Below are 115,343 nucleotides of genomic sequence, written 5' to 3'. Positions count from 1 at the left end.
GCCGCGGGTCGGTGGTCGGCGCCCGGTTCGTCAGCCATCCCGCCGTGCGCAAGGTGGTCTTCACCGGTTCCACCGAGGTGGGCAAGCAGATCATGGCCGGGTGCGCGGATCAGGTGAAGCGGGTCACGCTCGAGCTGGGTGGCAAGAACGCCAATATCGTGTTCGCCGACGCGGATGTGGAGCGGGCCGCCGCCACCGCGCCCTACGGCGTCTTCGACAACGCCGGTCAGGACTGCTGCGCCCGCTCCCGGATCCTGGTGCAGCGCAGCATCTTCGACCGCTTCCTCGAACTGCTCGAGCCCGCGGTGCGGGGGGTGCGGGTTGGCGACCCTGCCGATGCGGCCACCGAGATGGGCCCGCTGATCTCGGCGGCGCAGCGCGACCGGGTCGCCGGATACCTGGAGCCGTCCACCAAGGTGGCCTTCACCGGGTCCCGCCCCGACGGTCCGGGGTTCTGGTTCCCGCCCACGGTGGTGCTGCCCTCGGGGCCCGCGGACCGGGTCGTGACCGAGGAGGTGTTCGGGCCGGTGGTGGCGGTGCTGCCGTTCGAGGACGAGGCCGAGGCCGTGCGGATCGCGAACGACACCGAATACGGCCTGTCCGGATCCATCTGGACCTCGGACGTGGGCCGAGCGCTGCGCGTCTCGCGCGGGGTGGAGGCGGGCAACCTATCGGTGAATTCCCATTCCTCCGTGCGGTATTGGACCCCGTTCGGCGGTTTCAAACAATCCGGCCTCGGCCGCGAACTCGGCCCCGACGCCGCCCGCGCCTTCACCGAGACCAAGAACGTCTTCATCGCCGCCGACTGAGATTCCGGCCGAAAGCACGCCGGAATGACTATCCCTACCCACCCACCATTCCCGACACGCCCCACCCCCCACACTCCCGGCACGCCACTTCCACACTCCCGGCACGCCACCCCACACTCCCGACACACCACTCCATACTCCGGCATGCCCACCCCCATTTCCCGGCATGTTTTTGGCCGGGAACTCGAACAGAGGAGAGACATTGCAGCGCTTGCAGGATCGAGTCGCGGTCATCACCGGTGGCGGCAGTGGCATCGGCCTCGCCACGGCCCGGCGGTTCGCGCAGGAGGGAGCCAAGGTCGTCGTCGCCGATATCGACGCCACCTCCGGCGAGGCGGCGGCCGCGGAGGTCGGCGGCCGGTACGTGAAGGTCGACGTCACCGACGAGGCCCAGGTGCGGGCGATGTTCCGGGCGGCGGTCGACGCCTACGGCGGCCTGGACATCGCCTTCAACAACGCGGGAATCTCACCGCCCGACGATGATTCGATATCGACCACCGGCATGGACGCCTGGCGGCGCGTGCAGGAGGTCAACCTGACCTCGGTCTACCTGTGCAGCAAGTACGCCATCGAGCGTATGCTCGAGCGCGGCAGGGGTTCGGTGATCAATACCGCCTCGTTCGTCGCCGTCATGGGCGCGGCCACCTCCCAGATCTCCTACACCGCGTCCAAGGGCGGGGTGCTCGCGATGAGCCGCGAGCTCGGAGTCCAGTTCGCCCGCCAGGGAATTCGCGTCAACGCGCTGTGCCCCGGGCCCGTCAACACTCCCCTGCTCCAGGAGCTGTTCGCCAAGGACCCCGAGCGCGCCGCCCGCCGCCTCGTCCACATCCCCCTCGGCCGCTTCGCCGAGGCGGAGGAGATCGCCGCCGCCGTGGCCTTTCTCGCCAGCGACGACTCCTCGTTCATCACCGCCTCGCAATTTCTGGTCGACGGCGGAATCTCCGGCGCCTACGTGACGCCCCTCTGAGTTCAGTCGACATTTCGCCTCGGGCCGGTGAACCAGCGGCGGGCCGAGACGAACCACCAGACGGCGATCGCGCCGACTACGCCGACCAGGGTGAGGGGTGCGTAATTGACCGACGTCCAGGTGAATTCGTCGTTCCACGGGTAGCCGCGGTCGTCCATGGGCAGGATGAACAGCGCGCTGATCGCCACGATCCAGAGCAGCGCGATGATGCCGACGGGGCGGTACCAGGCACCCAGTGTCCAAGGGCCGGTGGCGAAACGGCCGCCGTGCACTTGGCGCAGCAGCACCGGAATTCCGTAGGCGATGTAGAGGCCGATGGTGGCGACGGAGGTGGCGGCGGCGTACGCGGTGGGGGCGTTGGCGGCGGGCACCAGCATCGACGGGATCAGCAGCACGAAGGCGAAGAACGAGATGAACAGGACCGCGTTCACCGGCACCTTGCGCGCCGAGAGCCTCGACCACAGCGCCGATCCCGGCACCGCGCGGTCGCGAGCGAAGGCGAACAGCATTCGCGAGGCCGAGGTGACCGAGGCGTACCCGCAGAACAATTGCGCGACAGCGGCAATGATCAGCAGCGACCCGGACCAGAACGAATTCAGCGAGTTCTCCAGGATGTAGATCACCGGGTAGCCGCTGTTCTTCTCCGGGTCCAGCGCGTCGTCGAGGTTCGGAATCGCGAACGTCACCGCCAGAATCAGCAGATAACCGGCGACGGCCGAGACGACGATGGTGTTGATGATGCCCTTGGCGGCCATCCGGGAGGCGTCGTGGGTCTCCTCCGACATGTGCGCCGAGGCGTCGTAACCGGTGAAGGTGTACTGCGCGTGCAGCAGGCCGAGCAGGAAGCTGAAGGCGACGCCGCCGAATCCGACCGCACTGTTGTCGACGGTCTCGGTGAAGACGAAGCCGACGCTCTGATGGTGTTCCGCGCCGATTCCGAGCACCAGCACGAAGATCGCGACGCCGCCCACGTGCCACCAGGCCGACACGTTGTTGATCACCGCCGACAGGTGCGGACCTATGGCGTTCAGCACCGCGTGCAGCACCAGGATGGCCGCGAACACCACGAATATCGCGGTGCGGTCGGTCCCGATATCGATGCCGATGACGTTCAGCACCACGGTGGTGAAAATGGCCGCGCCGTAGTCGATCGAGGCGGTCACGGCGATCTGGCCGATCAGGTTGAACCAGCCCGTGAACCAACCCCAGATCGGGCCGCCCAGCTCCGAGGCCCACCAGTACAGGCCGCCGGAAGTCGGGTAGGCCGAGGCCAGTTCGGCCATCGCCAGACCCACGAACAACACCATGATCGACACCAGCGGCCAGCCCCACGCCATGGTGACGGGCCCGCCGTTGGACAGACCGATGCCGTAGCTCGCGAGCCCGCCGGTGAGGATCGAGACAATGGTGAAACTGATGGCGAAATTGGAGAACCCGGACCAGGACCGGGCCAGTTCCTGCTTGTAGCCGAGTTCGGCGAGGCGGCGTTCGTCGTCGGACTGGGCTGGGGTCTCGGTCATGCGTGCTCCCACGTGAAAACACCGCCCTCACACGGCGTTTGCTGGTAGCTCATTCTGGGGTAAACCCCCGTCTACCGCAGCGCAACGCGAAAACCGGTGGAACACTTCCGCCCGCTTCCCGCTCGGCCCGAAGATCGTTACCGGCTGGTCATTTCCAGTTCGCGACCGGGGCATACGCTTACTACGCGTCTGACCAGTTTCGAATGATCGGAAGCGCATGCGAGGCTTCTCCACCGCCATCGGCGCGGTGATGTCCGCGGCTGTCGCGGCAGCCCTGTCGATCGCGGGGACGGCGGCCGCCGAGCCGCCGGGGATCCCGTCCGCCGATTCCGCGCGCGGCATGCTGAACGCGCTCACTGTCGCCGACGAGGGATCCATGAGCGGCCGCCGAACACCGGATACCGCTGCACCTACGCGCGGATGTGGGTCGCGGTGAAATCGAAGTGGGGCCTGACCCTGCAGCAGGCCGAGCGGGACGCCGTCGGCCAGGTCCTGCAAGGCTGCTGACGGCCCGCTCGCCACGACATCGGTTGTCGCGGCGGTGAATTGTTGCCCAACACTATCCGTTCTCGCTGGACCGGCCCCGCGGGTGCGCCGAACATGGTTGCCATCCAAAGCATTCGGGGGATATGACCCAGGTGGACAACTATCTGGTCCAGACCGGACTGCCGCTCGTCGCGCTCGCGGTCTCGCTGATCGCCTTCCTCTGGGAATTCGTGGTGATCCGGCGCAAGCAGCTCGGCTATCGCGTGCAGATGGACACGCCGGTGACCGGCGAGATCGAGTCGGCGTTCCCGGGCGTGCTCACCCAGATGCGGCCGGACGACGCCGATTCCGGCGCGGAGTTGAAAGACCTGTCGGTGGTGCTGATCCGCATCGAGAACAACGGCGTCACCGATATCGACTCCGCCGACTACTCGATGCCGGACGGCCCGGTCGGACTGCATCTGCATTTCCCGCAGCGCCGCGTGGTCGGCATGGCGGTCACCGAACTCAGCGAACCGACGCTCGGCGATCACCTGGAGCCCGGCCGTGGCATCGACGCCCGCGAGGACACCGCGCACCACATCGGCATCATCGACCTGCCCCGGGTGCCGATGAACCGGCGTGACCATTACAAGATCCTCGCGATCCTGCAGCGCACCGCGGGCGGCAGCGACTACCCGGAGCCGACCCTGTACGGCAAGCTCAAGGGCGGCCGCATCGCCGAAACCCGCAGCCAGACCGGCCTTTCCCGAAACATGCTGGGGTTCATGGCGTTTCTGGTCGCGGTGATCGTCGTGCAGTTCGCCGTGACCCTGCTCGGCGACGATCCACCCGCACCGCACTGCGTCCGGGGCGACCTCACCCTGGTCGGCTCCTCGGCCTTCGAACCGGTCGTCCGCGACGCCGCCGCGGCCTACCGGAAGGGCTGCGCCGGAGCCGATTTCGCCTTCGCCTTCGACGGCAGCGAACGCGGGCTGAGCCGCGTCGACGAGGAGGGCGGCGGCAATGCCGGGCTGCTCGCCATCACCGACGGCCCGAAGGGCGTCGGCTATCCCGACCTGCTGCCGCGGCCGCTGGCGATGGCCGTCTTCGCCGTGGTCGTGCACCGCGACCTGGGCATACGCGATCTGTCCCGGGAGCAGATACGCGACCTGTATCAGGGCCGGATCACCAACTGGGACCAGATCGGCGGCCCGGACCACCCGGTGCGCGTGATCAATCGGGCGCTCGGCTCCGGCACCCGGGAGACCTTCCAGCAGCGGCTGCTCGACGGCGGCTCCGTGGCGCTGCCGCAGGCCGGTTGCCGCGCCGTCCGGTTCACCGCGCCGCCCGGCCTGTCCGCCTGCGAGGTGCCGCTCACCCGCGACATGCTCGAGACCGTGGCCGATATTCCCGGCGCGATCGGCTACGCGTCCTACGCGGAGGCCGCGCACAGCGCCGGGACCGTGACGGTCACCATCGACGGGCACCGCCCCGGCCGGGAGGAGGTCGTCGCGGGCGCCTACCCGTTCTGGGGGGTCGAATACGCTTACAGCGACGGCGAACTCCCGCACGACTCGCTGGCGGCGGCCTTCCTGCGCTACCTCACCGACAATGCCGGTAAGGACGTCGTCCGCACACACGGCGATACCCCGTGCGGCGAACTCGTCCAGCCCGGCGCATGCAGTCCGCAGCGCTGAACGTCAGTCTGCGCCTTGCGAACTGGACACCAGCGGGCGGGCATCCGGTGCGGGCGGCGCCGCCGCCCGCGTGCCGCGCCCGACCGTGTTCAAGTGCCCCAGCGCCTGCGCGTAGGACTCCAGCAGCCCGGTCTCGCAGTACGGCAGCCCGCGCTCGGCGCAGAACCGCACGACCAGCGGCTGGGCGCGGCGCAGGGCGGGCCGCGGCATCGCCGGGAACAGGTGGTGCTCGATCTGGTAGTTCAGGCCGCCCAGCGCGGTGTCGACGAACCAGCCCCCGCGCACATTGCGGGAGGTGAGCACCTGGCGACGTAGGAAGTCGGTGGACTCCGCCGCCGTCAGAACCGCCATCCCCTTGTGGTTGGGAGCGAACGTGCAGCCCATGTACAAACCGAATAGGCCCTGATGCACCAGCACGAAGGCGAGTGCGTGGACCGGCGGCAGCACCGCGAGCACCAGGACCAGGTACCCGAGGAAGTGCGCGCCGAGCGTCACCGCCTCCCGGCGGCGATGCCGGATGTCCCAGCTCGCCACGCCCCGCACGCTCGCGCCGTGCAGGCTCCAGCCCTCCAGCAGCAGCATCGGGAAGAACAGCCACGCTTGGTACCGGAAGATCACTCGCCGCACGCCCTGCCCGCGGCGCGCCCGCTCACCGGAGTGCGCCAGCACCCCCATGACGTCCGGGTCCTCCCCCTCGGTGTTGGGGTGGGCGTGGTGGCGATTGTGATTACTGGTCCACCAACCGATGCTCACACCGATGCCGAAATTCCCGGCGATCAGGCCGTAGAGGTGATTGGCCCACCGGGTGCGGAAGATCTGCCGATGTCCGGCATCGTGCCCGAGGAAGGCGAGCTGCGCGAACACCGCGGCCTGCCATGCCGCGATCGCCAGCTGCCACCACGAGTCGCCCACGAGGACGAACGCCACCCATCCGGCAATCCACGCGGCCGCCGTGATCGCGCTCTTCCAGGCGTAGTAGCGCACCCGCCGATCCAGCAGCCCGGCCTGGCGCACCCGGCGCAACAACACCGCGTACTCGCTGCCCCGCACCGCGTCGGCGCGCCCCGGAATATCGACCGCCGCCCTCGCACGCTCGGGCGATCCGGCTCGCAACGCCACCGAGCCGGACAAGTTGTTCACTGTCACCCACGGCCTACCGTTCTGCCCCGCCTGTCATGGTCGGGGCTCGCATTTCCGCACACCCCCAGCCATTCTGCGGCATCGGGCGCCCGGCACTGTCGGCGGCCGCGCGACCGCGGCTCGCTGTTCGGTTCCAGGTTGCCGCGACGACATATCCACCGAGTAAACGCCGCTGCGGCTCGGCAACACATCCGCGTGACGATCCGTGCACGAACGTACCCTCCCCCGTGCGTGACTCGACCCGCCGCCGCGCCCAGAACCGAGCCCGGTGACCAGGGTCACGGTGCACATCCGCTGCTCCCGGCATAAGTTCGGTAATTAGCGAAATACCGAAGGAAGGCGAGCGTGCTCGAACAGTGCAAGGCGCTGGCGAACGAGACCCGGCTGCACATCCTGGAGTGGCTGAAGGAACCGGCCGCGAACTTCCCGGGGTGCGACAGCGAGACCGCCGAACTCGGCGTGTGCGTCGGTCTCATCCAACAGAGGGCCGGGACCTCGGCCTCGACCGTATCGGCGCATCTGGCGGTGCTGCAGCGCGCCGGATTCCTGACCGCGACCCGCCGCGGGCAGTGGACGTACTACCGCCGCGACGACGCCCGCATCCGCGCGTTCACCGAGCACCTGCACCGCATTCTGTGACCACGAAAGGCAGCGTCGTATGCCGCTAGCACTGTCCATCCTCGACCTCGCATCGATCGCGCCGGGCGGCTCGGCGCGCGGCAGCTTCGACAACAGCGTGGCCCTGGCCCGGGCCGCCGAACGCAGCGGCCATCGACGGGTCTGGTACGCCGAGCACCACAACATGGGCTCCATCGCCTCGAGCGCCACCAGCGTGCTGATCGGACACGTCGCGGCGCAGACCGCGACCATCCGCCTCGGTTCCGGCGGCATCATGCTGCCCAATCATTCGCCGCTGGTGATCGCCGAGCAGTTCGGCACGCTGGAGACGCTGTTCCCCGGGCGCATCGACCTCGGCCTGGGCCGGGCGCCGGGCAGCGACCAGAAGACGATGCTCGCCCTGCGCCGCAACCCCGGCTCCGCGGACACCTTCCCGCAGGACGTGCTCGAGCTGCAGGGCTATCTCACCGGGCGCTCGCGCATCCCCGGCGTGCAGGCCGTGCCCCGCGCGGAAGGCGTTGTACCGCTGTATATTCTGGGATCATCGCTGTTCGGCGCGCAGCTCGCCGCGCAACTGGGCCTGCCGTACGCGTTCGCGTCGCATTTCGCCCCCGACGCGCTGCACCAGGCCGTCGCCACCTACCGCGAGCACTTCCGGCCGTCGGATCAGCTGGCCGAGCCGTACGTGATGGCCGGTGTCAACGTGTTCGCCGCCGCGGACCACGACGCCGCGGCCGAGCAGAAGACCATCGCCTACCGGGCGCGGGCGCGGATGATGATCAAGCGCGGCGCGGCCGACGCCCGCTTCACCGACGAGGAGATCGACGCGTTCCTGGCCTCCCCCAACGGCGCCCAGCTGACCGCGATGACCCGCTACACCGCCGTCGGCGCCCCCACCGAGGTCCGCGCGTACCTGGACGACTTCGCCGCCGCGATCGATGCCGACGAACTCATCCTCGCCCACCACGCCCACGACATCGAGGACCGGGTGCGCTCGGTGGAGCTGACCGGCAGCGCGATGGGCGCCCTGGCGCCCGCCGACCACTGACCCGGCTCTTGTTCGGGGTACGTCAGTCGTTCGCGGGCTCGCCGCGCGGGCCGATGAGGGCGACGGCGGTGTCGACGGCGACGTCGATGATCGTGGTGATATCTCCGCCGTCCTCGACGGTGGAGGCGATGAGCTCGCGGTAGCCGCCGTAGAGGATCGTCGCCGTCTGCCGGGACGGCGGGTGCAGGTCGGCGGCCTGGAATTCCGGTGTCGCGGTGAGGTTTCGGATCAGGGTGACGAAGGCGTCCCCGGTGTCGCGGTGCAACTGGCGGGCGTCCTCGCCGAGGGCCGGAATATCGCGGATCCACGCCAGCGTGATCGAAGTGTCGCGCCGGGAGGCGCCGATCCACGCCTCGATCGCCTGCCGCACCTGGGTGCGCCATGGCGCCGCGGGATCCACCGCCGCGTAGATCTGCCGGATGGTGTCGTTGTTGCGCTCGGTCAGCAGGGCGATGAAGCAGTCCTGCTTCCCGCTGAAATGCTCGTAGAAGGTCCGGCGGGAGGTGCGCGCGTGGCGGACCACGTCGGCCACGGTGGCCTCGCGGTAGCCGTGCTCGCGCACCGCCTCGGCCATGCCGTCGAGCAGCCGCCGCCGGAACCCCGATTCCGGCGCGGCCGCGCCGTCGGAGCTGGATGCGGGCTCGGCACGGGTCACACCGACCACCCTAGTTACCTCGCGCTCAACGCCACGTCGTCGTCCCGGCATGCTTTTGGCCGGGACCGCTCCGGGATTCCGGCGAAAAGCGCGCCGGAACGGCGAGATGGTGCGCTGAACGGCGCGCGGTCGTTTCGCCGGGCGAACGCGGCGCGCGGCGGTGCACGACGGCGCGGCCCTTACCGCTCGCAACCAGTGCGACGCCGCGGAAGTGGGTGCGCTCGTCCCGGCGGTCGGTCGGCACGAGGACGAAATCGCGGAGCAGCGTGCGCAATACGACGTTCATTTCCAGGGTGGCGAAGGCGGCGCCGATGCAGCGACGCGCGCCGCCGCCGAACGGGATCCAGCTGAAGGTGCCGGGCCGCACACCGACGAAGCGGTCGGGATCGAAGGCGCGGGCGCGCGGGAAGAGTTCCTCGTTGTCGTGCATCAGCCGGATGCTGACCATCACCTTCTGGCCTCGCGGCAATGTCCAGCGCCCCAGCGAGATCGACTCGGCGCGGACCTGGCGCGCGGTCCCGTCGATCACCGGGCGGACGCGCTGCACCTCCAGCAGCGTCGCCTCGCGTAGCGCCGACCCGCCCTCGTCCACCTCGGACACCAAGCGGCGCAACACGTCCGGATGTCGCCGCAGCCGCTCGATCGTCCACGCCAGGGTCGTCGCCGTGGTCTCGTGACCGGCCGTGAGCAGCGTCAGCAGCTCGTCCGCGATCTCGTCGTGCGTCATGGCGGAACCGTCGTCATAGCGGGACTGCAGCATCATCGACAGCACGTCGTCGCGGTCGGACAGGTTCGGATCCTCGGCCGCGCGACGGATGAGCCGTCCCACGACCGCGTCGTAGGCGCGGCGATGCGCCGCGAACCGGGCCCAGGGACCGTAACGCCCCAGGAACTTTCGCGGCATCGGCACCGCGGCGAGCGCCGACCCCACCAGGACCAGCTTCGGCAGCAACTCGCGGAGCCGGTCGAATTCCGCGCCCTCGGCGCCGAATACGGCGCGCAGAATGACGTTCAGGGTGATTCGCATCATCGAGTCCATCGACGCGAATTCGCGGCCCGACGGCCACGTCGCCATCTCCGCGACCGCCTCCTCCTCGATCATGGCCTCGTACACCGACAGCCGCCGCCCGTGGAACGGCGGAGTGAGCAGCCTGCGCTGCTTGCGGTGCTCGTCGCCGGTCAGCGAGAACAGTGAACCGGGGCCGAGGAACTGACCGAGATTGATGTCGATATTGTCGACCAGGTCGGTGCTCGTGGTGAACAGCGCCTTCACCTCGGCCGGATCCGACAGCACGACGATCCGCCCGAACCGCGGCATGTACACCGTGAACGCCGACCCGTAGCGCTCGTGCAGCCGCCGCCACGCGCGCGTCCGTCCGGCCATGATCTGCATGCCCTGCACGATTCTCGGCGCGCTCGGTCCGTCGGGCAGTCTCACGGTGGTCATATGCCGCCTCCAGCGTGGTACATCTACGTACCACCGGTACGGTACGCTCACGTACCGAGTGTGGCAAGGGTCACGCGGCACCAGAGATGCCCTCCGAGCAGGCTCCGCGGCCTCGGCCGCGCATAGGCTGAGGCCGTGAAGGTGGTCGCGGTCGTGGGGATCGTCGTCGTATGCCTTGTCGCCGTGGGCATTACCGGTCTGCACTGGTACGTATGGCGGCGGCTCGTCAGGGAGACGATGGCGCACGGGTCGGTCGCCCGCCGCGTAGGCACCGCCGCGCTGGTCGCCGGACCGCTGCTGCTGATCGGCGCCTTCGTGGCCGAACGGGCCGGGGCGCCGTTCCTGCTCACCCGGATCGTCTCCTGGCCGGGCTACCTGTGGGGCGCGCTTTTCGTGTACCTGCTGCTGTGGCTACTGGTGGGCGAGCTGGTCCGGCCTCTCTTCCGGCGCTGGATCGCCCGCGCGGAGTCGCCCGCCGTACCTGTCGAGCCGCAGCCGGTCCCCGCGACCGGGAGCGCGACGCGAGACCGACCGACCCCGCGGCAAGCCTCCGCGCCGGTGTCGCGGCGGCTCTTCGTCTCTCGGACAGTGAGCGGTGCGGCGGGGTTGGCCGCGGTGGCGACGGTCGGCTACGGCACCCACGGCGTACTGGCCGGTCCGCGCGTGAAACAGGTGACGGTGCCGCTGGCCCGGCTGCCGCGCGCCGGACACGGCTACCGGATCGCCGTGGTCAGCGATATTCACCTCGGCCCGATCCTGGGCCGCGGATTCGCCGAACGGGTGGTCGACACGATCAACGACACCCAGCCGGATCTCATCGCCGTCGTGGGTGATCTGGTCGACGGCAGCGTCGAACACCTGCGGTCGGCCGTGGAACCGCTGTCGCGGCTGCGGGCGCGGCACGGCGCCTACTTCGTCACCGGCAATCACGAGTACTTCTCCGGCGCCGAGCAGTGGATCGAACACGTGCAGGACCTCGGGCTGCGCCTGCTGGCGAACAGCCGCGGCGAGCTGCCGCATTTCGATCTGGCCGGGGTCAACGATGTGCAGGGCGAAAACATCGGGCAGGGACCGGATTTCGCCGCCGCGCTGGGAGATCGCGATCTCGCGCGTACGGCCGTGCTGCTCGCGCATCAGCCGGTGCAGATCGACGACGCGGTCGAATTCGGCGTCGACCTGCAACTGTCCGGCCACACGCACGGCGGCCAGATGTGGCCCGGGAATCTCCTTGCGGGGCTGGCCAATCCGACGGTGGCGGGGCTGGAACGCTACGGCGACACCCAGCTCTACGTCACCCGCGGCGCCGGCGCCTGGGGACCCCCGGTCCGCGTCGGCGCCCCCTCCGATATCACCGTGATCGAACTGGCGTCGAAGCAGGCATAACGGACTTCACAGGTGCGAGCCGTCGGCGGCGGCCGTGATGATGTCGCTGGTCCGGTCGGGCCGTATCGCGTTGACGCACAGGCGGTCCCAGATCGTGTGGTAGGCGTCGAGATCGCTGGGCTTGTCGAGGAATCGGGCATCGGTGGCGTGGTGGATGTGCACGATATCGCCGAGATCGGCGTCCGCGAGCCGCAGCAGGACGAAGGGCACGGAGCTGATGAGGGGACCGCACGCGTGGTCGGGCATGATCTGCACGGTGATGTTCGGGCGGTCGGCGGCGCGGGCGAGGTGCTGGAGCTGGTCCCGCCAGACCTGGTGGCCGCCGGGCTGGCGGCGCAGGGCCGCCTGCTCGATCACCACCCATAACCGGGGCGGCGCGGCGCGGTCGAGTATTTCCTGACGCTTCAGCAGCAGGTCGATCGGCTGCTGGATATCGGCGGTGCCCGGCCGGGCCAGGGCGGCCACCTCGCGCGCGTACGCGGGCGTTTGCAGCAGATCGGGAATCACCCCGGGCGCGTAATAGCGCAGCAGCGAGGACGCGTCCTCGAGGGCGAGATAGGTATCCATCCAGAGCGATGCGGCCTCTGCGCCGACGTGGCGGCGCCAGGCGGCGTCGGCATGGCGAACCTTCCGCAGTCGACCGGCCAGCACCCGCCGCAGCAGCACCGCGTCCTCGGGCCGCCCCGCGTCGTTGCCGGAATCCGCGGCGGAGGCCGGGCCGTCGATCATCGATCGTCCCCCAATCGCCCTCGGGTATCGAATTTTCCGAGTGTGCCTTTTCCGAGTTTGCCACAGCCGGGCGGCTGCTGCCGGTTAGCTGGCAGCAGTTCGCCCCGGTCGGTCACCGCGAGGCGGGCGCGTGCAGCGTATGCAGAACCCAATGACCTCTGCCGTTCGTCTTGGCGTAGTACAGGCTCGTGTCGGCGGCGTCGAGGAGGGACTCCGGGTTCGCGCCCGCGGCGGGGGTGACCACCGCCCCGATGCTCGCGGAGACCTGGAGTTCGTGCCCCTCGGCAATGATCGGGTGCGCCAGTGACGCTTTCAACCGATCCGCGATGACGGTCATGTGGTGACTGCTGGCGGGCGGCGGGACGAGCGCGACGAATTCGTCGCCGCCGATGCGCGCGACGAGACAGTCGTGGTCGCGCACGCTGCGGTCCAGGCGCGCGGCGACGGCGGCCAGCACCTGGTCACCCACGCCGTGCCCGTAGTGGTCGTTGACGTGCTTGAACCGGTCGAGATCGGCGAAGCACAGGCCGATCCGGTCGGCGGTGGCGGCGGTGGCGATCACCGCTTCGATCTGGTCCAGGAGGTGGCGCCGGTTCGGCAGTCCGGTGAGCGGATCGTGACGGGCCTGATGCTGCAGTTCCTCCTGCAGCCGGTGCTGTTCGGTGACGTCCTCCCCCAGGGCGAGCAGGTAGTCGGGCTGTCCGTCGGCGCCTTTGACATAGGTGATGGAGAACGACGCCCATCCGACGCTGCCATCGGCACGCAGCAGTCGCCGCTCGATCTTCACCGTCCCCTCCTGGGTGGGCACGAGCTTCTCGTAGACGAGATTGCGAATCTCGTCCTGATCGTCGGGATGGGCGAAGTCGTAGACCGAGATCCCGCGCAGATCCCCGGTGGGAACGCCGATCATCGCGGCGAGGTGCGGGTTGGCCTCCAGCAGCACGCCGTCGATATCGCCGACGGCGATCGCGATCGCGGCGTTGTCGAACACGATCCGGAACCGCTGGTCGATATCGCGCCGGACCCGATCGAGGGTGCGCGCGTCCGAGTGCACCTGCGCCTGATGTCCCTGGCCGATCGCCGCCAGCAGGGCGGCCGCTCGCCGGCGGGCGTCCGGGTGGTCGACATGATCGGCCAGACCGTGCAGGACCTGCGCGGAGGCGATCGGCACCGCCGGATCGATCAGCTGCTCCCGAGCCAGCGCCTCGCCGACCCGAGTACCGGCGGCGACGTCGAACGGCTCGGCGGTCAGCGCCGACAGCAGGTCGCCGAGCAGGTCGGACAGCACCGCCTGCCGGTCGTGCGCGCCGGCCGTGTCCGCCAGCGCTCGCCACCACTCGCGGGCGAGCGCCGTGCGGTTCGGTTCGTCCACCACAACCCCCTCGATGGTCCTCGCCGCCCGGTCGACCCCTCGTCCAGGCGGCGTCACTGTCATCCAACGGTAGACGCCTGCTCTGAAAACTATCGCATGGAACCTTTTCCAGGCTGGGAACAGTCAGTCTATCCAGTTTTCAGTGAAGATCGACAAACCTTTGTAGCGCCGGGTTGTGCACTGCCACACCCAGGTCGCCTGCAGGCACCCGTCCAGGTCATCGGCATGTGCGGCTATCGACTCGGCCAGCGTCGCGTCACCGAGCGCCGCGCAGTGGCGGTCGAGCGCCGAGCGGACTCGGTGGAACCGCGTCATCCGATCGCGCACGACCTGCGCCGCCTGGTGCACGGCGTCGACGAGGGTGGCGTCGGGGGCACTCAGCAGGCAGACCGGGATCAGATTGAAATCGGCTCGATCGGCGATGCATTCCTTCTCGAAAGAGAACATGTCGTTCATCAGCGCGCCGAGTTCGGCCGTGAGTCGCCGGAGCCGCCGCAGGTCGTCGCCCAGTTCGGAGCCGTCGAGCCGATCCCACGGCAGGTAGTCGTCGCGGGCGAACTCGCACAGCGCGATCGCCGGATACATGCCCGACACATGAACCCGCAGGTCGATGTAGTCCTCCACGCTCAGCAGCGCGTGGCGCGCGCGGGCGTTCTGATCCCGGATCGCGGGGCGCAGATGGTCGGCCGTCGCGGCGAGAAATCGTTCGAGCCACACCGGGTCGGCGTGCTTGCGCAGCGTGGTCAGCAGCTCGGCCGTCGCCGCCTCCACGGGGCCGAGACCGTCCGTCGCGAACCGCGTGTCGAGCATCCGGCATAATCGGTCCACCAGTATGTGGGCCTGCTCCTGCTCGGTCGCCGACAGGTGCGCGAACTTCTCCCGGCCGACACGGTCGTTGAGCCAGAACAGAATCGCGTTGAAGATCCCGATGGTCGTCATCCGCTCGGCGGTGACGGTATTGGGATGCAGGTACGGAGTCATGCTGTTGTAGTGGGCCCCGCCGGACTCGAGCCAGATCCCGTGACCGCGGCAGAAACGCTCCACCTCCTCGCATGCCTGCGCGCCGAACCGGTTCGGCCGGAAGTCCCTGCAATAGTCGGCGATATCACTCCCCGGCATGCTGAACAGGCGGCGCAACGACCACCGCCGACCGCCACGCAACAACGACTCGTACTCTTCACGCATCGCCGCGAGGTCCGCCTCGACCTCCGGCGTGTATCGCTGCACCACAACAACTCTCCCGATCCTCGCCCCTCGCTCGTGTCGGCGAACCGAATCGTTCCGGCATCCGCGAAGGATCGATTACCGAATGGTAATCGACGCCCGGCACCGTATCGGACATCCCGGACCCTCCCGTACGTGGCGGCAGACACCGACATCCTGTTCGACCGCGCCGCCGCGGTTCTATCCACCGGCGGTGTCACGCTGGTGCACGAGGAAGGCCACGGCCGCCTCGAACGCCTCGTCCACGCGGGCGCGGTCACCCGTCGTGATCAGGTCGAGCTGCAGCCCGCGAACCTGCGCGAGGATGAATGTCGCCGTCCGCGATCGCGTTTCCGTCGGCCAGTCGAATCTCGCGAGTTCGCGTTCGATCACCGTCAGCCAGTCGACGACCAGCCGCGATCCCACGTGGTCGGGTGTGCGCGCGGCGGTGGCGACCAGTTCGAACAGCACCAGGAACTGACGCTGTTCGCGCGGGCGGCACAGGTGCCGCCACGTGGCGCGCAGCAGTTCGGCGGGCGACTCGACGGCCTGCAGCTCCGCACCGAGCAGATGCTGCTCGAAGTCGGCGCGGATTCGCTCCAGCACCTCGGTGACGAGCGCGTCCTTGGTCGCGAAGTGCCGGATCAGCGTGGCGTGGCTGACGCCGAGCGCCCGCGCCACCGGCCGCAGCGACAACTCGCGCACGCCGTTGTCGAGGACGTACTCGGTCGCGGCGGCGAGCAGTTCCGGGCGGCGGTGCTGGAACCGCAGCGCGCGACCATCCGGCTTGGTCTCGCCGTTCCGCTCGGTCATCGCAGGAGCATAACGGGTCGTCACAGCGGGATTATGGTACTCGGACCGAGCGGTTGCGTAACCGAGTGGTACGGCTATCCTCGGAGGCGGCCGGGTGTCCCGCGACGAGGAGACGACGATGAGGTACGACGAATACCGCGGGTACGACGCGGTCGGTCTGGCGGAGCTCGTCGCCCGGGGCGACGTGCACCCGGCGGACCTGCTGCGGCTCGCGCTCGACCGCTGCGCGAAGGTCGATCCGGCGATCAACGCGGTGAGCCTGCTGATGGAGCGCAACGGAGAGGAACTCGCCCGGCGAGCCGGTCCCCGCGGCCCCCTCGCCGGTGTGCCGTTCCTGCTCAAGGATCTCGGCCAGGACTACGCCGGATATCCGACCTCCGCCGGTACGGGCCCGCTGCGCTCGGTCCGAGCCGCCCGCCACAGCACCGTGGTGCAGCGCTGGCTGGACGCCGGTCTGGTGATCTTCGGCAAGACCACGACGCCCGAGTTCGGCAGCAAGGCGATCACCGAGACCAGGACCTTCGGCGCGACGCGCAACCCATGGGACACCACCCGCACCCCGGGCGGCTCGTCGGGCGGTTCGGCGGCGGCCGTCGCCGCGGGCGTCGTCCCCATGGCGGGCGCCAGCGACGGCGGTGGCTCCATCCGCATCCCCGCCGCCTGCACCGGCCTGTTCGGCCTGAAGCCCGGGCGCGGCCTGGTCCCCAGCGGTCCCGACGTCGGCGATCCGCTCTTCGGCGCCGCGACACCGGGCGTGCTGTCGCGCAGCGTCCGCGACACCGCGGCCATGCTCGACATCCTCACCCAGCCGGATCCCGGTGCGCCCTACACGGTGTCGCGTCCCGACCGGCCGTTCCGCGACGCCGTCACCGAACCGCCGCGACGCCTGCGCATCGGCTTCACCAGCGATTCCCCGCAGCGCACCGCGGTCGATCCCGAGGCGGTCCGGGCGGTCGAGGACGCCGCCGCCTTGCTCGAATCCCTGGGCCACACCGTGGAACCCGCCACCCTCGGCATCGACGGCCGCCGGCTGGCGCTGGACTTCATGACCGTCTGGACCGCCTCGGCCGCCGCCGAACTGGACCGCGCCTGCCGCCTGACACGTTCGTCGCCAACGGATTTCGATATCGATACCCAGGTCCTGGCGGCGGTGGGCCGCGCGCTCCCGGCGCCCGAACTCGTCCTGGCCCACGCGCGCTGGAACGACTACACCCGCGCGCTGGCGGAGTTCCACGGCGCCTACGACCTGCTGCTCACCCCGACCCTGGCGGCCCCTCCGCTGCGCATCGGCCAGAACCGCACCCCCGCGCTGGCCGATACCGTGCTGCCGCCCTTCCTGCAGTTCGGCGCCGGGAAAGTGCTGTCCCGCACCGATTTCTACCGCAATCTGGTCACCGCCAACCTCGCCGCGGTCCCCTTCACCCAGCTGGCCAATATCACCGGCCGCCCCGCGATGAGCGTGCCCACGCACTGGACCACCGCCGGGCTGCCCCTGGGCACCCAGTTCGTCGGCCCCTCCGGCAGCGAATACCTGCTGCTCCAACTCGCCGCCGAGATCGAAACGGCCCGCCCCTGGTTCGACCGCTGCCCGCCCGAATCCGGCATCCAGCAGCCGATCGCGGCGGGAGTCGGCCGGAGCGTGTAGCCGCGGCGCGCCGATGGCATGTAGCAAACTTTCGGCATACGCTGTGGCATATTGACGGTGCGGAGAGCCACCATTGCACCGAGCGATAGGGGCGACATCGTGACCAGCAGCGGGTTTGCCTATACGGGGTGTTCCAACCTCGAAGCGATGGCCGAGGCCGTCAACTACAACAGGTTCCTGGTCGATACCGTCGAGAAGCACGTGACGGCGCCGGGCCTGCGGGTGCTCGACTTCGGTGCCGGTTCGGGAACCTACGCCGACCTACTGGCCGCGCGGCACATCGTCCCCGACTGCCTGGAGCCGGATCCCACCCTGCGGTCCGCGCTGCGGTCGAAGGGTTACCACCTCGTCGACGAGTCCGCGTCGTCCGAATCCGAGCGGTACGGGGTCATCTATACGTTCAACGTGCTCGAGCACATCGAGAACGATCAGGAGGCGTCACAGCGGCTGGTATCGCTGCTGCGCCCCGGCGGCACGCTGATCGTCTACGTGCCCGCGCTCGAGGTGCTGTTCTCGGCCATGGACGTGAGGGTGGGGCACTACCGGCGCTACCGCCGCGCCCAACTCGAGCACATGCTCCGCAAATCGGGCCTGCTGATCGTCGAATCGCGCTACTGCGATCCGATCGGCTTCTTCGCGACCCTGGCCTACAAACTCTTCGGCCGCAGCGACGGCACGATCAACCCCGGCGCCCTGAAACTCTACGACCGGCTCGTCTTCCCGCTGAGCAAGGCCCTCCAGACCGTCACGAGCAGGCTCTTCGGCAAGAACGTCCTGATCGTCGCCACCAAGGCCTGACCCGCCGGACTCGACCGGTCGCGTTCATGCTGATGACGGACTTCTGACAACGCGCCGATTGTCTGGTTCGCCGGACCGCGATGTGGGTACTCCCAAGTATGGACGCGATGCCGCATCCCCCGAAGCTGATACTCGGGGTGGAGTCGGGGACCGCGATCCTGGCTGTCATCACCTGTCTGACCTTCGCCGTGACGATCTTCGCCATCGCCGGATCCTTCGTCGTCGCCGGTCTCGCCACCCTGGCCCTGACCGCCGCGATCCCCTTGACCTCGAGAATCCTTCCCTCCCACTCCGTGCCCTTCCGCTGACCGTCCTGGATGGCGCGAGCCAGGGGCGCTCGCTGTGCACAGCGCCACATTATCCGTGACGGGAGGCGGCGCCACCGTCAACGACGTGTCGCGACCGCTCGCCGCCTAATTCTGTTGCTGCGCAAGGTCGGAGAAGCGCGCGTCGTGGGCCACGGCGGTGGCATGGAGGCCGTCCGGTTCCGGTCGGATGGCCGTCAGCCGGGCACCCAGCGGCAGGCGCCGCAGCGGCACCGTGAAGGTGAGGGTGCTGCGCAGCATCGCCAGGGAGATGGTCGGTCCGCCGGTCGCGGGCTGGGCCGCGACCGGTGTGACCTCGATGCCGTCGTCGGTCGGCGCGACCGTCACGTCCACCGTCGCGGGCACGGGGACGCCCTCCACCGAGAATGTCCCGGTGACCCGTAAACCGTTCGGGCCGTGGGAGATCGACTCCACCTCCGGTGGCGCGAAGCCCCGCACGGTGTCGTAGGGAACGACCGCTGTCGCCGTCGCGGTGGCGGCGACGAGGTTCGCCGTGCGGTTCTGGAGCAGGTCGCCCAGCGGCGCGGACACATCGGTCAGGGTGACGTCGAGGTCGTGGACCGAGAGGTTCTCCCCGCTCCAGTCGCCGACGCGGATGTAGACCTCACGGTAGTGGCCGTCGACGGCCTGGGTCAGGAAGGGAAATCCGCCGATGTCGACGTCCGGCCGGTTCGGGAGATGGTAGTCGGCGGCGATCTTGCGGCCTATCTCGTTCTGCGCCAGCACGACGGCGACGCGGTCGCCCGCGACCAGCGCGATCGCCAGCACGACGATCAGTATCAGCAATGCGCGCATGCGCTCGTCCGCTCGTCCATCCCACCATCATGCTGTCGGTCGCGACCGGCCGGCGCCAGCGGCCCGGCGGTGTGAGACATCTATCCCGTTCGACTTTCCCGTTGCGCCGAGCGACATTTTATGGCCCTCGCGGCACGCCGATACGGTCGAATTCATGGAATGGAGTTTTCGATCGGCCGAAGAGCTTTCGACCGCGATGCATGCCGGTGCGGTGACCGCGGTGGAACTGACCGAGGAGGCGATCGCTCGTATCGAACGCGACGACAAGGCGATCAACGCGATCTGCGTGCGGACCTTCGACCGTGCCCGGGCCGCGGCGCGCCGCGCCGACGGTATGCGCGCCCGCGGCGAGGACCGGCCGCTGCTCGGCGTTCCGGTGACGGTCAAGGAGTCCTACAACATCGCCGGACTGCCCACGACCTGGGGCATGCCGCAGCACGCGGATTTCATACCCGCCGAGGACGCGGTGCAGGTGTCGCGGCTCGAGACCGCGGGCGCCGTGGTGCTCGGTAAGACCAATGTGCCGGTGACCCTGCGAGATATCCAGAGCTTCAACGAGATCTACGGCACCACCAACAACCCGTGGGATCACGACCGCACCCCGGGCGGTTCCTCCGGCGGATCGGCAGCGGCCCTGGCATCCGGGTTCGGCGCGCTGTCGCTGGGCTCCGACCTCGCCGGTTCGCTGCGCACGCCCGCCCACTTCTGCGGTGTCTACGCGCACAAGCCGACCCTCGGGCTGGCGCCCACCCGCGGCATGGTCGCGCCGCCCGCGCAGGCGCTGCCGATCGACCTCGACCTCGCCGTCGTCGGACCGATGGCGCGCACCGCCCGCGACCTCGCGCTGCTGCTCGACGTGATGGCCGGGCCGGACCCGCTGACCCACGGCATCGCCTACGACCTCGCGCTGCCGCCCGCGCGCCACGAGCGGCTGTCGGACTTCCGAGTTCTGGTCATCGAGGACCATCCGATCATTCCGACCGGGTCGGCGGTGCGGGCGGGCGTGCATCGGGTCGCCGCGGCGCTCGCCGACGCGGGCGCCCGCGTCGAACGGCACAGTCCGCTGCTGCCCGATCTCACCGCGGCCGCGTCGCTCTACATGCTGCTCATGCTGTCCAACGCCACCGCCGGTCTTCCCGTCGACGTGTACGAACAGCTGCGGACCCGCGCCGCCGCCCTGCACGCCGACGACCGGAGCCTGGATGCGGCGCGGCTGCGCGGCATGGTGCTCAGCCACCGCGACTGGGTCGAGGCGAGCAACGCACGCGAACTCCACCGCCACGACTGGCGGCAGCTCTTCGCCGAATTCGATGCCGTGGTGTGCCCCATCACCCCCACCCCCGCTTTCCCGCACGACCACGACGGAGGTCTGCAGGACCGGCGCATCGACATCGACGGCGTCGAATACCCGTATTTCGACCAGCTCGTCTGGGCCGGTGTGGCCACCTTGCCCGGCCTGCCCGCCACCGCGATACCGGCGAGCCGTTCCCAGGCGGGCCTGCCGGTGGGGGTCCAGCTCATCGGCCCGATGTTCGAGGACCGCACCCCGCTGTGGCTGGCCGAACTGCTCGAGGAGAAGATCGGCGGCTTCCAAGCGCCGGAGTAGGGCGTTCGTCGGCTCCGGCCCGCTCGATAATGAGATGCGAGACAGCCGCACATGCCCCCGCGCTCTGGGAAGAGCTTGCGGCAGTGGCGGTTTCGTTCTCACCGGGCCGGGTCAGCGTGGTGGTGTGGACGACGGAGGCCATCCCGGTCACCGGTTCGGCGGGGGGCGAGTTGGTGAAGTCGTCGGGTGAATCCGCTGCGGACGAGAGCGGCTGCGCCTAGGAAGGTGGTCGGTATCGGGTCGCGAGGGCGGCGGCGCGGTCGTGCAGGGCCGCGCGCAACCACTGGGGCTCGAGGACTTCCGCGTTCGTACCTAGTTGCCAGAGCGCCCATTCGGCATGTCTCGAGTCCTGGAAGGTCGCCTCCAGTCGCAGCCAGTGATCCGTGTCGGCGACTTCGGCGCGAACGGCCAGCGCGGTGCCGACCAGTTCCTCCCGCTGCGCCGGGTGTATCCGTACGAGCACGGCGACCTGGTCGCCGCCGCTGCGGAATCGGGCGCTGCGTTCCTGCCACGCCCGGTCCAGATCGACCCGCTCCGGGCGCTGCGCGGGATCGGGAAGTTCCTCGGCCGCCGCGATCCGGGACAGCCGATAGGTGCGGTCGGCGCCGGACCTCGTGGCCAGCAGGTAGCCCTGGCCGCGCACGGTGACCAGGCCGATCGGATCCACCGTGCGCCACTTCGGGTCCTGGTTCACCGCCGCGTAATGGATGCGCAGCTTGTGCCCGGCGAACACCGCGCTCCGGACCTCGGCCACGACGGCGTCGGGCACCTCCTCGGCAACCTGACGACGCGCGAGCAGATCGGTCTCCGGGTCGATGAGCAGACGCTGGGCCGCGCCCGTCGCGGTGATCCGATGGCCCTCGGGCAGCGCATCGACCATCTTGCGCATGGCCGAAGTGAGCGCCGACCCGAGCCCGAATTCCCGTGCGCCGCGCCGTGATCCGGCCACCACCAGGGCCAGGGCCTCGTCGTGATTCAGCCCGGTGAGCTCGGTCTGGAAACCGGGGAGCAGGGCGAAACCGCCGTGCCGACCGCGGTCGGCATAGACCGGGACACCCGCCGCCGACAGCGCCTCGATATCGCGCAGCACGGTGCGGGTGGACACCTCCAGCTCACGGGCCAGCGCGGTGGCGGACATCCGACCGTGCCGACGCAGCAGCAACACCAGCGAGACCAAGCGGTCGGCACGCATACGAAAATCCTATCCGAATACATGACACAAGATGTCATGATTCGCTGCGAGGCTTGTCGGCATGACAAACAAGAAAGCGGCCACCGACCCGAACGACCTCGCCCGATTCTTCATCGAATGCGCCAACGCGGGTGATGTCGACGGGCTGGTGGCGCTGTACGAGCCGGACGCCGTGCTGGAGTTCCCGCCGGGCAACCTCGCGACCGGGCACGCGGAGATCCGCAAGGTGTACGAGCAGTTCGTCGCGGCCGCACCGGTACTCGAGCCGGGACGGCAGCACCCCGCGCTGGTGAGCGGCGACCTGGCATTGACGGCATCCACCCTGACCACCGGCGAGATAACCGCCGAGGTCGCCCGCCGCCAACCGGACGGGTCGTGGCTGTGGGCCGTCGATCAGCCCGCACTCCGGCCGTAGCGGTACGGCGGCGTGCGCAGGCGCCGTGACCAGGGGCATCGACCCGAGAAGCTGGGAGGGTGCCGCGTGCAACATTGCAGATTCACGGCCCGGGTCAGCGGGTGGCGATCACCGCCGAACCATGCCCGAACAGACCCTGGTTCACGGCGATACCCGCACGGGCGCCGTCGACCTGGCGCCCCTCGGCCTGCCCGCGCAGCTGCCAGGTGAGTTCGCAGATCTGCGCGATCGCCTGCGCGGGGATCGCCTCGCCGAAACACGCCAGGCCGCCGCTCGGGTTCACCGGCACGCGGCCACCCACAGTCGTCGCGCCGCTGCGCAACAGCTCCTCCGCGCCGCCTGTCTCACAGAGCCCGATGTCCTCGTACCAGTCCAGCTCCAGCGCGGTGGACAGGTCGTAGACCTCCGCGAAGGACAGGTCGGCGGGTCCGATTCCGGCCTCCTCGTACGCGGCATGCGCGATGGCGGAACGGAATACGCGCGGCGGCGCCTCGACCGCCACGGCGGAATCGGTCGCGAAGTCCGGGAGATCGAGCACGGTTTTCGGGAATGTCGGAGTGACCGTCGACAGCGCCCGGATGCGCACCGGATCGGCGACGCCGCGGCGTTTCGCGTACTCCGTCGACGTCAGCACCAGGGCCGCGCCGCCGTCACTGGTCGCGCAGATGTCCAACAGCCGCAACGGATCCGACACGATCGCCGACGCCGCGACCTCCTCCGCCGACACCTCCTTGCGGTAGCGGGCGTACGGATTGTTCAGCCCGTGCCTGGCGTTCTTCACCTTGACCGCGGCGAAATCGTCCAGCGTGGCGCCGTGCAGCGCCATCCGGCGGCGGGCGTACAGCGCGAAATAGATCGGGTTGGTGGCGCCGAGCAGATGGAAGCGCAGCCAGTCCGGATCGTCGCGGCGTTCACCGCCGACCGGTTGGAAAAAGCCCTTCGGGGTGGCGTCCGCCCCGACGACCAGCGCGACGTCGGTCAGCCCGGCCAGGATCTGGGCGCGCGCATTGGCGATGGCCTGTGCGCCCGAGGCGCAGGCGGCGTAGCTGCTCGAGATCCGCGCCCCCGACCAGCCGAGCGCCTGGGCGAAGGTGGCGCCGGAGACGAAGCCGGGGTAGCCGTTGCGGATCGTGTCCGCCCCGGCGATGTAGCCGACGTCGCGGTGGTCCACCCCGGCGTCGGCCAGCGCCGCCCGCGCCGCGACCAACCCGTACTCGACGAAATTGCGCCCCCACTTACCCCATTGGTGCATGCCCGCACCGAGGACGGCGATATCGCGTTCGTTCGCGTCAGGCATCGACGGGCCTCCACATCCACACCGTGTGCTCGGCTTCCTCGTCCTCGTAGAGCACACCGAGGGTCAGTTCGACCGGCATGCCGACGGCCAGATCGTCGACCGTGAGGCCGCGCACCACCTGCCCGAGAATCACCATCTGCTCGACCTCGAGCTCGACCGCCGCGACGACATACGGCTCGAAGGGATCGGGCGAGACATAGGGCGGGGGCGGCTTGTACCGGGCGTCCGCGTACGACCAGATCCGGCCCCGCGTCGAGAACAGGTACTCGGCCAGCTCGGAGCCGTCCTTCGGGCTCGCGCACCGCGGGTTGCGGCAGGCGAGGATGTTCCGCGGGAAATACGGTGTGCCGCACACGTCGCAGCGGCTCCCCACGAGACGTACCGCGCCGTCGTCCGCGGTGAACCAGTCGGCCACGGCGGGGCGTTGTTCTTTCTGCACGCACCCGACCGTATAGGAACACGTTCTATTTTGGGGCCGAAATCCGCTCCGGCGAAACGCGAACGGAGGTACATGTCTGCCAACCGGAGCACGCCCTCGACTTGTGACCGGCACCCCCTGTACGGAACCGGCGTGTCCATGATACGAAGGCTGTACGGGTCGATCTCGAGACCCACGGGATCGGCTCCCGCTGCTCGGCGGAACCGAGCGCCGCGACAAACGGGAGCGCACCATGCGCACTACTGTCGACAACTTCCTGACCCGCCCACGCACGACTGTCCCGTTCACGCACGAACCACCCGACGCCCGGGCCAGACTGCACGCCACCACCCGGCGCCGGGGCCGGGCCACGATCGTCTACCCGCGCGGCACGGCCGATGCCTACACGCTGCTGACGTGGAAACATCTGCTGCGCGAGGCCGCCGACACGACCGATCCCCCGGGCCCGCTCGTCATCGACACCGATCGGTTGGAATTCCTCAGCTGCCGGGCTCTGGCGGTGATCGCGGACGAGGCCGACCGGTGTCGCCGCCACTGCATCGACCTGCGCCTGGCCGGGTCCCAACCGGCCGTCGTCCGCCTGGTGGAAGCCGCCGGTCTGCAGGTGCGGCTGCCCGTCTATCAGGAAGTCGACGCGGCCACGCCCGCGCCGCGGTGACGGCGGGTCAGCGCGTTCGCCGCCCCGGTGGTCATGTGGAATCGTCCCGCGTGCGCCGCCGCGCGATCAGCAGCCAGGTCAGTCCGGTGACCGAGCAGACGGCGCAGACCGCGCCGACCGCCACGGTCCACGGGTACGCCGCCAGGATCAGCGCGACACCGACCACGCCCAGGACGACCAAGGCGATCCCCGGGATGCCGAATCCGGCCCTCAGGCCCACACCGCCGTAGGCGCGACCGCCGCCGGACGGCCGCCGCTCGTCGTTCTCCCGCCAGGCCGCGGGCTCACCTTGGGTACCGGGTCCGGTCATGGGGCACCTCCCTAGATCGTCGTGCGTGACCGCCGGTGTTGCGCCCGTACTACCCGCTTCGGCCCGGTCCAATCACACCGTTGCCGGCCGGAGGAGTTCCGGCGCGGCGGGGGTGCGATACTCCTGTGGCCGGTTCGGTTGCAGCAGAGTGAAGGAGTGGGGTCGTGGGCGCGTTCACCGTGGCGGAGGCGAAGGCGGTCTTCGAGAAGGTCGATGTCAGCGGCGACGGCTACATCACCCTCGAGGAGTACGCCAAAGCCGTCGAGGCGTACGGATTCTCATCCGAGTCGGCCAAGGAATCCGCGCTCGCGATCCTGGCGCGGACCGATCTGAACGGCGACGAGCGGATCAGCCTCGAGGAGTTCCTGACGCTGGTGAGCTGATCGGTCGGCTCACGACAGCCCCGCGTGCTCCTCGGCGTCGAAGCCCAGCCGCACGTCGTGGTCGATCTCGCCGCCGATGACGGTCACCCGCCCGGTGACCGGTGGATAACCGCGAGCCACCACCGTGTACTCGCCCTCGGGCAGGTCGGCCACCGCGTAGCGGCCATCCATATCGGTGCGGGCGGTACCGACGGCCGCGCCGGACCGGTCGAGCACGGTGACCTCGGCGTCGTACACCGATCCGCCGTCGGCGCGCACCGTTCCCGACAGCATCGCCATGGGCGCCAGCTCGACGTCGAAACGCAGGCGACCGCTGTCCGGCACGGTCAGCGTCGTCGCGGTGGGCCGCACCCCCGCGGCGACCGCCACGAGGGTGTAGGTTCCCGCCACGACGCCGTGGCAGGCGTATTCGCCGTCGGCCGCCGATACGGCGGCACCGACCACCTCGCCCCGCAGATCGGTCACCGTGACCGTGGCCCCGGCCACCGGCTCGCGCACGGATGTGCGTACCACGCCGGACAATTCGCCCGATCCCCGCAGCGTGAGGTCGATACGCTGCGCGCCGTCCACGGCGGTGACGTTCACCGCGGCCGGTTGATGCCGGTTCGCCGAGACGATCAGGACATAGGCGCCCGGCGCGGGCGCCTCGATGGTGTACGCACCGCCGCTGTCGCCGGTCGCACGCGAAACCTGGTGTCCGCGTGGATCGATCAGCGTCAGTGCCGCATCCGGGACAGGGTGCCCGTCCTCGCGGTGAACGCGCCCACCGATCGTCCGGCCACTCGCCGAGGCGACCTGCTCGGCCTCCTCATCCGAAACACGATGCGCACCACTGCCGTCCACGGCCGCCTGCCGACCTGCGAGCAGCGGCTCGGGGCCGGAGACAGCGGAGACAGCTTCGACATGGCCGGGCGCGGCGGCAGCGACCCGATCGCGCTGCTGCAACCCCCGCAGCCTCGTCCCCTCGACATCGATATCCGGCAGGATCCGGTCGAACCACCGCGGAATCCACCAGGACCATTTGCCCATGATCACCAGCAGGGCCGGGATCAGCACCATGCGCACCAGGAAGGCGTCGATGGCGACACCGGCGGCCAGCGCGAAGCCCATCGACTTGGCGGTGGCGTCGGTTTCCAGCAGGAAGGAGCCGAATACCGAGATCATGATGATCGCGGCCGAGGTGACCACCCGGGCGCCGTGGTGGTACCCGGCGATCATGGCCTCCTTCGGCGGCTTGCCGTGCACGAACTCCTCGCGCATGCGGGTCACCAGGAATACCTGGTAGTCCATGGCGAGCCCGAACACCAAGCCGATCAACATGATCGGCAGGAAGCTGACGATCGGCTGCGGATCGGAGATCAGGCCGAAGGCGCCTTCCTGGAAGATCAGCACCGTGGCGCCGAAGGTCGCCGCCATGGAGAGCAGGAAGCCCAAGGCAGCGGTGAACGGAACCAGGATGGACCGGAACACCAGGATCAGCAGCACGAAGGCCGCTCCGGCCACGATCGCCAGGTACGGGACGATCTTGCCGAGCAGGACGTGGTCCATATCGGCGTAGATCGCGGTGGTGCCGGTGATGCCGTATTCGAGGCCGTACCGCGCGAAGAGCTGACCTTCGGCGGCGCGCGCATCGCGCACGAGATCCTTGGTGTCCTGGTCGTTCGGCCCTGCCTTCGGGACGCCGGTGAGCATCGCGCCCAGCCCGTTCTCGCTGAGCCGCGGCGCCGTGACGTAGTCCATCTCCGGGAACGCCGCCAGCCGGTCGCGCAGCGCGGTGACCGCCACTTCGCGCTGTCCCGCAGGGACATTCGCCAGATCGGCGGCCACCATCAGCTTGCCGTTGCTGCCCTCGCCGAAGCCCTCGGTGCGAATGTCGTAGGCCTGCCGGACCGTCGAGTCGGTCGGGAAGCTGTCCTCGCCGGGCAGACCCAGCTGTAGATTCAACGCCGGGGTTGCCAGCGCGGCCAGCGCCGCCACGGCGATCGCCAGTGCGACCCACGGCGCCTTGCCGATCACGCGCGCCACGCGCATGCCGTTGGTGACCGAGGTGTCGTCCTCGGGGTCGTGCCGGGCGACCAACGGCAGCTTCGGTTTGAACAGGAAGCGGCCGAACGCGCCGAGCAGCGCGGGCATCAGGGTGACGGCCGTGAGCACGGCGAAGACGCCCGCGATGGCGCCGCCGAGCCCCATGAAGGTCAGGAACTTCACGCCGACGACGCCCAGCGCGCTGAGCGCGATGATCACGGTGAGTCCGGCGAACACCACCGCCGAACCCGCGGTGCCGACCGCGGTCCCGGCCGCCTCCTCCGGGGTGTCGGCGACGTTCAGTTCGTGTTTGTACCGCGAGACGATGAACAGGGCGTAGTCGATGGATAGGGCGATGCCGATCATCGACGCCAGAAACGTTGTGAAGCCAGGCACTTCGATGATCGAGGTACCCAGCATGATCACCGCGGTGGCGGCGCCCAGCCCGACGACGGCGGTGATGATCGGAACGAACGCGGCCACGATGGCGCCGAAGGCGATCACCATCACGACCAGCGCCACGCCCATACCGATCATCTCGGCCTGCCCGCTGGGCTGCTCCTGTTTCTGCGCGATGGCGCCACCCAATTCGACGGTCAGCCCCTGCTCGCGAGCGGGCCCGGCCACCTTGTAGGCGGCTTCCCGCTCGGCGTCGGTGATATCCATGGCCGAGCCGATGTCGAACGGCACGGAGAGCACGGCGACGGTGGCGGGGGCCGCGGTGTTCAGCACATTGAGCGGCGCACCCGAGCACGCCGCGGGGTCGGCGGTCTTCAGGCAGCCCATCCGCTCGGCCGCGTCGACCGGATTCATCAGCGTCGCAGCGTCTTTGTCGGTGACGAGCCGATGCCGGTCCGCGCCGTCGCCGATCGACAGCGCCTTCACATCGGCGATCAGCCTGTCGATGGCGGCGCGGTTACCCGGATCGGTCAGCTTCGTGCCCTCGGGCGCCCGGATGACGTAGTCGCCACCGACGGCGTCGATGCTGAACTGTTCGGACATGCCGGGGAACTGCTTGTCCAGGATTTCCGTCGCACGCTCGGACGGCAGCGACGGCATGCTGAACTCGTCGCTCATCGGCTTGCCGACCGCGAATCCGACGCCGGAGAGCAGAATGAAGAGCACGAGCCACATCGGCAGAACTATCCATTTGCGGCGGAAGGCGAACTTCCCCCATCGGTACAGATAGACGGACACGAGTGGGTGCTCCTCGAGCTGATCGGATTGCGCTGGGGTGAGGCCGTAGACAGCACCCGCCGCGGCCGCTCAACACGCGAACCGCCTCCATCGGACACCCTCTACCTACCGTGCGGCAGGTAGCCTACAGAGTCCTAAACGGAGGAGCAACCTCTATTTCCGAGCGCGCGTCCGGGAAGTACCGAGTCCGCCGGTAAGTTATCGGCGATTTCAAACAGACGTCCACCGCAGGATCGGCCCCTCAGGCACCACGAAGACATCCGCGTCTGCAGCCAGATCCGTTAAAGATCAATATGATCAGGCATATCACCAGCTCCGCGAAAGCCCGGACACCGCCCGCACCACCGTGTTAAGTTACTGACAATTCTCGCAAGACGCATTCGTTGTTCGGCGCGAGGATCAGCGCCGCCGCCTGTCCAGCGGCGGAACTCGACGAGGAGTAGCGACATGGATGGATTCGACAGGCGCCGTGTGTTGAAGGCCGGAGGACTGCTGGGCGCCGTCGGCGCACTGGCCATCACATCGCCCGCCCGGGCACAGCCGTGGAGCTGGTCGCCGGAGGGTTCGGTGGCGGGCAGCGGACCCGGCGCCGATCCGATGGGGGTGTGGGATCCCGACGCCGACCAGCTGGTGGCTTCGGTGCTCGACCGGGGCGACGCGCCCCGGGTCAACGAGCTGCTGAAGACCTGGACCAAGAACGGCCAACCCCTGCCCGCGGGCCTCCCGGCCGACGTGCGCGACTTCGTGGAGTCCGCCCGGCAGTTGCCGCGGTGGACCGAACCGGCCAAACTCGCCGCGGCCGTGGAGTTCAACGAGAAGCGCGGCACCTATCTCGGCATTCTCTACGCCATGGCCAGCGGCATGATGAGCACCGTCATTCCGAAGGAGGCGCGGGCGGTCTACTACTCCAAGGGCGGCCACGATCTGAAGGACCGCATCGCCAAGACCGCGAAGCTCGGCTACGACATCGGGACCCCGAACGCCTACGCCCCCGGCGGCGAGATGATCGTGACCTGCGTGAAGACCCGGCTGGCGCATTCCGGGGTGCGCCACCTGCTGCCCAGATCGCCGCATTGGGCGTACGTGGCCGACGAGGAGATCCCGATCAGCCAGCACGACATGATGGTCACGTGGCACAGCCTGTCCACCACCATCATGCGGAACCTGACGGCCTGGCGGGTGCCCATCCCGGCCGCGGAATCCGAAGGGTACCTGCACATCTGGCAACTGTGCGCGCATCTGCTCGGCATCCGCGACGAATACATCCCCAACTCCTGGAACGAAGCGAACGCACAGGCCGCGCAGGCACTGGACCCGTTCCTCGCCCCCACGCCCGAGGGCGTCAACCTGGCGGACCGACTCCTGCGTCTCGGGGTGAATCTCGACCTCTCCCTGCTCAGCAAGCCCATTCTCGGCGCGTTCACCCGCTTCGTCCTCGGCGACAAGATCGCCGACTGGCTGACCATCCCCCGCGAGCCGGTGTGGAGCCCGCTGCTGCAGGTGAGCTGGGGGCCGTTCATCGCCGTGCGCGAAGGCGTGCTCGGCGCCGTCCCGCCCACCCAGGAGGCCTACTGGCTCTTCGACGAGTTCCTGCGCCAGTTCACCCTCTACTACGCTGCCGAACTACGCATGCCGATCAGCATCCAGATCCCGCTGATGAACCGGGATATGAGCCAACCGCCACGCTGACCCGAAGAACGATCGAGGCCATCGCCTACCTGAATGCCAAACACCTTGCGGCCCGGATGAACCGGTAGCACCGGCCTTCTCACCCTGGGTACGCGGCGAACGTCGCACATTCTCGCGCCAAACGTATGTGAACCGTTGTTCTCACGGAGGCGCGCTGATCGAGGATCCGGGTCCACAACACTGCGAACCCAACTCGAACCGTAACGGCCGAAGGACGGGGCGGCCGGGCCTACCCAACCTTCTTCCTCCCGCGGCTGTCGTACCCGATAGCCGACGAACGGAAGAAGGAAACGATGGGCAAAGTAGTGAAACTCGTGGCGGGCGTCCTGCTCGGACTGTTCGTCCTCGCGGGGGGCGTCATCACCCTCACCCTGAGCGAGGTCAAATGCGGGGCCGAGGTCATGAGCCCGGGTGACCGCTGTGAGGAAACCTCGCGCAGCGGGAGCGTGGAGTATCGAAGCTACGAAGAGCAGAAGCGATCCAAGAACACTACCGCGGGCTGGGTCACGATCGGCGTGGGCTCGCTCATCCTCGTCGCATCCGGTGTCGGGATGACCCGCAGGCTGACCTCCGGTCGGCAACGGCAGACGCCGCCGGCGCCGCAACAATCCCGGGTCGGATGAGCACGGCATCGAACGCGCCGGACGACGTGGCCGAGCTGGAACAGCAGGTCGGGAACGCGATCGTCGACATTGTCGGAGACCGGGGGTGGCGCCGGGTCGACCTGGTCAGCCGGATGACGGTACCGGTGCAGGAATTGGTTCTGACCATGTTTCGAGACGATGGTTCGACCGTCGCCGTCGCCGCCCCCGTCGAGTTGAACAGGCCCCTCGCGAGGTTGCGCGTCGCGCTCTACCGAGTGGATCCCGCACGCGGCGCCTGGCTCTCGGCGCGGTTCACGATCGAGTCCTCGGGCACGTTCTTCCGCAGCTACAACCAGGACTACGAGCCGGACTGGAACCCGCCGCTCGCGGACTCGGACTACGTCGCGGACCTCGAGATGTTCCCCAGGGAGCTCGAGTACACGCCCGAATGGCTGCTCGACAAACTCCCCCGATGGAAGGACCGTCCGACTCCCCCGGACCAGGACAGCACGGAGCTGGCACCGCTGAATCCGGTGCAGATCGGTGAGCTGGTCGGCGGTTTCCGGAATCACCTGAGGCATCGCGCGCCCGCCGATTGGCTGCAGATGTTCGTCGACTTCCGTTCGGTGGGCTCCTATGTGGAGACCAGAGCGCAGGTCATTACCGTCTTCGGAAACGCTGTCGACTGGGAGCCGCCCGAGGCCGCCGCCTTCTTCACCGACTTGCGGCGCGACATGTACACGAGCGGAGAAGGAACGTGGACCTCGGTCGAACTCCATATCGTCGTCAACGGTAAGTACAGCGCCGAGTACGGCTGGTACGACGAGCCCGACTGGGACCATGTCCCGCCCGGCGATGCTTTCAGGGACGAACTGGCGATGTATCCGCGTGCGGCGGACCGCGTACCCGCTTGGCTCAGCGCCCGCGCCGATTCGACAGCGTAGGAGCGGCAGCAATGCAATCGTTATCAGCGCAACCGCTCCGGGCCGCGACGCCCGGTGGTAACCTCACCGCACACCGTGTCGCATCTCGACCGGTACCGAATCGGCCTCGAGGGGATTGACGCCTCGGCTTTCGTCCTATCGGACTCGATCAAATGAGGTAGTAGCGATGAAGCATGTCGTGATACAGGTGCGCGAGTCATGGTCGCCGTGACCGTGGGCGACCCCGCGGGGCGGACGGGCCCGGGGCCGTCCGACGATTTCGTGGGTCGTGAGCAGGAGCTCGACACGATCGTCACGCTGCTGCTGCGCGGTACGCGGCTGGTGACCTTGGTCGGGCCGGGCGGGATCGGGAAGACGCGGCTGGCGGCGAAGGCGTCACAGCGTCTGGAGAAGGCGCGGCACACCCCCGTGCACAGCGTCCGCCTCGCTGGCTTGGCTCCGGACAGCGACGCGGCGGCGGTCGAGGAGGAGATCGTCCGGTCCGTGGTAACGACGGACTACTCCGGTCGCTCGATGTGGGAGGCGCTGGCCGCCACCCTGACCACCGCCGACGCCAAGGGCCGGGGCGCGCGCGTGGTGCTGGTCGTGGACAACTGTGAACATGTGCTGACCGGCGTCGGAGTGATGATCGAGCGAATGCTGGAGGCGATACCTGGACTGTGCATCGTGGCAACCAGCCGCGAGGCGATCGGATGGGTGGACGAGCGACTGCTGGTCGTGCCTCCGCTGGCGCCGCATCAAGCGCTGACGCTGTTCCGGTATCGGGCCGAATTGGCCGGTCGGCCCCTCGGCGGCCCGGACGACACGGCCGTGGCCGCGCAGATATGTCGGCAAATGGACTATCACCCCCTGTTCATCCGTCTCGCGGCGGGTCGGCTGGCGCGTCAGCCGTTGCGCATGATCCTGCGGCAGGCCGACAACGGCAGCGACCGCCGTCTGAACTGGCCACCGGGGCCGGTCTTGGGCAGTGAGGAGCGACATCGCAGCATCAATGACGTCATCGGCTGGTCCTACGACCTGTGCGGCGATAAGGAACAGGCGCTGTTCGACCGGCTGTCGGTCTTCGCGGGCGGCTTCGACGTCGATCCGGACGCCGACCACGCACCGGTGCTTCCCGTCGGCGCCGACCTGGACGCGATTCGGCATATCTGCGCCGATCCCGAGGGGGACCGCGGCGACCGCGTGAGCGTCCCGGGCACGGAGATCGAAGACCTGCTGGAGCGGCTGGCGGATCAATCGTTGGTGGTACGCCACATCACGCCGACCACGGTGCGGTACTCGCTGACGGAGAACCTTCGCGTGTACGCGCAGCAGCAACTGAGGCGGCGGGCAAGCGATGGAACCGACGTGGCCGCGGCCCTCGCCGAGCGCCATGCCGACTACTACCGCGACAGGATACGAGATGCGGCGGCACGCTATTTCGGCCCGGAGGAGGAAGTCCTGATCGACTGGGCCGCTGCCGCGTGGAACAACATCATCCTGGCGATAGAGCGCAGCCTCGTTCCCGGCGGCGACGCGCGACGCGGCCTGGAGATCTGTGCCGGGCTGCTGGTGCTGCGGCTGCCCTTCGTCAAAGGATCGTTCCGGGAGATGCGGTCGCGGACCGAGCGCGCACTCGAGGCGACCCGGAACCTGCCGTCGCAGCCGAACGAGCTGCGCGTCACGGCGATGGCCCTGCTGGTGTGGATCATGTTGTGCCAAGGCGAAATCGGCGATGCGGAGCAGCTGCTGGACGCGAGTGTCCACGCCTGTCTTCCCGATCCCGGGCACGCCTGGCGCGCGGTGCCCGAGGAGGATCTCGGCCTCCCCGCCGTCGTGGATTTCGCCTGGGGGGTGGAACTTCTCATAGCCCGGAAAGATCCGGCCGCCGTCGCGGTTCTACAGCGCGCACAGCAGAAATTCGAGCAGGCGGGCAACGCGTCAGGGTCCATTCCGAGTCAGCAGTTCGCGGCGCTCGCCGCTGCCCTGCTGGGTCCCGTGGAGCAAGCGCGCGAGCTGTCCCGGCAATACCTCGATCGGGTCACCTCGGCGGGCGTTTCCTGGACCAGATCATGGGCGCAACTGACCTGGTCGATCGCGCTGACGAGGAACGGCAACCCCGGCGAGGCCCTGGCGCTGCAACGGTCGGTGCTCGCCGATCTGGTGCCCCTCCGCGAACGATGGGGCTCGCTGTGGGCAGTCGAGTTTCGCGCGTGGTCGCTGGCGCGGGTCATCACCGATCCCGCGAGCCGTCCGGCCGATCGACGCACAACCGCCGCGATCGCGACCGAGATCGCGCTGCTTGCGGGAGGCGCCCGCAGGCTTCGCACCCGACTCGGCGTCGATCTGCGGCAGCTCGGACCGTTCGCGGACCTCTCCGCCGAGGCCGTCCGGGCCGCCGAACCGGTGCTCGGCGCCGAAACATACGCCGCCACCGAGGCGCGCGGGGCACAACTTCGGCCCGAGCTGAACGAGGTCCACCATCTGGCGATGGGCACGTTGAACTCCCGCAAGCGCGCGGTACTGCTCGGGAGTGTGGACAACGGGCACCCCAAATGGACCGCTCTGACCGCGGCGGAGCAGGACGTCGCGGTGTTGGCAGCGGCGGGATGGACGAATTCGGCGATCGCCGCACGGCGTGGCAAGTCGCGGCGGACCGTCGACGCACAAGTCGCGGCGATCCTGCAGAAGTGGCAGATCCCCTCCCGCGCCGACATCGCGAGATTCGTTCCACACGATAGGGCCGAGCCGAATAACGCATAACACAACAGCTTCGAGGCAATCGGCCTCCGGCACCCTCCTCGCCGAAGCCGATGACCTACCGATGCGTAAACGCACACCTAGGTAATCAATCTGAAGGCCGTCGGTGGCGGGTACCGGCAGCGGGTCGGCAGAGAGGTGTGAGCGGTGGTTTGTTGTCTGTTGCTCGGTGGGTTGGTGTTACTGGGCCCGCGAGTCATGCGGCTGTGGAAACCGTTTCGAGGCAATCACTCCCGATCTGCTCCTGCGGTCCCTCCCGAGGTCGGCACGGCACGCGATCTGGTTGTCACCACGTCCATCCCGCTCACGGTGCCGGGGCGCCCGTGACGAGCGCTCCCGGTCCGACACCGTCGGCCCGCTTGCGAGGTCCCCTGACCGCGCGATGGTTCCGGCGAACCCTGGCCGTGACCGGAGCGGTGTGGGTGCTCGCGGCGGCCGGTCCGGCGCTGTGGGGACTTTCCGCGCCGTGGCGGGCGTTCGGCGCCGGACTCATCATCCCGGGCGCCGGACTGATCGTCGCCGTGCCGCCACTCGACCACTCCATCGCTCCGGTGACACTCGCCGGGCACATCGCAGTGATCGTCGTGGAGCTCGGAGTGGCGGCGTGGGCGCTGCGGCGGCAGCGAACGGTGGTGTGGGCCATGGTGATCGCCGGTGGCGCGCTGCTCTCGGCGGCGGTCCCGACCGTACCGCAGGCCGTCGTCCTCGCCGGACATCTGCTCGCCTTCGCCGGTGTTCTCGCGGCATCCGGTTGGGCCTACATGTTCCGATGCATCGCGCGGTCGGATTACGTGACGCTGCCCGCGATCGTGCTCGTCGCCGCGGCCGCCGCGGCCGCGATCGCCGACCACCACGGGGGCGCGCCCGGCCCATTCGGATGGTTCCCGTGGGCCGCGCTGACCGTCGCCGTGCTGCTCACGGGTGCGACGGTGGCGCGGGAACAGGTTCGGCACCACGCCGGGCTGCGCGTACGAGCCGAACGCGAGCAGTTTCTCCAGCAGCGGCGCGGTGCGGCGCGCACCAACCCGATCCCGCTGCGGCGCCTCGGCGGCACACCACCGGTCTCGGAGGCGAGCGCGGACCAACTCGCCCTGGTCCGCCATCTGCTCGGCATCGCCCTGCAACCGCTCGACCGGTGGGACGGCTTCGACGACGAGGGGCCCGGTCCGCTACAGCAATACCGCTACCAGCTCAACGCCCTCGGCTGGGCACTGTCGATGCACAACTACGTCCATGCGCCCGCGGTGCGCGGACCGCTGCACACCGCGCAGTCGAACCTGTTCGCCAGGCTGCAGGATCCTACCGCCTGGGGGTACTGGTACTGGCAGAACCTGTTGGGCAACTGGGACTTTCGCCGACGCCGAGCCGACCCGATCGATGTCCGGCAGAACATCATGTTCACCGGGTACCTGAACCTGCAGCTGGCGATGTTCGAGCAGGCCACCGGTGATCATCGTTACCGCGCCCCCGGCGCGCTGCGGTTTCGATGGCCATCGGATCGATCGACCGCCTACGACCGCACCGCGATCAATGCGATGGTCGTCCGGAACTTCGACAGTGAACTGTGCCTGTGGCCGTGCGAGCCACTCCCGATCGGCCGATCGCGCACTCGCGGACTCGTGTTCCCGTACTGCAACGCCGTCAGCGCCGCGGGGGTCGCCATCACGGATGCGCTGTGCGGCACCAGGCACGCGGCCGAGATCGCCCCCCGCCTGCAGTACGCACTGGATACCGAATTCACCGCCGCCGACGGGGATCTCGTCACCTTTCTCGTCTCCGGGCTGGGACTGACGGCGCGCGCCTTCCGGGGACCGACGACGACGGCCGGAATATCCGCGTTCCTGGCGCCCCTGCTTCCCGAACTCGCCTGGCGCGCATGGGAAATCCTGCGGCACGACTGGCTCGAAACCGGTCGCTATCTCGAATCCGGCTCGGCGGGTGCGGAATCCCCGACGGCCGAGGACTGGGGCTCGCGGGCGCCGACGAACGCCGAATCGCTGGCCGCGGCCATGCTGCTCGCGCAGGAATGCGGCGAACCGGACTGGCAGGCCGAGCTGTGGCGCGCGGCGGTAGCCCAGCTGTCCTTCACCGAGTACGAAAATGGCTCGGGCAGAATGAGTTTCACCACCGCATCGGTACACGCCAACGGCATGCTCGGGTTGGGCGGGCTGGGGCGCCCGTTCGCGTTGGCGGACATGATGTCGTCGAAGCGGCCGCCGGAATGGGACAGCGGGCCCCGGATAGCGGAACTGCCACACCCCGAGGTGCTGGTGGCGACGGCCGTCACCGACGGCGAGGGCCTGGACGCCGTGCTCCGACGCGGACAGCGCCCGGGTCGCTTCGCCCTCGTCCTGGACCAACTGCAACCCGGGCGGGTCTACGCCGCGCACGGCGCGCGCGAAGGCCGCGTGCGCGCCGACGACCGCGGTATCGCCCGCCTCGTGGTCGACCTGCACGACCGCACCGCCATCGAAGTGAGGCCCGAATGACCAGCTTCCCCACCGACCTCGACGGACCCCGCCAAGCCCTGTACTCGCCCGGGTTCGCGACCGATCCACACGACGCCTACCGGCGGATGCGGGAACGGTTCGGTTCGATGGTGCCGGTCGAATTGGCCCCGGGAGTGCCCGCCACCCTGGTCATCGGCTACCGCGCGGCCGTTCGCATCCTGCACGACCCGGAGCGCTTCCCGGCCGACCCGCGCGCCTGGCAGCAGCACATCCCGGCCGACTGTCCGGTGAGACCGCTGCTCGAGTGGCGCCCCAACGCCATCCGCACCGCGGGCGCCGAGCACCTGCGGTACCGGCAGGCCAACGTGGCCGCCATCGCGGCCGTCGACCTGCACGGGCTGCACAGCGTGGTCGAAACTATCGCGGTTCCCCTCATCAACGGCTTCTGCGAGAAGGGCACGGCCGACTTGCTCGCGGAGTACGCGACACCGCTGGCATTCGCCGTGATCAACACCATGCTGGGCTGTTCGCCGGAGATCGGGCAGCGCGTCGCCACCGGCATCATGGCGATGTTCGAGGGTGACGACGCCGCGCAGGGCAACGCGATGCTGATCGCGGCACTGACCGAATTGGTCGCCCTCAAGCACGCCGAGCCCGCCGACGACATCACGACACGACTGCTGCGGCACCCCGCCGCCCTGAACGATCAGGAGATCGTCGAGCAGTTGGTGCCGCTCTACGGCGCCGGTGTCGAGCCGGTGCTGAATCTGATCACGAACACCCTGCTGTCGATCCTTACCGACGAGACGTTCGCCGGAGGCGTTCTCGGCGGCAGCCTGTCGACCCGCGACGCCCTCGACGGGGTGCTGTTCACCGACCCGCCGATCGCGAACTTCTGCATGACCTACCCGCGCCAGCCGATCCTGATCGATGACGTCTGGCTGCCTGCCCATCAGCCCGTTGTCATCAGCATCTCCGCCTGCAACAACGACCCGACCGTCAGCGCCGGTGATCGCACCGGCAATCGCTCCCACCTGTCGTGGGGCGCCGGACCACATGCCTGCCCGGCACGGCAGGCCGCGTATCTCATAGCCCAGGACGCGATCGATCAACTTCTCGACGCGCTACCGGATGTCCGCCTTGCCGTCCCCCGCGAGGCGCTGACCTGGCGGCCCGGCCCTTTCCATCGCGCGCTGGCGGCACTGCCGGTGGCCTTCCCGCCGTCGCAGCCTGCCCGACCATAGTCAGCCGCGTATGGACGACCGCCAGAAGCAGCGCGATCACTGCGCTCGGCAGGATGTAGAGGTAGACAACGACCTGTGGTGGTGACGCCGAATCGGAAGCGAACGCGGACAGGATGAAGGACGATCCGACCAAACCCGCGAGTGCGGCCGCCACGGTCCACGCGGTCGCGCGCCGCGGCACGACGAGAGGTATCAGGCAAAGCAGAAACGGGACAGCCAGAATTACCGCGGTCGAATTGCCGTAATGGTCGATGATCGACTCGTCGCACCGCGCCCATGTGTCGATTCCCTCGGTCGGGAGGATTCCGAGTTCGCACGAGGTGATCTGCAGCATGGGTTCCGAAGCCGCGAGGAAACCGACGGCGGCGGTAAAGGCCGCCAGGAACGCCCACCCGAAACGAACGAATTTCATAGGTGATCCTCCGCTCCCGAGGCGTGGCTCGGCCCCTTCTCGTCGAGGCGCCGCAGGCGATCGTTGAGGTACCGCTGTTCGGGGACGCTGGCGGTGAGTTGAGCGGCCCGTCGATAGCTGGCGGCGGCGGCCGTCCGGTCGCCGATCCTCTCCATCAGGTGCGCGTGCACCGCGTGGGTGCGGTGATGACGCCGCATGGACGGATTGTCGAACAGCGGGGTCATCAGGTCCAATCCCTGCCGAGGGCCGAGGGCCATGCTGACGGCGACGGCCCGGTTGAGCGTCACGACCGGGCTGGGCGCGACGCGGTCGAGCATGGCGTAAAGGACACAGATCTGCCGCCAGTCGGTGCTCTCCCACGTGGGCGCCTCCGCATGCACGGCGGCGATCGCCGCCTGCAACTGGAACCGGCCGATATGGCCGCGGGGCAGGATCCGCTCCAGGATGCCCACCCCTTCCGCGATCAGCTCCCGGTCCCACCGGGAACGGTTCTGTTCGGCCAGCGGGACCAGGCTGCCGCCCTCGGTGCGGGTCGCCGCTCGGGAGTGGGTGAGCAGCATGAGTGCCAGCGCTCCCGCGACCTCGTCGTGATCCGGTATCGCACAATGCAATTGACGGGTGAGCCGGATCGCTTCATCGGTCAAGCTCCGATCCACCAGTGCGCCACCGGCAGAACGCGTGTGGCCCTCGGTGAACAGCAGATGGCACACATCGAGCACGGACGCGATGCGGCGGGGCAGGTCCGATCGGCTCGGGAGTTCGAACACCGCACCGGCCGACCGCAGCGTCGACCGGGCCCGGGTGAGACGTTGGGTCATGGTGCGTTGCGGAACGAGGTAGGCGGCGGCGATCTCGCCGGTTCCCAGTCCGCCGACGGCATGCAGGGTCAACGCGACCTGTGAGGAGCGGCTCAGGCTCGGATGGCAGCACAGCACGAACATCCGCAGCATGTCGTCGCTGTCGGTCGTCACCTCCAGATCCGCCGCTGGCGCCAGATACGAGTCACCGGGCTGCGCGGCGGCCGCCGCCTCTTCGCGCCCCGTCCGGGCGCGGTCGGCGCGCAGCCGGTCGATCAGTCGCCGCGACGCCACGGTGATGAGCCAGGCCCGCGGATTGGCGGGCGCCCCGTCGCGTTCCCACTGCTCGGTGGCCGCTTCGGCCGCTTCCTGTGCGGCGTCCTCGCAGACTCCGAGATCGCCGTGTCGGCGCAGCAGAGCGGCGAGGACGTGCGGCGACTCCCGCCGCCACACGTCCTCCACCACCCGGTTGCTCACTGGTCGTCGCCGCCGGGCCACATCGCGGGCCGCAGTTCGACGGTCTCACCCGGGCCCGCGAACTGTGCGGCGATCTCCTCGGCCCGGGCGTGGTTTTCCACGTCGATCAGGAAGAACCCGGCCAGATGCTCCTTGGCCTCCGAATACGGCCCGTCGGTCACCAGCGGCTTTCCGTCGCCCCACCGGTACAGCCGGGACGACTCGGGCGCGGCGAGGGCCTCCCCCGTCAGCAATTCACCCTTCTCGTGCATCTCGCCGAGCAATTTCTCGAAATCGGAATTCACCCGGCCCCGCTCTTCCTGCGACATCGCCCGGTATTCGGGCAGGTAGTCACTCGTCGGGTGCCCCCAGGGCTGAGGATTGGAGTGAATGAGGATCACATACTTCATCACGGCTCCTTCGTGATCGTGGATGCGCCCGGATGACCCATCCTTACCTGAGACGTCGGAGCCGACGCCGCGATGTCGACATGCGCGACCCGCAGGCATCGTAGGAGTGCAGGTTCCACAGGAACCCCGCGTTCCGTGCCCGCAGCGGTGCGCCAGAACAGTCCCCGTGTCGCACACCAGTACAGACACGTGCGACTCCGAAAAGGTTGGGCCACTGTGTCGCATACCCATCGGTTACCGATGCCTCGGGGCACATGTCTGGTGACAATCGCCTCGAGATATGTACCATGCCCCGGAGGGGAAACCACTTGACGCTGACACCGATCGAGCAGAACGAGCTACTCGGAGAAATCACGACGACACTCCTCACGGTGGCGCCGACGGGCTGGCAGCGGCTGGTTTTCGACTTCAGGGTCATCGGGCGACATGCGAGCCCGGCCCTGGCAGCCAAGCTGGCCGACGGCTCGATCCAGCAGGTGGGCATTCCGAAGGAGGTCTCCAAGCCACTCGCCCGGCTGCGCAGGGGAATGTATATGGAAAGACTCGGCACATGGTTCACACTCAGCCTGGTGATAGACCCGCCCGCGACCTTTCACGCGGAATTCGACCGGGACTCGAAGCCCGGTTTCCCGGCCCCGCTCGCCGCTGACCAGTATGCATTGGAGTTGGAACGATTCCCCCGCAGCGACGAGAACCTGCCGGAATGGTTCCGCAGTAAGCTCCCACCGCATTTCCTACGGGGCACCCGCCCCGGGAGGTGAGCGCGCCTCCCCCGTGATCGACGGGCACCCCGCAGCCCGTCGATCACGCCCACAGACTGCGGCACGGCAGCGGGGGGAAGTTGCGGCCGGTGGCGGCGTCGATGGTTACCGCCGCGCCGAACTGTGCCGCGGCCGCGGCGAATCGCACGGCTATGCCACGCTCGTCCTGGTAGTCGAGCTCGACGAGTGGATTCTCGAACCGAACGTGAATATGGCACGGGTTCGAGTGCTGTTGCGGGCCCTCGACAGCATCGTGGCCGCTCGGATCGTACATCTGCCCAATTCCGGTTTCTCGCTTCGCTTCCACGGCATCACCGCTGGTGGTGCGCCGCTAGCACCAGACTCGCCGTATAGGTACACCCACCACATCGGTATGCGCGCGACCATGATCCGTGGACCCGAGCATCTCGTAGGCCCGCAGATAACGTAACGTCATACATTGAGCCACTGGTTGACGGTATATTGTTGCGAGCGAGAGCAGGCGGCACCGCGACGTCGGCGCGGCCACCCCATCAGCCAGATAAGGATCGCCATGCAGAATGACGCGGCTGTGCAGATCGACGCCATCATCGAGCGACTCGCCGCCAACCATCCGGAGGTCCCCTCGGCCACCGTCGCGGCGACCGTCGAGCAGTTCCGCGAACAGTTCTCCAACTCCGCGGTCAGGGATTTCGCCCCGCTGCTGGTCGAACGCTGCGCGGAACGGGAGCTGTCCGGCATACCTCCCAGACGCCTGCGACGACGTTAGGACGCCACAGCCCCGACGCCTGCGGGCCGACCGTTACGGATCGCCGTCTTTCCGGTTGGGCTCTCCGCGCGGAGCAACTCCCGGTACAGGTACGCGATGGTCCGGGTGGCGGAGTCCTGTTGGTGCTCAGGCGTGTTCGTGAGGTGGTCGAGTAGGTCACCGGCACGCAGGTAGAGCTGGTCCAGCGCGTCGAGATAACGGCCGTCGGTCCATCGAACGCGCGCTTGCGCGCAGCGGCGCAGCAGCACCACGTCGGCGGGCGGATGGTGGCCGTGGTTCGGTCGCCCCCGCGGTGTGTGCAGCCAATGCATCTCGGCAACGAGGAGCCCGGGCAGCAGGACTCGGAGCATGATCTCGTCGGCGTCGACGACCGCGGGTCGCCGCTCGTGCTCCGCGACAATCGCCAGCGCCCGCGCGATACCGGCCAGCTCCTCGAACGTCGAGCTCGACATCCAGGGCCGCAGCCCGAGATGGTTCGCCCGCTGCTCGAGCTCGGTCGCGGTCGGCAGCACCACGTCACGGCGGGCCGAGGGTCGTCGCGGGTCGTACACCACCCGGGCGATATCGCCCAGAATCGACCACCACAGTTGGAAATTCAGCTCCACGTGCCCCGCCGGCGCCACCTGCTGGTGGCCGGGTGGAAGCGCCATCACGGCCGCGCGCTCGGCCAGGTCCGGCGCGGTCAGCATCCCGAGATCCACGCGAACACCGTTGTCGCGCAGGAACGTCAGCATCCACCACAAGACGTAGGGCTGCAGCCACTGGCGGCCTTGGGAACCCGCGTAGGAATCCCGGAACAGGTGAATCAGCCGGTCGGGGCGGCTCAATTCGTCTCCCCGCACAGTGACGGCACGGCGCGGTGGGAGCTCGCCGATCCGGAGCCCTGATTCGCCGTGCGACGGCGGAGTATCGGAGCCCCCGCGCCGCGCCGGTCGCACGGTGCACAGCGAGAGGATCGAGACGGCCGCCCACGTGCCCTCCAAGAGCAGGAACCCCCAGTCGTGGCCGTGGACCGCGAGTGCGGCCAGCAGCGACGACCCCGCCGCGTTGGCGGCGAGGTAGCCCACCGACGAGTCGTCGGTCAGGCCTCGCTGCGCGGCGATGAATCCGCTGAGAAGCAGTAGCGCCCCGGCGATCTGGAGAAGCTGGCTCATCGTCGTGCCCCTTCCCGAGCTGGCTCGGCGGGTCGTACGGACTCGCTCGGACGAGCGAGACCGGCGAACTGGGCGGTGAGCACGAGCATGATCCCGATCAGCTGTGCGAGCCGGAGGTGCTCGTGGGCGAATGCCCACCCGAGGGCGGTCGCGACGACCGGACCGAGCAGCATCAGCCGCGACGCCGTCGTCGCCTCGACGCCGCGCAGCAGTCCGCCGAAGAACAACGCGAAGGCGGTCGCCGTCGCCGCCGCGGAGAGCCAGACGGTGGCGCTCAGCTGTCCTGTGGTCAGCATCGGCGGCGCGCCGTCGGTGAGCACGGCTACCGGCAGCAGAACCAGACCACCCGCGATCATCTGCCACGCGATCGCGCTGAGCGGGTGGACTCCTGTCGGCACCGCCCACCGACGGGTCAGCACCATCCCGCACGCCGAGAGCACCGCCAGGGCGGCCGAGGCCGCCACGCCGACGGCATCCAGCGCCGTCTCGCCCTCGAAGACGAGCAGCGCCACTCCCGCCAACCCGATCGGCGGCGCCCAGAAGTCCCGCGCGCTCACGCGCTGCCCGAGCACCACCAGCACCAGCGGGACGACCAGGCACTGCGCGGCGGCGATGGTGGCCACGACCGCGCCGGGCAACCGATGGGCGGCCACGGCCTGCAGCGCGAAGAACCCGCCGAAATTCAACGTACCCAGCAACAGCGACCGCGCCCACCAGACACCTGTGGGCAATGCCGGGCGAAGCATGAACAGCAGCAACCCCGCGGGCAGGACGCGGTAGGCCGCGTTCCACACCGCCGTATCGGGCAACTGAGCGATCATGAGAAACGCCGTGCCGAACAGACACGGCCCGACCGCCGAGGAGAGCAGAGCGGTGTCGGGTCGCTGACCGGCCAGGCGACTACCGAACGCGGGTACAGCGTGTCCACTGCCGACAGTCATCGAACGACCGCCGCACCATCGGGCGGCAGCACCGCCGACGATGGCGGTATCGGATCGAAAAGCGCTGCACGCCCGGCATTTCCGCGTCTGAGCAGAGCACTCAGAGCTGCGGGACTCCCGGACAGAGCCGCCCCCGCGGACAGCACATCAGCGGCCACCTCGGACAGTACCTTCGATACCTCGACAGCATTCGCGCGCATTATCGCGGTCCACAGGTCGGCGTCACCGGCGGCAATTCGAGTCGCGTCGCGGATACCGGCGCCGCACAGTCGGAGGACGGACGTGTCGGCCCCGGCGAGCCGAGCGGCGAGCAGCGCCGAAACCAGATGCGGGACATGTGATGTGCGAGCGACCGCGCGGTCATGATCGGCAGGCGCCATCAGCACCGGGCGGCCACCAGCCAGGACGACGAGGTCCTGGATCGAACGCAGCACATCGGCCCGGGTTCCGGCGACCGGGGTGAGCACCCAGACCCGGCCATCGAACAGCTCGGCCGATGCCGCCACCGGACCCGAACGCTCGCCACCGGCCATCGGGTGACCGCCCACGTACGTGGCGAGGTCGCAGCGGAGCCGTTCGGCCTCGGCCAACGGAGCCGACTTGACGCTGGCGACGTCGGTGTACAGGCGCGAGAGTCCCCTCGTCTGATATTCGGCCAAGACTGCCGCTACCTTGTCCGGCGGGACCGCTATCACCGTGAGGTCCACGGCCGCGGGCGGCAGCCCCGGGACTCCGGCTCCCCGCGCCGCGGCCGCGGCCACCGCGGCCGGATCGGTGTCGTGGAGGTAGGTGTCCACACCCTGTCTGCGCAGCGACAGCGCGACCGATGTACCGATCAGTCCGGTCCCGATCACCACCACCGAGCGGACGGGTATGTCGTCGACCGCGGTGGCACGTGACCTGTTAACGGCAATGCCAGTTTCCTCGATATCCATCGCGAGACCCTCATCTGTTTGCGATGCATTCTCGGGCGACCGAGTGCGCCCGAACACCGGGAAAATTACACCGCCCGACCCGGGACTGTCAGCGCTGTCGAGAAAATCATTCGGTATGTCGGTCCCGATTACCTATCTATTACCGATCCGGCCACCCAGCCGTAGGTATACTCCATACCCTCTCGCTATCGTTTCCGCAGGAACGAGGATGCGGACTTGCCGCGAAGTTCAGCGCGAAAATGGTAGTAGATCAAGGGTTTCGAGGCGCTATCAATGCACGAAGCTCTTCAATGAGATCTTCTACATCTTTCGGACCGAGTGGGACACTCTCGATCCGACTCAGCGCGGTATTCTTGTTTTCGGGTGTGAATACTTGCGTAGCGGTGACCAGATCCGGACTCTTGAGAAAAAGAGTGAGAACCTTGGGCGTGCGGGGGCGCACCGAGTGAATATCGGTAGGCCACCGCATGAAAAGCTTTCCAGGTTTATGGACAACCGTCTCGAACGGCACCAATCGCACGCCCGCCTCATCGGGGTCGCCCGCGCCGGGACCACCCCGGAATATCCTTCTGACGTAGGGCCCTTCACGCAGGCCGGCGGGCGATCCGGGAAACTGCCTGTACCTTATTTCCTCGAGATCCCCCACCAACGCCTCGGAGGCGAATCTCCACATATGCGAGTGCGGATTCTCGGCCACATGTTGCTTTTCGTGGTAGCCGTGCAGCCGCAGACTTCCCAATCCTTCGAGTCCTTCGATCACAATCTTGAAGAATCCGTTGTCATGGATATAGGATCTATTCGATATCCTCACCAGGATATCGTTGTCCAAGAGTATCTTGCCGAGGTATTCGCGCAGAAATTCAGGATTGCTGCGCAGGACCGTCAAGGCGGCTTCCGTATCCGGCACGCCATTCTTGGCGCGGCTACTCGCAAGGGCGAACTTCAGCAGATCTTCGGCGCGCAGTCCGTCCGGCACCCTAGGAATCAGGATATTTCGTTCCGGTGTGTACAGTTGCGGCGTGGGCGTCGATGACGAACCACGGTCCACCCGAGCAGCTTCGACTCGCCTGTCCGGCCGAGTGTGCTGTGACCAGGGCGTTGATTTTCTCGGCGACGGCGGCACGGCGTCCGCAGCCGTGCCGCCGCTATCGGCTGCCGATAGCGGCGGGAAGACCGCCGGGCCGGACAGGGGAACTATTTCGCCCGAGGGGTCATATTTGACGACGGCAAGGCGATTCCCCCTGGGCGGAATGGCAGTATCCGCCGGGCGCCGACCGTAGGTATACGCACTGTCGACATCATCGGCGGTGTTGTAGAACACGAGTTCTTTCGGGCCTTGCCCGCGGGACAATACCGCCGTTCCGGCCGAACGCGAAGGGTCCATCGGCGACGCCTCGATATCGGAGGGCCAGTGCACCACGGCATAGGCCGTCCCCGGAGGCTCGGCCGCCAGTCGCTGCTCCAGCAATGCCCAGTCGGCGATCTCACGAAAGAAGCCATCCGCGGCACGCGGCGCACGAGGCGACAAGGCCCTCCGGTCTCTGATCCTGGCCATTTCCGCAGCCGCCGCGCCCGGATCGGTTGTCGCGCGCACCCTGTCGAGCGCGCGCTGAAAGCCCGTCGCGGGCGTCTGGTCGGAAGGATCGTCCGGCGGACGACTACCGATGGGGCCGCTCGGGCGATCCGGCTCGGACGTTCCGGCGATAAGCTCCCGAGCCAACGCGGTCACGGTCGGTGTGAACGTGGGCAGGCTCGCGATGCGTGCCGGCTCCTGCCGCGGCGATGGGGCGGATCTGATCCCGACGGGGGGTCCCGCGGTGAGCCGGTAGGTAACGGCGCCGGTGACCGCGGAGGCGAGCAGACTGCCGGTCTCGGCGTCGATCGGACCGAGCGCACGGGTGAGATGCGCCACGAGCATCGACCTGTGCCGGTCGTGCAGCGGCCGCGAGCCGAGTGCGGGCAGGTGCAGGTGCAAAGCCCGCGCCTCGTCCGGATACAACGCCAGGGCATTGAGATACGCGTGGATGGCGATCTCCAACCGCGGCCGCCCATCATCGTGGTCGTTCTCACTGACCTGCAGGGCCACGGCGCACGCGGCCCGCAGGCGTTCGATGGCCGCCTCGATGCCGTCTACCCGTTCGGAGCGCGGCGCTCGAGCACGATCCGGGGGCGCCTCGAGAGCCATCGCGGCATATCGCCGTCCCGCCGTGGCCGCGACCTCGACCGCTGTTGCCACGCCGTCCCGCAGGAGCGCGGCGAGGGGCCGATGGAGCGCCGGGAGGCCCTCGACGCCCTCCGACACCGCCGAGTCGATGAGCATCCCGTGTATCGCTGCCACGATCGCTCGGCGCGCCACAGTCATCGGCATGCCGAGCATGTTCGGCAACATCGCGCCGATCGCCTCCGCCACGTCCGTGTGATGGGCGGCACGCTGTGTCGAATCGAGGGCAAAGCCTTCGATCAGCAGTAGTCGCGACGTGGCCGGGCGAGCGGCGAGCGCACCGAGAAGGGCGCGCACGGCCACGTCGATACGAGCGGCGCCACCCGACTCGGACACGGTGCGCACCTCGTTGACGACCAGTCGCCTCAGACTGGCCAGGGCCTCGGAACGGGCGGCGACAAAGGCGTCCTCGATGCTCGCGAAGTGTTCGTCGAAGGCGGTGCGAGGCATGCCCGCCCGGTGGCAGATGTCCGCAACCGTGGTTGCGCGGAATCCCCGCGCCGAGACCGTGGCGACGAACGCTCGCAGGATGGTGCCGCGCTGATCGACCGCCGATCGCTCGAACAACCACTCGTCGTCGTGCACCGCCGCTAGCCGAGCAGACAGCGGCAGCGGATCCCGGGATGGCGCGAGTTCGACGCCCGCGCCGTCCATGACGGCTCGACGTACCGATGCGTCGCTTTCCATCGCGTCGGCGACGGCGAGTATCCGTTCGTAATCGGTCTCCGCACCGCGCGCCACCACCTCTCCGCCCTCGAGCGTCACCACGACGCGCGACGGTCGGATCACCCGCGCAGGAGCCGGTTCGGCGTTCCGCAGGGCATGCATGAACATCCTCGCGCTACGTTCGCGGGTGTACGGCTCCGCCAGTTCCTGCAACCGCCGGGCCGCGGCCCAGGCGCCGGGCACATCGTGGAGGACGGAGTCGAGCCCCGCCGCCCAGGTTCCGACCGAGGGCTTCGCTCCGAGCGGCTGTTCGACCAGGTTGAACCGTGTGGCCTCGTCGCGATACCCGGCGAGGTCGGAGAGGAATCGGCCCGCGCCGCTGGACGATGGCACCAAGACCGGTACGCCCTGCTCGATGGCCTCGAGCGCGACGAGGCCGAACGCCTCGGCGCGCGAGGGCATCACCACGACCGTCGCCGAGCGGATATCCGCCCGCAAGGTCTCCCGGTTCGCGGTACGCGGCGCCACCATGACCGAATTCGGATCCCCGATCAGTTCGGCCAGTTCGGCCCGGGCCGCGTCGAGGCCGCGCCGCGGGTAGCCCCGCACGATCAGTTGGACGTCACGACCGCGATCGCGCAGTTGCCGTACCGCGCGGGCCAGTTCCACAACCCCCTTCAGCGGGTCGTCCACACGACCGAACACCAGGATCCGCGCGGGTTCGCCGGGCGGGGGGACCGGCGGCTGTTCGGCCACTTCCAGCCCCGGCTGCAGTTCATGGATCAGGCCGCGTCCTGCCATCGCCGCCGACGACAGCGCCTCCATAGCCAGCACCGGTCCCAGACCGGCCACCAGGTCCATTCGCCGTGCGAGAAACACATCGGCCGCGACCATGGCGCGGCCGCGTGCCGGGGTGTCGCCGAGGGTGTTCCACAACATGGGGGTCAGATGAAGGATCCGGGCGAGCTTCGCGCCGGGGTACTTCTTCTCGGCCGCCAGCGCAGTAGCGAGGCCGTCGGTCGCATTGTGCACGATTGCCACGTCCACCGAATCCGGCAGTTCGGCCCAGTCGGACAGCATCTGCTCACGCATTCGCGCAAACCGGTCGGTCACGCGAGGACCGATCACCGTCAGGCCGGGTATCGGCGGACTGGGGCCCACCTCAGCCGTCCGGACGATCACCTCGTGCCCGACCTCCGCCAAACTCCGACACAGCACCATATTCAAAGCCGCCATCCCGGTTCCGCCCAGCCCCCACCTATTGCAGAACACCAGGATCCGCTGCCGGGTGAAATCGAGCCGGAGGCTGTACCGGACCTGCCCGTCCGAGGAGGGTGCGGCGGTGTCGACATCGATGCGGCAGTCCATCTCGGACAGGGTTCGCCGCACGTCCTCCGCCGTCGTCTCGGCATCGGGATCGGTTCCCGTGAAATCCAGTCGGACGAGCAACCGCCGCCGATTGTCGGGGGCCCGGGATGTGTCCACGGTGAACACCGCGTCGTCCCCGACACGGGTTCGAATACTGTCGGCGACACGCTGAATCGCTTCGAGGATGTCCCGGGACGTCGCCGCGGCGGCCGACTCGGGCAGCCCGGCAGCGACGGCACCGGCGAGAGCATCGGGGTCCGCCGAGTAGGCGTCCGGTCCGACCATCACCCGCCAGCGAAATCCGCTGTGCCACACCGGCTCCGGCGAGTCCAGGCGCGGCGGTGAATCCGAGCGGTCCGGAGGACGCGCACCGATCGGCCCGATCGGTCGCTGTACTCCGTCATCCCGCTGCTCATCGATCGCACCGGGCCCGGACAACCGCAAGCCATTACCGAACCGGTCGAACGCCATTGCCCAGACCGATGTCACGCCCGGAACCACCGCCGACTCGTCCCATTCGTCGAAACGATTCCGCCCCGGATCCTGCAGAGCAACGAAGCCGTCGTCGCCGCGCTCGTCGCATCCGTACTCGAGGCGGTAGACAAGACCGGGTGTCTCCCCGAGCACCACAACCGAAACCCCGTCGCGCTCCGCCGGATCCAGCTGCGCGAGCAACCCCATCAGGGCGTCTGTCACCTGATGCTGCGGATGTTTCGAATGTTCCCGATCAGCGGAGAACCGCTGCGGTCGCTCATCCGGCCTCAAGGCCCGCGGGTCCTCCTGACCATGCAGAAGAGCCGCATAATACATCACCGGCAAACTCGCCGCGCCCACGTGCCTCGGCGCCCGGATATCCGACCTACCAGTCCTGCCCCGATGCACCTCCAGAACCGCCCGGGCCCACTGATCGGGAGAAGGCGGGGCGGCGGGGCGATGCTCATCGACCCCGGCGAACGCAACCCGGATCTTCTCCGTCGCTCGAGTCAGAAGTTGTCGGGCATGACCGGACTCGATACCCAGCCGAGCAGCGGCCTCCGGCACTGTCAGACCCTCGAGGTGACACTGGTGGACAAGCGCTGCCGCGGTGCTGGATTCGGGCAGATCCGCGATGGCTTCCCAGATGCTGAGCTTCCCGACGACCTCATCGGCCACGGCAGGGCCCGAGTCGGGAAGGTCGTACTCCAGATGGACGGAGGTACCGGCCTTCGCGTCGATCACCTTGTTTGCAGCGGCGACTTCGGCCGATGTCATACCGAGCGCGTGCGATATTTCTGTGTCATCGGGCTCGGTCCCGGTTTCCTGAACCTTCCTGTTCCGGTAGCTGTATACCCGCACTACCCGTTCTCGCGTCCGCTTGTCGAGATTGGGAAATTTCGCGTCGAAGTACAGCCGCAGCAGTGCGCCCTTACAGCGGGCCCATGCGTGAGTGCTGAACGGAAATCCCATTGGCACATGATTTACGATCGCGCGAAGAATCTCGTCCCGGAACCGCTGTTCCAGGTCAGCCGTTTCTTCATAGGGCGTTCGCCAGCGCCGGGCGGCGGCGTGCGCTATATATAGATAATTTTGAGCGATCTCGTCCCTCTTGACCTTCTCTTCGGGCGACCCCGGCTCGGTGGCGATCAGTTCCCAGAATTCTTCGTCCTCCGCGCGTACGGGTGTATTTTCGATGCCCCGGAAGCGGCAAATCGCCACACGAAGAGTTTCGGCAGGCACGCCCAGCCCATGCCTCCATCGGCGCAGGAGGCCGAGGGAGTTGGTGCGCCCGAGTTCCGCAGACCCTAATGTGCTCGGGTGGCGGCCGATGATCTCCGCAAGCTTTCGTTGCGTGAGTCCACGGTATTGCCGGACAGCCACGAGCCACTCACCGATCGTTCGATACACCGGGTCGGCCGGGTCCGGAAGTGGGCCGCTGGGTGGTGTCCGCAGAGTTTCGACCGCCGATCGCATCGTGCTATCGGGAATATCGAGCGCGTCGCCGAACGCTTGCAGGTAAGAATCGGTGACGACGCCACCGTTCTCCGCCGCGACCACTCCGTTGAAATGCCGGCTCATTCGGTGGGCGAGTTCCCGAACAGTGAGCCCTCGGTACTGGCGAACGGCTCTCAGCCACTGTGCGATCGATTTGTAGACCGGATCCGCCGGATCGGGAATTTCATCACCGAAATAGTGAGCGAGTTCCGGCTTGAAAATGTTCACCGCCGCACGGAGTACCTGGCCGGGAACAGCCAGGGCCACACCGAACCGCCGGAGAAAATTGGGGGTCACGCGGAAATTTCTCTCCACATCACCGATCAGACTGGTGCTGCAATTCATGCGGTCCGCAAGATCCCGCCTCGATAGACCTCGGCGTTCGCGAACCGCTATGATCCAGTCACCGATGGTCTCGAAGGCCGGGTCGGCCGGATCCGGAATTGCATTTCCGAAATATTGTTCGAGCTCGATCGCCAACAGACCGGTCAGTCGGCGTATCACCACCTGCTCCAACGCCATGAGGCTATCGGATGAAATCCCTATCATCGATGCGGCCCTGGGCACACTGACGCCCATTTCCAACCGCAACTCCAGGCACCTGCGCTCTCGTCCATCGAACTCACGCAAGCAATTCAGCACCGCTTTGCGATGGAGGAGCAGAGCATCACGAGCCAGCGTCGAGGCCTCGTCGGCATTCAAAGAATCGACTCGCGCCAACAACTTCCGCAATCGAGCGGGGCGCTCCAGGTCACCGGCCACCATCAGCGAAAGGCGTATCAGAGCCCGCTTTTCCAAGCCTTCCAGTACATGGGAAGGCACACTCATGAGCAATGCGGCCTTACCTACGCTGACGCCCATCTCCAATCGCAACTCCAGGCACCTGCGCTCCCGCCCATCGAACTCACGCAGACGATCGAGCACGACGTCGCGATGGGCGAACAACGCATGTCGGACCACCATCGACAACTCATCGGCGTCGAGAGTTTCGGCGCGGCCAAGCAATTCGGCCAACCGAGCACGATCGGGCGCGACAGCGCGGCTCGACGGGCGTTCGTGCCGCGCGAGCGACGGGCCGTCTTCCCTTCGTCCGGCAACCAACTCGAAGGGAAGCGGTCCGGGAGGGACGGGGGCTACTCGCAGCGGATCACTCGCGGCGGTGCCTAGAAATATTCCGTCCTGCGACTTCGGACGGAGGATTTCCGTCGCTCCGTCCAGGAGCACCTGGCAGTTCCGGCACGACGGATAGACCTCTTTGTTCGCGGTGCGCACGGTGCAGTACACGAAGTCGCTCAGGGCGGGAGTTCGGCCCGACAGTGACGCGAACCAGAGCGCTTCGTTCATCGCGTGCGTCTCTGCGCAGTTCCCGGCTGGCCATTCCTCCAAGCTCTCGGCAGGCATTCGTTCGGCGAGCAACGGGTGCAGGGGTTTCGGCGGGCCCACTCTGATCTTTCCGATCGGCGGGTTTCCGATGTGGTAGGTATTGTTCTTCCCGAAGAACACCCCGCCACTCACCTTGTCGTACACGGCCGAGGCCACGCTCTGCGGACGTCGCCCGTACATTGTGTTCCGGCGAATAATCTCGTCGGCGTGCGTGCGTGCGAGCTTCAGCAGGTGTGGCGACCGGTCGAGAGTCGCTCCTCCGTTATCGTGTCCCGAAACAAGGAACCGGGCCTGTTTCGCCGTTTCATGAGCATCGGCAGCCTCCGGCCGCGGCCCCGGGGCGATCGCGGTGTCCACCTGTCCCTGCGAGTTGTAGACGATGGCGAATCTATCGCGGCCGCCCGGTGGGCCGCCGGTCTCGAGCCGGTGCCTCGCGCCGTAGCGAACCAATGGATCGCGCCATTTGACGACACCCGGTTCCGCGCGATCGTGGAACCACAATTGCGCATGCCCCAGGCCGGTGCGCGCGTCGCCCGTGACGACATAGGCGCCGGCGCCGGGCCCCAGGGCGAGCAGCCGACCCGCCAAGTCCTGCCGGGTATCGAAAGGTTGCCATTGGTCCGTCCCCAGAACAGCTTCCAACCGCCCGGTGACGGTTCCCCCGAGTGCGGCCTCGGGGCTGAGGCCCAGCGTGGCCAGCCTCCGCTCCACTGCCGCGCTGCCGTTCTCTTCAACCAGATACCCGACGACAAGCGGTGCGCAGTTGATCGGCGCCGGGATGCGGGGCACGTCCGGAGTGGTGGAGTCGCCCGCGCCGTCAGGCTCGGGCCGCTGCCTGCCCACCGCGGGCCGATACAGGCGAGCGGGTCCTCGGATCGGGTGGCGCGCCACGGTTATCGCGTGCGGTTGCGCGACGCCGGGTACTCGAGTGGCGCGGAAGCTGTTGTTCCGCAATGCGTTCCATTGCCGGGACAGTTCGCCGGGCCCCATCCGGACGATCCGGTCGAGCCATTCCCGGTCCGGCTCACCGCGTCCCACAGACCGGGCGCCGGGCGCTCTGGTGTCGCTGATGCCGTCGTCGTAGCGGTTCGATTCGGGATCGTACGGCCGCGCGCCGACGCGGCGGCCGACCAGCGACGGTTCCGGCGTGGGTCGGCGATTTTCGACCAGCACGATGGTGTGGATCTGGTCGGCGGCGATCCGGGCACACTGAGCCAGACACTCCGTGGGCCGGTCCTCGGCAGTTTTGGCGAGGTAGCCCAGGTGCACCTTCACTCCGCTGTCGAACGCCTCCGTAGGCTCGGCGGCGATCCGCTGAAGCACACCGGCGGGATCGATGCCGTGCCCCAAACCCAGGATCCTGGCGAGCCAATCCACGTAGCGGCTCATCGAATCCGCCTGATCACCACCCCACAGGGTGACCGGATCCCGCCACGAACTCGCGGCATAGAAGTTCTCGGCGGGGATTCCGGACTTCGCCACCGTGTCGCGCGGCATACCCGGCGATCCGAGCAGCACAACGGACGCGACCTCGTCGGCCAGCAGACCGGTAGCCAGCGCGAGACATACGACCACGCACCCGTAGCTGTGGGGACGCAGATGGTTGCGCGGCAGGTTCGTCGTGTCGTTGAAGGATCGAGTTGCGTTGAAAGCCAACAGATCCCGTACGAAGATCTCATGTCCGATCCGTGCCCGGTTCGGCGATGCGGCTTTCACGAAGCCGATCTTCATCGGTCCGGTCGGCGCGTCGTAACCGATCCAGACGACCGCCGCCGCACTGAGGTTCGGGTCGGCCCGGCGGGTTTCCTCGTAATGATTGCGCGCGCCCTCGAACTGGACGGCGAGCGACCGCAGAGTCGTTGTCGTGCCGGGTACATGCCAGGACACCGACGTCGCCGTGTCCCCGTCGCCGAGCACGACCGCGACCCGGCCCTTGCCTCCGTAGGCCGCGGCCTCGTAGGACAGTACTTGTACCGGAGGATTGTCCGGCAACTTGCGCGCCTCGTTTTCCATGTGCGCCAAGTGGTTTCGAGTGCGGATCAGATTTCCGAACTGTTGTCTTTCGGCCTCGCTCAAAACGGTACGCAGCCACCGGAACCCGCGTCCGTGCGGACGACGGGCGATGAAGGCTTCCAGATCCCTGGTGATCGACAGCCGGTTGGCCAGATCCCGTACCCACACCGGCAGACCCTCGGCATTACCGACCTGGTGCGGATACCGCCGAATCAAGGCCTTCTGCACCATACTCAGCCGACGCTCCGGCGACGACCTGACGGACAATTCCGGTACCGGGCGCAACCGTCGCTCCGGCGAGGACCCGTCGGCCAGCTCCTGCCACCAGCGCGCCCGCTCGACAGTCAATTCCCCGGTGCGAGACAGCATGTCGGGCGCCTCGGGCAGCCGCAGCTCACCGGCGTCCGCGAAGCCGTTCGCCCGTAGCGCCGAGTCGGCAAGCCGCTCCTGTTCCTCGGTGAATCCGTGATCCACCGGAAGCTCGGAATCGTATTCCGGTGGGCGGCTGCCGACAGGTCCAGACGGACGGTCGCTGTCGGCACTGGGTGTCGCCGCTCGCGTCGGATCGGCCGAAATCTTTTCTCCGAGTTGGTCCTCCGCGCCGATTACCTCGGGTGTATCGAGGGCAAGCCGACTCTCGAGTCCGGTGCGCATGCTGAGTGTGGGCTCGGTGAGCCGAAGTTGCGGGAAGTCGCGGCCGAGCAGGGGCAGCAGGAACCCGCCGATCATGATGGCGGTATTCGCGCCCGAGCTGTAGCGACGCGGTACGAGGTCGAACTCCCCCAATGACCGGCGGAGTTGTTCGGTGGGCGCCTGGGCTTCTCCGGCGGAGTCGAACGGGACGAATCCTGGGCACACTCCACCGCGGTCGCGGGCACGGGATTGTCTCGATGTTCCGGTGATCACCACCGAGGTGACGGTGCGGTTGGCGGTGTCGAATTCGATGGCGAAGCGCGGTGGGTCGCGGGGCTCGGTGAAATCACCCAGCGTGGCGAACGTGACACCGGCCATGACGCTCAGGCGGCTCGCGAATTCGAGGACGCCGTGCTGGATGCTCGCCCACGACCAGCCCTCGATCACGTCCGCGTGCTCGGCGAGGCTCTCCAGATACCCGCGCAGCACGGTCTGCACGCTGCCCATATTGGTCGCGGCACTGAGCACTGTCGGGTCGCCCGGTACCGCGGACTCGTCGACCGAATAGGCCGGCAGACCGAACTCGGCACGCCGATGCGCCGGGATCGCGTCGAGGGTGCGCGCCCGATCCCGAGAGCGTTCGGACTTGATCGCCGCGAGGTCGCGCCACACCGGCCCGTCCATCTGATCCCAGACCGCTGTCAGATGTTCCACGGCAGCCTGCATGAAACTGTGTCGGCCGCCCGCACGGGGATATCCGTCCTGGCCGTGCATCACGTAGTCGTCGTCCAGCCAAGACGCCTTGTAACCCGGTTCCACCTGCGCGTACGTCGCCCGCAGAGCCGCCGTCACTTGCTCGGGGCGGCTCATCATCTGCTGCAACGCCATCTCGGTGAGTTTGTACTGCAGGCATCCCGACGCGATCGACCGCTCCAGCGAATACCGCAGGTACGCAAGCTGATCCGGTGGGAACCACTCCGTCAACCGCCGCTCGTCCCCGTCGACCTTCGACGACAGGGTCGAATCCGCGAACCGGCGGCCGATCTCGGCGATGGTCGCCCGCGCCCGCGCCGGCTCCGCGAGCACTCTCGCCAGCCCCTCCTTCGACAGTGCCCGAATCAACGATACGGCGGTGCGCGGAATCTGCGCCGCAGGGACCCATTCGGATCGGGCAGGCCCGGCGTCGATACCGACGTGGTAAGATCCCGAGTCCTCCGACCGTACGGTGACATTTCCCGAGTCATCTTGGTCTGCAATGGGTTTCAGCCGCAGGACGTCGTAGCCGGTGGCTCGCAGTTCGCTGCGGAGCTCCAGGTTGTGCAGGAGCATGTCGGTCAGGACGTCGTCGTGCCGACCTGGTTCGGCGATCGCTACCACCGTGGGCCCGGGCAGCAGGACCGTGTTCGGTGTTATCTGCCGGGCGCCGGGGTGGCGCCGCACCACGTCCGCGGCGACCGCGGCAACGGCGGCATGATCACGCCCGTCCTGTTCGGCCCACCATTCGGCCACCCATTCGGCCAGTTGCTCGACTTTCGCGCTCCGAGAGTCGATCTCGGCGGCCTCGTCGCGCAACCGGGCGATCTCGGAGGACCACTCCGCCCGGCCCAGCACCTCCGGGAAACGGATCCCCACCTCGCGCCCGAGCGTCCGGCAGCGCGTCTCCCACAACCGGCTCGGCCGGACGAAGGTCACCAGGACCGCACCGCGATCTCCGGATTCGTCCTGCGGACCACTGAAGACAACCTCGGTGAACCCCCTCCGGGATGCCATCTTGCCGGTGAACGTGGCACGCGCCGCATCGTCTGGCGACAACCGCTGCCGGATACCGGCGTTGAAGGACTCGAGATTGTCGGTGAGGCCGCGATTGGCCCGGACCCACGAATCCTCGATGCCGTGGACGATATCGCCCACCGCGTTCCACGCGTCCACGAACATCACACCACCGCGCGGCGTACCCTCGGCCGTCTGGACGATGTAGCGCATGGTCCCGGTCAGGTCGACCGCGTTCATCATGCCGACGGGGTTTCCGGTGGCATCGACATTGTCCTGTGCCCCATAGGAATTCCGGTACCGCAGGACCGCCGCGTCCTCGACAATCCACTCGGCCAGGTGGCGCATGGTCCGCTCGTACCAGATCCCGAAGCCCCGTTCCGTGAACTCGGCGGCGAGTTCACCGAGCCGATGCCACAACGGCAGCAGATCACCCACCAGCGCGTCGGGGACGCGCTGCAGTTCTGTCGCGCCGGTCCGTGAGAAGTACGTTGCCAGAGCCCCCAACTCGGCTGTCAGCCAGTCGAATTCGGGATTGCCACCCTGTTCGATCTGCCCCGCTGAATCGGAGGTGGCGGGCGCGAGAATCGCCGCCGCGAACTCCTCCCGTGCCGGAATCACCCGCAGCACCCGTTCCCGGCCGCCGCCTTGCCGTTCGGGACCGTCGTCCGGTGGACGGCTACCGATGGCCCCTTCGGGTCCGTCCGATCGGTCGCCCAGCTTCTTCATGCCGTACCAACTGGACCGTCTCATCAGTGTCGCCCCGAGGTCCGGATCGTCTCCGGTCAAGCTCGCGAGTTCGAGCGGTGTCGGGTACTCCTCGACCGGTCGGAGCGGGCCCTCGAAACGTGCGAGGTACCGGCTCAACAGCGCCGCATCGTTGTCCGAAACCTTGGTGCGAAGGATGGTGATCGCATCCGCGATGTTCTCGACGGTATCCTCGAGCTTCTCCTCCTCGGGGTCCCAGCCGAAGCCCGCTCGCGCCCATACCAAACCCCCGTCCTTTTTTGTATGTACGCCAATACGATCGACACCGGACCGGCGAAAATAGCTCTCCATCGCCGCCGTGTAAGCAGTGGCGAACCCCTTGCCGCGAAAGCCCTCTTTCAGCTCCAATTTCTCGTTGTATGCCACGATCTTGTGGTCCGCGTCCCGGTAGAACCGGCGACTGATGAAGCCGACCACGCGCTGGTCCGGCGCAACGATGTCAGCGTCCATCGTTATCCATTGGACCGCTTCTGGTTCACCCTCCCGAAGCCGCCCGATGGCGTACATCGCACGTGTTCGCCGTACGTAGTAAGGCCCGTATTTTCCCTCCAAGCCCCGCAGCGCGGCTGTCAGTGCAAGTTCATCGGCGTCGGCGATCTCCACATCGAGCAGATCGCCCAGCAGCGGGACGGCCGAACTGTCGGGGAGGTCGGTGGCTCGCGCGATCCGATCGCGGATGTCCTCGGCTTCGGCTCGCAGCGAGGTGAGTTCCGAAGCCAGGCTTGTGCATTCGTCGTCGGCCTGGACGATCGGGTCCAGTTCGATGAAGCGCATCGCGTCGGCATCGAGGTCCGGCGCGATCGGATCCGGATACGATTCCAGAAATCCCGGGTGCGATGCCACGAGCGCCGCGTGCTCGGCCCGCAGCCTCGGCAGAGCGGTGTCGATATCGTCCGATGTCACGTCGTGCGCCGCGAGCAACTCGTCGAGCGTGGTGAGGGTGTCCTCCAGTCTCGGGCCGATATCGCGCAGCCGTAGCCGCAGTTCGTCGTCGCGGCGCAGCAAGCCGTCCAGCGTGGTGAACTGTTCGGTGTCATCTGCCGCGCTGGCCCGACCGCGGCGAACAACGGCGTCGTTCCAGACGATTTCGCCGGAGGCGTTGCCGTACACCGAGTCGACCGCCCGCGCCGACTGTCGCGCCGCGACACGCACCACATCGCCGCCATCGCCCAGGCCGACGAGGTGGACGGTCGCATCGCCGGATGTCGCCTGCAGGCGCCGCGCCAGGTCGCTGCCAGCCCGGTCGCGGTCCGCGACCGTCTTCTCGTTGCCCGCCGCGTCGAATCCGAGCCGGGCGACCACGGCGGTGGCACGGTTCGGAACATGCACGGCGGCAACGAAATCGGCGACGGAACGGGTGATCTCGGTCAGCTCGTGCCACGCGCTCGCCGTCGGGCATTCCACGAACCACAACTCGGATGCGGTATCCGGGTTGCCGAATGCGATCACCGCCTGTCCCACCTGGGCGGCGTCTTTCGAATCTACTTGGGGGAGTTGGTTATTCAGCACATACACGGTCGGCGAGTGCGGCATCCCGGCCGCCCGGGTGTCGGCCACGGTCACCACCGACCCCAACAGATCGATCCCCCGCTCACCCGGCGACCCGAGGTCGGCCCGGTGCATGTCATCGAGCTGCTGCGCCGGCGGGATCGAGTCGGGACGTCTCTCGGCGCCGGCGCTGCCGGGCGGTGGATCGTCGTCTGGCGGGCGGTGGCCTGCTTTCGCGAACTCGTACCGCCGCGTCGGTCGTGATGATGCCGGTGCAGGGCGCGAGGGGAAAGGGATCACTGTGGCACTCGGCTGTGCGGCAGCAGCGGGGCCCCGGGGTGCGGAATCGGGAGGGACAAGCGCGCCCTCCTTGTCGAACTCGATGGCGAAGATTCGGCGGCCCTTCGTGCCGAGTCGCTCGATCTGCTTGTCCTGCTTGTCCTTCCACTCGCGAAACGGGACGGCCTTCTTCAGCAGTGCGCTCCGGCTCGCGAGGTCGGCCGGCGTGATCACCCTGCGTTTGGTACCGGCATTGATGTCCAGGACGACCAGTTTCGGCTCGTCGATCCGGTCACTTCGGTTGTGCAGCAACACCAGATGGCTGCGGATCGTGCCTTCGCTGCCCTGCTCCGGCAGTTCGGGCTGGTCCATCCACCGGTGGACGACCCAGCTGATACCTCCGGGTCGCGCTGCCAGCGACTCGGCTGCCTTGTCCAAGTCGTGGAATCCCCGGAAAGAGCCACCGCCGGAAGCCCATTCGATCTTCGCCGCATCATGGCCCGCCAACGGTGTGTCGTCCGGCATGTGATAGGCGTCTTGTCTTTTCGGGTGGAGCACTCGCATCATCGTCACGGCGTTGTTGACGCAGCCGTTCGGGTTGCGCTGATGGATGCCCATGACAAGGTCGAGCAGGTGGGTGAGGGCCAGGTATCTCGACGCCGCCGCGATCACAGGCGGGGCAAGCGACTCGGTCGCGGTGACGGGCTCCAGCAGTCGCACGGCAGCGCCGGTCACGACCTCACGGGCGGTGGCGGCGTCCACGGCCTCGGGTTGAATGCCCAGCGCGTTCGCGAGTTCGTCGCGGGCCTCGTCTACTTCGTCACCGACCCGTCGTATCCCCTCCGCCCCCGCGACCTGGTCGTCCGTCAGCTCGAGCTCGGCGGTCAAGCGTTGACGCCGGTGCGTCAGCTGGTCCAGCGCTTGTTCGTCGGACAGGCTCGTGTCGTGGACTACCGTCGCGGGCGCTGGATGGTCGAGCTGCTGGTTCAACGCCTCCACGACGGCAGCGGGGAGACCTGTCTGTAGCCGGTTCAGCGAATCCTCGTCGTGCTCGTCGTCCTGGTCGCCGAGGGCGGCCGCGACGGCGGCGGGGATTCCCAGCCACTGCGCCAGCCGGGCGTATCGCTGTGCGGGATGCTCTGGTCTCGAGGTGTCCGCGTCGGCGCCGTTGTGGTGCTCGGGTGCCGCTACGGGTGTGTGGATCGGTTCGGACGCGGACGTCGCGGACGTGATCGGGGCGGGTGTGTTGGGGAGGTGGGCGCGACCGGAGGACAGGAGGTGTTGTTCGACCGCGCGCAGTTGCGCGGGTGCTGTCTGTGTCCGCAGGACGTGTTCGGCTTGCTCGACGGCGTGGTCGGCGCGGTCCAGTTCGGCGCGGCTGTCCGAGGTGTCCTCCGCCGCGTGTGCGGTGGCGGCCTCGCGCCGTGCCGCGACGGCGTCGGTGAACATGACGACCTGTTCGGTGACGTGGTGGTTCTCGGCCGTGCCGTGGTAGTCCTCCGGCGAGAGATACTGCGTGAACGTGCCCGGAGTGCCTCCGTTCTCGCGGTCGGTGGTCGTGCCGCCGCGGGAGGCACGGCCGACTCCCTGCTCGAACGCCCGCTCCCCGCGCGAGGGCCCGCCGTCCATGCGGGCCAGGGTCCCGCCCAGGTCGATGGATTCCGGTGTCGGCTCCCAGTCGGTGCCGCGCAGGAACTCCTTGTTGACGAACGCGAGGGTGCCCGGCGCCCCCCACTCGTTCTTGATCTGATCGTTGGCCCACCGTTTGGCCGCCTCGCCGGTGCCGTGCTCGTCGGCGGTGTGGGCGTCGAGGACCAGGTACCGGAGCCCGACACCGTCGGCGACGGTCAGGGCGTGCACCGAATCGAATCGGACGTCGAGCCCGTAGTGGGCGGCCGCTCGATCGAGCATGGCCCTGACCACGTCGGCCGGTGGCGCTTGCGCGATCCGCTGCCGCAGCGCCGCTACCTCGTCGGCGGGGGCACCGGCGCGTTCGAAGGCGTCGAGCATCGGATGCGCCCGGGCCACGGCGTGCACATGTTCGTGGGCGAGCTGGTCGACCCAGTCGACAAGGCCCTTCTCGTGATCGAGTTTGTCGTGCCATCCGGTCAGGCGTAGCCGGTTCCCGGCGTCGTCGCGGACGTCGTCGCCTCGGATGTTCCGGTTGTCCATGTGCTCGCTGAGCTGGGGGCGGCCGTGCTGTTGGACCCCGACGATCACGCCGTTGTCGATGATCGGCGCCAGTCGCAGTTCGCCCACCACATCGCGTGCCATCGCCGCGAGCTTGCCGTGGCGGGTATCGAAATTGAGCGAGTAGTGGCGTTCCAGCTGCGATGCGTAGTAGGGCGGATTCTCCGGGACGCCCGCGATGCCGTAGCGCTCGTAGAGTTCGGCTTCGACGATCTTGAGCGTGCCGGAGTAGCCCGTCGGCCGCCCCAGGTAGCTGCTGCCGATGAGCTGGTCCACCGAGATGTACATGGCCTCCTCCGGCAGGTTGGCCTTGACCGGCAGCCCCTCCTTGAGGTCCATGAACTGGCCGACCAGCCCTTGGGTCCGCGTCTCGGTGCCCTCTTCCCGGTTCGCCTGCAGCTGGTCGTTGGTATCCGACGCCAGCAGCAACACCTTTCCCGGGCCGTCGGGGCTGTCGCCACGGCCTTCGATGTAGTCGCTGTTGCGCACCCGCGCCCACTCGGCCAGCGCGGCGCTGGTGTACATCTCGGCGTCGGCCGCGGTCAGCGGTTCCCCCGGCACCCGGTCGAGCTTGGCGATCGCCTCCGGGGTCAGCGTCGCCTGCCAGAATCCGCGGGTGCCCTCGGGCCTGCCGAAGTCCCGCGCGGTCAACCCGTCGGGCAGTCGCTGCGCCGCCTTGAACCGCTGCCAGACCTCCTCCAGCCGCGCGACCACCTCGGGGTCCTCGTCGCGGCCGGCGCCGGGCGACAGCACGGCCTCACGGCCGTCGACCACCGTGTCCATCTCGTCGAGGGTGTGAACCTTGTCGCCGCGCCCGCCGGGCAGCGGCTCGAACCGCGCGCCCAGACCGTGTCGCTCGGCCGCACCGTCGAGAGCCGCCTTGATCTCGTCCAGCGGCGGCCGCCCCTGTTTGTGTCGCGGGAACAGTTCCGCGCGCAGCGCGGTGACCTCCTCGTCCGACGCACCCGCCGCGCGAAGGCGATCGAGGAATGCCTTGCCCCGACGCAGCACCAGGAACTCGGCATTCTCCGGTGTGCCGACGAACATCCGGCCTCGCCCGGGCGTCGGCTCCGGGAAGTCTCCGTCGCCGGTCATGTCGGCCAGCCGGTAGGTATCCACTGGCAGCGCGCCGTGCTCGGACCTCGTGACCTGCTCCACCGCGCCGATCGTTTCCAAGACCAGCGAATCGCTGCTGGTCCACACATAAGCGACGCCGTGCTGGAGGGCGTCGTCGATCGTTTTCACGGTGGTCAGCAACGTCTTGCCCTCACCGGTCTTCATGTTGGCCAGCTCGAGCCCCCACGCGATCCGCTGCGTCACGCGCATGTCCTTGCCGGTGGTGAGTTCGGCCCATTTGCGCATGGCGAGGTAACGCTCCGCGCGGGTCCCCGCCACGATTCGGTCCAGCAGCGCGTGCGGCGATACGGGAACCGCCACCGGGTCGGACGGGTCTCCCGCCGACACCATCTCCTCGTAGTAGTCGGTGGCCAGCGCATCGGTGTCCTTCATGGCCCGCAGGCGTTTGTCCGACGCGGCACGGAACGCCTCGCCGCGGTCGGCCACCCCCGCCTCATACGCCGCGATATCCGCCTTACCCGCCTCCGACGCCACCCGGAACCGCTCGTCGATCGCCCGCACCCCGTCGGCCAGGAAGTCCCGCCGCGCCGTCCGATAAGCCTCCGTACGCCGCCGCAACTCCCCCTCCGCCGTCTCGAGCTTGGCCTTCGCCACCTCCTCGTGCTCGGCCAGCGCCTGCCGCCAATAACGCTCCCGCGCGACCACCTCGGACCGGAAAGTTCTTCTCCCCCACCGCGAAACCACTTCGTTACGTTCGGTCTCGGCCGCTTTCAACCGGGCGCCGTGATCGCCCGGCAAGGTTCGCAGCAGGGCCTCCCGCTCCACCATCGCTGCCCGCACCTGCGTCTTGGCCCGCTCGATGTCCCGCTCGAGCCGGGCGACGTGCGCGACCTCCGGCTCCGACCCGCCGCGGTAGCGCCGATACTCCTGTTCGTGCCGTCGCAGTGCGGCCCCCGCCGCATCGACCTTCTCCTGCACCGACCGGATGCTCTCACCCACATGACCACGGACGCTCGTCTCGTACACGGCGACCGCGGCCTCACAGGCGTCGCGACCGGCCACCCACTCCGTGCGCGCCGCCGCCACCGCGTCACGACCCGCTCGCATACGCTCACCGGTCTCGGACTCGACCCTGCGACGCTCCGCGTCGGCCGCCGCGATCGCCGCCTCCTCCTCGACCCTGCGCGCCTCGACCCGTTCCTCGACCGCCTCACTCACCGCCGCGTCATACGCCGCCCGCGCGGCCTCCACGTCACGCCCACCGAAACCCGACTCGGACTCGGACCGGCTCGCCGCCAGCCCCGCCAACGCCCGATCCAGCTCCCTACGAGCCTCCAGCACCCGCTGATCATCAACAGTCACCCGCTCTGCCAGCTCGGCAGCCAGCCTCGTCGCAGGCGTATCCGCCTTCGGAGAGACCGCGGCCCCGGCCGAACGAGTATCAGCCGGAACCCCCCGAATCTCCTGCTCCACCAGCCGCGGGGTGTCCGAGATGAGCTGCGACCGGGCAGCCTGCGGGGCGGTCACGGCCGCACCCGGGTGGAGGATGTCCGCCGACGCGTGATCCACCGAGTTCAGCGGCACATCCGCGGCCATGGGCACCGACGCGTCCGAGTCGACCGGACTCCCCGCACGCTCCCGTGCCACGGGATCCGCCGCGGTGGTCTCGACACCACCGCCGCGAGCCTGGTCCGGCCGGATGAACGGACCGCCACCATCGATCTCCGGCGCCGCGACCGCATCGGGCCGAGCATGAGGGCCAGCGTGGGCAGCCGCCATCCCACCGAATCCACCGTTGAGCAGTTCCGCCAGTACCTGATCGAAGTGTTCGGGCCACCCCGTGATCATCGCCGCCGCACCCAGACCCGACACCGCACCCGCGGTCCCCTGCACCAACCCCATCAACACCCGACTGGTCTGCACCCGCGGCAACAACCTCGGCACCAACCGCCCCGCCACCACACCACCCACCGCACCCCCCGCACCCGCCACACCCCCCGCCACCACAGACCTCACATCAATACCCCGCGGATTCTCACCACCAACCCCAACCACACTCAACTCACGATTACCCTCCACCACCTGCAAACCCTGCACACCACCATCGACCACCACCGGCACCACAGCCGACCTCCCCACCACCCCAACCAACCGCAACGGCCCCATCCCCGTCAGCTTCACCACCGTATCCGCCGCACCCCGCGCGAAAGCCTGCTTCAGACCCGCCCGCATCACCTCCACCTCCACACGGCCCTTCACCAACATCGACTCGACCACCGGAGCCGCCGCCACCTGCCCCGCCGGACCAGCAGCCGACGCAGCCACCAACGCCTTCGCGATCTGCCCCACCAACTGAATACCGAACGCGAACATCACACACAGCGTCTTCTCCGCCTCATTGGCCGCCCCATCCGCCTGATCGGCCAACACCAACGCCTCATCACGCAACCGCACCGCACCACTACGATGCGAACCCAACATCTCCCGCACCCGATCACCGAGCACACCCACCGAATCCTGCTGCGCCAGCAGACTTCCCGCATCCTCCGCATGACCATCCGTCGCCGCCGCCCACTCCCGCAACTGCGCAGCCATCCACCGCATCCTGGAAAAATCCGCCCGCGGCAAATCCCCACCGAACACCACCGTCTCCACCACATCCCGCACACCCGGCAACACATCCCCCAGAGACTCGAAAGCCTCCCGCAACCACACCACCGGATTCAACAACGACTCCTCCACAGCCGCCGCCTACCTCGCCGACACAGCCGCGTCGACCAACGCGGTATACAACACTCTCGCCTGCGGACTCGCCCCAACACCACGCAACACCACCTCAGCGAACGCAGCACTCAGCGCTCGGCACGGGTCGAAACCGATCTCACCGGCATCGGCGCCGGACCACTCCGCCCGCCAACGCCGGTACCCACGCAGCAGTTCGGCCAGCGTCGTATACCGCCCCGCCACCACACGCATGTACTCAGCGATCAAAATATGCTGAGCATCCCTCGCCACGACACCCCCACCAGCGAAGTCCAATGCCAGACCCAGTTCACGCACCGTAGCCCCGTACACCACCAGACCATCCGACCCGCCCGCCACCGTCTCCACCGCTTCCGGCTCGACCACGAACCCCGAACCAGCGGCCACACCAGAGGATTCACGGGCCACCCGCAGGTCGAGAGTGACCGACCGCACGATGGCGAAGTCCCTCTCTTCGCTACGCCAGCACACACCCTCGGCGACATCGTCCAGCTCCGCCACCGCGACGACATCGAGTTCGATCGCCGGATAGTCGGTGAGCACTCGATCGATGGCCGCCGCGAACTCACGCACGACGGCCTCGTCCAGACCGGGCAGGTCGAAGCCGACGACCTCCACCCCGTGCCGCTCGGCCAGACTGCGCGCCAGCCACCCGAGCGCCGCGCGCGCACCGGGTCGACCGACCGGCCGTTCCGGGGGCCGGTCCCGCTCGCGCGCTGATGGCTGCCCCTCGCCCGGCTTCGACGCGCGCGGCGGGGCGCCGACCCGTGGATTCGACGGTCCGTGGACATCGGCCGCGGGCCCGCCGGGCGCCACGCGCGGCGGCCTGGTCCACGGCGTGACCGTGCTGCCCGCGCTGACCGCACGACCGGGTCCCCGCGTGGGCCCGGCGCCCGGCGCAGGCGCGGCACCCGGAGACGGTACCGGCGGTGACGAGGGTCGGCGGGGCCTGTCGGGGCGCACACCACCACCGCCGGGTCGGCTCGACGGCCCGGCCGAAGACTGCGCGCGCTGCGGAGCGTCCCGCGGCACGGGTTGTCCCGCAGGCCCTTCCGAGGGCGCCTCCGAAGATGGTTGTTCGGTGCCGGGCCTCTGGTGGGCGGCGGCGGGAGTCGGCGCGGGCGACGCCGCGACCGGATCGGGCGTCGTCGAAAGCGATGGTGGCGGAAACGATGACGCCGGAATCGCTGGCATGGACGGCGACTCGGCCGGATCGGAGGCCAGCGGCGGGGCGCCACCCGACAGTGGCGCCGTACCCCCGCCCAAGTCCGGAGCCGTGCGAGGCGGCTCGTCGGCCGCACGAGCTATCGCACCGGCTCCCAGCTGATCCTGGGATTCGATGTTGTGCATGGCACCGCGAATCCCGCGGGCCGTGTCTCGCAGGCTTTCCTCCATAGCCCGCAGATTGGCCAGCAACTGATGGGCGTGGGGCTCGAAATTCGCGGCGAACGCCGTGCCCAAATCGTCATCGCCCCAACAACCCTCGGCAGCGGCCAGGCAGTCCCGCAGCCCGGCATGGGTCCGGCCGACCCGGTCGCCTAGTTCCGCGAGTTGCTCACCTTGCCGACGAAGAGCATCGGGATCCACCTGAAACGCGTTGTGCACCATGCCAACCGCCTTCGGTCATGCTCGGCCGTCACGGCGGAGCCGGAACCGCTGCGCGAAGCCGTCGGTGTAGGAAGATGTCGGTACCGACGTGCTCGAGCGCTCCACCACACCGTCGTCGGCGACGTAGAACACCGCGCGGTCCACAGCGATCTCGTCGTCGCGCATCGGCGCGGACACCATCCAGCCGACGCCGAGGCGCTCGGCGGTCAACGCCGACAACGGATATCCCGTGGTGTCGGAGCCCGCGCGACGGATGTGATCGCGGACCAGGTCGATCGCCGCGACCTCGGTGATCGTGTCCTCGTGCGCCGCGACGCCCGCGACCGTGAACTGGAACAGGGCACTGTCGACGTCCGCCCGACCGTGGTCGCCGCAGGCGCGCACTACAGCCTCGCGAGTCACCGTCCCGGCTTGTGCGGCCGACACCAGAAACTCGACAGCTTCCGAGGTGCCTCCCGCCCCACCGTCCACCAGGCGACCGACGACACCGGCCACGCTGTCGACCGTCCAGACCGCGGGCAGCGCGGGTGCGCACTCCATCATCGGAGCGGACTCTCCGCGAAACCACCGTCCGGCCTCCCACCAGTAGCAAAAGGTCAGCAGACCCGAGGACACGCGTGGGTTGAGCACCGGATCCGCGACCCAATCCGGCGCTCCCGCAAAGAAATCCGGCATCGCGGCATCGTCGTTGTAGACGGCTTCCAATATCGGCGCGTTCCATACGCCACCCGACAACACCGCCCGGTCACCCGGCAGCACCGCCAGCGTCGAACCACTGCGCGCGGCACTTTCGAACAGACCGACGGCGGGAGCCATCCGCGGCCCCCGTGCCGACCCGACGGCCACGAAAGCCGCCGACAACACCGCCCAGCGGGCCCACAGCACCGAGAGGTCCGGCAGTTCGTCCTGCACGACCGTCGCCCGCACACCCGCCAGCCCATCCGCCCGCATCCGCTCGGCGGCGCGGCGCGGCGGCCGCGACTGCGGTTCGCCTCGTCCGACATAGGCGGCCAACCACACCGGCAGCCGCTCCCGCGGATGGGCATCCAGATCCGCTAGATAGGCGTCCGGTGCGAACAACTGCTCACCCGGGAACGGCTCCGCCCCATGATCCGCGACCACCTCGGCACCCGCCGCGTCGATCCGCACCAGCAATCGCCACCACGGCCCAGCATCCGACAGCACGGAGATCTGCCGATGCCTGCGCACCGCCTCCCACACCGCGTCCGGCACTCGGCACCGGACCGACCGCGCGCCGTCGTCGGCCGTCAGCAGTGCCGCCTCGGCGACAACGGTCATCGCGAACCAAGCCTCCAACCGCTGCCACCCCGGCGCCGCCGCCTCGCGCAGTGAGTCGGCGATCCGCTCGGCCTGCTCGGTGAGATCCCCCGATACGGTCACCCCGCACCCCCACCCTGGCGCACTCGGTAGCGCTGCCGGAAACCCGTCACGTACTCCGACGGCGCGATCGATGACGACGAATGCTCGAGTACGCCGTCGTCGGCGACATAGAAGATCGCCCGGCCGATCGCGATCTTCCCGCGCGGCACCGGCGCGTACACCATCCAGCCCGCATCGATCCGGTCGGCGGCCAAACCCGACGGCGGATAGTCGGTGGCGTCCAGCCCGCGATCGGCGATATAGGAGCGGACGCGATCGATCGCCTCGGCGGGCGGCATCTCCGGCCGCACCGCCCGCCGCACCGAACCCGCCATCGAGAGCTGATACAGAGCGGCGTCGACATCGAAGAGTTCCTCGTCTTCGAATACGTCGGCCACCGCCTCCCGGGTGACGACGCCGCCCTGGGCGGCCGAGACCAGCGCGTCGGACGCGTCGCGCAAACGCTGGTCCGGCCGATCGGTGACCAGGCTCGACACGATGTCGACCACGGCGTCGGCAGTCCACACCCCCGGCACGGCCGGGCCGGACTGTTCGGCGGCAGGCGAATCCCCTCGGAACCATCGCCCGTCGTCCCACCAGTAGCAGAAGGACAGCAGCCCGGCCGCGGCCCGCGGGTTCAGCACCGGATCCGCGACCCAATCCGGCGCTCCCGCATAGAAGTTCGGCATCGCGGCGCCGGCGTTGTACACCGCGTCCAGCTCGGGCGGATTCCACACACCGCCCGACAGCACCGCGTACCCGCCCGGCAGCAGGTACACCGTCGACCCAGCGCGCCGGGAACTTTCGAACCAGGCCAGCGACGGCAGCATGCGCGGCCCGCGCTCCGAACCGGTGGCGACGAACGCCGCGGACAGCACCGCCCATCGCGCCCACAGCACCGGGAGATCCGGTAGTTCGTTCGTCATCGCCGTCGGCCGCACCCCGGCGGCCCGGTCGGCGCGAACGGCGGCGACGGCCGCTCGCGGGCTGCGCGCCTGACGGTCGGAGTGACCGAGGTAGGCCCCGAGCCAGACGGGCAGCCTGCGCCTCGGGTATGCCGCCAGATCCGCTCGGTACACCTCCGGAGCGAACAGTTGCCCGTCCGGAAACGGCTCATCCCCGAGGTCGTAACCGAACTCGGGCACGCCTCCCTCGGTGGACCACAGCAGCAACCGCCACCACGGCCCCTCGTCGCGCTCCGCCGACAGCTCGCGGTGCCGCCTGACCAAGGCCGCCGTCGACGCCGGAGGATCCACTCGTACCGACCGGTCGCCGATGACGAAGACGATTTCCGTCGCCTCCCCGCCGACGGCGACAGCGAACGCCGCCCGCACCGACCGCCATCCCCCCGGACCCGCCGACACCACTTCGGCGGCGATCTGCCGCTCCACGGCGGCCATCTCGTCGTCGACACGATCGGCCGCGGCGTCGGGCAGTCGCTCCTCAGAATCCATCCGACCAACCCTCTCCCTGCCGACACCGATCACATCTATGACAACTGCCTGGGGCCGCGAAAGGTTGGGCCTGTCATCCAGCTCGACCTCGACATTCGAGCACCGCGCCGATTACCTACGGGCTGCCGATGCGGCGGCCCGTCGCGCATGTGCCATGATGACCCGGCCCAGCCGCTGTTCAGTGAGAACGCGGCTGTGGATGGTGTCGGTCTGCAATCGAATACGCCCCGAGTGTCGATCCATTCGTAAGGAAGTGATTTGCGTGCCGTTCGAAAAAACCCCCGTCCGCGGTGGAATCGCAGTGGCCGCCGCCCTCGCCGTCATATCCGTAGGAGCCGGTACAGCCGCTGCCGCCCCCGCGTCCGCGGACCTCGGAGTCCTGCACAGTCTCGGCGATGTCTGTTACGGCCAGGCACGAACCGGGATCTCGGCCGACCGGCCCGGCACCGCCCGCTTCGGTGTGAGCTGGGTGAAGTACACGCCCACGTTCGGCACTCCGTGCAATGTCACGGTCTTCGCGAACTGGCGCAATCTGGATACCGGTGCGTCCGGCAGCGTCGGCGTGCCCGTCTCGGACGGCACGTCGTGGAATCAGACCCCGAACACCGACTTCGCCGAAGTGCCCACCGGCCCGGGTCGCATCAGCGTCACCGTAACCACGGACCGACCCCACATTCCGGCGGGCCCGGCGGAAATTCAAGTTCCCTGACCTCACTGTGCCGCCAACTCGATTGCCTTGCGCGCCACGGCGATTGCCCGCTCCTTGGCATCGGGGTAGGTCACTCCGCGGCCGGTCCAGGTGACCTGGGCGGTCATATTTCGCAGTTGCACCGCCACCGTGGCGCCCGTGTCGGTGTAATGCGTGGTCGACGCGGCGGCCGCTCGATCGCCCAGGGCGGGAATGTCTTCCAGCGGCGAACCGCCCCATTTCGGGTCGGACATCCGCTCGGTGGCCGTCTGGTAGTGAGCCTCGGCGTCGTCGATGGCCTGCACCTCGACGGTGGCGTACCGGCTGTCGCTGCGCCACGTACAACTCTGCGCGGACCGCATATCGTTCTGGAGCGGGTTCATCGGCCCGAGCAGGTCGGATTCCGGCATGTGCGTGGACAGCGCCCGGCACAGGCCGCTGAGGTCGATGGCCATCGTTTCCGCCGACGTGCTCGATGTCATTGCCGCACTTGTCGTATCGCTCGACCCGGCACCGGTCACCGCTATCGCTGTCGCCACCCCTGCCAGCGCGGCCGGGATGAGGAACCCGAGGGCCCCGGGCCTGCGGAACAACGGCTTCCCCGGATCCAGGGGCTTTCCGGGCATTCCCGGAACCGGCGGCGCCAGCCGTGCGATATCCCGGTAGGGCAGGACGTTGAACAACATGGTCGCCGCGTTGATGAACATCGAAAACGGCCCCCACCAGCCGAGCCATACATTCTCCAGCGTCATCCGTCGATAGATCGCGAGACCGCAGTCCCGGCAGAACGGACCGGTACTGCTGAGGAATGTCATCCACAGCACCCGCCCGCGGTGCCCTCGAATGGTGACCGGCGCGGCAGGCGTACCCCCGCACCGCACGCAGTACCAATTCTGTGGTACCACAGGCTGAACCGAGGGTCCCGAATCAGCCACCATGGCAATGAGAATAGCTCTCGGCCGCCCGCGACAAAACATTTCGAGCACGGGAACAACGCTTCACGAACTACCGATGCGGACCGCATACCTATGCGGCGATAATGCCGGTTCTCGCGAGGAAACATGCATGCGGACTTTCATAAATACCTAATGGACGACACGTCGGGAAGCGACGACCAACCTTTTGGTAGTTCCATCGGTCTTTGTAGACATGAACCAGTGGAACGTTAGCACGGCGGGGCACGTGTCCGCGGTGAACCAGTGGGTGACGGTGGAGACACTGTCCGCCGCCGCGATATCGGTGGCCTCGGTGGGCGACGCGCCGCGAGGTTTCGCCGATGTGCGTCGCGTGCTGCAACGGCTCCTGTCGAAGACCCCCGAACATTCGCACGGCCTGACCACTCGGCACATCACCAACGCGATCCACGCGGTGCATCAGCGGGCCGCGGCGGTGGAGCTGGCGATCCCGGTGCGCGTGAGCCGACTCCGGCTGGTCATCAGGCCGGTCCTCGGACCGACGCGGCAGGTACACGCGGTTCGCTTGTGGTTGGGGGCCGCCGATGTGCCGGTGCCCGAACCCCGACCGGCGGCGGGGTTCATCTGGCGGGCGGACACTCAGATGATTCATCTGCCCGAGCGAATCGGACCGCTGCTCGGGATGGACCTCCACACCACACGGTGCTCCATTGCCGAACTGTTCCACCATATTTCGGGGTTCACCCGCCATGCGGAGGTGCTCGATCTCCTGTATGCCCCAGCCTCCGGCGACAAGCTGCAGTTCGATGTCGTCCTGAACCGTGGTTCGGCCCGTCCCGGGCATTGGCGGATCACGATTCGCGCCCGCGACAACGACCGAGCCGGGGAAGTCTGGTGGCTGGCCGAGGATGTGACCGCGGATGCCACGTCGTCGACGAAGCCGCTGCTGGAGGAGGTCGGGCTGCGCGAGGCACACCGACGGGCCGGTACGCACCTCGCGATCGTGCACCTGCCGTACCCGAGCATCGCCCACTGGCTCACCGAACCGGCCGCCTGGATCCGATGGAACTCGCTCCCGCGGCCCGTCGAGGTATTCCATCCCGAGGACCGGGCGGCGTTGTCCGGCCTCGCGGATCGCCTGCGCTCCGGGGAGACCGCCGCCATCACCGTGCGAACTCTCGCCCATGACGGCGGGTATGCCCGCACCTCGTTGTCCCTCTACCCTTATCCCGGGTACTCGACCCACCAACTCACGATCGCGCAGTTCGTCCCCGTCCACGATCGGTCGGTCTCCGAAATGCCTTGCGGGGCAGCCGTAACCGTGGCGGCCGGGCCGTCGGCGATGGGCTAGCGCAACAGCTCGACCAGGTCGTCGAGCCGCACGGTGAGCAGCACACACGCGGCCACGGCCGGGACGATGACGGCGATGCCGACCGGTTCGTAGTGGTGGGTACCGACAGCGACATCGAGCGCTACCGCGGCCGCCGCCACGGCCGCGAGCACGATGTTGCGAATCACATGCCGGATGCCGATCGGTGTGTCGGAAGCCCCGAAACAACGACAGGGCGCCGCGGCGCCGCGGAGCAACGCACGGACGAGCGCGACGGTGAAGCACACCAGCACAGCCACGGCCATGATGAGACCGAGGCGACGCGAGGGTTCGAAGACCATCGCGCACACGACGGCGATCTCGGCCGTAATCGTCCCCACCGCAACCACTTTCGCCGGTCGACCGGGAGCGGACAGCAGCGCGGCGGTCGCCGTGACGAATTCCTCGAATGCCGTCCGGCTACGCAGTTTTCCGGCCAGCGACACCAGGAACACTCCGGCCAGCACGCACCGGCAGGCCAGCACGGCGTAACTCATACGACGCCACCGTTGGTCCAGGTGCGGCAGACGAAGGTGCCGACGAGACCGTCGATCGGGTACGGGCCCCAGTTGCGGGAGTCGGCGCCGAATGGGTTGTCCCCGAACATCACCACCGAGCCGACCGGCACCACGCCGGTGTCATCGGTGACCGGAACGCCTGCGGGCATCGGATCCCCGGGGAGCGCGACCACGCGTTTGACATGCCAGTCGAGGCATTGCCAGTCCGTCCCCTGCGCGGTGTCGGGCGCGCGCATCACCGCGATATGCCCCCGGCGTAGATCCGCGGGTTTTCGTCGGCGCACCAGCACACGGTCGCCATCCCACAATGTCGGCTCCATGCTCGCACCCGTGACGTGCACCGACACCAGTGCCCGCCGGACGGCGAGGAGTATTCCCGTCAGAATGGCCGCCACGAACAGGATGGTGGTATTTGCGCGCATTCCGACTCCCTTTCCCACCGCCTTTGTCAGGCGTGGCACCCATTCTTCTCACCGGTGGTGGCTGCTCGATCCTAACTTCCCGATATCATTTTGTCACCGTCGGAAGGTCCGGCGAGATTCAGGGGTTTCGAATATGGTCCAGACAGTACGCAGGGTCGGCGACAAGCTGTTGAGCAAGCTCGTTCCGCAACTCGAGGCATCGGCCTGTACCGCACCGGAGCTTGAATGCTGGTGCGATAACGACAGTATCGAGATGTCATATTGCTGTCAGGAATGCCGCTACTGTCCCGGCAGCGGCTATACCTGCAGCTGGCTCGGCTGCCGGAAGGGTTGCCCGTAACGACCTAGGCCTCCCTGGGTTCGCACACGTCGAGCGGAGGCGAACTGACGAAATCTCAGTTCGGCGTGTGCGCGGCCGCATATCCCTGCGCTTGCAGCGTAAATAGCCGTGCGTATTCTCCATCGAGATCCATCAGCGATTCGTGGGTCCCCTCCTCGACCACCCGGCCGTCCGCCAGAACGAGAATTCGGTCGGCATCTCGCACCGCGCTGAGCCTGTGCGAGACAAGCAGGCTGGTGCGTCCGGACCGCAACGTTTCCAGCCGATGATGGATTTGATATTCGGCCTCCGGATCCAGCCCGGAACTCGGTTCATCGAGAATAAGCAACTCCCGGTCGGCCCGCATCAATGTCCGCGCAATCGCGACCCGTTGCCACTGCCCACCCGAAAGCATCACACCTTTCTCCGCGTCGTCCTTGTCCGTCTCTTTGAAAAAGATGCGGCTGAGCATCGTGTCGTAACCGTGCGGCAGTGAATCGATTTTGCCCGCCACCCCCGCGGCCGCCGCGGCCCCGGCAATTCGGTGCCGATCACCTATCGCGGCCAGATCTCCGACGCCGATGTTCTCCGCGGCGGTCAGGTCGTACTCCATGAAGTCCTGGAACAGGACACCCAGCCGACGGCGCAGCTCCGGTACCGGGACGTCGCGGATGTCGACGCCGTCCCACAGGATCGCGCCACGGTCCGGGTCGTAGAACCGGCAGAGGAGTTTGATGAGGGTGCTCTTACCGGCGCCGTTGAGGCCGACGAGCGCCAGCGATGCGCCGTGGTCGATCCGGGCGCTGACTCCGCGCAACACCCACGGATGCGATGCGTCGTACCGGAACCAGACGTCGACCAGCTCGATGCCGGATGTCAACGCGGGCAGCGTATTTCGCCGCGTCGCGGCGGGCAGATCCGGGCCCGCCCCGAGCACGTCCAGGTAGTGATCCAGCTGCAGTAGCGCACGATGCGCACTGGTGATCCTGGCGATGAGGCCGGAGATGGCGGCCTGCGACGCGGCCACCGCCGTGATGAACGCCGACACGTCGCCCACCGTCAACTGTCCGCGCGCCGCCGCGTACACCGCCCACGCGAGACCGCACCCGCTGATCAGGCTGCCGAGGATCGCCATCGATAGTTGCGTCGTCAGCTGCCGCCGGTCCAGCTCTCGCTGTGCGTTGTTCGCCGTCACGATGGCCGCGAGCACACGTCCCTTGAAGAAGTCGACGAGTCCGAGCAGCCGGAGCTCCTTCACGGCTCGGACATCGCTGTTGAGCGCGCTCAACTGGAACTGTCTGCGGCTGGACGCCGACATGGTGTCCATCATTTCCGCGAACCGCCGCGCCAGCGCGAGCTGCGCGACCAACGCCGGTACCGCGGAGACCACCATGATCATGGCCATCGGCGGCGCGATCACCGCGACGGTGACCAGCAAACCGATCAGCGACACCGCATCCCGCACCGCCGCGAACACGCCGGTGGTCGCTGGGCCGACCGCATTGGATGTGCTCTGCTGCGCCGATCGAATGCGGTCCAGGAACCGTGGGTTCTCGAATCTGCCGAGACCGTGAAAGGCCCCGACCGCCGTGAACAGCCGATCGTTCATCACCAAGTAGGCCCTGCGATTCAGCTCCGATCTGAGGTATTCCGATGCGCGTGGTTCACAGGCGCTGACGAACCCCGCGCCCACCAGCGCCACGACGGCGACAACCAGAGTCGGTCCGGACTCCCGAGCGACCAGCGCGTCGGTCATCGACTTCGTGGACCAGACCACCGCCGAGGCGAGGGCGCCTCCCATCAGCGTCAGCACGACTTGAACGAGGGTGAGGCCCCTGCCCGCCGTCCAGCACAGCTGCCAGGCGGCCCGCAGCCGCGCCGGCGAAGCGCGGTCCGCGGGCGATCCGATGCGCTCCGCCGTCACCGAACGCCCGCGGTCAGCATCGCGAGGGAGTGCCGGGCCGCGACTATGACCCCGTCCTGATCGAGCAGGACGAGCTGCGGGAACCTGCCCACGCCGAGCGCCTCGGCCACCGCGTTCCCGGCCGGTTCGGCGATGACGGTCGGCGAGTCGCGGAGGGCGGCGAGGATGCGCCCCTGGTCCTCCTGGGAGGCCGACTCCATGACGACGATCGCCACCCGATCCGGGTCGGGATACCCAGCGAACTCCGCCGCCTGATCCAGGCAGGGAGCGCAACCGGCGGAGAAGAAGGCAACCAGGCGGTCCGGGCCGACTATCGCCGCCCCCGAGACACTTTCGCCGCGAGTGGAAACCGCCTCGAAACTCGGCAGCCGCTGTCCGATCAAGCCGTCACCCGCCGGGCGATTGCCGAGTGTCCCGAGGCGTTCCTCGTGCGTGCGCAACCGACGCAGTATGGCGAAGGTGATCAGCAGGTTGAAGATCAGCAGGACGGCGAGTATCGCGATCGCGGCGGCTACAAATGTCATGACACCTCAATGTGATGCATCGGGTTCGGCCCAGGGATCGAAGCTCGGACCTGTACGTGGACTGGAGGCGGGCTCACCTTCATACTTATAGACCCGCCCGAACCCGAAAAGGTTGGGGTCGAATCCTGCCGACGGACGGCGCCGCGATCGAACGGAGCAGACACCCGGATCCGCGACGTTCTCACCTCATGGGCGGTGGGTGCAGTCGACGGGTCCGCAGCAGGTCGGTGGCCTGCTTGCGTACCGGCCGCAGCGCGATGCTCAACTCGTCGGTGAACAACGTGTCCGGTGTCGAGGAATAAACGCTCAGCACTCCCATGACGGCTCCCTCGTCAGTGGCCAAGGGCTGACAGTGGATCGCTCGCACTCCCCCATGCCGCAGCGCCTCTCCGCATTCCGGCCAGCGGGCCGCCTCCGACAGGTCGGTGATCACCATCGGGACACCACTCGACACCGCCTCCCGGGCCGGACTCCCTGGATGGACCAGTTGGGCCTCCTCGGCCATGCGGGCCCGCGGCGTGCTGGCCGCAACGATCTCGAGAACCGTGCCGCCGTGTGCGCTCACCCCTGCCATGAGGGACCCGGGCAGCTCACGCAACAGTCGGGCCACTCCCGCCGCGGAGCCCCCAGCAGGAGAGACGGGACGATCAGGGGAAGCATCGAATATGACGGGCCTCGATCCATTGCGCTGAGCTACTGACCACGAATTCGAACTAGACGGCCACGCGCCACGACAACGGCGCCGTGCCCGGGCGCCCGAGTGCCCAGCGCGTGGCCGCCAGCACTTCGGAGCACGAAGAAATCAGCCGCAGTCGTTCCGTGCGGCCGTAGTCCGAGGAGTCGACCTCGGCGCGCAGATCCAGGACTCGCCGCGCGAGCATCCGGGCATCGGCGGGGTCCAGATCGTCGTTCGCGCGATTCAACGCCATCCAGATGCGCCGTTGAAGCCCGTCCATCCGAACCACCTCCTGTGTGCTGCGCTTATACCTCGTTGTCGGGTTGTGATACGCGATGCGCAGCGGGTTCTGTCCTCCCGATTACCCTGGCGCGGACATATCGAAACGGCAGGTCCGCCGCCTGCCCGGTCACCTCGGCGACCACGAAAGAAACTGTGCGGCAACAAAATCGGGCACGACCGGACGGATCGGCGATGGTCCCGGTAGGATCGTCGCGGCAGCTGCTGCCTCGTCTACATGGGGGTAATTCACCATCAGCAAGTGGTCACAGATGTTCGGTCAGGGTGGTTCCCATGAAGACGACGAGCAAACTTCTGCTCGTCGCCATGAACCGGGCGCGCCGAGCCGCCGCGTGAGCGAGCCGGAACCGTTGGCGGAGAAATTGTTCCGCGAGGCGCTCGCGCACGCCGATCGCGAGCGGGAGCCCACGGCCAAGGCGAGCGCCCTGCTGTCGGCGATCCACCGGTTCCTGGACGGAGCCGACGACTTCGAACTGGGACGCAACCAGGGGGCGCTGCAGTCCGGAGTGGTCGAGGCCGCAACCATTTTCCCGGATGCGGCGCTCACGGAGCTCATGGCGCTCGCCGCCCGCCGCGCGGTCGACGAGCACACGACCCGTGAGGTGCTCCGCGAATGGGTGCGCCGACCGGAGGAGGGTTCGTTCCCGGCCACGTGGGCCGCGGCGGCCGGGCTCATGGAGGCGGGCCCGAACAGCCTCTGCGTGTGGTTGACCCAGGCGGTGCGTGAGGGCGATACCGACGTCTCCCCGCAGTTCCGGCGGCTGGCGCGCAACCACCTGACCGCCCTGGTGGATTCGACGTTCGAGCGGTACGAATTCAGCGGCCCGAAGTCTCCGGTGTGGCAAATGCTGTATGCGCTGGGTCCGGGCAGCCGGGCGGACTGGTTCTGCCTGCTCGGCGACCTCGCGGCGCGCCGCGGCGACTATCCGGAGGCGTCGCGGCGCTATGAGCTCGCGGACCGCTTCGGGGGTTCGCAAGCCAAGCAGCGCCTGACCCGGTTGCGCGATATGAAAGCCTACGACCTGCTGCTGCGTGACGAACTCACCGCCGAACGCCTGAAAGGCTCGGGCACGCCCGGCCCGTACCGCCATCTCCTGACGGCCACGGCGGCGCTTGTACACGGGAAGTCGCCTGTCGCGTCGCTGAGACAGGCCGCGCAGGGTCCGGCAGATCCGTCGGTCGAGCAGGCGGTGGCCTTCCTGACGGCAGTGGAGCACCTGCGTGCGGGAGACAGCAGAACGGCGCGCGCGAAGCTTCGGACAGTGCTCGACGCTCCGGACGGTCACACCGACCTGGCGGCCAACGCCCGGCTGGTGCTCGGCGCACTCGACGGAGACGATGAGCTGGTTCTGGCGGGTGTGCGGATCCTGTTCGAAAGGCACGGGCAGCGTTGGTTCACCCGGTCGATGATCGACTCGACGATCGGCGTGACGGCCGCCCACGGCGACCTCGCACTGCTGCCTCAGCTGATCGCGGCACGATCCACGGACGAGGAGCTGGTATCGGGCCGCGAGCTGGATGCGGTGTGTCTTGCGGCGGCGCGCCGCATACTGGCGAACGCGGCGCGGGCGGCGCTGTCGGCGCAGCGCGACGAGGCACGCGCGCTTGTTGTCCGCGCGAACCAGTTGCTCGACCGCCGTACGGGCGCCGCGGCAGAGCAATTGCGCGGAAAGGCCGCCCGGATCGACGAGATCGCGGCTCGGCTGGACAGCACCGACGCCCCCGGGCGTCCGCTGGATCGGCTCGCCTTCGCCGCCCTCCGCAGCGACGGCGTCCGGCACCCGTTCACACCCCGGGCGCTGCGTCTGTGGGAGCAGCACGATTCCGACCCGGACAGCGACCCCCGCAGCCTGCACCACCTGGCCATTGCCCAGCACGCCCATGCGTATCAACTGGAACTCGACGGCGACGAGGCAGCGTTCCCCCAGTGGGCGCGGGCGCTGGGCAGTTGGGCGCGACTGTACGGGGACAGTCGTTTCTGGGATCTGATGCGCACGCACATGTCCACCGTCATGACCGACACCTCCGAGGTGGCGTCGGCCATCGATCGGGTCCGGGCGGATCTCCCGGCGTCTCTGCTCGAACTGCACGTCTCGCGGGTGCTGCAACTGCGGACGACTCGACTGCCATGGGCCACGGCACATATGCGGTTGATCCGTACGGCGCCGTTTCCCCCGGCCGAGATCTCCCGGGCCCGTGCCAGACTGGCGCGCGACGCGGGCAACCACGTTCGGCGGCTGGCCCGAGGCGGACATTTCGACCGAGCCCTCGACGAGGTGGCGGGCTGGATGCAGGTCGACGCCGACAATATTCCGCTGGCCGAACTCGCTTTGGATGTGGGCATCGATGCCCACTCCGATGCCCGCAGGCGCGAGGAGAACTGGGGTGTGCGGTCGCGCGAAGTGCTGGAACGTGTAGCGACGCTGGTGGAGCCGATGCGTGCGGCGTTGGGCATCACCGCGGACCAAGTGGCGCGCAAGCGGGTGCGTGCGGCGGACCAGCCCGAAGGGGACCCGGCCGCGTTCGCGAGCAAGCTGGCCCGTCACGAGTTCTGGCTGGGTGTGACCCTGCTGGAAGGGGCCGTGGACAGGGCGTCCCGGTACGGGAACGCCTCGTCGGTGCCCGCGGCGATCGGCACCCAATTCCGTTCTGCGGCTTACCATCTCGATCAAGCCGTGACGCTGGGGCTGCCCGCGATCGCCCCGTACGACCAGGGCCGCGAGGCCCTGCTGGCGGCGCGGCGGTGGCAACGGGCGGTGCAAGGCAGTACGTTCGGATTTTTCTAGCCGACTCGGGGCAGGAGCAGTGACAGTGGCGAATCTCTGGGAGTGGCGCAACGATAATCCATACTACGCCACCGCCTTTCAGATTCTCGACATCGATCCCACGGCCGACCGGGCGACGGCGCGGGGCCGGATCGCCGCGCGACGCAAGCGAATCTCATTCGACGCCGGACGTTTTCCGCTGTTCGGGCGGGTACTGGATCTGGCACAGATCAATTCGGCCGAGGAACAGCTCGCGACGGCCGAGACCAGGCTCGCACACGAACTGCTGACTCATCGTCCCGAGGCGGAGGGGGCCGACCTGGCCGACCTGGCCGAGTTGCTGGAACTGGCGGAGTCGTTGGCGGACGACCGTTCTCCGGGCGAAGCCGCCGCCGCGGTTCCGGCAGACGGCGAGCAGGAGTGCCCGTCGCTGGACTATCGGGTGCTTCCCCTGCTCATGCCGCCCCCGCCGGGCGACCCGAAACCATACGCCGATGAGGAGACAGCAGGATGAGCATCGTGGCCGGAATCGATCTGGGCACCACCAACAGCTGTGTCGCCATCCCCGCCGACACCGACATCCCGAACAAACAGGCGCTCATCGACAGCCGCCGGCTGCGGCCCCTGGGCGACGCGTTGATCGTCGCCAATGCGGATCTGTCGCCCACCACTCCGTCGGCAGTGTGGATCGCACCCGACGGGACCCCGCTGGTAGGAGCGCTCGCCAAGCGGCGAGCGCGGGTGCCCGGGGCGCCGCCCGCGATGTTCTTCAAACGAAATATGGGCACCGATCAGCCGGTCACGGCCGGACACGCCACGCTCACCCCGCTGCAGGCGTCGGTTCACCTGCTGCGACGGCTGAAGTCCGCGGCCGAGGAGACACTCGGAGTCGAGATCGATCGTGCGGTCGTCACCGTGCCCGCGTACTTCGAGACCAGCGCCAAGACCCAGACCACCCAAGCGGGCACCGATGCCGGGCTGGAAGTGGTCGAAACGCTGATGGAGCCCGTCGCGGCCGCCCTGGCACATATGCACGAGCACGGCGGAACCGCTGCCGCGCGGCGACGGTTCCTCATCTACGACCTCGGTGGCGGTACGTTCGATACCTCCGTGGTGACCTGGGACTCCGAGGAAGGATTCACGAGCAAATCCTTCGGCGGCAATCGATACCTGGGCGGATACGACCTCGACCAGGCAATCGTGGATTGGATCACCGGCCAACTGCCCGGCTACGACCTGCGGTTCGACCCCGCCGATCCCCGGGACGCCGAATTGCGGGCACGACTGCTGGCCCTCGCCGAGACCGCCAAGCACGAGCTGTCCCGGGAACCGGCGACCGAAATCATCAGCGACGACCTGGAGGATCGGGGCGGCCTGCCGATGAGTATCAACCTGCCGCTGACCCGCCCCGAGTTCGACCGGATGATCGAGGACCATGTGCGCGGCACCGTGGACGAGTGCGCTGCCGCGCTGGAGAAGGCTCGCCTGGCGCCGGCAGACCTGGACGAGATCGTGCTGGTCGGGGGGTCTTCCCGGATACCGCTGGTGTCGACCCTGCTGGCGGAGCGGTTCGGCCTCATGCCGCGCCTGTTCAATCCCGAACTGGTCGTCGCGGTCGGTGCGGCGCTCAAAGCCGCCACCGCGGCGACGCGCGGTCGCGTGCTCGAACTCGAGCCCCTGGTGCCCGACGGACCGGTGGTCGACATCGCCGGGCGCGTACGTCTGCCCGCACCGGACACCGGCGAGATCGTCGTCGCCGTGCAGCCCGATACCGGCCCCGCCCGGACGGAAACCGTCACGAGCGACGGCACATTCCTGTTCATCGACGTGCCGTTGGGAAATTCGGAGACGAGTGCGTTCACGATCCGCGTCCTGGTCGACGGCCGCGAGGTCGCGGCCGAACACACGACCGTGCGGTCGGTGGACCGCTCGGCCGTGCCCGATATGGCCGGGGACGTGCTGGCGCACGATTTCTCCGTCGAACTGCTGGATCGGCAGCTGTGCCGAGTGGTCAAGGCAGGCACCGCGATTCCGCACCGCGCGTATCAACGGCTGGAGACCGCGACCCGGGGCGCCACGTTGGCCGTGCGGCTGTACGAAGGATGGATCCAAATCGGTACCGTGCGGATCCGCGACCTTCCCGACGGTCTCGAACCGGGAACCGCGGTGGAACTCACCCTCGAGTTCGCCGCCGACTGGACCATCCACGCCGCGGTCCGGCTGCCGCACCTGGACCGGACCGCCACCGCCACCATCGAGATCCCCGCACGCGAGGTGCCGCCCTGGACGGACCTGTCGGCTCGGACCGCGGCGTTGTCGGGCACCTGGCGGCAGATGCGCGGGGAAGTCCATCACGCGGTAGCGGCCAAGGCCGAACCAGAACTCGAACAACGTCTGGCCGCGCTGGAACCGCTGCTCGCCAGGGGCCAGGACCCGGCCAAGGCGCACCACCTGCTGCTCGAGGCCGAAACCATCCTGCAGGGTTTGGTCCAGAGCAAAGGGCCCGACGAGTACCTCGAGCCCCCGCTGGCGGAGTTCGAGCAGACACTCACCGGCGTCACAGAGCTGATCCTGCTGCTGGAGCGTTCCGAGCCCTCGGTCGCGCAGTCGTTCCGGACTCGCCGCGACGCCTTCGAGTCCGAAGCGCGAACCGCTTACCAGGCAGGCGATTTCGTGGCGTGGCCACGCGTCAACCAGAAACTGATCGATCTGTACAGGGAGGCGCTGCATCTTCCGACGATCCGGGAGATCGTGATCGTGGGAGACACCCCGTCCGTGATCCGGTCCTGGTTGCGGGAACGGATCGCCGTGATCGACGAACAGGTTCGCCGCAAATACGACGAGTTGCGCGACGATCCCCGCCTCGAGCAGGAGGACAGGGACGAACTTCCGCGCCAGCGTGACGACTTTCTCGCCGACCTCATGGCCGTCGCGTTCGAGGTAGACCAGGTGGACTTCGCCAGGCCCGCCGCAACCGAAATGCTGCGCAATATCGAGGCCGACCGCCTGCGCCCACTGGAATGGCGGATCAGCAGCTGGGGCCGAGAAACCGGCATGCGGGCGTCGTAGCGCCGAGCTGATTCGCGCGCTCATGGGAGCCACCGCCGGGAAAACCAGGGGCTTGCCGGGCCGCACCGACCGTGTTGTTGTGATCTGCGGAGACGAGGGCGGTCGGCTGCTCACCGCGGGAGAACGGCGAGAGGTGTTGGTGTCTGTGGATTACGTGGAGCCGGTGGCGAGGCCCCGTGCGGCGTTGACCGAGGAGTTGCGGGCGTATTTCGGCTCGATCTCCTCCGCGGAGTTGTCCGATGACGACGATATTTTCGCGCTGGGGCTGGTCAACTCGCTCCGGGCGCTGGAGATCGTCGTGCACGTGGAGCGGACGTACGGGATCTCGGTCGAGGTCGAGGACCTCGATCTGGACAACTTCCGCACCGCGGCCCGCGCTGCCGCGTTCATCGAACGCAAGCAGTCCGGGAACGGGCAGCCATGATCGATGTCGAGAAAGTGGTCGCGGCCGCGAAATCGGATGCGGCGCACTGGGACCGCGCCGGACTGCCCGAGGAGGTGATCACGCTCGCCGCCCGGACCGGCCTGCTCGGCGCGGATCGGCCCACGAGTGTCGGCGGCGCGGGCCTGGATGCGCGCGAGTTCGGCCTGCTGGCCGCGACGCTCGGCGAGCACTGCACGAACCTGCGCTCGCTGGTCACGGTGCACGGCATGGTCACCGCCGCCGTGGACCGGTGGGCAACGGCGCGGCAGCGCGACGACTGGCTGCCCCGGCTCACGGCCGGTGACGCCATCGCCGCGCTCGCCGCCACCGAGGCCGGGGCAGGCACCGAGCTATCCGCTGTCGCAACGACTTTCGAGGGCGACGGCGCGGAGCGGAGGGTGTCCGGGCATAAGCTGTGGGTCACGTTCGGTCAGGTCGCCGATGTCTTCCTCGTGCTCGGCAGGGCGGAGGGCGGGCTTGCTGCCGCCATGGTCGACAGCGACAGTCCCGGCGTGTCCGTGGAACCGGTCGAGGGCCAGCTCGGCATCCGTGGCGCCCGACTCGCGCACATCCGATTCGACCGGGTGCGCATACCGGCCGAGCGGCTGCTCGCGCCGCCCGGATTCGGGCTTTCCCATGTCGTCGGCACGGCCCTCGACCACGGCCGGTACACCGTCGCGTGGGGCTGCGTCGGCCTCGCGCGCGCCTGCCTCGCCGACGCGGCGGAGCACGCGGCCACTCGCACCCAGGGCGGTATCGCGCTCGCCGACCACCAGCTGATTCGCGCGACGCTAGGCCGCTGCTGGGTGGATGTGCAAGGCGCGCAGGCCCTCTGCGAGCGCGCGGCCGAGCGGCGGACGGACGGATCGCCCGATTCGATCGTCGCGACCGTGGCCGCCAAGTACGCGGCGGCCGGTGCCGCGGCGACGGTGAGCGAACGGGCGGTGCAGGTGCTGGGCGCGGCGGGCTGCGGGCCGGACGGCCGCGCCGGGCGGTTCTACCGCGACGCCAAGGTCATGCAGATCATCGAGGGAGCGCAGGAGGTCGCCGAGGTGACGATCGGAGAACACGTGTTGCGGGGTGCGCGATGCTGAACGGGCAAGCGCGCGAACCGGTTCGGATCGGACCGGTCGCGACATGGTTCCCCGAGGCCGTCGCGCGCGTGGCGACGCTGGCGGAACTGCGGGATCTGCCACCGAATCGCCGCGACCACGCGCTCGCGCTGGGCATCGACACCGTGCGTACCGCGGACGGGATGACCGAGGTCGATCTGGCCGCCGAGGCCGCGCGGTCCGCACTGGCCGCGGCCGAGCTGGACGGCGCCGAGGTCGATGCCCTGTTGCTCGTGACGGGGCGGGCGCCGGAATATCTCCTGGCTTCGGAAACCACACGGCTGCAACACCGTATCGGCGCGACCCGCGCCTTCACCGCGGGCGTCGGCGATCTCGGATGCGTCTCGATCTCCGCGGCCCTGGCCCTCGCCGCGGCGCTGCTGCGCGGAGACGACCGCTACCGCACGGTGCTGGTCGCGGTGGCGGCCAAGACTCCGACGAGCCACCGCTATCGGCCGCCCATGACGCTGCTCGGTGACGGCGCGGCCGCGTTCCTGGTCACCGGCTCCGGCGGCCGCTGGGAGTTCGTCGACCACATCCTGCGCAGCGACGGCAAATACGCGGACCTTTTCCGGATCGACTATCGCGACATCCCCGCGGACGCGTGGACCGAGGACTGCGCCGACGAATCTCTGTACTCCTTCCGACTCGCGGTGGAGAGCAAGAAGCGCTTCGACGCCATCGTCCCGGAGTTGCTGGAGCGCAATGGAATCCGCGGTGAGGCCACCGGCCCGATCCTGATGCAGAACCTGTCGTCCGGTGCGTTCGCCTTCTGGGAGGAGGCGCTCGAGACCCCGATCGACAAGGCCTGCCGGGACAATCTCGCCGCCTTCGGACACCTGGGCTCGATGGACATGCTGGTCAATCTGGAGTCCGCCGCGGCCACGCGGATGCCGGGCGAGTACGCGCTGCTGCTCAACAGCAGCCCGGTGGCCGCGTGGAGCGCCGGCCTGATGCGGAGGGTGTGATGGCGGCGACGGTGAAGTGCCTGGTCTGGGATCTGGACGACACGATGTGGCCCGGCGTGGTATTGGAATCCGATGGTGGCGCGCCGAAACCCGAGGCGCTCCAGGCGATCCGGACGCTGGACGCGCGCGGCATCCTGCACGCCGTCGCGAGCCGCGGCGAACCGTCGGTCGCCACGGCACATCTGCGGCGGCACGGGATCGAGGACATGTTCTCCGCCGTCGAGATCGGCTGGGGACCCAAATCTCAGGCGATCCGGCGTATCGCCGAGTCGCTGAACATCGGGCACGAGACCCTGGCCTTCATCGACAACGATCCCGTCGAGCTGGCCGAGGTGGCGTCCTCGTGCCCGGAGGTTCGCTGCTATCCCGCCGACCGCCTCGCCGAGCTGGCGACCCTGCCCGAATTCACGCCCGGCACGGTGACTTCCGAGGCGCGGCACCGCCGGTCGTACTACCGCGCGGAGCGTGCCCGCCGGACGGGCGAGGCCGAATTCGGCGGCTCCGACGCCGAATTCCTCACCTCGCTGCGGCTGGTCATGACCGTGCGCGAGGCACGCGAGGAGGACCTCGCCCGCGCCCACGAGCTGACCGTGCGCACCCACCAACTCAACACCACCGGAACGACTTTCGATATCGACGACCTGCGCGAGATGTGCGGCTCACCGCGTCACGAGGTGCTCGTGGCGCAGCTGCGCGACCGGTTCGGCGGCTACGGCACCATCGGCCTCGCGGTCTCGGAGATCCGCGGCGGCGACTCGGTGCTACGGCTGCTGCTGATGTCGTGCCGGGTGATGTCGCGCGGGGTCGGGACGGCGATGATCCGGGAGATCGTCCGGCGAGCCCGTGCCGCGGGCAGGCGACCGGCCGCGGAATTCGTTGCCACCCCGGTCAATCGGGTGATGCTGGTGACGTTGCGGTTCGCGGGATTCGAGGTGCTCGAGTCCGACGGCGAACGCATGCTGCTGATCTGCCGGGCGGCGCCGGAGGACATCGGCGGCACGGGACATGTCGAGGTGATCCGGTGAACCCGGCGCCGGACCTGGTGCGCGCGATCGTCGGCAACGCCGAGCGCGTGCCCGATCGCGTCGCGCTCGTGGTGGGCGACCGCGCGCTCACCTATCGCGAACTCGATTCCGCCACCTCCTATCTCGCGCGCCGGTTGGTCGCGGACGGCGTGCGTCCGGGGCAGACTGTCATGGTGTTCCAGCGGCAGAGCGTGGACACCGTGATCGGCATGATCGCCGCCCTGCGCGCGGCCGCGGCCTGGTGCGTGGTCGAACCGGGGCGCCCGGCCGCGACGGTGCGCGCGGTGGTCGACGCCACCGACTGTGCCGCGGTACTGGTCAACGGACGCGACGAGTTCACCCCGCGCGACGAGGTGGCCACGCTGCTCGCCACGACGACCGCGCGACCGGCGGTGCTCGATATCGCCGACGGCGCCGAATCACCGACCGTGGCGCTGCCGGACCCCCCGCCCCAGCGGGCGCCCGCGTACGTGATCACCACCTCCGGTTCCACCGGGGAGCCGAAGGCCGTCGTCGTCTCACGGGCGAACCTCGCCGGATTCCTCGCGGCGCGCGACTACCCCCCGCATCGCGACGGCGAGCTGGTGACCTTCGCGGCCATGCGGCTGATCTGGGACGGCTCGCTCGTCGGCGTCGCCTGGGCGCTGGCCGTCGGAGGCACCAGTGTGCTGCCCGACGCCGGGATGTTGCCCGACGTCGAGGCCGTCGCGGAACTCGCTGTCCGCCACCGCATTTCACACCTGGTGGCAACGCCGTCGTTCTACCGGCTGCTGCTGCCGCGGCTGGCCGACCTGAAACCGGCGCTGCGGGTCGTCTCCCTCGCCGGTGAGGCGGTGCCGGTCCGCCTGGTCGAGGAGCACCGCGCGGTGCTGCCCGAGACGCGGCTGCACAACGAGTACGGCCCCACCGAGGCGACGGTCACCTGCATCTGTCACGTCGTCCCGCCGACATCCCCGCGTGTCGTCCCGATCGGTACACCCACCGACGGCACGACGGCCCACATTCTGGACCACGCGCTGCGGCCGGTCCGTCGCGGCACCCGCGGCGACCTCTACCTCGGCGGCGTGCAGGTGGCCGACTGCTATGCGCGCCAGCCCGGCCTGACCGCGACCCGGTTCGTCGCCGATCCGTTCGCGGCCGAGCCCGGCGGGCGCATGTACCTCACCGGCGACCTCGCGCGGGCGGATGCCAACGGCGATATCGAATTCCACGGCAGGGCCGACGGCCAGCTGAAGGTGCGCGGCGTGCGGATCGAACGCGGCGCCGTCGAGACGGTGCTGGAGCGGCATCCCGCCGTGCGGCAGGCCGTCGTGCTCGACGCGGCCGACTCCGACGGCACCGCCTACCTGGCCGCGTTCTGGGTGCCCGCCGACCCCGCGGCGCCGCTGCCCGCCACCGGCGCGCTGACCGCGTTCTGCACCGAACATCTTGCGCCCGAATCAGTTCCGGCACGATTCGTGACGATCGAGTCGCCGCCGATCGCGGCGGGCAGCAGCAAACTCGACGAGACCGCCCTGCGCGCCCTGCTGCACTCGCCGTCCGCGCGGCGCGCCGCCCCGTCGCGAGACCGGTGGACCGACGACGAGCGGGCGATCGGTGCGCTCTGGTCGGAGGTCCTCGGCCACGACGAATTCGACCGCGCGGACCGCTTCTTCGACGTCGGCGGCAATTCCCATCGCGTGGTGGCGCTGCACCTGCGGCTCGAGGCCGGGTGGCCCGGCGCGATCTCGGTGGGAATGCTGTTCGACCTCGACACCGTGGCCACGCAGGCGAGTGCGCTGGCGGCGGATCCGACGACCCGGTCCGAGGCCGCTGACAGCGTGCCGATGGCCTTCGAAGTGTGAGGATGATCGTGGACAGCGCAAGAGACCAGGACATCGCGATCGTCGGTATCGGCGTTCGCTTTCCGGACGCGGCGAACCTCGCCGACTTCCGCGCGAATCTCGCCGCCGGCCGGGATTCGATCGGGCCGATGCCGGACTCGCGCGCCGAGGCGACCGCGCTGGACCGCTCCCTCGGCTATCTGCCCATGGGGCATCTGACCGACATCCACACCTTCGACTACGCGTTCTTCGACCTGTCCAAACGCGAAGCGTCGCTGATGGATCCGCAGCAGCGCATCGCGCTCGAGCTGGCACACACGGCGATCGAGGACGCCGGATACGCACCGGCCACGCTGCGCGAGGCGACGACCGCGGTGGTGTTCAGCGCCCCGATGCCGACCTATCACGCGATGGCCGTCGATCCGGGGCCGCTGGCCATGCTCGGCAACCTGCCGTTCGGCACCACCGCCCGCATCGCGCACCTGCTCGGCCTGACCGGGCCGTGCTACGCGATCGACAGCGGCTGCAATGCCTCCCTCATCGCGGTGCACCACGCATGCCGCGAATTGCGGTGTGGGGACGCCGATTACGCGCTCGCAGGCGGAGTCAGCGTGCGCGCCGGAGGCGCACCGGAGTGGACTGCGCGGACCATGACGGAGATCGCCTCCCCCAGCGGTCAGTGTCGGGCGTTCGACGCGGATGCCGACGGTACGGTGCCGGGCGAGGGCGGCGCCGCGCTGCTGCTGACCACGCTCGCCCGGGCGCGCGCCGATCGCGCACCCGTGTATGCCGTGATCCGGGGCAGCGCGGTGCTGCACAACGGGCACTCGTCGGCGACGATCAGCACCCCCAGCGCCGCGGCCCAGGCCCGGGTGATCGCGAGCGCCTGGCGCAATGCCGCCGCTGATCCCGGCGACGCCGGATATCTCGAGGCGCACGGTTCGGCGACCCGGTTGGGCGACGCCGTCGAGATCGAGGGTCTGCGTGCGGCGTTCGGCGGGCGCGCGCGGCCGCTGCCGATCGGATCGGTCAAGACCAATATCGGGCACCTCGATCACGCCGCGGGCGTCGCCGGGCTGGTCAAGGCCACGCTGAGCGTCGCCGAGGGGAGCTTGTATCCCTCGCTGCACTTCGACCGGCCCACCGGCGACCTCGACCTCGCCGCGGCGGGCATCGAGGTGGTCACCCGACCGCGGCCGTGGGTGAGCGAGGGCAGGCCGCGGCTGGCGGGCGTCAGCTCGTACAGCCTCGGCGGCGCGAACGCGCACTGTGTCGTGCAACAGGCGCCGGACGAACGTAGTGGCGGTGATCCGGTGCGGCGCCCAGAACCACATGCCGGGCACACCGCGGTACAACGTCTTTCCGTGGCGGCGCACCGGCTGATCGGTGTGTCGGCGCGGACACCGGCAGCACTCGCGGAACTGTGCCACCGATTGGCGGAAACGCTGCGCGCGGACCGCCCCGCGCTCGCCGATGTCGCGTTCACGCTGGGCCGGGGACGCGCGCATTTCGGGTATCGGGTGGCCGTATGTGCCACGGACACCGGTGATCTCGCCGACCGGCTGGAGAAGTACGGGGACGCAACCGATTTCGTCGAGCGACCGGTCCCGCCGCGGGTGGCGCTGCTGCTCTCCCCCGGTGCGGTTCCGGCCGGGGTCGACCCCGCGCCGCTGCCCGACCGACTGCCCGCGATCGGAGCCGTTGCCGAGGTGCTGGCGGGGCAGATCGCGGCGCATGATCGGTTGCGCGCCTGCGGAATAGGATTCGCCGCGATCCTCAGCGGCGGCGCGTCGAAGTTCGCGGCCCGGTATCTGCTCGGCTCGACGGCTTCCGTCGAACCCGCGGAACTCGACGCCGCCGCGGCGACGCCCACGGTAGATCGCGATCGACTGCTGACCGCGGCGCATACGCTGTTGCGCGACGGACCGGTCCTCTTCGTCGACCCGGCCCCGGACGGCGTGCTCGGACGATTCCTCGCCGAGGACCTCGCGGACCATCCCGACGCCGAGACCCTGTTCGGCGCAGCCGATTCGGGCGGTTCGCCCGGGATTCTGGGCCGCCTCTACGAGCGCGGAATCGACCTGGACTGGGCCGCCGTGGACGCCGACGAAGGCCGACGGATACGGCTGCCGGGACACCCGCTGCACGGCTCGCGGTGCTGGGTCGAACTGCCCGGGACGGTGCCCGCGCCCGTCCCCGCCGCGGTACCCGCCCCGCGGCCCGCACCGGACACATCGGCGGATCCGGCACAATGGCTGCGCGCGACCCTGCGCGAACTGTTGCACTCCGAGACCGAAATCGTTTCCGACGACGACTATTTCGACCTCGGTGGTAATTCGATCATCGCGGTGCAGCTGGTGGAACGGGTCGCCGAGGCCTATGGCTTCCGTCCCAAACTGCTCGACGTCTACGAGCGGCCGGTCGTTGCCGATTTCGCCGCGCTGCTGCGTGACCGGGCCGTCCCCGCCGCGGCGGAGCGCGCGCTGCCGCCGATCACGCGGACCGACGAGCTGGTGATGTCGCCGGGTCAGGAGCGCATGTGGTTCCACCACCAGCTCGTACCGGAGACGACCCTCTACAACTATCCGGTGGTCAACGTGCTGCGGGGGCGGATCGATGTCGCCGCCGTCCGGGGCACCTTCGAGGACTTCGCCGAACGACACGAGCCGCTGCGCTACAACCTCGTCGAGAGCGACGGTCAACCGGCCGTCCGGATCCGGCCGTCGCTGGGCGAATTCTTCCGCCTCGCCGACGTTTCCGACGCGACCGACCCCGTCGCCGCGGCGCGGGAGCTGATCGCGCGGGCCGCTCTGGCGCCGTTCGACCTGGCCCGGGATCCGCTGGTCCGGGTGCTGCTGGTGACGCTGTCGCCCGAGATGCACGTGCTGCAGGTGACCTGCCACCACTGCGTCACCGACGGCGCCACGCCGGGCATTCTCGCCCGCGAGATCCCCGTGCTGTACGCCGCGCGGCAGGAGGGCCGCGGCGCCGCGCTCGAACCGCTGCCCGTGCGCTACCGCGACTACGCGCACTGGCACCGGGGGCTCATCGAGTCCGGGGCCCTCGATCACGAACTGGAGTACTGGATCCACGCGCTGCGCGACGCACCGAAACTCCGGCTGCCCACCGACTTTCCGCGCCCGCCGCGAAAGACGTTCGTCGGCGATCTGGCGCCGTTCACGGTGTCCGCCGATCTCCTCGCACGCTCCCGCGCGGTCGCCAAGCGGGAGTCGGTGTCGCTGTTCGTCGTGCTGCTTGCCGGTCTGTACCTGTTGCTCGCGCGGCGCAGCGGGCAGCGCGACATCGTGATCGGCACGCCGACCACCGGCCGCACCCGCCGCGAACTCGAGGGACTCATCGGATTCTTCAACAGCACGGTCGCGTTGCGCGCCAACCTGTCCGGGCCCGCCACGGTGGCCGAACTGCTCGAGCGGGTGCGCGGGATCGTGCTGGGGGCCCTGGAGAATCAGGAGATCCCCTTCGAGCGGGTCGTCCATGCGCTGGGCGATCAACGGGATCTGTCGCGGACCCCGCTGTTCGACGTCCTGTACGTCCATCAGGAACTGCCCGGCGCCGGCAATCCCCTCGGCGAGGAGGAGACGGAGTTCTTCGACCTGGAGCACTCCATTCAGAACGCCTTCGGCGGGTTGCCCGCCGGCACGGCCAAATTCGACCTCAGCCTGATCACCTACGACCGCAGCGACGGGCACGATATGCTGGCCTGCTTCGAGTTCAGCACCGAACTGTTCACCCGGCGCACGGCCGCGGGATTCGCCGACGCCTACCTCGAGATCCTCGCGGACCTCGTCGAGTCCGCACCCGACCGTTCGATCGACGAACTCCTCGTCGCGGCGATGCCGGAAGCCGCTGCGGCACTGGAGATTCCCACGGATCGGCCGCGGCCCGACGGCGCCGTGCGGTACACGATGGGTTCGGTGCGCGAGACCGTACCCGCCGAGACCACCGACGCGGCGATGCTCGGCGCCTGGGTGGCGCTGCTGGCCTGGTACTCGGGTTCCGACGAGGTCGAGGTGGGGCTGCCCGGTGGCGCGGCCCGCATCGGCCTCGCCGACGAACCCGACGCCATCGAGCTGATCGCGCGGACGACGGACGTGCTGACGGCCCCGCCGACCGGTGCCGGTGAGCGGGCGGTCCGCTACCACACCCGGCCCGACGGCGCGGAGCTGACGCTCGATCTGGTGCACGGTGACGAGAAATATGCCGAATTGTCCTATGCGAGTGAGCTTTTCGACGAGACAACGGCGCGGGAGATGCTCGGAGATCTGGTGCGGTTGCTGCACGGACTGGCGCGGACGCCCGGCGAACCGGTGCCGGATATCGCCCTGCACTGCCTGACGGAAGCGGAGGTAATCCAGTGACAGCGAGCCACGCCGGCCCGGCCGACGGCGTCGTCGCGGTGATCGGGGCGGGCACCATGGGCACCGGCATCGCGCAATGCCTGGCGCAGGCCGGATATCGGGTCGAGATCGTCGAACCGAATCCGGAAGCCGCCGCCCGGTCACGCCGTGACCTCCGAGAGGCGGTGCGGTTGGCGCTGCTGCTCGGGCATGCCGATCGCGAGACCGCCTCCGCCGCCGCCGACCGCGTGCGATGGGTGGCGAAGATCGGCGAACTGGACGGCGCCGACTTCGTCATCGAATGCGCGACCGAGCGAATCCCGTTGAAGGAGAGCCTGTTCGGCGAGCTGGACCGGCACTGCCCCGCGCACACCGTTCTCGCCTCGTGCACCTCCGCCATCCCGATCGCGCGCCTGGCCGCCGCCACCGAGCGACCGGACCGGGTGCTCGGCCTGCATTTCATGAACCCGGCGCCGCTGACGACCGCCGTCGAGGTGGTGCGCGGCGCGCAGACCGCACCCGACACCCTGGCCCGCGCCACGGAACTCGTCGGGGCACTGGGCAAGGAGTCGATCGTCGTCGGCGACAGGCCCGGGTTCGTGTTGAACCGCGTGCTGATGCTGTGCATCGCGCAGGCCGCCGCCGCGCTCGACACCGGCACGGACGCCGCGACCGTGGACGCCCTGTTCGAGCAGTGCCTCGGGCACCGGATGGGCCCGCTGCGCACCGCCGACCTGATCGGATTGGACAACGTGGCCGACACCCTCGACGTGCTGCGGCACGAGACCGGCGATCCGCACTACCACCTGCCGTCCGCGCTGGCGGCGCTCGTCGACGCCGGACACTACGGCCGCAAGACCGGACGGGGATTCCATGACTATCGATGAGACGACGACCGAGGCGCCCGGCGGGTGGGCGCCCACCGACGCGCAACGCGCGGCCTTGGCCTCCAGCCACAGCTGGGTCGGCCTGTACCTCGAATGGGACGATGCGGTGCGCGCGGAGGCGCTCGCCGTGGCCGTCGACACGGTCATGGGCGAGTGTTCGATGCTGCACAGCACATTTCGCGGCGCCGACAGTGCGGTGCGGGTCTTCGAAACCGCGCCGACGTCGACCGAGGTGCTCGAAACCACCGACGATCCGGCCCGGTTCGTGCCCACGCTGCTCGCCGAGGAGCGCTCGCGCACAACGGATCTCGCTTCAGGACCGCTCTACCGGCACCTCGTCGTGAGTTTCACGGACGGCCGCGTCGGCTGGTTCCAGCGCTACCACCGTCTGATCAACGACGAACCCGGCACCCTCGCGATAGTCGCCAGAGTCCGCCGACTCCTCGACGGCGCCCACTCTGATCCTCCTACCACCGCCCCTTTCGGCACCCCGGAAGACCTACTGGAAACCGAACGCCGATACCGCGAGTCGGGCGCCTGGTCCGCCGACCGCACCCACTGGGAACATTCACTGGCCGAACGGGAAAGGCCGGTCCCGCTGCCCACCCTCACCGACGGGGCGGGCGGGGGGTTGTGGGCCGAGATGGCGCCGAGTGCCGAACTCACCAGGCTCGCGCGGGGCGGGGGCGGGGGCACGGCGGCGGTCGTGCTCGCCGCGGTCGCCGTCTACGCCTCGCGTATGACCATGACCGATGATCTCATCATCGCCGTTGGCGACTCGAACAGCACTGTGCCACTGCCTATTTCGGTATCGCCGCACGCTACGTTCGACGCGCTGACCAAGCGGGTGGGACTGGAGCTGCGCCGAGCGCGACGACATCGCTACATCCCCGACATCGACGACCCCTGGCTCGACGCACCGCTGCGCGGGCAGTGGCCCCTCGCGGTACGCATACTCCCCGGTGCGGGACTACTCGAGCCGGGCATCGCGAGCGCCTCGTTCAGCACCGACGACAGTGTGACGATCTGTGTCGACGACACCGCCGGCCCCTGGCGCATCGCGGTCACCGGACCGCACCACCAAACCCACCGCAACCGCATCACCCACCTCCTGAACCGCCTCACCCGGGCCCCGCGCACCCCCCTCGGCCGCCTCGGTCTCACCGAACCCGACATCATCCAGCTCGAGGCGGCACGTACCGAGGCGATCCGCCAACCGTCCGAATCGCGCGCCGGCACATCGCCGGACACACTGGCGGCGCTGCTGGCGCGGCAGGCCGCGCGGACGCCCGACGGCGTTGCGCTCTGCGGCTCGGGCCGGGAGATGGCCTACGCCGAGCTACACGGCGCTGCGAACCGGCTGGCGCGCAGGCTGGTTCGGCTGGGTGCGGGGCCGGAACAGGTTGTGGGTGTGGCGGTTGGATCGTCGGTGGAGCAGGTTGTGGCGGTCCATGCCGTGCTGACGGCCGGTGCCGCCTATCTGCCACTGGATCCCGCGCATCCCCGCGAGCGGCATGCCTATCTGGTCGATGTGGCTCGCCCGGTGTGTGTACTCACCACTCGGCGTGACGGATTCGACCCGCCGCCGAATATTTCCGTGATCTATCTCGACGATCTGGATCTGTCCGGCGAGTCCTCCGAGGCGCTTGCCGATGCCGATCGCCTCGCTCCGCTGCGCCCGGAGAACCTGGCGTATGTGCTGTTCACCTCCGGGTCCACCGGGCGGCCCAAGGGGGTTGGCGTCACGCACGGCGCCGTCTGCGCGCATCTCGCGTGGATACAGCACATCCACGCGCTCGACGGTACCGACGCGGTGCTTCGAAAGACCGCGTTGTCGTTCGATGTATCGGTCTGGGAAGTGTTGTGGCCCTTCGCTTCCGGCGCCCGCTTGGTGGTCGACGGATCCGACGCGGACCGCGATCCCACCGGACTGGCGCAAGTGGTCGCCGAATATGCGGTCACCACGGTGCAATTCACGCCCACGACGCTCGCCGCGCATCGGCGGGCGGCGGCGGAATCGCTGGCGGCGACGGTGCGCCGGATCCTGGTCGCCGGAGAGGCGCTGACACCGGTCCTCGCCGCACAGTTGCCCGCTCTCGCACCCGGGGCTCGATACGACAATCTCTACGGTCCGACGGAGGCGACCGTCGCCGTCACCCGGCACGAGGTGCGGACTGCCGGGCATGGCATCAGCGAAAACGGTGCGGCCCAACGATTCTCCGCCGATACGATCCCGATCGGCACGCCCTCGCACGGCGCCCGGGCCTACGTCTTGGACCACTGTCTGCACCCGGTGCCCACCGGGTCGCCCGGCGAACTGTATCTCGGCGGCGCCGTCCTCGCCCGCGGGTACGTCGACCGACCCGAGCTCACGGCCGCGCGGTTCGTCGCCGACCCGTACGGCGCTCCGGGAGGGAGGCTCTACCGCACCGGCGATATCGTGCGGGTGAATGTCCATCGCGAGTTGGAGTTTCTCGGCCGCGGCGATTTTCAGGTGAAACTGCGTGGCATCCGCATCGAGCTCGGCGAGATCGAGGCTGTCCTCGCCGCGCAGGAGTCCGTCGCGCAGGCCGTGGCCGTCGTGCGCCCCCGGGACGGCGTTTCCGGTGATCAGCTGGTCGCCTACGTCACGGCAGCCTCGGGACACCACATCGACCCGGAGGCGCTGGAGCGGCGACTGCGCGAGGTGCTGCCGCGGCATCTGGTGCCCACGCTGGTCGTCGCCCTCGCCGAGCTGCCGGTCAACCGCTCCGGCAAGATCGACCGAAAGGCATTGCCCGAACCCGTCTTCGAACCGACGCCCTTCCGTGCGCCGCGCACCGAGGCCGAGCGCGCGCTGGCCGCCGTCTTCGCCGAGGTGCTCGGCCGCGACACCGTCGGCGTCGACGAATCGTTCTTCGCGCTCGGCGGCGACAGCATCATGTCCATCCTGCTGGTGTCCCGCGCACGCGCGCGCGGCGTCGTGGTGACGGCGCAGGAGGTATACGAGCATCGCACCGTCGCGCGCCTGGCCGCCATCGCCGACACCGCGGATGCGGAGGACGCACCGCGCCTCGAGGAGCCGCCCGGCGGTGGTGTCGGGGAGCTGCCCCTCACGCCGGTGATCCGGTTCCTGGTCGAGCGAGGCGGCAATTTCGACAGGTTCTGCCAGTCGATCACGCTCGATCTTCCGGACGGGATCGACCGCGCCGCACTGGTTTCCACCGTCACCGCCGTCGTCGACCATCACGATATGTTGCGTTCGCGGCTCTACCGCGACGAGAGCGGCGAATGGCGTCTGACGGTCTCCCCGCCCGGCAGCGTCGACGTCGACTCCCTGATCGACCACGTCGTCCATGACGACCTCGACGGCGCCGAGCTGACAGCCTTCGCCACCGACCGGCTCAACGCGGCCGTCGACCGGATCGACCCGGCGACCGGCGCGGTCCTGCGGTTCGTCTGGCTCACCCCGCGGCAGCGCCCGTCGGCCGGACTGCTGGTCATCGCCGCGCACCACATCGCGGTAGACGGGGTATCGTGGCGAATCCTGTTGCCCGACTTCGTCTCCGCGTGGGCGGCCGTCGCGGCCGGAAGCACGCCGCGGCTGCCCGGCCTCGGCACGTCGATGCGGGCATGGGCGCATGCGCTGGTGGACACCGCGCGGCATCCCGCCAGGGTCGCCGAGCTACCGGTATGGCAGCAGATCGTGGCGGGACCGGCGCCCTCGTTCGGGGAACGGCCCTTCGACCCGAGTCTGGATCTCGCGCCGAATGTGACGCAAACCGCCGTCGAACTCGATGAGCGTGACACCACCGCACTGCTCACCGCCGTCCCCGATCGCTACGGGGCACGCGTGGCGGACGCGTTGCTGACGGCGCTCGCCCTCGCGGTCGTCCGCTGGCGGTCGCGGCGCGGCGATGGCGAGCGGTCGGTGCTGCTGCGGCTCGAGGGTCACGGCCGCGAGCAGGACGCCGTGCCGGGCGCCGACCTGTCGCGCACCGTCGGCTGGTTCACGTCGATCGTCCCGGCTCGGCTCGAGCTGGCCGGGGTGGATCTCGACGACGCGTTCGCGGGCGGGCCCGCCGTCGGCGTCGCCCTCAAGGCCGTCAAGGAACAGCTGCGGTCGGTGCCGCACAACGGATTCGGCTACGGACTGCTCCGGTATCTGAACGAGGAGACCGCCGCGGCGCTGCCGCGCGAGGAGCCGGGCGAGATCTCGTTCAACTATTTCGGGCACATCACCGGCATCGACATCCCGGAGGAGCTGGCCGGAATCGGCTGGCTGCCCTCCCCCGAACACGGCATGTTGCCGATCCGGCCGGACGCGCGGCGCGGGGCGCTCGGCGCCGTCGAGATCGATTCCATCGTGCTCGGCAACCGGCTGCGGACGGGCATCGGCTACGCGCGCTCCCTGTTCACCGAGGCGGCCGGGACAGAGCTGATCGAGCTGTGGCGCGAGGCGTTGAGCGCCGTCGCCCGGCATGTGCGCGATCCGCGGACGCGCGGCGGGCACACCCCGTCCGATTTTCCGCTCGCCGCCCTCACCCAGGCCGATATCGACGCGTGCGAACGGCGATACCCGGCGCTGGCCGAGGTGTGGCCGGTCTCGCCGCTGCAGGCCGGGATGATGTTCCACGCCCTGTTCGATCCCGGCGCGATGGACGTCTACACGGTGCAGCTGGTGCTCACCCTGGACGGAGCGATCGATGCCGGGCGGTTGCGTGCGGCCGCCGCGGCCGTGCTCGAGCGACATCCCAACCTGCGCACCGCATTCGCGGTCAGCGAGGCCGGGACGCCCATCCAGATCGTCACCGCCGAGGTGGCGCTCCCCTGGCGTGAGCTGGACCTGACCGCCACGCCCGATGGTGAACTCGATCATGTCCTGGATTCCGAACGCACGACGCCCTTCGATCTCGAACATCCACCGCTGCTGCGTTTCCTGCTGATCCGCACCGACGCCGCCCGGACCCGGCTGGTGGTGACCTACCACCATCTGCTGCTCGACGGCTGGTCCATACCGCTGTTGCTGCGCGAAATCGTCGCGGACTACGCCGGTTTCGAGGTCGCATCGACCCGGCCCTACCGGCACTATGTGGAATGGCTCGCCCGACGCGACAACTCGGAGTCCCGCGCGGCGTGGACGGAGGCGTTGTCGGGAATCTCCGAGCCGACGCTGCTGGCGGGTGAGGCGCCACCGGGCGCTCCCTCCGCGCTGCCGGTGGAACACGAGATCGTCCTGGATACCGCACGGACACAACGGCTTTCGCAGCTCGCCGCCGAGTTCGAGGTGACGATGGGCACCGTGCTCCAGGCCGCGTGGGCGATCCTGCTGGCGCGCATGACCGATCGCACGGAGGTCGTCTTCGGCACGACCGTCTCGGGACGGCCCGCCGACCTGGCGGGCATCGAAGCCATGGTCGGGTTGTTCATCAACACCGTCCCGGTTCGGGTCCGCACGGCGCCCGGCGAGACCGTGCGAACACTGCTGCGCCGCGTGCAACGCGACCAGTTCGACCTGACGGCCCACCACCACGTGGGCCTGCCGGACATCGTCTCGAGCGTCGACGTCGGCGAGCGCGACCTGTTCGACACCCTGCTGGTGATCGAGTCATATCCGTTCGACGTGCCGCGTCTGCGCGAGGACGCCACGGTGAGCGCCGGTCTGGCCATCTCCGGCCTGCGATCGCGGGAAGCCACGCATTACGCGCTCACGCTGACCATCCGCCAGACCGATCGGCTGCACATCCTCGCAAGCCGTCGCCCGGACCTCCTGGACGAACGGACCGTAGACCGCCTCGGCGAACGCCTGATCCGGGTCCTGCTGGCGATCATCGCGGACCCGGACGCCCCGGTGGACGCTATCGATCCGCTCGATGCCGAGGAACGCGGCCTGGTCCTGGAGCACTGGCAGCGCCCAGCCCCGCCGCTACCCGACACCACCCTCGTCGACCTGTTCCTGGCGCAAGCCGACGCGCGACCCGACGCCGTCGCCGTTCGGCACGGCTCGCGATCGATGACCTACCGCGAGCTGGACCGAGCCTCCGCAGCACTGTCACGCACCCTGGCCACCCGCGGCGTCGTCCCCGAACTCCTTGTGGCCGTTGCCATTTCGCAGTCTTTGGAGCTGATAGTCGCCCTGCTCGGGGTACTGCGTTCCGGCGCGGGATATGCACCGCTGGATGTAACCAACCCTCCGCGGCGCTTGGAATTCGTTCTTGCCGAAACGAACCCGGCCTGCGTGATCACAACACACTCCGATCATCCCGCGCTACCGCCCGGACCTCGGCCGTACCTGATCCTCGATGACGCAGGCGATATCTCGGAGAACTCGCCCGGGCACGAACACACATCCCAGAGCGGCCATGATCCAGCGGGATCGCCCGACTTCTCACCCACGCCGCCGCGGTCGGACAATGTCGCCTACGTGCTGTACACCTCCGGATCGACCGGGCAGCCCAAAGGCGTCTGTGTGACACATCGCAATGTCGTTGCGATGCTTGCCGCTACGCGGGCACTGGTAGACACCGATGACACCGATGTGTGGACGATGTTCCACTCGCCCGCCTTCGACTTCTCGGTGTGGGAGATGTGGGGGGCGCTGTCGGGCGGTGGGACGCTCGTGCTCGTGGAGCCGGAGACGACGCGGTCACCTGAGGAATTCGCCGAACTGCTGGAGCGGGAACGGGTTACGGTGCTCAGTCAGACGCCGTCGGCGTTCTATACGCTGCCTGGCGACGCGGGCGCGACGCTGCGGCATATCGTGCTCGGCGGCGAGGCCCTCGATTTGCGGCGGCTGCGCGGATGGTACGACGCCCGCACGGCGGCGCGGCCACGCATCGCCAACCTCTACGGGATCACCGAGGCCACGGTGCACGCCACGCACCTGGCGTTGGAACGCGACATCGCACACTCGGCCAAGGCCAGCATTGTGGGCCGCGGCCTACCGGGAATGGCTGTGCGCGTGCTGGATTCGCGGCTGCGCCCGGTCCCGATAGGCGCGGTCGGTGAGATCTATCTCGCCGGGCGCCAGATCGCCCGCGGCTATCACGCGCGCCCGGCGACGACCGCGTCGCGGTATGTCGCCGACCCGTTCGGCGCTCCCGGAACGGTCCTGTACCGCACCGGCGACCTCGCACGCTGGAACTACGACGGCCAGCTCGAGTATCGGGGCCGCGGCGACGACCAGGTGAAGATCCGCGGGTACCGGATCGAGCCGGGCGAGATCGAGGCCGCGCTGCTCGACCACGGCTCGGTGGCCGAGGCCGCCGCGGTGGTCCGGACCGACGGGAGCGCGTCCCGGCTGGTCGCCTACGTGGTCCCCGCGCCCGAGCGAACCATCGACACGACTATCCTGGAACGCCATGTCGCGCAGCATGTTCCGCCGTACATGCGCCCCGCCGTCCTCGTCACCGTCGATGCGCTCCCGCGCACCGCGAACGGCAAGCTGGATCGCGCCGCGCTACCCGATCCGGTCGTCCGGGCGCGGTCGGCACAGGCTCCGCGTACCCCGGCCGAACAGGCGGTGGCCGACGTGTTCGCCGAAGTTCTCGGCGTCGAACGCCCGGGCGTGGACGATTCCTTCTTCGTGCTCGGCGGCGACAGCATCACCTCCATCCAGCTCGCCTCCCGAGCCCGGACCAAGGGCCTGTACTTCACCCCGAGGGACGTGTTCGAGCACCGCACGGTCGCCGGAATTGCCACCGCCGCACGGACATCCGACTCCGTCGACGCGGCCCCCGTACTGACCGAGCTACCCGGTGGGGGCGTCGGTGACATGCCACTGCCGCCCGCCGTGCGATGGCTGGTCGAACGCGGCGGCCCCTTCCGGCGCGTCCACCAGACCCTGACGATAGAACTGCCCGCCGATATCGACCACGATGTCGTCACCGCGACCATCCTCGCGGTCGTCGACCGGCACGATATGTTGCGTAGCCGCCTGTCCCGCGACGACACCGGCGAATGGCTACTGGAGACCGCCCCGCCCGGCTCGGTCGACCCGGCAGATGTGCTGCGCCGCTGCGATATCGATGACGCCGACAGCCTGGAGACGGTCGCCGCGCGGGAACTCGACGCCGCGCTGGACACCCTCGATCCGGCCGCCGGCGCCGTGGTCCGTTTCGTCCGGCTGATCCCGCGCGACGCACCGGGCAGGCTGATCATCTGCGTGCACCACATCGCGGTGGATGGGGTGTCGTGGCGCATCCTCGTCCCCGACCTCTTCACGGCCCTCGCCGCCGCGGCGAACGGCTCCGCGCCACAATGGGATTCGCCCGGCACCTCCATGCGCCGGTGGGCGCACGCCCTGGTCGACGCGGCACACGGACCCGATCGGATCGCCGAACTCGGCCTGTGGCAACGCATCTGCGCCACGCCCGATCCGCTGCTCGGATCACGACCGCTCGATCCCGCCATCGATGTCGCCGAGCACGTCGCGACGGTCGACGTCACCGTGGATGAGACCGTCACCGAAGCGCTCGTGCGGACCGTGCCCGCGCTCTTCCACGCCGGGGTGGACGAAATCCTCACCGCGGCCCTGGCCGTCGCGCTCGCGACCTGGCGGTCCCGGCGGGGGCGGTCCACGCCGGTTTCCCTGCTCCGGCTGGAAGGCCATGGCCGCGAGGAGCAGGCCGTGCCGGGCGCCGACCTCTCGCGGACGGTCGGCTGGTGCACCTCGCTGTACCCGGCCCGGCTGGATCTCACCGATATCGATCTCGAGGCGGCGCTGTCGGGAGCCGACGCGACCGGAACGGTGCTCAAGACGGTCAAGGAACAGCTTCGCGCCCTCCCCGATCACGGGCTCGGCTACGGCCTGCTGCGCTACCTCAACCCCGACACCGCCGACCTGCTGCCGGGGCCGCTGCCCGGCCAGGTCGGATTCAATTATCTCGGCCGCGTCGACGATCACGGCGCGGAGATGCTGTCGTCCCCGGCCACCACCGTCGAGCCCGGCCTGCCCGCGGCGGCCACCATCGATATCAACGCCATCGTCGCCGGCTCACGGCTCCGAGCCGGATTCGCTTATCCGGAAACACTTCTCGAGGCCGCCGACGTATCCGAGCTGGCGGATCTCTGGGTGACCGCCCTCGAGGCGATCGCCACCCACGCCCGCGACCCGCGCGCAGGCGGCCACACGCCCTCGGACTTCCCGCTGGTCCGGGTGAGCGCCGACGACATCGGCCGGTGGGAGCGCCGCCACGGCCGCCTCACGGACGTGCTGCCGCTGGCTCCGCTGCAGCCGGGGCTGTACTTCCACGCCGTGCTGGCCGGACCGCCGGACATCGACCGGAACTCCGTCGACGTCTACAACGTGCAGGCGATTCTGCACATCGACGGCACGGTCGACCGCGACCGTTTGCGCTGGGCCGCGACGGAACTCCTGCGCAGGCACCCCACCCTGCGCGCGGCCTTCGCCGCCGACGACACCGGCACGCCCCGGCAGGTGGTACCCGAGACCGTCGAACTCCCGTGGCGCGATGTGGATCTGCGGTTGGAGCGCAGGCGCGACACCATGCTGACGGAACTGGCTGCGGGAGAACGCGTTCGCCGGTTCGACCCGGCCAGTCCCCCACTGATGCGGTTCATCCTGGTCCGCATGGCCGCGGATCGGCAGGCACTGGTCGCGACCTACCACCACATACTGCTGGACGGCTGGTCGGTGCCGCTGGTGCTGCGAGATCTCATGGCGCTCTACGCTTCCGGCGAACCGCTGCCGCCGCCCGAGGGCTCCTTCCGCTCGTATCTCGCCTGGCACAGCGCCCGAGACACCACGGCGTCCGCCGCGGCTTGGCGGCGCGCGCTCGACGGGGTGTCCGCGCCGACCCAGGTGGCGCCGTCGGCTTCCACCCACGCCGACTCGACGGCGGTCGCCGAGTACTTGTGGACGCTCGACCCGGACACCACCGCCGCGCTCGGCGCGACGGCCACCGGACTCGGTGTCACGGTCAACACCGTGCTGCAGACCGCGTGGGCAATCCTGTTGGGCCGCAGGCTCGGCCGCGACGACGTGATCCTCGGGGCTACCGTCTCCGGCCGCCCCGCCGCACTTCCCGGCGTGGAAACGATTGTGGGGCTGTGCATCAACACCGTTCCGGTGCGGGTGCGGCTCGCGCCGGACGTGTCCGCGGCCGCACTGTTGCGTGCGGTGCAGGCCGAACAGGCGGCGCTGATCGAGCACCACCACCTCGGCCTGACCGAGATCCACGCCGCGGCCGGGCAGCGGGACATGCTGTTCGATACGGCACTGGTGTTCGAGTCCTATCCGCTCGACACCGAACATCTCGCCGCGGCCGCCGCCGCCCTCGACGGCGTCACCGACGCCGTCATCGAACTGCACGACGCCGCGCACTATGCGCTGTCACTCACCATCGCCCCGGGCGACGCCCTGACCATCCGATTCGGTTACCTCCGCCAGGTATTCGATGAGGCGGAGGTGACCGCGATCGGCACCGAACTGCGCGGGCTGCTCGCGGCACTGGCGCGAGACCCGCAGGTCGCCCTCGAGGCGCTGCGATGACCTCGCGGTGGCCCTTGACCAGGGCACAGCAGCACGTCTGGGCGGCGGAGCAACTCGACGACACCGGGCGGCGGTTCGTCATCGGCGGGTACGTGCACCTCGCGGGCACGGTCGACGAGGCGGCGTTCGAGCGGGCGCTGCGCCTGGTGGTGGCCGGAGCCGAAACGCTGCGCGTGCGATTCGGCGCCGACGATGACGGCGGGGTCGAACAGATCCTCGAGGAGGCGGCCGACTGGCCGTTGCACCGCACCAGCTTTCGTGCCGCCGACAATCCGCGTGAGGCGGCGGTGCGGTTCATGTACGCGACGCTGGACCGCCCGTTCGACCTGCGCCGGGCCCCGCTGTTCGAACACTATCTGATCGATCTGGGCGAGGCGGGCACAGCGTGGTTCGTCCGATCGCATCACGCGGTGCTCGACGGCGCGGCCGCGGCCGCCATGGTCAAGCGGGTCGCCGACACCTACACCGCGCTGGTTGCCGGGCAGCCCGTCGTGGAGACGGTCTTCGATCGCGTGGAAGCCCTTGTCGCGGAGGACGTTCGCTACCGGACGTCCGCCCGCTTCGCCGATGACCGGCAGTTCTGGTCGGAACGGCTCGCCGTCCCGGGGCCGGCCGACGCGCCGCTGTTCGCCGGTGTCGCCACAGCGACCGGCGCACCGCGGTTCCTCCGACAGGCCGGAGTCCTCAGCGAACCCGCATGGCAGGCCGTCCGAGCCAGGGCGGAGGCGTCGGCCACCGCGTGGCCGGTGTGGGTGTTCGCGGCGATCGCCATACTGCTGCACGCCGATTCGGGCGCCCGCACGGTCACACTCGGCCTGGCCGTGCCCGCGAAACGCTCCCGCACCGCGCTCGGTGTCACCGCCAATATCGTCCCGCTGCGCATCGCCGTCGACCCGGCGGCCTCCATCGGCGACCTCGTTCGCGCGGTGCGCGCCGAATCCCTGATCGTGCTGCGCCACCAGCGCTATCAGCAGGCCGATATGCTCGCCGATCTCCGAGCCGGTGGCACCGGGGGTGGGATCCTCGGTCCCACGGTCAATGTGCTCCCGATGCAAAAGGATCTCCGATTCGGCACCGAACCCGCTGTCCTGCGCCATCTTTCGGCCGGACGCTCGGACGGCCTGACAATCGGCGTCTACGACAACGGCGACCCGGTCCTCACCCTCGTCCTCGAATCGAGCACCCTCCGCTACACCGAAGCCGACCTCACCGCCCACCACCACCGCCTCACCGAAACCCTCGACGCCCTCGCCTCCGCCCCGGACAACCTCCCGATCGGCCGCCTCCGAATCGATGCGGTCACCCCCGCGGCACCGAGCGGAACAGCCACTGCCACTACCGGTGCCACGGCCACACCCGCCCATCGAACCGAGTGCGCCGCCACAGACACACTCGCTGATTGGTTCGAGCGCACGGCCGCGGTGCGCGGGGACGCTATCGCCGTCGTCTGTGGTGCGGAGTCGCTCAGCTATGCCGAATTGGACAGGCGGGCAGAGCGTTTGGCCGCGCGCATCGCCGGATGCGGTGCGGGGCCGGGGAACTTCGTGGCGCTCGCCCTGCCTCGCACGCTGGAGTTGGTGGTCGCGGTGGTGGCTACGGTGAAGGCCGGTGCCGCCTATGTTCCGCTCGATACCGGCTATCCGGAGCAGCGTTTGCGGGAGATCGTCGGGGACACCAATCCCATTCTGATCGTCACCGACACCGAAGTCACACTGCCGGGATCTATTTCGGCGACACAGGTGCTGCGGATCGGCGATTCGCCAGCCACACCGCCCGGGCAGGTGACTCGCCCTGTCGCGCACCACCCCGCCTATGTCATCCACACCTCCGGGACGACGGGCGTGCCCAAGGGCGTGGTAGTGACGCACGCGAATGTCGTTCGCCTGCTCACCTCGACGCGGCTCCGGTTCGGCTTCGGTCCCGCCGATGTGTGGACGCTGTTCCATTCCCTCGCTTTCGACTTCTCGGTGTGGGAGATCTGGGGCGCCCTGTGTCACGGCGGCACGCTCGTCGTCGTGGACGCGGCCGTGGCGCGCGCGCCGGACGAGTTCCTGGATCTTCTCGTGGAACAACGAGTTACGGTGCTGAATCAGACGCCGTCCGCGTTCGGGACGCTCGTCGATGCCTTGGACCGTCGACCCGGTACGAGCGAACGACTGGCCCTGCGCCAGGTGATATTCGGCGGCGAACCGGTGGAGCCGTGGCGCGTTGCGGCCTGGTGGAAACTGCGTCCCGCGGAGCTGACGAGCCTGGTCAATATGTACGGCATCACCGAGACCACGGTGTTCACCACCGGTACGGCCCTGACGCCGGACCCCTCGGCCGCGGATATCGGCACCCCTATTCCCGATCTGTCGGTGTACGTGCTCGATGCCGCACTGCGTCCGTGCCCACCGGGGATTCCGGGCGAACTGTACGTCGCGGGTCCCGGTGTCGCCCAAGGATATCTGCGTCGCCCGGGCCTCACCGCGGCACGTTTCGTCGCCGACCCGTTCGGCGCGCCGGGCACCGTCATGTACCGCAGCGGGGACATGGGACGGTGGACCGTCACCGGCACGCTCGACTACCTCGGCAGGGCGGACCGGCAGGTCAAGGTGCGAGGTTTCCGGATCGAACCCGGCGAGGTGGAGGCCGCGCTGTGCGAGCTGCCGCCGGTCCGGGCGGCGGCGGTCCTGACCGTCGAGCACCGCCCCGGAGACCGCCGGATCGTCGCCTTGGTCACTGGCGTCGACATCGATGTCGACGAGACCCGCCGCGGTCTCGCCGACCTGCTTCCCGCCCATGCGATTCCGGCCGCGATCATCGCCGTCGACAGTCTTCCGATGACCGCCACCGGCAAGATCGACGAGCGGCGGTTGCGCACGCTCGCCGCCCATGGCACCGCACGCGCCGCCACCGCGGCCCCGCGCACCGACGCCGAAGTGCGGCTGCATGCCCTGGTGACCGATGTTCTCGGGCACGACGGCCTAGGCATCGACGACGGCTTCTTCGCCTCCGGTGGGGACAGCATCCTGGCCATCCGGCTGGCAGACCGGGCCCAGGCGGTCGGGCTCGCGATCACACCCCGCGATGTCTTCGAACAGCAGACCGTGCGCGCGCTCGCGCACACGGCCGAGACACGGCCCGCGCCCGAACTCCCGCACCCCGCACCGGGCATCGACGGTGACGGGCGGTCGCTCCCCGCCACACCCCTACAGTCGGGCCTGCTGTTCCACTCCCTCTATGACGGCGGCGCGGACGGCGCCCCCTACGTCGTCCAGTTCGCGTTCACGGTGGACGGCTCAGTCGAGGCCGACCGGCTGCGCGCCGCACTGGGGTCGGTCCTCGCGCGCCACCCGCATTTGATCGGCTCGTTCGTGATCGATGACGGTGGGCAGCCCCGGTACGAAATCCGCCCGGACGTCGAAGTGCCCTGGCGTTTCCTCGATCTCGCCGAATCGACCCGCGAGGAACAGGCGGACGCCGTCGACCGGGTGAGCGCCGAGGATGCCCGAATCGATCCCACCGTGCCACCACTGCTCAGGATCACCGTGCTGCACACCGGCGTTCGCGGCGCCGTGCTACTCCTGACCCACCATCACGCCCTGCTCGACGGCTGGTCGGTCGGAATCCTGATGCGCGAGCTGTCGACCCGCTACCGAGGCGGCGAACTGCCTTCTCCCACATCATTTCGCAGATTCCTCGAATGGTCCGCGACCCGGGATGCCGACGCCGCCCGCCGCGCGTGGGCGCACGAGCTCGCGGGCGTCGAGCCGAGCAAGGCGGCACGCGCGGACCGCGCGCAGTGGCGGCCCCCGGGAGACTACGCCTTCCGACTACCGGATGCCCTGGCGGCGGCCCTCCGCGCACGCGCCGCCGAACGCGGCGTCACGATCAACGCACTGATGCAGGCGATGTGGGCGCTGGTGCTGTCGAATCTGACCGGCAGCGACGACGTCGTCTTCGGCATCACCGTCTCCGGCCGCACCGGCGGCCCGGAAATGGCAGAGATCGTCGGGCTGCTCATGAACACGGTGCCGCTGCGAGTGCGCCTGTCCCCCACCGACACCGGGCTCGATCTGGCCGCCCGTATCCAGGCCGGGCGCGCGGCCTTGATGGAGCACGATCACCTCGGACTGCCCGAGATCCTCACCGCGGCAGGACAGTCCGACCTCTTCGACACCTCACTCGTCTTCGAGAACTTCCCGGTCCATCCCGACTCCGAGGCGGATTTCTCGGTCGCCGCCATGGAAGTCCGTGGCAGCACGCACTATCCGCTGACCGTGGTGGTCGTCCCCGACAGCGGACAGCTGACCTTCCGAATCGGCCTGCAGCCCGACCGCATCGCCGGTCTCGCCGACGCCGACGATCTCCGGTCACGGATCCTGACCGCCTGCGAGGCACTCGCCGCGCCACGCCCGTCACCGATCGGCCGGATTCACCTGGTCGAACCCGCACGGCTGTTGGTCGCCGGGCACGGCGTGCACACCGATATCGAAAACGACAGCATCGCAGGCTGTTTCGAAACCATCGCCCGCCGGGATCCGCAGCGCGTCGCACTCTGGTGCGACGAGGTCGAACTCACCTACGCCGAGGTGAACGCCCGCGCCAACAGGGTGGCACGGTGGCTGCTGACCCGCGGCGCCGGTCCCGGCGTACCGATCGGCATCGCGCTACCACGCTCGACCGATCTCGTGGTGGCCTTTCTCGCCGTGTACAAGCTGGGGGCGATCTGCGTGCCGCTCAGCGACCGCCATCCCCCCGCGCACATCCGTAAGCTGTTGCGGTTCACCGGAACCGAGGTGGTGCTCGACAATCTCTCCGCCGCGGACACAGCGGACGGCGACCTCGGCATCACCGTCGCCCCCGACACGGTCGCGACGCTCATGTTCACCTCGGGATCGACCGGAGCCCCCAAGGGCGTCGAAGTGACCCACCGCAATATCGTCGCGCGAGCGCGCGATCGTCTCGGCCACGGCGGCGGGCACGAACGCGTGCTGCTGCATCTCCCGCACACGTGGGACATGGTCGTGTACGAACTCTGGCTACCCCTGCTGACCGGGCGCACCGCCGTGATCGCGAAGCCCGGTGTGCTCGATATCCACGACTACGCCCGGGTGCTGCGCGCCGGACGCGTCACCTCGATGCTGTTGTCCACGGGCCTGTTTCACCTCCTGACCGAACAGGCTCCGGAGGAACTCGCCCGGCTGGCGCAACTCGCGGTCGCCGGAGATGTGCTGTCACCACGGGCCGTCGGAGCGGTACACCAGGGCGGGCGCCCGCCGACGGTGCGCAACCTCTACGGTCCCGTCGAGACCACCGGCTTCGCCACCACCTACACGATTCCGAGCGACGCCTCCCCCGAGGGGCCCGTCCCGATCGGGCGCCCCGCCGACAACACCCGGATCGCCGTGCTCGATACGGCGCTGCGACCCGTACCAGTCGGCGTTTTCGGCGAGATCTACCTGTCCGGCGCGGGACTCACCAACGGCTACCACCGCGCCCCGGCCGCGACCGCTGCGCGTTACGTCGCCGACCCGTACGGCCCGCCCGGCGCACGCATGTACCGCACCGGGGACCTGGGCCGCTGGGACGAGGACGAGCTGCTGCACTTCCTCGGCCGCACCGACCGACAGGTGAAGGTCAACGGGTTCCGCATCGAACCCGGGGAGGTCGAGGCGGCGATCCACCGCGCGGGCGACATCACCGCGGCGGTCGTCACGGCACGACGGAACGGCGCCGGGCAGTCGCTGGTGGCACACGTCGTCGGCCGCGGCGAGATCGATACCGCCGCGCTGCGCGCCCGGCTCACCGCGAGCCTGCCCGGCTACCTCGTGCCGTCGGTGGTCGTGCGAGTGGACGAGATCCCGCTGACCGGCACGGGCAAGGTCGATGTCGACGCGCTCCCACCCCCGCCCGACGCGGCGCACGCGCCCGTCCGAACCCCGCGACAGCAGATCATCGCGGCGGCGTTCGCGGCGGCGCTGGGCGGCCGCACCCTCGGCAGCACCGACGACTTCTTCGCGCACGGCGGCAATTCGCTGTTGGCCATCCGGGTGGTGGCCGCGCTCCGGTCGTCGCTCGGCGTCGCGGTGACCCTGCGGGATCTGTTCGAAGCGCCGACCGCCGGCGCCCTCGAACAGGCACTCGACCGGCGCACAGACGAACCCGGCAGCGCCCGACCGGAATTCGAGCCCGGCCCCCGCCCCGCCGCGATCCCACTGTCGCCCGCGCAGCAGCGACTGTGGACCGTGAACTATCTCGGCGGCCACCAGCCCGACTACCTGATCGCGACCGCGCTCGACATCCGCGGACCGCTGGACGCGGCGGCCCTGGCGGCCGCCGCCACCGATCTCGTCGCGCGGCACGAGATCCTGCGAACCGTGCTGCCGTACGGCACAGACGGGCCGGAGCAGCGCATCCTGCCGAACGAGTCGGCCCGACCGGACGTCCGCCTCGTCGACGCGGAGAATCTGGACGAGGCGGATCGAGCCATGGCCTCGGAGATGCTGCGCGGATTCGACCTGTTGACGCAGCCGCCGTTGCGAATCCGCCTGTACCGCTTGGGCGGCGACCATCACGTCCTGTTCGGTGCGATCCATCACGCCGCCGGGGACGGCGAATCGGTGGGCATCCTCCAACGCGACCTCATCACCGCCTACCGCGCCCGAATCCTCGGGCAATCGCCGCACTGGTCCACTCCGGCAACACAATTCGCGGACTACGCGATATGGCTGCAACGCCTGCTGGGTTCCGACCTGCTCGACCGGCAGGCGCGGTACTGGCGCACCGTACTCGACGGCATGCCGCGGCAGCCGGTGCTGCCCGTCGACCGCTCCCGCACCGAGCGGCGCGCGAACACCGCGGCAACAGTGCCGGTCCACATCGACCCGCAAGCCCACCGCGCGCTCGTCCGGACCGCCGCCGACTGCGGGGTCAGCACCTACATGCTCGTGCACACCGCCCTCGCCGTGGCGTTGCACGAATACGGCGCGGGGACGGACCTGCCCATCGGCGTCGCGCTGAGCGGCCGCGACTCCGACCGGCTCCAAGACGTGGTCGGCTGCGTGGTCGATACGGCGATCGTCCGCCTCGTCCTGTCGGGGCGGCCGACCTACCGCCACCTGGCCCATCGGGTTCGCGACCGTCTCCTCGGCGCCTACGAACACAAGGAGTTCCCCTTCGACCGCCTGGTCGAGATGCTGAACCCGCGACGCTCCCGCACCCATCACCCGCTGTTCCAGGTGATGGTGACCTACCTGCGAGGCTCGGATATCCCGGCCCCCGACGGCTTGTCGATCCGGCCGCGACCGGTGGCGGTGCGCCGGACCCCGTTCGAGCTGCTGGCGAACCTGCGCGAGGAATACCGCTCCGATGGCGAGTGTGCGGGAATTTCCGGCGAAATGGTCTACGCGACAGAGCTTTTCGATCGAATGACCGTGGAAACCCTTGTCGCCGCGATCATCACGGCAGTGCAGGCGATGTGCGCCGACCCCGACGCACCGATCCAGGATGTCACGCACGACCTCCGAGTTCCGCGATGATCAAGGAATCTACGAGGCCGTCCAACTCGTCGACCAGCGCGGCCGCGCGGCCGTTGCACGCCGGGGTGCTGTAGCGGGCGAAGCTGTAGCGAGGCGTAAGAGCGCCGCGCAGACAGTAATCGACACCGCCTACCACGCCGATGCCAGCGACAACCGACCCGGAACCGCGGGGCAAGGGCATCGACGGCCTGCGCGTCGCCGACGCCTCGGTGTTCCCCGAGCACACCACGGTGGGTCCCGGCATCACCGTGATGCTTATCGGCGAACGCTGCGCCGAGCTCATCGCCAAAGCGCGGTAATGCCGGTGACGATCAGGGCTGCCGGATCGCGACGATGTCGAACTCCAGCACGACCTTCCGACCGACCATGCCGCTCGCCACGCTCCAGTGCACGCCCCAATCCTTGCGATTGATCGTAGTGCTGCCCTCGAAGCGAACCCGGAACTCGCCGTCCGGGCCGGGATGGGCACCCGCCGCGACGACGTCGGAAGTGACTTGCTTGGTGACACCGCGGATGGTCACATCGCAGACGGCGGTGAGGCCGCCCAGATCGCCCGGTCGCACGCTCATCGCGGTGACGAAGATCGCCGGGTGATCGGCCACATCCAGATACTTTCCGCACAGCAGCTGGTCGCGTTGCGCGTTGCCGGTGTCGATACTGTTGGTCAGGACCGTGACCGCGGCGCTCGACCGCGACGGATCGGCGTCGATGTGCGCGCTGCCCTCGAACGCGTGGAACTGTCCGCGCACCTTGGGACCGATCGTGTGCTTGGCCACGAAGCCGATCCGCGTGTAGGCGGTGTCGAGGATATAGTCTCCGGTCAGCTCGCTCAGTTCGATCATGGTTGTCATGGGTGATTTCTCCGATGTCGTAGGTTCGGCTCACCATTCCGACGAACAACGCCGCCGGAATGTGAGGCGTGCAGTCCGACGTGATGAGGGAATGGCTCTGGTGGCCTATGGGACTGCGGTGCGCCCGTCCGGCGGCGCGCGAACGTGGACGGTGGTCGACGCCGGGTATCGGACGGTCGGGCCGGTCGAGGCGTGGATCGAGGCGCATCGACACCTGTGGTCGCCGAACACGGTGCGCGGGTTATGTGACCGCGTTGGCGCAGTGGTGGACCTTTCTCGAGCACCGTGACGAGGCCGACCGCTTGGCAGGAGGTTGGTGTCCCGGCGGTGAGCGGGTTCTTGTCGTGGCTGCGCAACGACCGTACTGTCGAGCATCGCCTGGCCCCCGCGGGCGAACAGCCGTCGGCGACGACGCTGGAAGCGCGTCTGGCCGCGCCGATTTCGTTCTCTAGCTGGCAGCAGGACGTGTCGGGGGGTTCCGGTCGCAGGCCGGTTGTTGCGGCGGATGCCGGCGCGGGGGCCGGCGCGGGGGCCGCTGGCGCATCTGGATGCACGTTCGGCCCCGGCACCGTCGTCGCTAGTGCGGGTCCGCCGCCAGCGCCACCACGGCCGGACGCCGATCCTGCTGCCGACCCAGATCCAGGCCATCCTCGACGGCTGCGCCGTGGTCGACCCGGCGACCGGCGATTGGGCCGGGGATCTGCCGGGCCGGCTGCTGTTCGCGAGCCCGAACCGAATGCGGTTACGCGGTGAGGCCGCGCAGCCGCATTGCTTCGGCTACTCGACCTACGCCGATCGCGTGAACGGATTGGCGCAGTGTGATTCCTTGTTCATGTGACAGTTCCTGCACACCGTCGTACGCATTGGAAATAACGTCCTTCAAGCGCCTGTCGATATCGCCGGAGCTCCAGCTGTATGCCTGGAGGTTCTGCACCCATTCGAGATAGGAGACGACAACGCCGCCGGCATTGGCAAGTATGTCGGGCACGACGATACAGCCTTTGTCCTGCAGGATTTCATCGGCATCGGGGGTTGTGGGACCATTTGCCCCTTCGACAATTATCGATGCTTGAATTTGCGCTGCATTGGCGGAGGTGATCACGTTCTCCAACGCCGCTGGTACGAGGATGTCGACGTCCAGCGTGAGGAGTTCGTCATTTGTCGCGTGGTCACCGAGGCCGTCGACCTCGCTGATGGAGCGTGCGCCGGCTGTGAGTGTGGTCTGTGCGGCGGCGAGATCTATGCCGTTGGAGTTGTGGCGGGCGCCGTCGACGTCGCTGACGGCGACGACTCGGCACCCCGCATCCGCGAGGTACTGGGCTGCGAGGGCACCAACTTTGCCGAATCCCTGTACAGCGACCGTGGCTCCGTCAGATGATTTTCCCTGTTGTTTCAGGGTGGCCAACGCGCACAAGGCAACACCTCGTGAGGTTGCGCCGTGGCGGCCGTGGGAACCGCCTAACGCCACTGGCTTTCCGGTGACCAGTCCGGGCACCGAGTATCCGACGTGGCCAGAATAGGCGTCCATTATCCACGCCATCGTCTGGGCGTCTGTGCCGACGTCGGGTGCAGGGATGTCTTTTTCGGCACCGATCACCGGGAATATCTCCCTGGTGTAGCTACGCGTCAATGCTTCCAGCTCCGCGACTGTCAGGCTGTGCGGGTCGACAGCTACCCCGCCTTTGGCGCCGCCGATGTTGATGATCATGACCGCGGTGAACCTGCTGTCGGTCCGATCCTTCGGCGAGGCCGAATACTGGTTCGCCGGCATAAAAGTCGCCGCCGTGGTCGTATTCATAACTATCGCTGCAATATTCGTTGCGGGACTGTGGCCGGGGGCTTAGACCGTGTCTTACGTGGTTGTGATCCGGTTCGGATGCGTCGGATCCGGTTGTGCTGCATGATGTTCGGTTTGTGACCGACGAGTTGTCGAAACGTCTTGTGCCGGACGAACTGTGGGCTCTGGCCGAGCCGTTGTTGCCCGAATTCACGCCCCGCCCGCAAGGTGGTGGCACCGCACCGACCGACGAGCGGGCGGTGTTCACGGCGGTGGTGTTCGTGCTGACCAGCGGCTGCACGTGGCGGATGCTGCCGCCGTCGTTCGGCGTAACCGTCCCGACTGCGCATCGCCGGTTCAGCGT

The 115,343-nt window shown here is 68.8% G+C and carries 71 protein-coding genes and 3 pseudogenes (1 of these 74 running past the window's edge); 40 read left to right on the top strand and 34 right to left on the bottom strand.

Annotation, left to right across the window (positions count from 1 at the left end; translation table 11 throughout):
* Together ACYVLQ_RS02870 and ACYVLQ_RS02865 are read left to right on the top strand one after the other, a co-directional pair.
* Positions 1 to 809: the 3' portion of an aldehyde dehydrogenase family protein gene (locus ACYVLQ_RS02870; protein ID WP_460695786.1), read on the top strand. It extends 553 nt beyond the left edge of the window; the window shows 809 of its 1,362 coding nt (coding positions 554–1,362); its start codon lies beyond the left edge, outside the window; it ends in the stop codon at positions 807 to 809.
* Positions 810 to 975: 166 nt separating this feature from the next.
* Positions 976 to 1,776 (top strand): 3-oxoacyl-ACP reductase, encoded by an 801-nt coding sequence (locus ACYVLQ_RS02865; RefSeq protein ID WP_460695785.1) that lies wholly within the window; start codon positions 976 to 978, stop codon positions 1,774 to 1,776.
* Positions 1,777 to 1,778: 2 nt separating this feature from the next.
* On the opposite strand, the gene ACYVLQ_RS02860 is transcribed toward ACYVLQ_RS02865, so the two are convergent.
* Positions 1,779 to 3,296, bottom strand: a complete 1,518-nt coding sequence (locus ACYVLQ_RS02860; protein ID WP_460695784.1) for an amino acid permease — start codon at positions 3,294 to 3,296, stop codon at positions 1,779 to 1,781.
* A gap of 217 nt (positions 3,297 to 3,513) precedes the next feature.
* Here ACYVLQ_RS02860 and ACYVLQ_RS02855 point away from each other — a divergent pair, with 217 nt between their 5' ends.
* Both ACYVLQ_RS02855 and ACYVLQ_RS02850 read left to right on the top strand, forming a co-directional pair.
* Entirely contained in the window at positions 3,514 to 3,732 is a 219-nt protein-coding gene (locus ACYVLQ_RS02855) for a hypothetical protein (protein WP_460695783.1), read from the top strand.
* 193 nt (positions 3,733 to 3,925) lie between these two features.
* Entirely contained in the window at positions 3,926 to 5,461 is a 1,536-nt protein-coding gene (locus ACYVLQ_RS02850) for a substrate-binding domain-containing protein (protein WP_460695782.1), read from the top strand.
* Positions 5,462 to 5,464: 3 nt separating this feature from the next.
* Here ACYVLQ_RS02850 and ACYVLQ_RS02845 read toward each other — a convergent pair whose 3' ends face one another.
* On the bottom strand, positions 5,465 to 6,607 hold the full coding sequence (locus tag ACYVLQ_RS02845; RefSeq protein WP_460695781.1) for a fatty acid desaturase family protein: 1,143 nt from the start codon (positions 6,605 to 6,607) through the stop codon (positions 5,465 to 5,467).
* A gap of 339 nt (positions 6,608 to 6,946) precedes the next feature.
* Between ACYVLQ_RS02845 and ACYVLQ_RS02840 the strand changes: the two genes are divergently transcribed.
* A complete protein-coding gene (locus ACYVLQ_RS02840; protein WP_460695780.1) occupies positions 6,947 to 7,240 on the top strand; it encodes an ArsR/SmtB family transcription factor in 294 nt (97 codons plus the stop codon).
* Positions 7,241 to 7,259: 19 nt separating this feature from the next.
* Positions 7,260 to 8,267, top strand: a complete 1,008-nt coding sequence (locus ACYVLQ_RS02835) for an LLM class flavin-dependent oxidoreductase (protein WP_460695779.1) — start codon at positions 7,260 to 7,262, stop codon at positions 8,265 to 8,267.
* 22 nt (positions 8,268 to 8,289) lie between these two features.
* On the opposite strand, the gene ACYVLQ_RS02830 is transcribed toward ACYVLQ_RS02835, so the two are convergent.
* Positions 8,290 to 8,922, bottom strand: coding sequence for a TetR/AcrR family transcriptional regulator (locus tag ACYVLQ_RS02830; RefSeq protein ID WP_460695778.1), 633 nt, complete (start codon positions 8,920 to 8,922; stop codon positions 8,290 to 8,292).
* Positions 8,923 to 8,947: 25 nt separating this feature from the next.
* Positions 8,948 to 10,369: a cytochrome P450 gene (locus ACYVLQ_RS02825; RefSeq protein ID WP_460695777.1), complete on the bottom strand. Its 1,422-nt coding sequence runs from the start codon at positions 10,367 to 10,369 to the stop codon at positions 8,948 to 8,950.
* Between the two features lie 135 nt (positions 10,370 to 10,504).
* On the opposite strand from ACYVLQ_RS02825, the gene ACYVLQ_RS02820 reads away from it, so the two are divergent.
* Entirely contained in the window at positions 10,505 to 11,752 is a 1,248-nt protein-coding gene (locus ACYVLQ_RS02820; RefSeq protein WP_460695776.1) for a metallophosphoesterase, read from the top strand.
* 6 nt (positions 11,753 to 11,758) lie between these two features.
* On the opposite strand, the gene ACYVLQ_RS02815 is transcribed toward ACYVLQ_RS02820, so the two are convergent.
* From ACYVLQ_RS02815 to ACYVLQ_RS02800, 4 genes are all read right to left on the bottom strand, one after another.
* Entirely contained in the window at positions 11,759 to 12,481 is a 723-nt protein-coding gene (locus ACYVLQ_RS02815) for a DUF5753 domain-containing protein (protein ID WP_460695775.1), read from the bottom strand.
* Positions 12,482 to 12,593: 112 nt separating this feature from the next.
* The gene (locus ACYVLQ_RS02810; protein ID WP_460695774.1) at positions 12,594 to 13,853 is read right to left on the bottom strand and encodes a diguanylate cyclase domain-containing protein; all 1,260 of its coding nucleotides are present in this window, start codon (positions 13,851 to 13,853) and stop codon (positions 12,594 to 12,596) included.
* Between the two features lie 123 nt (positions 13,854 to 13,976).
* Positions 13,977 to 15,080 carry a terpene synthase family protein gene (locus ACYVLQ_RS02805; protein WP_460695773.1) on the bottom strand — a complete coding sequence of 368 codons (1,104 nt, stop codon included), beginning with the start codon at positions 15,078 to 15,080 and terminating at the stop codon, positions 13,977 to 13,979.
* Positions 15,081 to 15,257: 177 nt separating this feature from the next.
* Positions 15,258 to 15,869, bottom strand: a complete 612-nt coding sequence (locus ACYVLQ_RS02800; RefSeq protein WP_460695772.1) for a TetR/AcrR family transcriptional regulator — start codon at positions 15,867 to 15,869, stop codon at positions 15,258 to 15,260.
* Positions 15,870 to 15,987: 118 nt separating this feature from the next.
* On the opposite strand from ACYVLQ_RS02800, the gene ACYVLQ_RS02795 reads away from it, so the two are divergent.
* The 3 genes from ACYVLQ_RS02795 to ACYVLQ_RS02785 all read left to right on the top strand — a co-directional run bounded on the left by ACYVLQ_RS02795 (position 15,988) and on the right by ACYVLQ_RS02785 (position 18,620).
* Complete coding sequence (locus ACYVLQ_RS02795; RefSeq protein WP_460695771.1) at positions 15,988 to 17,514, top strand: amidase; 1,527 nt, start codon at positions 15,988 to 15,990, stop codon at positions 17,512 to 17,514.
* 147 nt (positions 17,515 to 17,661) lie between these two features.
* Positions 17,662 to 18,312 (top strand): class I SAM-dependent methyltransferase, encoded by a 651-nt coding sequence (locus tag ACYVLQ_RS02790; protein ID WP_460695770.1) that lies wholly within the window; start codon positions 17,662 to 17,664, stop codon positions 18,310 to 18,312.
* A gap of 107 nt (positions 18,313 to 18,419) precedes the next feature.
* The gene (locus tag ACYVLQ_RS02785) at positions 18,420 to 18,620 is read left to right on the top strand and encodes a hypothetical protein (RefSeq protein ID WP_460695769.1); all 201 of its coding nucleotides are present in this window, start codon (positions 18,420 to 18,422) and stop codon (positions 18,618 to 18,620) included.
* A 105-nt stretch (positions 18,621 to 18,725) separates the two neighbouring features.
* Here the strand turns inward: ACYVLQ_RS02785 and ACYVLQ_RS02780 are convergent, their stop codons facing one another.
* Positions 18,726 to 19,433, bottom strand: a complete 708-nt coding sequence (locus ACYVLQ_RS02780) for an LmeA family phospholipid-binding protein (protein WP_460695768.1) — start codon at positions 19,431 to 19,433, stop codon at positions 18,726 to 18,728.
* Positions 19,434 to 19,587: 154 nt separating this feature from the next.
* Here ACYVLQ_RS02780 and ACYVLQ_RS02775 point away from each other — a divergent pair, with 154 nt between their 5' ends.
* Both ACYVLQ_RS02775 and ACYVLQ_RS02770 read left to right on the top strand, forming a co-directional pair.
* Positions 19,588 to 21,039: an amidase gene (locus ACYVLQ_RS02775; protein WP_460695767.1), complete on the top strand. Its 1,452-nt coding sequence runs from the start codon at positions 19,588 to 19,590 to the stop codon at positions 21,037 to 21,039.
* An 83-nt stretch (positions 21,040 to 21,122) separates the two neighbouring features.
* On the top strand, positions 21,123 to 21,260 hold the full coding sequence (locus ACYVLQ_RS02770; RefSeq protein WP_460695766.1) for a hypothetical protein: 138 nt from the start codon (positions 21,123 to 21,125) through the stop codon (positions 21,258 to 21,260).
* Here ACYVLQ_RS02770 and ACYVLQ_RS02765 read toward each other — a convergent pair.
* On the bottom strand, positions 21,257 to 22,231 hold the full coding sequence (locus ACYVLQ_RS02765; RefSeq protein WP_460695765.1) for a helix-turn-helix transcriptional regulator: 975 nt from the start codon (positions 22,229 to 22,231) through the stop codon (positions 21,257 to 21,259). The two genes, ACYVLQ_RS02770 and ACYVLQ_RS02765, sit on opposite strands and share 4 nt — an antisense overlap.
* Positions 22,232 to 22,292: 61 nt before the next feature.
* Here ACYVLQ_RS02765 and ACYVLQ_RS02760 point away from each other — a divergent pair, with 61 nt between their 5' ends.
* On the top strand, positions 22,293 to 22,646 hold the full coding sequence (locus ACYVLQ_RS02760) for a YybH family protein (RefSeq protein WP_460695764.1): 354 nt from the start codon (positions 22,293 to 22,295) through the stop codon (positions 22,644 to 22,646).
* Between the two features lie 94 nt (positions 22,647 to 22,740).
* Here the strand turns inward: ACYVLQ_RS02760 and ACYVLQ_RS02755 are convergent, their stop codons facing one another.
* Together ACYVLQ_RS02755 and ACYVLQ_RS02750 are read right to left on the bottom strand one after the other, a co-directional pair.
* Entirely contained in the window at positions 22,741 to 23,943 is a 1,203-nt protein-coding gene (locus tag ACYVLQ_RS02755) for a lipid-transfer protein (RefSeq protein ID WP_460695763.1), read from the bottom strand.
* Complete coding sequence (locus ACYVLQ_RS02750; protein ID WP_460695762.1) at positions 23,936 to 24,382, bottom strand: Zn-ribbon domain-containing OB-fold protein; 447 nt, start codon at positions 24,380 to 24,382, stop codon at positions 23,936 to 23,938. Before ACYVLQ_RS02750 ends, ACYVLQ_RS02755 begins: the two co-directional genes overlap by 8 nt.
* 232 nt (positions 24,383 to 24,614) lie before the next feature.
* Between ACYVLQ_RS02750 and ACYVLQ_RS02745 the strand changes: the two genes are divergently transcribed.
* Positions 24,615 to 25,040 carry an anti-sigma factor antagonist gene (locus ACYVLQ_RS02745; RefSeq protein WP_460695761.1) on the top strand — a complete coding sequence of 142 codons (426 nt, stop codon included), beginning with the start codon at positions 24,615 to 24,617 and terminating at the stop codon, positions 25,038 to 25,040.
* A gap of 31 nt (positions 25,041 to 25,071) precedes the next feature.
* Here the strand turns inward: ACYVLQ_RS02745 and ACYVLQ_RS02740 are convergent, their stop codons facing one another.
* Positions 25,072 to 25,350, bottom strand: a complete 279-nt coding sequence (locus tag ACYVLQ_RS02740; RefSeq protein ID WP_460695760.1) for a hypothetical protein — start codon at positions 25,348 to 25,350, stop codon at positions 25,072 to 25,074.
* A gap of 164 nt (positions 25,351 to 25,514) precedes the next feature.
* Between ACYVLQ_RS02740 and ACYVLQ_RS02735 the strand changes: the two genes are divergently transcribed.
* Positions 25,515 to 25,733 carry an EF-hand domain-containing protein gene (locus ACYVLQ_RS02735; protein ID WP_460695759.1) on the top strand — a complete coding sequence of 73 codons (219 nt, stop codon included), beginning with the start codon at positions 25,515 to 25,517 and terminating at the stop codon, positions 25,731 to 25,733.
* Positions 25,734 to 25,742: 9 nt separating this feature from the next.
* On the opposite strand, the pseudogene ACYVLQ_RS02730 reads toward ACYVLQ_RS02735, so the two are convergent.
* A pseudogene (locus ACYVLQ_RS02730) lies at positions 25,743 to 26,495 on the bottom strand (MSCRAMM family protein); the annotation flags it as partial.
* 150 nt (positions 26,496 to 26,645) lie between these two features.
* Positions 26,646 to 28,955, bottom strand: a pseudogene (locus ACYVLQ_RS02725) (MMPL family transporter); the annotation flags it as partial.
* Positions 28,956 to 29,402: 447 nt separating this feature from the next.
* Here ACYVLQ_RS02725 and ACYVLQ_RS02720 point away from each other — a divergent pair.
* The 6 genes from ACYVLQ_RS02720 to ACYVLQ_RS02695 all read left to right on the top strand — a co-directional run bounded on the left by ACYVLQ_RS02720 (position 29,403) and on the right by ACYVLQ_RS02695 (position 38,605).
* A complete protein-coding gene (locus tag ACYVLQ_RS02720) occupies positions 29,403 to 30,644 on the top strand; it encodes an oxygenase MpaB family protein (protein ID WP_460695758.1) in 1,242 nt (413 codons plus the stop codon).
* 293 nt (positions 30,645 to 30,937) lie between these two features.
* Entirely contained in the window at positions 30,938 to 31,267 is a 330-nt protein-coding gene (locus ACYVLQ_RS02715) for a hypothetical protein (RefSeq protein WP_460695757.1), read from the top strand.
* Complete coding sequence (locus tag ACYVLQ_RS02710; RefSeq protein WP_460695756.1) at positions 31,264 to 32,172, top strand: hypothetical protein; 909 nt, start codon at positions 31,264 to 31,266, stop codon at positions 32,170 to 32,172. Before ACYVLQ_RS02715 ends, ACYVLQ_RS02710 begins: the two co-directional genes overlap by 4 nt.
* Positions 32,173 to 32,370: 198 nt before the next feature.
* The gene (locus ACYVLQ_RS02705; protein WP_460695755.1) at positions 32,371 to 34,914 is read left to right on the top strand and encodes an ATP-binding protein; all 2,544 of its coding nucleotides are present in this window, start codon (positions 32,371 to 32,373) and stop codon (positions 34,912 to 34,914) included.
* Between the two features lie 356 nt (positions 34,915 to 35,270).
* Positions 35,271 to 37,400: a linalool dehydratase/isomerase domain-containing protein gene (locus tag ACYVLQ_RS02700; RefSeq protein ID WP_460695754.1), complete on the top strand. Its 2,130-nt coding sequence runs from the start codon at positions 35,271 to 35,273 to the stop codon at positions 37,398 to 37,400.
* On the top strand, positions 37,397 to 38,605 hold the full coding sequence (locus ACYVLQ_RS02695) for a cytochrome P450 (protein WP_460695753.1): 1,209 nt from the start codon (positions 37,397 to 37,399) through the stop codon (positions 38,603 to 38,605). The genes ACYVLQ_RS02700 and ACYVLQ_RS02695 overlap by 4 nt, the downstream gene beginning before the upstream one ends.
* Before the next feature lie 408 nt (positions 38,606 to 39,013).
* Here the strand turns inward: ACYVLQ_RS02695 and ACYVLQ_RS02690 are convergent, their stop codons facing one another.
* Together ACYVLQ_RS02690 and ACYVLQ_RS02685 are read right to left on the bottom strand one after the other, a co-directional pair.
* Positions 39,014 to 40,291, bottom strand: coding sequence for an RNA polymerase sigma factor (locus ACYVLQ_RS02690; protein WP_460695752.1), 1,278 nt, complete (start codon positions 40,289 to 40,291; stop codon positions 39,014 to 39,016).
* Positions 40,288 to 40,680: a YciI family protein gene (locus tag ACYVLQ_RS02685; RefSeq protein ID WP_460695751.1), complete on the bottom strand. Its 393-nt coding sequence runs from the start codon at positions 40,678 to 40,680 to the stop codon at positions 40,288 to 40,290. Before ACYVLQ_RS02685 ends, ACYVLQ_RS02690 begins: the two co-directional genes overlap by 4 nt.
* A gap of 308 nt (positions 40,681 to 40,988) precedes the next feature.
* On the opposite strand from ACYVLQ_RS02685, the gene ACYVLQ_RS02680 reads away from it, so the two are divergent.
* A complete protein-coding gene (locus tag ACYVLQ_RS02680; RefSeq protein ID WP_460695750.1) occupies positions 40,989 to 41,441 on the top strand; it encodes a hypothetical protein in 453 nt (150 codons plus the stop codon).
* Between the two features lie 43 nt (positions 41,442 to 41,484).
* On the opposite strand, the gene ACYVLQ_RS02675 is transcribed toward ACYVLQ_RS02680, so the two are convergent.
* Positions 41,485 to 41,715, bottom strand: coding sequence for a hypothetical protein (locus tag ACYVLQ_RS02675; RefSeq protein WP_460695749.1), 231 nt, complete (start codon positions 41,713 to 41,715; stop codon positions 41,485 to 41,487).
* A gap of 258 nt (positions 41,716 to 41,973) precedes the next feature.
* Between ACYVLQ_RS02675 and ACYVLQ_RS02670 the strand changes: the two genes are divergently transcribed.
* On the top strand, positions 41,974 to 42,189 hold the full coding sequence (locus ACYVLQ_RS02670) for a three-helix bundle dimerization domain-containing protein (RefSeq protein ID WP_460695748.1): 216 nt from the start codon (positions 41,974 to 41,976) through the stop codon (positions 42,187 to 42,189).
* Here ACYVLQ_RS02670 and ACYVLQ_RS02665 read toward each other — a convergent pair.
* The 7 genes from ACYVLQ_RS02665 to ACYVLQ_RS02635 all read right to left on the bottom strand — a co-directional run bounded on the left by ACYVLQ_RS02665 (position 42,186) and on the right by ACYVLQ_RS02635 (position 70,251).
* Positions 42,186 to 43,343 carry a hypothetical protein gene (locus ACYVLQ_RS02665; RefSeq protein WP_460695747.1) on the bottom strand — a complete coding sequence of 386 codons (1,158 nt, stop codon included), beginning with the start codon at positions 43,341 to 43,343 and terminating at the stop codon, positions 42,186 to 42,188. The two genes, ACYVLQ_RS02670 and ACYVLQ_RS02665, sit on opposite strands and share 4 nt — an antisense overlap.
* The gene (locus ACYVLQ_RS02660) at positions 43,340 to 44,164 is read right to left on the bottom strand and encodes an EamA family transporter (RefSeq protein ID WP_460695746.1); all 825 of its coding nucleotides are present in this window, start codon (positions 44,162 to 44,164) and stop codon (positions 43,340 to 43,342) included. The genes ACYVLQ_RS02665 and ACYVLQ_RS02660 overlap by 4 nt, the downstream gene beginning before the upstream one ends.
* A gap of 116 nt (positions 44,165 to 44,280) precedes the next feature.
* Positions 44,281 to 45,219 (bottom strand): prephenate dehydrogenase, encoded by a 939-nt coding sequence (locus tag ACYVLQ_RS02655; protein WP_460695745.1) that lies wholly within the window; start codon positions 45,217 to 45,219, stop codon positions 44,281 to 44,283.
* Positions 45,220 to 45,469: 250 nt separating this feature from the next.
* On the bottom strand, positions 45,470 to 65,641 hold the full coding sequence (locus ACYVLQ_RS02650) for an alpha/beta hydrolase (RefSeq protein ID WP_460695744.1): 20,172 nt from the start codon (positions 65,639 to 65,641) through the stop codon (positions 45,470 to 45,472).
* Positions 65,642 to 65,797: 156 nt separating this feature from the next.
* Positions 65,798 to 67,417: a WXG100 family type VII secretion target gene (locus tag ACYVLQ_RS02645; protein WP_460695743.1), complete on the bottom strand. Its 1,620-nt coding sequence runs from the start codon at positions 67,415 to 67,417 to the stop codon at positions 65,798 to 65,800.
* Positions 67,418 to 67,432: 15 nt separating this feature from the next.
* On the bottom strand, positions 67,433 to 68,818 hold the full coding sequence (locus ACYVLQ_RS02640; protein ID WP_460695742.1) for a hypothetical protein: 1,386 nt from the start codon (positions 68,816 to 68,818) through the stop codon (positions 67,433 to 67,435).
* Complete coding sequence (locus tag ACYVLQ_RS02635) at positions 68,815 to 70,251, bottom strand: hypothetical protein (protein ID WP_460695741.1); 1,437 nt, start codon at positions 70,249 to 70,251, stop codon at positions 68,815 to 68,817. Before ACYVLQ_RS02635 ends, ACYVLQ_RS02640 begins: the two co-directional genes overlap by 4 nt.
* Before the next feature lie 262 nt (positions 70,252 to 70,513).
* Here ACYVLQ_RS02635 and ACYVLQ_RS02630 point away from each other — a divergent pair, with 262 nt between their 5' ends.
* Positions 70,514 to 70,960 (top strand): hypothetical protein, encoded by a 447-nt coding sequence (locus ACYVLQ_RS02630; protein WP_460695740.1) that lies wholly within the window; start codon positions 70,514 to 70,516, stop codon positions 70,958 to 70,960.
* Positions 70,961 to 70,962: 2 nt separating this feature from the next.
* On the opposite strand, the gene ACYVLQ_RS02625 is transcribed toward ACYVLQ_RS02630, so the two are convergent.
* The gene (locus tag ACYVLQ_RS02625; RefSeq protein ID WP_460695739.1) at positions 70,963 to 71,691 is read right to left on the bottom strand and encodes a hypothetical protein; all 729 of its coding nucleotides are present in this window, start codon (positions 71,689 to 71,691) and stop codon (positions 70,963 to 70,965) included.
* Between the two features lie 430 nt (positions 71,692 to 72,121).
* On the opposite strand from ACYVLQ_RS02625, the gene ACYVLQ_RS02620 reads away from it, so the two are divergent.
* On the top strand, positions 72,122 to 73,204 hold the full coding sequence (locus ACYVLQ_RS02620; protein WP_460695738.1) for a GAF domain-containing protein: 1,083 nt from the start codon (positions 72,122 to 72,124) through the stop codon (positions 73,202 to 73,204).
* Here the strand turns inward: ACYVLQ_RS02620 and ACYVLQ_RS02615 are convergent.
* The 6 genes from ACYVLQ_RS02615 to ACYVLQ_RS02590 form a co-directional block, all read right to left on the bottom strand.
* Positions 73,201 to 73,719: a MauE/DoxX family redox-associated membrane protein gene (locus ACYVLQ_RS02615; RefSeq protein WP_460695737.1), complete on the bottom strand. Its 519-nt coding sequence runs from the start codon at positions 73,717 to 73,719 to the stop codon at positions 73,201 to 73,203. The genes ACYVLQ_RS02620 and ACYVLQ_RS02615 overlap by 4 nt on opposite strands.
* Positions 73,716 to 74,162, bottom strand: a complete 447-nt coding sequence (locus ACYVLQ_RS02610) for a S26 family signal peptidase (RefSeq protein ID WP_460695736.1) — start codon at positions 74,160 to 74,162, stop codon at positions 73,716 to 73,718. The genes ACYVLQ_RS02615 and ACYVLQ_RS02610 overlap by 4 nt, the downstream gene beginning before the upstream one ends.
* Positions 74,163 to 74,557: 395 nt before the next feature.
* Positions 74,558 to 76,405 carry an ABC transporter ATP-binding protein gene (locus ACYVLQ_RS02605; protein ID WP_460695735.1) on the bottom strand — a complete coding sequence of 616 codons (1,848 nt, stop codon included), beginning with the start codon at positions 76,403 to 76,405 and terminating at the stop codon, positions 74,558 to 74,560.
* Positions 76,402 to 76,929 carry a TlpA family protein disulfide reductase gene (locus tag ACYVLQ_RS02600; protein ID WP_460695734.1) on the bottom strand — a complete coding sequence of 176 codons (528 nt, stop codon included), beginning with the start codon at positions 76,927 to 76,929 and terminating at the stop codon, positions 76,402 to 76,404. The genes ACYVLQ_RS02605 and ACYVLQ_RS02600 overlap by 4 nt, the downstream gene beginning before the upstream one ends.
* A gap of 181 nt (positions 76,930 to 77,110) precedes the next feature.
* Positions 77,111 to 77,539 carry a GAF domain-containing protein gene (locus ACYVLQ_RS02595; protein WP_460695733.1) on the bottom strand — a complete coding sequence of 143 codons (429 nt, stop codon included), beginning with the start codon at positions 77,537 to 77,539 and terminating at the stop codon, positions 77,111 to 77,113.
* A 103-nt stretch (positions 77,540 to 77,642) separates the two neighbouring features.
* A complete protein-coding gene (locus ACYVLQ_RS02590) occupies positions 77,643 to 77,885 on the bottom strand; it encodes a hypothetical protein (RefSeq protein ID WP_460695732.1) in 243 nt (80 codons plus the stop codon).
* 352 nt (positions 77,886 to 78,237) lie between these two features.
* Between ACYVLQ_RS02590 and ACYVLQ_RS02585 the strand changes: the two genes are divergently transcribed.
* From ACYVLQ_RS02585 to ACYVLQ_RS02525, 13 genes and pseudogenes are all read left to right on the top strand, one after another.
* Entirely contained in the window at positions 78,238 to 80,691 is a 2,454-nt protein-coding gene (locus ACYVLQ_RS02585) for a hypothetical protein (protein ID WP_460695731.1), read from the top strand.
* Between the two features lie 19 nt (positions 80,692 to 80,710).
* The gene (locus tag ACYVLQ_RS02580; RefSeq protein ID WP_460695730.1) at positions 80,711 to 81,184 is read left to right on the top strand and encodes a hypothetical protein; all 474 of its coding nucleotides are present in this window, start codon (positions 80,711 to 80,713) and stop codon (positions 81,182 to 81,184) included.
* A complete protein-coding gene (locus ACYVLQ_RS02575; protein WP_460695729.1) occupies positions 81,181 to 83,739 on the top strand; it encodes an Hsp70 family protein in 2,559 nt (852 codons plus the stop codon). Before ACYVLQ_RS02580 ends, ACYVLQ_RS02575 begins: the two co-directional genes overlap by 4 nt.
* Before the next feature lie 145 nt (positions 83,740 to 83,884).
* The gene (locus ACYVLQ_RS02570; RefSeq protein WP_460695728.1) at positions 83,885 to 84,163 is read left to right on the top strand and encodes an acyl carrier protein; all 279 of its coding nucleotides are present in this window, start codon (positions 83,885 to 83,887) and stop codon (positions 84,161 to 84,163) included.
* On the top strand, positions 84,160 to 85,257 hold the full coding sequence (locus tag ACYVLQ_RS02565; RefSeq protein ID WP_460695727.1) for an acyl-CoA dehydrogenase family protein: 1,098 nt from the start codon (positions 84,160 to 84,162) through the stop codon (positions 85,255 to 85,257). The genes ACYVLQ_RS02570 and ACYVLQ_RS02565 overlap by 4 nt, the downstream gene beginning before the upstream one ends.
* A complete protein-coding gene (locus ACYVLQ_RS02560) occupies positions 85,251 to 86,243 on the top strand; it encodes a 3-oxoacyl-ACP synthase (protein ID WP_460695726.1) in 993 nt (330 codons plus the stop codon). The genes ACYVLQ_RS02565 and ACYVLQ_RS02560 overlap by 7 nt, the downstream gene beginning before the upstream one ends.
* Positions 86,243 to 87,268: an HAD-IIIC family phosphatase gene (locus ACYVLQ_RS02555; protein WP_460695725.1), complete on the top strand. Its 1,026-nt coding sequence runs from the start codon at positions 86,243 to 86,245 to the stop codon at positions 87,266 to 87,268. Before ACYVLQ_RS02560 ends, ACYVLQ_RS02555 begins: the two co-directional genes overlap by 1 nt.
* The gene (locus tag ACYVLQ_RS02550) at positions 87,265 to 89,112 is read left to right on the top strand and encodes a non-ribosomal peptide synthetase (protein WP_460695724.1); all 1,848 of its coding nucleotides are present in this window, start codon (positions 87,265 to 87,267) and stop codon (positions 89,110 to 89,112) included. Before ACYVLQ_RS02555 ends, ACYVLQ_RS02550 begins: the two co-directional genes overlap by 4 nt.
* A gap of 2 nt (positions 89,113 to 89,114) precedes the next feature.
* The gene (locus ACYVLQ_RS02545) at positions 89,115 to 93,470 is read left to right on the top strand and encodes a condensation domain-containing protein (protein ID WP_460695723.1); all 4,356 of its coding nucleotides are present in this window, start codon (positions 89,115 to 89,117) and stop codon (positions 93,468 to 93,470) included.
* Positions 93,467 to 94,336 carry a 3-hydroxyacyl-CoA dehydrogenase family protein gene (locus ACYVLQ_RS02540; RefSeq protein WP_460695722.1) on the top strand — a complete coding sequence of 290 codons (870 nt, stop codon included), beginning with the start codon at positions 93,467 to 93,469 and terminating at the stop codon, positions 94,334 to 94,336. Before ACYVLQ_RS02545 ends, ACYVLQ_RS02540 begins: the two co-directional genes overlap by 4 nt.
* Complete coding sequence (locus ACYVLQ_RS02535) at positions 94,323 to 104,828, top strand: amino acid adenylation domain-containing protein (protein ID WP_460695721.1); 10,506 nt, start codon at positions 94,323 to 94,325, stop codon at positions 104,826 to 104,828. The genes ACYVLQ_RS02540 and ACYVLQ_RS02535 overlap by 14 nt, the downstream gene beginning before the upstream one ends.
* A complete protein-coding gene (locus ACYVLQ_RS02530; RefSeq protein ID WP_460695720.1) occupies positions 104,825 to 112,351 on the top strand; it encodes an amino acid adenylation domain-containing protein in 7,527 nt (2,508 codons plus the stop codon). Before ACYVLQ_RS02535 ends, ACYVLQ_RS02530 begins: the two co-directional genes overlap by 4 nt.
* A gap of 125 nt (positions 112,352 to 112,476) precedes the next feature.
* Positions 112,477 to 112,650: pseudogene (locus ACYVLQ_RS02525) on the top strand (GMC oxidoreductase); the annotation flags it as partial.
* 12 nt (positions 112,651 to 112,662) lie between these two features.
* Here ACYVLQ_RS02525 and ACYVLQ_RS02520 read toward each other — a convergent pair.
* Together ACYVLQ_RS02520 and ACYVLQ_RS02515 are read right to left on the bottom strand one after the other, a co-directional pair.
* Positions 112,663 to 113,202, bottom strand: coding sequence for a YceI family protein (locus tag ACYVLQ_RS02520; protein ID WP_460695719.1), 540 nt, complete (start codon positions 113,200 to 113,202; stop codon positions 112,663 to 112,665).
* Positions 113,203 to 113,944: 742 nt separating this feature from the next.
* Positions 113,945 to 114,910 (bottom strand): Glu/Leu/Phe/Val family dehydrogenase, encoded by a 966-nt coding sequence (locus tag ACYVLQ_RS02515; RefSeq protein WP_460695718.1) that lies wholly within the window; start codon positions 114,908 to 114,910, stop codon positions 113,945 to 113,947.
* On the opposite strand from ACYVLQ_RS02515, the gene ACYVLQ_RS02510 reads away from it, so the two are divergent.
* Together ACYVLQ_RS02510 and ACYVLQ_RS02505 are read left to right on the top strand one after the other, a co-directional pair.
* On the top strand, positions 114,897 to 115,046 hold the full coding sequence (locus ACYVLQ_RS02510; protein ID WP_460695717.1) for a hypothetical protein: 150 nt from the start codon (positions 114,897 to 114,899) through the stop codon (positions 115,044 to 115,046). The two genes, ACYVLQ_RS02515 and ACYVLQ_RS02510, sit on opposite strands and share 14 nt — an antisense overlap.
* Positions 115,047 to 115,116: 70 nt before the next feature.
* Positions 115,117 to 115,343: transposase (locus ACYVLQ_RS02505; RefSeq protein WP_460695716.1), on the top strand; the 227-nt coding region annotated here is incomplete at its 3' end.

The sequence above is a fragment of the Nocardia thraciensis genome, from assembly GCF_054782435.1.
Note: the sequence above shows the minus strand (reverse complement) of the source record. Positions and strands in the feature narration are given on the sequence as shown.

Excerpts from the sequence above, each read along its gene's own strand:
- ACYVLQ_RS02775 (WP_460695767.1), top strand. The coding sequence starts at position 19,588 with ATGGAATGGAGTTTTCGATCGGCCGAAGAGCTTTCGACCGCGATGCAT.
- ACYVLQ_RS02615 (WP_460695737.1), bottom strand. The coding sequence starts at position 73,719 with ATGAGTTACGCCGTGCTGGCCTGCCGGTGCGTGCTGGCCGGAGTGTTC.
- ACYVLQ_RS02705 (WP_460695755.1), top strand. The coding sequence starts at position 32,371 with ATGGTCGCCGTGACCGTGGGCGACCCCGCGGGGCGGACGGGCCCGGGG.
- ACYVLQ_RS02660 (WP_460695746.1), bottom strand. The coding sequence starts at position 44,164 with ATGATCGCTCAGTTGCCCGATACGGCGGTGTGGAACGCGGCCTACCGC.
- ACYVLQ_RS02650 (WP_460695744.1), bottom strand. The coding sequence starts at position 65,641 with ATGGCTGCGCAGTTGCGGGAGTGGGCGGCGGCGACGGATGGTCATGCG.
- ACYVLQ_RS02530 (WP_460695720.1), top strand. The coding sequence starts at position 104,825 with ATGACCTCGCGGTGGCCCTTGACCAGGGCACAGCAGCACGTCTGGGCG.
- ACYVLQ_RS02655 (WP_460695745.1), bottom strand. The coding sequence starts at position 45,219 with ATGGATATCGAGGAAACTGGCATTGCCGTTAACAGGTCACGTGCCACC.
- ACYVLQ_RS02800 (WP_460695772.1), bottom strand. The coding sequence starts at position 15,869 with ATGACCGAGCGGAACGGCGAGACCAAGCCGGATGGTCGCGCGCTGCGG.
- ACYVLQ_RS02740 (WP_460695760.1), bottom strand. The coding sequence starts at position 25,350 with ATGACCGGACCCGGTACCCAAGGTGAGCCCGCGGCCTGGCGGGAGAAC.
- ACYVLQ_RS02745 (WP_460695761.1), top strand. The coding sequence starts at position 24,615 with ATGCGCACTACTGTCGACAACTTCCTGACCCGCCCACGCACGACTGTC.
- ACYVLQ_RS02535 (WP_460695721.1), top strand. The coding sequence starts at position 94,323 with ATGACTATCGATGAGACGACGACCGAGGCGCCCGGCGGGTGGGCGCCC.
- ACYVLQ_RS02790 (WP_460695770.1), top strand. The coding sequence starts at position 17,662 with ATGGCCGAGGCCGTCAACTACAACAGGTTCCTGGTCGATACCGTCGAG.
- ACYVLQ_RS02575 (WP_460695729.1), top strand. The coding sequence starts at position 81,181 with ATGAGCATCGTGGCCGGAATCGATCTGGGCACCACCAACAGCTGTGTC.
- ACYVLQ_RS02560 (WP_460695726.1), top strand. The coding sequence starts at position 85,251 with ATGCTGAACGGGCAAGCGCGCGAACCGGTTCGGATCGGACCGGTCGCG.
- ACYVLQ_RS02780 (WP_460695768.1), bottom strand. The coding sequence starts at position 19,433 with ATGCGCGCATTGCTGATACTGATCGTCGTGCTGGCGATCGCGCTGGTC.
- ACYVLQ_RS02565 (WP_460695727.1), top strand. The coding sequence starts at position 84,160 with ATGATCGATGTCGAGAAAGTGGTCGCGGCCGCGAAATCGGATGCGGCG.
- ACYVLQ_RS02645 (WP_460695743.1), bottom strand. The coding sequence starts at position 67,417 with ATGGTGCACAACGCGTTTCAGGTGGATCCCGATGCTCTTCGTCGGCAA.
- ACYVLQ_RS02600 (WP_460695734.1), bottom strand. The coding sequence starts at position 76,929 with ATGACATTTGTAGCCGCCGCGATCGCGATACTCGCCGTCCTGCTGATC.
- ACYVLQ_RS02855 (WP_460695783.1), top strand. The coding sequence starts at position 3,514 with ATGCGAGGCTTCTCCACCGCCATCGGCGCGGTGATGTCCGCGGCTGTC.
- ACYVLQ_RS02785 (WP_460695769.1), top strand. The coding sequence starts at position 18,420 with ATGCCGCATCCCCCGAAGCTGATACTCGGGGTGGAGTCGGGGACCGCG.
- ACYVLQ_RS02715 (WP_460695757.1), top strand. The coding sequence starts at position 30,938 with ATGGGCAAAGTAGTGAAACTCGTGGCGGGCGTCCTGCTCGGACTGTTC.
- ACYVLQ_RS02545 (WP_460695723.1), top strand. The coding sequence starts at position 89,115 with ATGATCGTGGACAGCGCAAGAGACCAGGACATCGCGATCGTCGGTATC.
- ACYVLQ_RS02825 (WP_460695777.1), bottom strand. The coding sequence starts at position 10,369 with ATGACCACCGTGAGACTGCCCGACGGACCGAGCGCGCCGAGAATCGTG.
- ACYVLQ_RS02515 (WP_460695718.1), bottom strand. The coding sequence starts at position 114,910 with ATGATCATCAACATCGGCGGCGCCAAAGGCGGGGTAGCTGTCGACCCG.
- ACYVLQ_RS02860 (WP_460695784.1), bottom strand. The coding sequence starts at position 3,296 with ATGACCGAGACCCCAGCCCAGTCCGACGACGAACGCCGCCTCGCCGAA.
- ACYVLQ_RS02755 (WP_460695763.1), bottom strand. The coding sequence starts at position 23,943 with ATGCCTGACGCGAACGAACGCGATATCGCCGTCCTCGGTGCGGGCATG.
- ACYVLQ_RS02710 (WP_460695756.1), top strand. The coding sequence starts at position 31,264 with ATGAGCACGGCATCGAACGCGCCGGACGACGTGGCCGAGCTGGAACAG.
- ACYVLQ_RS02610 (WP_460695736.1), bottom strand. The coding sequence starts at position 74,162 with ATGCGCGCAAATACCACCATCCTGTTCGTGGCGGCCATTCTGACGGGA.
- ACYVLQ_RS02665 (WP_460695747.1), bottom strand. The coding sequence starts at position 43,343 with ATGAGCCAGCTTCTCCAGATCGCCGGGGCGCTACTGCTTCTCAGCGGA.
- ACYVLQ_RS02835 (WP_460695779.1), top strand. The coding sequence starts at position 7,260 with ATGCCGCTAGCACTGTCCATCCTCGACCTCGCATCGATCGCGCCGGGC.
- ACYVLQ_RS02720 (WP_460695758.1), top strand. The coding sequence starts at position 29,403 with ATGGATGGATTCGACAGGCGCCGTGTGTTGAAGGCCGGAGGACTGCTG.
- ACYVLQ_RS02590 (WP_460695732.1), bottom strand. The coding sequence starts at position 77,885 with ATGGACGGGCTTCAACGGCGCATCTGGATGGCGTTGAATCGCGCGAAC.
- ACYVLQ_RS02555 (WP_460695725.1), top strand. The coding sequence starts at position 86,243 with ATGGCGGCGACGGTGAAGTGCCTGGTCTGGGATCTGGACGACACGATG.
- ACYVLQ_RS02675 (WP_460695749.1), bottom strand. The coding sequence starts at position 41,715 with ATGTACGATCCGAGCGGCCACGATGCTGTCGAGGGCCCGCAACAGCAC.
- ACYVLQ_RS02635 (WP_460695741.1), bottom strand. The coding sequence starts at position 70,251 with ATGGATTCTGAGGAGCGACTGCCCGACGCCGCGGCCGATCGTGTCGAC.
- ACYVLQ_RS02865 (WP_460695785.1), top strand. The coding sequence starts at position 976 with ATGTTTTTGGCCGGGAACTCGAACAGAGGAGAGACATTGCAGCGCTTG.
- ACYVLQ_RS02795 (WP_460695771.1), top strand. The coding sequence starts at position 15,988 with ATGAGGTACGACGAATACCGCGGGTACGACGCGGTCGGTCTGGCGGAG.
- ACYVLQ_RS02695 (WP_460695753.1), top strand. The coding sequence starts at position 37,397 with ATGACCAGCTTCCCCACCGACCTCGACGGACCCCGCCAAGCCCTGTAC.
- ACYVLQ_RS02510 (WP_460695717.1), top strand. The coding sequence starts at position 114,897 with ATGTTGATGATCATGACCGCGGTGAACCTGCTGTCGGTCCGATCCTTC.
- ACYVLQ_RS02685 (WP_460695751.1), bottom strand. The coding sequence starts at position 40,680 with ATGAAGTATGTGATCCTCATTCACTCCAATCCTCAGCCCTGGGGGCAC.
- ACYVLQ_RS02760 (WP_460695764.1), top strand. The coding sequence starts at position 22,293 with ATGACAAACAAGAAAGCGGCCACCGACCCGAACGACCTCGCCCGATTC.
- ACYVLQ_RS02625 (WP_460695739.1), bottom strand. The coding sequence starts at position 71,691 with ATGACGCTGGAGAATGTATGGCTCGGCTGGTGGGGGCCGTTTTCGATG.
- ACYVLQ_RS02765 (WP_460695765.1), bottom strand. The coding sequence starts at position 22,231 with ATGCGTGCCGACCGCTTGGTCTCGCTGGTGTTGCTGCTGCGTCGGCAC.
- ACYVLQ_RS02520 (WP_460695719.1), bottom strand. The coding sequence starts at position 113,202 with ATGACAACCATGATCGAACTGAGCGAGCTGACCGGAGACTATATCCTC.
- ACYVLQ_RS02670 (WP_460695748.1), top strand. The coding sequence starts at position 41,974 with ATGCAGAATGACGCGGCTGTGCAGATCGACGCCATCATCGAGCGACTC.
- ACYVLQ_RS02815 (WP_460695775.1), bottom strand. The coding sequence starts at position 12,481 with ATGATCGACGGCCCGGCCTCCGCCGCGGATTCCGGCAACGACGCGGGG.
- ACYVLQ_RS02850 (WP_460695782.1), top strand. The coding sequence starts at position 3,926 with ATGACCCAGGTGGACAACTATCTGGTCCAGACCGGACTGCCGCTCGTC.